Raw genomic sequence first — 115,072 nt, forward strand, 5'->3', positions numbered from 1 at the left:
ACGTGGGGCGCTTTTCGCTGTTCATGTACAGCGGCGAGTACAGTCTCATCCCGCCATTCGGCGCAACTCATGCCGCCGAATTCGGCTCGAGCTGCTGGGCTGGAACGCTCTCGTCTCGTTGCAGCGGCAAGGTAAATTGAAAGACGGCGCCCCGAGGTTCGTTCGCGCTCGCCCACATCCGTCCGCCGTGAGCTTCGACCATCGACCGGCAGATAGCGAGCCCCATGCCCATGCCCCTGGGTTTGGTCGTATAGAAGGCCTTGAACACGGTCTCCATATCCGTCGGGGCAAGGCCTGGACCAGAATCGCGAACAGTCACGAGTACACCGGCCTCGGCCGCCGTCTCTGTGCTGATCCATAGCTCGCGGTTGCCGTCATCAAGTTCGCCCATGGCTTCGATGGCATTCAGGATCAGATTCAGGATCACCTGCTGCAGTTGAGTACGATCCCCTTGGATCAGGGGCAATGCCGCGGCGGGTCGGGTGTGCATCGAGATGCCATGCTTGAGCGCCTCGCTTCGGGTCAGCCCAACCATTTCGAGGATGGCCTCCCTGAGGTCGAACCAGTCCTTGCGCGGCGGCACCTTGTGGATGAGGGCACGGATGCCGCCGATGACGTTGCCGGCGCGCTTGCCATCCTCGACGATGCGGTCGAGAGAGTCGCGGACTTCCTTGAGATCTGGCGGTTGAGCACGGAGCCAGCGCAGCGCGGCCTGGGCATTGGTTACGGTCGCGGCAATGGGCTGGTTGACCTCATGGGCGATCGAGGCCGACAGCTGCCCCATCGCGGTGACGCGGTTGGCGTGCGCGAGCTCCGCCTGCATGGCGCGCAAGGCCTCTTCGGCCCGCCTGCGCTCGGTGATGTGCCGCCCGACGCCGCGGTAGCCGACGAAGCTCCCTGCCTTGTCAAACACTGGCAACCCGGAGACCGATACGTAGCGCTTGCTCCCGTCGGGGCCCGCCCGTGCCAGCTCAAAATCGCGAAATGGCAAATGGGCGTCGAGCGTCTCGCGGTGCTTGCGCCAAGCCTCTTCATCCGGCTCCAGGTAAGGCACTTCCCAGCGTGTCTTACCGATCTCAGAACCCGGCGCCGGTGCGTCGGCAAGGCTCTCAGCAAACTCCTGGAGAGTAAAGCGATGCTGCGCATCGGTCTCCCAATACACATCGAAGGAGAACTGCACGAGGGTGCGAAACCGTTCCTCGCTCTGTCGCAGCGCCTCTTCCGCCCGCTTGCGTTCGGTGAGATCGAGCACAAAACCGACACCTTGGTCTTGATCCTGTTCGAGCATCGTCCCGCCGACCAGCACGGGCACCCGGCTACCGTCTTTGCGAAAATATTCTTTCTCGAATGGCTGAGCGGTCCGCATCCGCTTCAATTCCGCCACCGTCTGCAAGTCGCGGAGGCGCCATTCCGGTGGCGTCAGGTCCGTCCGGTTCACCCGCCCGGAGGTTAGATCCTCGCGATCGTAGCCCAACATCTTGAGAAACGCATCATTGGCCTCGAGAATGCGACCATCGAGCTCCCAAAAGATGACGCCAACAATGTTGGCATCGACGAGGCGTCGGATCTTCTTGTCGCGCGCCAGAACATCGCCCTGCAGCGCGATGTTCTCCACGATCGCCTTGCGCCGCCGAACCGCTTCGCGCCGTGCAAGCGCCAGCGCCACTCCAGCCAGGACTGCGACAATGATGAGGGCAGTCGTGACCAGCCAGGCTTTGCGTCGTTCGAGCGCCTCGGAGCGCTTCTCCAGATCGACGCGTAGGAAGCGCTCATGGTCCACCATCTGATCGATTTGCGATCTGATCTCATCCAGGCTGCGGATCATCGCCATGGCGGCCGGCCCGGAGTAGGTGCGCACCGTTTTGACGATCTCGTCGATCTCGCGCAGCTTTGCTGCAACCGTTTCGGCCAAATGTCCTGCACGGTGGCTCTGCAATGGATCGCTCGCTACCAGGGTCTGGAGCGCCTGCGCGTCGCGTCGAACGCTCTCGTCGGAGACGCCATAGGCCTTGAGGTAGTGCGGATCGAGAGTTAGCAGATATCCGCGCCTCTGCGCCTCAACGTCGGCGATGATCGTTTTGAGCCGCTCCAGTGTCTCGAGCACCTCGCGGTTACGCTCTTGCGCAAGATTCGCCGCTCGTCGTTCCTGCCAATATTGCAGGCCGAAGAATCCGCTCGCAGCAACCGTAATTAGAAGCGCGGCAACGACCAGCACTAAGGGACGAGCAAACCACCGAAAGGACTGGCTCTGAGGCACTGGAATTGCCCTTAAGTCTTCGATGCTAGCGTAGGCGACTGATTTCTGATGCCGTCGCCGGGTATTGCTAGTATAATCGAAATACAGCCACGGTCCGCACGGGTGAGACGGAACCGGCACATCAGACCGCGCAGATTATACAGGCTTAAAAGCCCATCGGTCCCCTCGCAAGAGCCAGGACGTCTCGGGTGGAGCATCTGCGCATGTTGTGACGGGCTATCCCGGCAGGAGCAACGATATGGCTCCAGGAACAAAGTCGCCGAGCAGCCGGCGTAGCTTCGTCAAGGGATTGGGGGCGATGAGCGTAGCATTGCCCGCCCTCGCCATGTTGCCGCGACGGGGTCGCGCACAGGATGTCACCACATCCTACGCCGGCGCCATGATCGATTGGAAACAATTTGCGGGGCAGACGATCACGCTCGCGGGCGCGATCCATCCCTGGACCAATGCGATCACGCCGCTTTTGCCTGATTTCACCGAACTCACTGGTATCCATGTCGTTCCCGACTTCCGATTGGAGACGACGTATCTCGGCGCACTGGCTATCCAGCTCAACCGCGGCGACAGCACGCCTGACGTCTTCATGTTCACTGCCTATGGCCAGGGCATCGCGGGAGGATGGCTCCAGCCGCTGAACGCCTACTATTCCGACAAATCGCTGACCGATATCGGATGGTATGACGAGAGCGACCTTCTCAAAACCGCCCGTGCCTTTCCGCTGTGGCGCGGCGGAGAACGTTATGCCATGCCCATCACGTCTGAGGCGGTGACGTTGTTCATCAATGGTGAAGCGCTGGCAGCCAAGAAGCTTCCGGTTCCCGAGACTTTCGAAGCGTTGCTGGCCACGGCGAATGCACTCAAGACCGACGATATGTCCGGGATAGCCATGCGGGCCCAGGCCAGCGGCAATTCGTCCGTGCCGGCGATGAGCTTCCTGTTCTCCTATGGCGGCGACATGGTCAAGCACAACAGGGCAGTGTTCGCGAGTCCCGAGGCCATTGCAGCCATCGATATGTACGGCCGATTGCTCCGACAAGCCGGACCTGCCGGCGTCAGCGGCTATGAATGGTACCACGTTCTGGACGACTTCCTTCAGCGCCGGACAGCGATCGCGATCGACAGCAGCAATTTCGCGACCGACATCTCCAATCCGGCCAGAAGCCACGTTGCCGGCCAAGTCGTGTTTGCCGCCTTCCCTCATGTAGACGGCCGCACGTCGGTGCCCTTCATGTCGCACTGGCAGGCCTGCATCAATGCCAAATCACGAAACAAGCGCGCGGCGTTCTTGTTTTTGCTATGGGCCACAAGCAAGCCGACCGCACTGAAGGCAGCCGCAGCCGGCCTTGCGACGACACGTGTGTCGGCCTGGTCGAGCGAAGGGTTTAAGAAGGCATTCGGCGTCCAAGCCGCGGAGGCCGCGCTCGCCAACCTGCAGAATGCCGATGTTGATCGTGCCAAGGCGATCCTGTTCCATCCGCAATCAAGACCGATCCTGGACGCATTCATGATCGGCGTGAATGAAGTGGTCTCCGGAAGGCCGGCAAAGATTGCGATGACCAGCGCCGCCGAGAAGGCCAATGCGGCGATCGGCGGATAGCAGAGCCGTTAGCTGGGGCAACGACCTGCACGATAGCGGGCGGTCACGCTCACGCGCCCTCGCCGAAGGTGGACCGATTGCAGCGCAAGATTGCCCTGCCGAGTGGCTCTCCACAAAAAAACAACAATCCAGTCAACTAATGGGCGTGCATCGAGGGACGTGTCATGGTGCACCGCACCGACATCGCCGGGCGCAGCATGGGGCAGGCAAGTCCTGGCCGTGACGGCATGTGCCGCCGTTCGTTGAACGGCACCTCCCTCGAACATCAATCTCTCACGCAGGCGACAGTGCGACTGGCCTTCAACGGCGGTTCCGCCGGTCCATGCCGTCCATCCCGAACTCCGACCCGATGAGGCTTTGACACCACAGCATCTCCACAAGGGTCGCGACAACAATTCGGCCCAACCAACAAACAAGGGGAGGACTATAGATGACGTTCAAGGAACGATATCTCGTCGGCTGCGCCGCACTGGCGGTGGCTGCCGCGATCACTGTCTCGCCGACGCGCGCTCAAGTCCCAACGCAGCCAACGGAGGCCGCCCTGAATGCCGAGGCGGCCCAGAACGACTGGCCGACCTATCACGGCACCTACAAGTCCTATCACTATAGCGGCCTCGACCAGATCAATACCGGCAACGTCAAGAATCTCGAAGTTGCCTGGATGCATTTCCCGGAGCGCGCTACCCGCGGCATTCAGTCGACGCCGCTCGCCCTTGACGGCGTGCTGTACTATTCGGGCTCCTACAGTCGCGTCTACGCGCTGGACGGCGCGACCGGCAAGACAATCTGGAGCTATGCGCCGGAGCTCGACGAGGACCTGGTCTCCAAGCAGACGCACTCGCCGTACAATCGCGGCATCGCCATCGGACACGGCAATCTCTATGTCGGCACGGTCGATGGTCGGCTGATCGCGCTCGATCTGAAGAGCGGCAAGCCGGTATGGGACACCAAGCTGCTGGATTCCAAGAAGATAACGGTCGGCTTCACCGGTGCGCCGCTAGTGGTGAAGGACAAGGTGATCATCGGCGCGCAGGGCGGCGAATGGCTCTATCGCGGACCGATCTTCGGCGTGGACGGCAAGACCGGAGCGAAGAAATGGGAGTTCTTCACGGTCGCCGGCACTGAAGAGGCCATGAAGACCTGGGGTGGTGACTCCTGGCGGACCGGCGGCGGCGGCGGCTGGATGCCGGGAACCTATGATGCGGAAACCAATACGGTGTGGTGGGGCACCGCCAACCCGTCGCCACTCTACGACTGGGGTGGCGCGGACTGGAAGAAGAGCGGACCGCGGCCGGGCGAAAATCTTTATACGACATCGGTCATCGCGCTCGATCCCGATACCGGCAAGCTCAAATTCTACCATCAGGAGCTGCCGCACGATGCCTGGGACTTCGATTCTGCCGTGGGAGAGTTCGTCATGATCGACCGTGGCGGCAAGAAGCTCGTCGTGCACGCCAACAAGAGCGGATACATCTTCGTCTATGATCGTTCCAACGCCAAGGTCGAGAACGTCTGGCCGCTGGTAAAAAACATCAACTTCGTCAAGAGCATCGATCCGAAGACCGGCGAACTGATCGGTCGTCGCGACCTCTCGGAAGGCAAGGTGGACCCGCCGTTGTGCCCGGCCATCGCCGGCGGCATCAGCTGGAACTCCGGCTCCTACAGCCCCAAGACCGGGCTGTTCTACCGGATCGGGCAGGAATGGTGTATGGAGCTGACTGTGGAGAAGACCACGCCGATCCTGGAGCCGATGGCCCAGCTCAACATCGGCGCCACATTCAAGATTGTGGCGCCTCCGGACGGACCTGCCCGGGGCCATCTTAGCGCCCGCGATCCCGTCACCGGTGCCAAGAAGTGGGAGGTCAACTACAAGGAGCCGCCGCTCGCTAGCGTTCTCGCCACCGCCGGCAATCTGGTATTTGTGCCGGATTCCGAAGGTGTCGTGCACGCCTACAATGCGGAAACCGGCGAAGAGCTGTGGTCGCGCAACAACGGCATGGGACACAATGCTGGCATCATCAGCTATACGGCCGGTGGCAAGCAGTACATCGCCGTGCCGGCGGGCTGGGGCAGCTTGGTGGCCGACGAATTCGTCGCGCTCTATGGCGAGCCCTTCAAGAGCATGTCGAAGAACACCGGCGCCCTGATCGTCTACGCGCTCAGACAGTGAAGAGCACGGGCGGCGGGAACCGATCTCCCGCCGCCCTTGCCGGCTAATACGGATCCTTGAATGCGAATACCGTTTGTAACTGCTGCGTGCCTGGCCATGATCTGGCCATGGCTGTCGACCACCGCATTTGCCCAACCGTCCACACCAGCGGGCGCTGCTACCCCGCCGGCGCAAGCCGAAGCCTCGCCGAACGATCTCGATGGCAAGAAAATGTTCTCGAGCAACTGTGGCTTTTGTCACCAGGATGGCGGCCGCCATGCCGGCCGTGGTCCGAAGCTGTCGAAGTCCGAGAAAAGTGACGAGTTCATCATCGAGCGTATCAAGAAGGGCAAGACCGGCTCAATGCCCGCCTTTGCCGGGGTGTTCAACGATGCCCAGATCGGCGCGCTACTGGCCTATATCAGAGGGCTGGATGACTAGAGCGTTTTCTGCAGCGTGCAAACCGCGATATGGGCCGATCAGATGCGCAGCAAGCCTCTCGCTGCTGATGCTCTGCAACGCCGCGGCGGATGCCCGCTCGCTGGAAGCCGTCATTGAGCGCGACACGCTGACGCTTTGCGCCAGCCCCAACGCGCTGCCGTTTGCCAGCAAGAACGGATCGGTGCCAGGATTTCAGATCGAGCTCGGCGAAAAAATCGCCGAGCAGCTCGGGGTCAAGCTGACGCGGGAGTGGGTGGTCAGCGCGATCCAGTATCGCCGCGCCGATTGCGATCTCGTGCTCGACGTCATCGCCCGCAAGGATACCGAGCCTGCGGGCGGCGTGCGGGTTACGCGCCCCTACCATCGCAGCGGCGTCGTGCTCGCGGTGCGCGGCGATTCAAAGGCGACCTCGCTGGCAAGCCTCGATTCCTATCAGCGGGTCGGCGTCCAGGTTGGCTCGCTGGTCTCGATGACACTCGGCAAGGGCGGCGCCGTCACGTCCCCGTTCGTCTATGAAGACGACATTGTGGCCGCGCTGGCCAACCGCGAGATCGAGGCCGCCGCCGTCACGCCCATGACGGTCGGCTGGTTCAACCTGCAGCACGCCGACAAGCCGTTGCGCTTGATCCCGGCGTTCGACAGCGATCAGGATTTGAACTGGAATATTGCGGCCGGGCTGCTTCGCCCCGACGACAAGCTGCAGCAGCGCGTCGATGCGGCGATCGAGGCCCTGCTCGCCGACGGCACCATCGCGCGGATCTACGCACGCTACGGCATCGAGCTGCGGTCTCCGCAGTGAGGCGCAGTGCCGCAGACATCCGGGGAGAGCCCGATGCCCTTTGATCTGCTTCACAGGAAGCGAACCCATTTCGTGCTCTGGCGCCCGACAGGCGTGAACCCGCCCCCTGTCCTCGTCGTCGGCACGTTCCGCGATGGAAACCCGCCCGGCTTTGAGCTGCTGGGCAAGTTCGATCTAACGGTTTCAGCTGTTGCGAGCGATCTATGGGAGGTAGCGGCCGCAGCCTGCGGTCTGACGAACGATCGCGTGTATCATTACTGGTTCGAAGTCACCAACGCGAACCCGAAGACGCCGGTGCCGGCGCGCATCCAGTGCACGGACCCAACCGCCTGGACGGTGGACTGGCGGTTGCGCGCGCCGGCACTGCCGCCCCCCTTCACCGACGACGACCGCGGACCGGCTTCTGTCGTGAAGTGGCGCGACAACGAGTTGGTGCCCTGCGATCCCGCCGGCGACGAGGCGGACTGGCAGAACGACGCTCGGCTCGAGACCCTCCCCGCCAATAACCGCCTCGTCATCTACGAGTTGCCGACGCGGTGGAGCCGGATCGAGACCGAAGGGACCATCAGCATCGCCGGCGGCACATTCCGGGATGTTGTTGCGCTGATCGAGCGGACCGCGGCGCCGGTCAATTTCGAAGGCGTCGCCGCGCTCGCGCCCGGCGACGCCTATCTCGAGGATCTCGGCGTCAACGCGCTCGAATTGCTGCCGCCGGCCGACAGCTTCGTCGGCCGTGAGTGGGGCTACGCGACGAGCAACTATTTTGCCGCCGATTTCGATCTGGGATTTCCGAGAGGGCATGCCTCGCCGACGGCATCCTCCGATCTCGCGGCGCTGGTGGCGGCGTGTCATCGGCACCGTCTCCGTTTCTTCGCCGACGTCGTGATGGCGTTCGCAACGCGATACTCTTATCGCTACATCAATTTTCTCGATTTTCATGTCCACCGCGGCACGGGCGACCCGGAGGAAGACGCGCGGGATGATTTTGGCGGCGACCTCTTCAAATACAACTTCCTGACCGACGCCTACGACCCGGTCGAAGGTGCGCCTTCGCGCCTCGTTCCGGCGCGCCGTCTCATGCTGACCTGCCTGGCGCGCTGGATGCTCGACTTTCGGATCGACGGCATCCGGATGGACAGTGTGCCGAACATCATGAACTCTGACTTCGTGCAGGAGTACAGGGATCTTGCCCGGACCATATGGCGCTCGCGGTGGCAGGCGCAGGGCCTTCCCGCATCGGGCGCCGACGAACGCTTCCTGGTCGTCGGAGAGGATCTGGCGGTGCCGATCGATCTTCTGCGCCAGAACCGCCTCGACGGCCTGTGGAACGAAGAGTTCAAGCGGATGGTGCGCTACGCCATCCTCGGGCAAAACGACCAGAAGGAGCCGAGCTTTGAACAGACAGTGCGCAAGCTGATCGACTGCCGGCTGCTTGGCTTTTCCGACGGCTCGCAGGCGATCAACTATGTGACCTCGCACGATGTCGAGGGCTTTCGGAACGAGCGTCTATACGATTTTCTCAACAACAACGGCGTCTGGAATACCGAGCGGCGCATCAAGCTCGCCTTTGTCTGCCTGATGACGGCGGTCGGCATCCCCATGATCTTCGCCGGCGAGGAGTTCGCCGACCAGCATGATCTCGCGATCGTCCATCCGCAAAAGCAGGTCGATCCCGTGAACTTCGATCGCCTGCAGGACCCCTGGCGCCGGCGCATATTCGAGTATTGCGCCCGCCTGGTCCGGCTTCGCACGAGGTCGGACGCGCTTTCCGTCAACGATACGGCGTTCATTCACGTCGATTTTGAGGACGGCAAACGCGTCGTGGTCTGGCGGCGGGGCCGGCCGGGCATCGACCATCCCGTGGTCGTCGTCGCCAATTTTTCGGACTTCGAGACCGCGCGCCCCTTTGCCCCCTCATCCGAATACCGCGTGCCGAACTGGCCGGCGACGCCGGCAGGCATGCGCTGGCGCGAAATCACGCAGGATCGCGACGTGCCGCCCGAGTGGATCGGCCGGGAGCCGATCTTTCCATGGGAGGCCAAGGTCTATGCGCTGAGCTGAGCGTACCCGCTGCTGGTCCTGGACGGAAAACGAACGGCGCCGGCGAAGCTTGCCCACTCCGGCGCCGCAGCCGCTGGCACTTATGCCGCGCGAACGTAGCCGTAGCGCAGGTTCGAGGGCTCCTTGGCGGCAAGCGTATACTCGTTCTTGAGCGAAGCGAGACGGTCCGCCGAATAGGCCGGCATCCTAGTGTTGTCGGCCGCCTTAAGCTTGATCTTGTAGAACCTGAGCGCGTTGCCTGCGAAGATGAGCTGCTTGGCGGCACTATTGGCGTCGCCGAGCGGCGCAAAGCCGTATTTCTTCTGCATATCATCGGGGATTTCGAGCCGGCGCAGCGCTTCGATCTGCCACTGCGGCGAGCCGTACCAGACCGAGTCGGTACCCCACATTACGTGGTCTACGCCCATACCCTTGATCAAGGTGCCGACGAGCGCGGCGCAGAACTTGGGATGCGCCACTGCCGAGTTGGCAAAGGACGTGCCGAGTTCGGCGTAGACATTGGTGACGCCGAACTTCTGCGGAATTTCCGCGAGTTCCGATGCCCACTGGATGCGGCCGGTCTGCTCGAACTCCGCCCACGCCTTGTCAGGCAGTTCGAGGAACGCCCGTAACGCCGAGTGATAGATCACGAAGTTCATCTGCGGCCAATCCTTGGCCGCCTTTCCGATATCCCACGCGGTTGCATACTCCCACACGCCGGCAAACGATTTTTCGTAATCGGGCGGCAGAAGCCCCTTATGGATACATAGCGTGTTGATGCCGGCCTGCACCGCTTTCTCGTAAAACGGATACATCACCTGCTCGTCGTCGAGACGCCACGGGAACTTGGAAGGCGCCAGCGGGTCGCCGATCGTGTAGGACTTCCAGGAATCCGGCTTGTAGACTTCGATCGCCTTGTCGACCTCCTCCATCCAGCCCGGCTGCTTGGGGGTGATGACGCTGTGAGCCAGCAGGCGCCGCGAACCGGCAAAGTCATTGATGAGCTCGCGTGCCTTGACGATCTGCTCATTGGACAGAAGCCACCAGCTCGGATCGTCGAACGGCGCACCGCTCAAGAGCGCCACGTTGGTGTCGCTGTCGTAATAGATCTCTTTCACGTAATTCTGGAACTTGTAGCGGGCGAGCGAGGACACGCCCTCCTCCTTCATCTTCGGGTTCCAGTGCTGGCTCGCAAAGTCCGCCAGCCCCAACAGCTCTTTGTGATCGAAGTCGTCGCGCACGAAGTGGGTCTGAACGTCGAAGATGAACTGGTCGGCGAGACCTTGCGCGCGTACCTGCATCAATTCGGGCTCTCGACCCTCCGCGGGCGCGACCTGGAAGACGTTGCCGTAGACGTCGTTCATGGCGAGGAATGCCGTCGCCATGCCGCAGCTCGTATGCAGGAACTGCCGGCGACTCAAGCCGAGGCGCTTGCCGTTGACGTCGGCGAGCTCGTTGATCCGGGCCTCGACCTTCTTTTGTACGGCGCTCTGCGGAGGCGGCAAATACTCGCCATTGGAAACAATCTGGGTAGGAATCGGCGTTGCCGCCGAAGCCGCCTCCGCGCCCGCGACAAGACGTTGCTCTCGCTCACTAAGCCAGGTGCTCATTGTTCTTCCTCCCTTTGGTTAGGCCGTCGACGGTGCTGGTTGCTCGCACGCATGAGGCTGCGCGCTTGGCCACTGCCGATTAGTCAGGGGACGAGATGGGGTACCCTCCTGTTCAGCTACGCATGGGTCATCGCACTCGCCTCACGGCCAGGCGAGTCTCTCCGAGATTTCATGCTGCGAGGTACGGACACACTCGAAAAACTACTTGCGGTAGTGGCCCATCTCCGCCGAATTCAATGCTCAAACTTCGATTGACGCAAGCAATGTTATCCGGCAGTCACACTGTCCCAATGCGCCTCAATCCGATGAGGGGGTTTGTCCGACCGAGCGCTAGGCACTGCCGTGGAGATCGAACAAGCATGGCCTCGCGTTCCTGCGAGGCGCCCGCTGCAAATGAAGCATCATCGCTTGCGGATAGAAGAGAGGCCCAGCCCTCGCCTCCGGGTCTAGATTCGGTCACGTAGCCCTTTGACGCCTTCCCCTTCGGCGCAATGCTCGCAACAGTAAAAGGTGCCGGACTTTTCCAATCCGTGCCCGACGATGCGGATGCCGCAATGATCGCAGGTCGGTGCGAGCGCATGAATGGCACATTCGAAACTATCGAACGTATGCGCCTTGCCATTCATTGTGACCTGAAAGCTCTTGTCATAGTCGTTGCCGCAGGTTTCACATGTAGCCATGATATCCGCCTCCGTTATGATGCGGCTTCAGCCCGTGATTGTTGCTTCGCATGAGTGGATTCAACGGTGTCTCCAAAGGTTGGTTCCCCATTGGTGAGCGCAACGTCATCCTTGGGAGTTTGACCCCATCTTCTGGAGTATTGCCTCGACCGAATGCGGCGAGATCCCGAGTTCAGCAAATCCAGGCATATCTGGCGATGCCACGGTGTCGACTTGCATCAGCTCCACTTGATTGCGCGTGAGAAACGGACTCCCGAGCATTTCGGAGGCCCACGCCAGGGCGTGCCAGGCGGCAAACGGGACTGGAATCAGTCGAGGCGTCAATCCGGCTTGATGCGCCACGGCCCTGAGAAGCTCCTCGTAGGAATACACGTGAGGTCCGCCCAATTCGAAAATTCCCGGCGTTTCGTCGCGCTGCATGATCCGGCCAATCGCATCCGCGACATCTTCCACATAGGCCGGCTGCAAGCGGGTCGCACCGCGGCCGAACATCGGATAGACGGGAAGCTGGCCGAGGAGCTTGAGGATGACGACCAAGAACGCGTCGTCGGGTCCGAACATCACTGCCGGACGGATGATGGTTGCCGCAGCGAATGCGTCGCGAACCGCCAGTTCGCCCTCGCCGCGTGCTCGGATGTAGCGTGATGGTGAGGCAGCATCGGCACCTATTCCTGAGAGGTGGACGAGTCTTTTGACCCCAGCCCTGTGCGCTTGAACTGCAACGCGCCGGGCGGCCTCGACGTGAATGGAATGAAACGTCTCCGGCCCGCGCTCGACGTAAAGACTGACCGCATTTACAACGCCGTAAGCGTCAGCAAGCGCATCCGCGACCGACCGCTCGTCGTGAATGTTGGCCTCTACGGATTGAAGTTGCGGATCATCGGCACCAGGCAGGGCGTACCCTTGATCCGGGTGCCTTGACGCGATCCGTACGGGAAACCCGTGAGAGCGCAAATATTCAACGATGCGGCGGCCCACAAAGCCGGTTCCGCCGAACACGGTGATGGTTTGAGTGTCCGTTGCCACCATGGCCCATTCGCCAATTCATGTCGCAACGTTTCCATTATACCGGGCCCAAAACCGGCTGCGGGAAATAACTGCAAGCCGAGCTGGCTGACTCGACCTCTTCTCTGCGTTATTTTCCTGGCTGCCACTGCATGAATTTGTCGAGCAGCGCCTGGGATTTTTCCGGCGCTTCCTTCGCCGTCCCGGCGCGGGCGGGCTCAGAAAGACCCTGCTTCTGATCTTCGCTTCCCTGCACGCCTTGGAACCGCTTGAAACCTTGAAGCAGGGCTTGGGAGTCCTCGGACGTCGCCGGGGCCGGCGTCACCTCGGCCGGTGTCGCCAATGCAGGCGTCGAAATGGAAACGGCGAGCTCGGCGGGATCAGTCTTTGATCTCGGAAACACGTTGAACAGAACCACCGCCAGCGCTGCGGTGATACCGACCGCCGCGACAATCGCGCCCACGGTGGCGAGCCATCCGCGTGACCGCCGGCGTTCGTACACGAACTGGGCCTCCAGCGGACGGGCGAATTTGGCGAAGGCTTCCTCGCGCATCTCATCAGAACGAGACAGAGGGATCGGAGGCAAATCGTCCGGTCGCATCTGCGGCGCCATGCCGGATCGCGGGTCCGCCATGCCGCGCTGCGAGCGCGGGGCGTAGTACAGCGGATCTTCCGGGCTATGGGGATCGGAATGGTTGTTCGCGCCGACGAAACGCATTTGCGCTACTCCTCACAATGCCGGACCATCGCATCGGAATATTGGCCACGCAAGGCTTCAGCCCGGCTTCCGAGCACGGTCCCACATAAACGCCGCATGTATTCGCGCCCCTGCCCCGGCAGGGTAAAAACTTCGATCCGCCCCACCGTGAGACTGATCCAAACCGGGGCACGTGTGGAGTCGGATGTTCTGTTTCGCCTAAGAAACAATGCAGCTGTTGCCGTCCTGCGACAACGCCGGTGGAACTGGGGTCCACGCCCTAGATTGTGACCTGCGTCCCCACTTCCACGACCCGCCCTGTCGGAATCTGGAAATAGTCCGTGGCGTCATTCGCCGAGCGGCTGAGGCGGATGAACAGCAGGTCCTGCCAGCGCGGCATGCCGGAATGGGCGGCAGGCTTGAGCGCGCGGCGCGACAGGAAGAACGACGTCGCCATGATGTCGAACTGCCAGCCGAGCTTGCGGGCGATTACCAGCGCCTTGGGCACGTTGGGCGATTCCATGAAGCCAAAGCGCAGCGTCACCCGGGAGAACGTCTCGCTGAGCTGCTGCAGCCGCACCCGTTCTGCATCATCGATCCGCGGCGTCGGCGCGGTTTCGATGGTGAGGATGACGTTCTTCTCATGCAGCACCTTGTAGTGCTTCAGGCTGTGCATCAGCGCGGTCGGGGCGCACTCGCGGTCGGAGGTCAAAAATACCGCCGTGCCGGAGACACGCTGCGGCGGACGCTTTTCCAACATCGCCACGAGATCGGCGAGCGGGAATTCCAGCTTGCGCGATTTCTCGAACAGCAGCCGGCTGCCGCGCCGCCAGGTGTACATCAGCAGCATCACGACACCGCCGAGCGCGAGCGGTACCCAGCCGCCTTCGAACACCTTGAGGAGGTTGGCGGCGAGGAAGGTGATGTCGAGGAACAGGAACGGCGCGATCAGTGCGGCAGCTGCGGCCGGCGACCATTTCCAGACCCGCCAGATCACGACGAAGCCCATCATCGCCGTAACCACCATGGTGCCGGTCACGGAGATGCCGTAGGCCGAGGCCAGCGCACTCGACGAGCGGAACAGCACCACCAGCAAGATCACCGCCAGAAACAGCAGCAGGTTGATGCGCGGGATGTAGATCTGGCCGGAATGGGCTTCCGAGGTATGGCGGATTTCGAACCGCGGCAGCAGGCCGAGCTGAATCGCCGTGCGCGTCAGTGAATAGGCGCCGGTAATCACGGCCTGGCTCGCGATCACGGTCGCGACCGTGGCCAGCACCACCATCGGGATCAGCGCCCAGTCCGGGAACATCAGGAAGAACGGATTTTCGATCGCCTTGGGGTCGGCGATCAAAAGCGCGCCCTGCCCCAGATAGTTGATGGCCAGCGACGGCAGCACAATGAAAAGCCAGGCGGTCTGGATCGGCCGCTTGCCGAAATGACCGAGGTCGGCATAGAGCGCTTCGGCCCCGGTAACGGCGAGAAACACCGCGCCCAGCGTCACGAAGCCGATCAGGCCGTGATGGAGCATGAAGGAGACGGCGTAGAGCGGATTGAAAGCCCCGAGCACTTCGGGATGGCGCGCGATCTGCGGTACGGCGGCGGCCGCGATCACCGCGAACCAGACGCACATAATCGGCCCGAAGAACGCGGCCACGCGCGCGGTGCCGCGGGACTGCACGGCAAACAGCGCGACGAGGATGATCAAGGTCAGCGGCACGACGTAATGCTCGAAGGTGACGGTGATCAGCTTCATACCTTCGATCGCCGACAGCACCGACAAAGCGGGCGTCAGCACGGCATCGCCGTAAAACAGCGCGCCGGAGATGATGCCGAGCAACACGATCACAGCCCCACCCTTGCCGACCGCCCGCTGCGCCAGCGCCATCAGCGCCAGCGTTCCGCCCTCGCCATTGTTGTCGGCGCGCAGCAGGATGACGACGTATTTCAGCGTCACCACCACGATCAACGCCCACAGGATCAGCGAGAGCACGCCGAGCACGGCCTGCGGCGTCGCGGCCGTCGCCGCTTCGCTCGCCGCCACCACGGCCTCGCGCAGCGCGTAGAGCGGGCTGGTGCCGATGTCGCCGTAGACGACGCCGATGCTACCGAGCATCAGCGCCTTGAAGGTGGCGGTGGAATGCGCTTCGCCATGACCGTTGGCCGCGGGCGTTTCCGCCGCGGTGACCGCAAACTGGACTGACATGGGGGTTGGGCCTCGTATGCCGCGCTGCACAATGCAGACCGGCAGCCCTATACTCCCCCGGTCGCCATGCAGGTTAGCCGGATTTTAGGCCTCCGGTATGCGCCGTCCGCATGGATAGGCTAGCGGCGCTAGCCATGATTTTCAATGCAGATCAGATAGTTACCTGAGTTCCAACCTCGACCACCCGTCCCGTCGGGATCTGGAAATAGTCGGTGGCGTCGTTGGCCGAGCGGCTCATGGCGATGAACAGGTGATCCTGCCAGAGCGGCATGCCGGACTGCGCCGAGGGCTTGAGGGAGCGCCGTGACACGAAGAACGACGTCGCCATGATGTCGAACTGCCAGCCGAGCTTGCGCGCGATCACCAGCGCTTTCGGCACGTTGGGCGATTCCATGAAGCCGAACCGCAACCGCACGGTGGAGAACTTCTCGCTGATCTTCTCCATCTTGACGCGGTCCGCCAGATCGACGCGCGGCGTCTGCGCGGTTTCGATGGTCAGGATCACGTTGTGCTCGTGCAGCACCTTGTTGTGCTTGAGATTGTGCATCAAGGCGGTCGGCACGAAGCTCGGGTCCGACGTCAGGAACACCGCCGTGCCCTTGACGATGTGGGGCGGGCGCTTTTCCAGACTCTTGATCAGATCCGCCAGCGGCACCTCGATGCGCCGCGTCTTGATGACAAGAATCCCGGCGCCGCGGCGCCAGGTCCAGATCATCACTGCCACGGCGACGCCGAACAATAGCGGCACCCACGCGCCTTCGAACAGCTTCAGCAGGTTGGCGGCAAAGAAGCTCATGTCGACGACAACGAGCGGCAGGATGACGGCGGCCGCCGTCGCCGCACGCCAGTTCCACAGCTTCCATATCACGACGAATCCCATGATGCCGTCGACTACCATGGTGGTGGAAACGGCGATGCCATAGGCCGAGGCAAGGCCGCTCGAGGTGCGGAACAGCAAGACCAGCAGCACGACGCCGATCAGCAGCAGCCGGTTGACGCGCGGCAGATAAATCTGGCCGGCGTGCGTCTCCGAGGTGTAACGCACCTCGAAGCGTGGCAAGAGGCCGAGCTGCACGGCCTGGCGGATCAGCGAGAACGCGCCCGTGATCACCGCCTGGCTGGCGATGACGGTCGCCGCGGTCGCAAGCACCACCATCGGCAACAGCAGCATGCCCGGCACCAGGCGGTAGAACGGATTTTCGATCGATCCCGGATCGGACAGCACCAGCGCGCCCTGCCCGAAATAATTGATCAATAGCGCCGGCATCACGAAATAGAGCCAGCCGACCTGGATCGGCTTGCGCCCGAAATGGCCGAGATCGGCGTAAAGCGCCTCACCGCCGGTCACGGCCAGAAACACCAGGCCCATCGTCACCAGTCCGACGGTGCCGTGGGAAAGCATGAACTGGATCGCGTAGAAGGGATTGATCGCATAGAGCACGGTCGGATCGTCGCTGATGTGGATCAGCCCCAGCGTCGCCAGCGTGGCGAACCAGATCACCATGACCGGGCCGAAAGCCGAGGCGACCCGCGCGGTGCCGCTGCTCTGCACCGAGAACAGAACGACCAGAATGAAGATCGTCAGCGGCACGACGTAATGTTCGAGCGCCGGCGTGACCAGCTTGAGACCTTCGACTGCCGACAATACCGAGATCGCCGGCGTGATCATGGAATCGCCGATGAACATCGAGGCGCCGACGACGCCGAGCGCCAGCAATACCCAGCTGCGGTGGCCCAGCGCCCGCTGACCCAGCGCCATCAGGGACAGCGTACCGCCTTCCCCATTGTTGTCGGCGCGCAACAGCAGCAGCACATATTTGGCTGTCACCACGATGAACAGCGACCACAGGATCAGCGACAGCACGCCAAGGACGATGGTGCGGGTGACTTCCTCGCCGTTGGCGGCGTGGGTGACGGCCTCGCGAAACGCATACAGTGGCGAGGTGCCGATATCGCCGAACACCACACCGATACTGCCCAGCGTCAGGGCCCAAAAGCCGGAGGTGGCGTGCCCCTCATGTTGGGCTTCGGTAGAAGTGACGCTGACAGTCATGATGAAGGAGGAACGTTCTCGTCGTTGAATTGATCCGCGCGGCTATCGACGCTTCCGCACGGCCTGTCAATCATCGGGCAAGCATAGCACCACAGGCGATGCGGAGCTTACGCAAAGCAGATTCCATCGAAATGGCAAGATGGTATTATGGTAGGCGCGCTTATGGCTTCAGATTCGGCGGAAGCGGCGGATTTTCGCGCATCAGTGTAATGGTGACGCGACGGTTGGCAGGCAGGGTCGGATCGTCGGGAAACAGCGGCTGGCTGTCGGCCCGGCCGCCGACGGCATAGATGTGGGATGCGGGCAGGCCTTCGCGCTCGAGGATCTGGCGTACCACATTGGCACGGTCCGCCGACAGATCGAACGCGCCATATTCGCCGCGCGACGGCACGAAGCCGGCCGAGGTGTGGCCCATGATGTTGATCCGCAGCGGCGTCGCCTTCAGCGGAATCGCCAGCTTCTGGATCAACCGGCGGGTGCGGTCAAACGGCACCTTGGAGCCGTCGGCGAACATCGAACGGCCGTCCTGATCGACGATTTCGAGATTGAGGCCCTCTTTGGTCTCTTCAAACATGATGTGCTTGGACATTTCGGTCAGTTCCGGCATGTCCTGCAGCGCCTGGCGCAACGAGGCGGCGGCGAGCGCGAATTCGCGGTCGACCTTCAGGCGGGCACCGGTTTCCTTCTGACGGTCCTTGTCGTCAGGCGTCGGCGTATTGGAGGCTTCCTCGGGCGGAATGTGCGCGACGTTCTTCAGCTTCGGCCGCGTCGGCAGGCCGTCGGATTCGACGATGCCCGAATGCCGCGACTCGGTCTGGACGCCGAACGCCTCGCGCATCGAGCCAGCGACGATCTTGAGCTTCTGCTGGTCCTGGCTGGAGAACGCCACCAGCATCACGAAGAACGACAACAATAGCGCCATCAGGTCGGCGAAAGTCACGAACCAGCCGTGACCGCCATGCGCCTCTTCGCGTTTTTTCTTGGCCATGCGTTTACGTCCGCGCCTTGGATGCCGCTCCGTTGATCAGGCCGCGACCAGCTCGCCTTCCTCGTGGCGATGCTTTTCGGGCAGATAGGCGAGCAGCATTTCGCGCACCAGCGCCGGGCTCTTGGAATCGCGGATCATCAGGATGCCGTCGATGATCAGCGTGCGGTTGGTCTCTTCGTCGATCAGCTTGCCGTGCAGCTTGTCGGCGATCGGCAGACAGATCAGGTTCGCGACCAGCGCGCCGTAGAGCGTCGCCAGCAGCGCCACCGCCATGAACGGTCCGAGCTTCGAGGGGTCCGACATGTTGGAGAACATCTGCACCATGCCGAGCAGCGTGCCGATCATGCCAAACGCCGGCGCGCAGTCGCCGATCGCGCGGTAGATCTTCGAGCCCTCGTTCAGGTGCATCAGGAAGTTGTCGCGATCGCGCTCCAGATTGTCGCGGATGAATTCAAGGTCGTAACCGTCGGCGACGTAGCGGATGCCCTTGGCCAGAAAAGGCTCGTCGGTCTCGACCTTTTCCAGCCCGACCGGACCCTGCTTGCGGGCGATCTCGGCGATGCGGGCGAGTTCGTCGACGAGATCGCGGGCCGAAAGCCGGCTCATGGTGAAGGCGAATTTGGCGCCCAGCGGCATGCCGTGCAGGATCGCGCTGAGCGGGAAGCGGATCAGTGTCGCCGCGGACGAACCGCCGAAGATGATGATGACGGCATGGATGTCGTAGAACATCCGGAAATCACCGCCCATCAGGATCAGCGTCGACAATACGATGGCGCCGGCAATCAGGCCAACGAGCGTGGTGATATCCATTCTGAACTCCGACGCATACGCGAATTGCCCGCCATCCTGACCGGGCGCGCAGCCGATTCCGGAACTTGCGCAGGAGGCACCCTACGACCGGCGCGATTAAAGAGCCGTAAAGGTTAAACTCAAACAGGGATCGTAAAATTGCGGGGCCGCGGCAGGCGCGGTTTCAGGATTTGCTAACCATGATGGCGGCGGCTTTTTCGTCGCGTTTCTCACCGTCATTGCGAGCGAAGCGAAGCAATCCATAGCGCGGCATAACGGTTGATGGATTGCTTCGCTTTGCTCGCAATGACGCGGTTGGGTCAGTGGACTACGGCCCTACTGCGCCTGCGCGCCGATGCCGGCAGACTTGATGATCGGCCACCATTTTTCGATCTCGGCCTTCTGGAAAGCGGCCAGCCCTTCCGGGGTCTGCAGCGTACGCGGCGCGACGTCGAGGCCGAGTTCGGAGAAGCGCTTCTGAATCGCGGGATCGGCCAGCGCCTCTGTCGTCGCTGCATTGAGCTTGGCGATGACGTCCTTCGGCGTGCCCTTCGGCGCCCAGAAGCCAAACCAGCCGGACATATAGAGGCCGGCAACCCCGCTCTCGTCCGAGGTCGGAATATCAGGCATCGAGGCCGAGCGCGCCGCCGAGAGATTGGCCAGCGCCTTGATCTTGCCGGCGCGGATCTGCGGCAGCGCCACCGCGCCCTGCACCACCAACAGATCGACCGTGCCGGAGACGAGATCGGTCATCGCAGGTCCCGCGCCGCGATAGGGAATGAACTGCACCTTCTGCTTGGTCAGGTTCTCGAACAGCACGCCGGTGACGTGCGCCGCCGCGTTCTGGTTGACGAAGTTGATCTTGCCGGGATTGTCCTTCATCCACGCGACCAGTTCGCCAAGCGTGTTCGCCGGCAGGTCTTTCTTGGCGACCATCAATTGCGGATTGTTCGAGACCAGCGCGATCGGCTCGAAATCCTTCTCCAGGTCGTAGTCGAGCTTGTAGATGATGCTGCCGACATGGGTGTCCCATTGCCCGATGTCGAAGGTGTAGCCGTCGGGCGCGGCGCGCGCGACACGCCCGACCCCGATGCTGCCGCCGGCACCGCCGACATTCTCGATCACGACGGACTGACCGAGCGTGGCGCGCATCCGCTCGCCCATGATGCGGGCGGCGGTGTCGGTCGAACCGCCCGGCGGGAACGGCACGATCAGCGTGAGCGGCCGCGAGGGGAAGGTTTGTGCCTCGGCAACCGAAATACCTGAGAGGATCAACAACGACAGCGCCGCCCAAAATCCCCTCATGGCATCCCCCTTGCCTGTTCCTGAAGTTCAGCCTCTTCTCAGTGGATCTCCGCCGAGCGCTTCAGAGCCTCTTTCAGCTTCTCGAGCGAGAAGTCGGGGCTGCGCGCGATTTCCAGGATCGGCGTCTCGCGCCGGCCGCACAATTCGGCGGCTTTCGGAATCTTGGCGGCAATATCGTGCGGGATCACGATGGCGCCGTGCTGGTCGGCGTGGATGAGATCGTCGGAATGCACGGTCATGCCGGCGACGCGCACTTCGCCGCCCCAATGTTCGGCATGGACCCAGGCGTGCGATGGCCCGATCGAGCCGGCGAGCGCCTGGAAGCCCGGTGCCCATTGCGGGATGTCGCGGATCGAGCCGTCGGTGATGACGCCGAGGCAGCCGAGCGCCTTGTGGACGTTGCTCTGCACCTCGCCCCAGAACGCGCCGTAGCCGGCATCAGCCCCGTCGATGTCCTGGATCACGGTAATGCGCGGGCCGAAGCCGGTGCCGACATATTCGTAATAGGCGATGCGGCGGCGGGCCTGCTCGTCGGGCGGCAGGGTCGATTTGAGCACCGAGCGGATCGTCACCGTACGGGCGTAGCCGACCATCGGCGGCAGGTCCGGGAACGGGCAGACCAGCGGTTTGGTGGTGTAGCCGATCAGGCGGCGCTCGGGCGCAACGATCTCCATCGCGTTGCAGATGGTCGGCGTGTCGTAGCGCGCCAGCGCCTCAAGGACGGAAGCAGGCAATGGTGCGGTAACGGCTTTGTTCACGGCGTTCTCTCCTGATTGTTCTTGTGCCGGGCCGGCTTGGAAAGCCGCGCATCAGCATGCCGTATAGCCGAGAAGAGCGCGATCAGCAAAAATGGAATGCAGGTTTGCGGGTGATCCCCCGCTGCGACCTCGTGCCCCGGACGCAGCGCAGCACTTCGCGCCGCACCGCGTCCGGGACATGAGGGCGGTGGTTCTCTGCAGCTATGTCGGAGGTTAGTTCAGCCGTGCCGGCCGCTCGTCCCCACCATCACCAGAAGGCGGCGCGAAGGTCTGCGCCGGCGCTGACGACGCGGCAGCGTCGGCAGGTGCAGCCGGCTGCGTGGCAGCGGCATTGCGCTCATGGTCGCGATAGGATTTCCAGCCCCAAGGCAGGCTCAGAAGATAGAGCACCGAGCCGATCGACAGGATGTGCCAGGGATAGCCGATCAGTAGCGCCACGAAGAACACCACGGAGACGAAGACCGGCAGCACCATTTCCGGCGGCACCCGCATCTTCACCGTCTTGCCGGAGAACACCGGCAGGCGCGACACCATCAGGAACGCGATCAGCAACGTGTAGCCGGCGGTTAGCATGGCCGGCGGCTTGGGGACGCCGAGAAACGCCAAATAGAACGGCAGCATCGCCAGGATGGCGCCAGCCGGCGCCGGCACGCCGGTGAAATAGTTCGCCGCAAAGGCCGGCTTGTTCGGATCGTCGATCGAGGCGTTGAAGCGCGCCAGCCGCAAGCCGCCGGCGATCGCAAACACCATGGCCGCGATCCAGCCGCCATTGTGCAATTCCTGGAGCTGCCAGAAATACAGCATCAGGCCGGGCGCGACGCCGAAATTGACGAAATCGGCCAAGCTGTCGAGTTCGGCGCCGAATTTCGACTGGCCCTTGATCATGCGCGCGACGCGCCCGTCCACGCCGTCTAGCACCGCCGCGAACACGATGGCCGCGACCGCGAGCTCCATCCGCCCTTCGATCGACAGGCGGATCGCCGTCAGGCCGGCGCAGATCGCCAGCAGGGTGATGACGTTGGGCACCAGCATCCGCACCGGAATCGGACGAAACCGGCGGCGGCGCAGTTCAGGGTATTTGGGATCCGGGATCAGCATGCCGGCCATTATATAGCAAGTGGCGGCCCGGTTCGCCATTAGCGCCCTTCGGCCGCCCGAAGGGGGTTAATCGGTGCGGAACGTCCGGCCGTGCTCGGCCAGTCCGAAATCGGCCAAAATCGTCTCGCCGGCAATCGCGGTCTGGCCCTCGGAAACCAGCGCTTTGGTGCCTTCGGGCAGGTAGACGTCCAGCCGCGAGCCGAAACGGATCAGGCCGAACCGCTCGCCGGCCCCGATCGACTGCCCTTCCCGCACGAATGAGACAATCCGTCGCGCCACGAGGCCGGCGATCTGGACCACGCCGATCCGCCCGTTGGTGGTCGAGATGACGAGCGAATTGCGCTCATTGTCTTCGCTGGCCTTGTCGAGCTCGGCGTTGATGAAGGCGCCGGGCCGGTAGGCGATGCGGTCGATGCGGCCCGCCACCGGACTGCGGTTCACGTGGCAGTTGAACACGCTCATGAAGATCGACACGCGCGGCAGCGGCCGATCGCCGAGACCGAGTTCGGCCGGCGGCAGCACCTGCGCGACCATGGAGACGCGGCCGTCGGCCGGCGACACCACGATGCCATCGCGCACCGGCGTGACACGCACGGGATCGCGGAAGAACAGCGCACACCAGACGGTCAGGCCGGTGCCGATCCAGCCGAGCGGCGTCCAAATCCAAAACAAGACCAGGCTCACCGCCGCAAAGATGCCGATGAACGGATAGCCCTCCGGGTGGATCGGCGGGATCTGCGCGCGGATGGAATTCGCAATCGACATCGAGGCTCACTGCTGGCTGGTTGCTTCCTTCCTCTAGGAAGTGGCGCTGCTTTTGGATTATTCCGCGGCAGTTGCCAAGGAATCTTTGGGTCCGCCCCCGGGCGGCCCCTTCGGTCCGTCGTCGAGCGGATCGTCGACCGGTGGCGGGGCGCGGTTCGGGGCGGCATTCTCGTCGTCTATCTGCGCGAGCTTTTCGCGCGCCGCCTCGGCCTCGCGCTGCCTGTTCCACATGCTGGCATACAGCCCGCCGGCGGCCAGAAGCCGGACATGGGTGCCGCGCTCGGCTATGCGCCCTTGATCCAGCACGATAATTTCGTCGGCGCCGACGATGGTCGAGAGCCGGTGCGCGATCACAAGCGAGGTGCGGCCGCGCGACACGCGCTCCAGCGCCTCCTGAATTTCATGCTCGGTGTGGCTGTCGAGCGCGGAGGTCGCCTCGTCCAGCACCAGGATCGGCGGCGCCTTGAGCACGGTGCGCGCAATCGCCACGCGCTGTTTCTCGCCGCCCGACAGCTTCAGGCCGCGTTCGCCGACCTGGGTCTCATAGCCCTTCGGCGAATGGCGGATGAAGCTATCGATCTGCGCCAGCTGCGCCGCCTCCTCAACCTCGGCATCGCTCGCGTCCCAGCGGCCATAGCGGATGTTGTAGCGGATGGTGTCGTTGAACAGCACGGTGTCCTGCGGCACCATGCCGATCGAGGCGCGCAGGCTCGCCTGCGTGACATCACGGATATCCTGGCCATCGATCAGGATGCGGCCCGTGGAGACGTCGTAAAGCCGAAACAACAACCGCGAGATCGTCGACTTGCCGGCGCCGGAGGGCCCGACGATCGCGACCGTCTTGCCGGCCGGCACCTCGAAGCTCAGGCCTTTGAGGATAGGCCGTTCCGGATCATAGGCAAAGCGCACATCGTCGAAGCGCACATTGCCGGCGCTGACCACAAGCGGCGCAGCGCCTTCGACATCCTTGATCTCCGGATTGCGCGACAGCACGCCAAACATCTTCTCGATGTCGATGATCGCCTGCTTGATCTCGCGATAGACCATGCCCATGAAGTTGAGCGGCTGGTAAAGCTGGATCATCATGGCATTGACCATGACGAAATCGCCGACCGTGTTGGTGCCATTGCGCACCCCGAGCGCGCACATCAACATGGTCGCTGTGAGGCCGAGGGTGAAGATGATCGCCTGCCCCGTGTTGAGCACCGCGAGCGAGGTATAGGTCTTCACGCTGTTGCGCTCGTAGCGCTCCATCGAACGGTCGTAACGGTCCGCCTCACGCTGCTCCGCGCTGAAATATTTCACCGTCTCGTAATTGAGCAGCGAATCGATCGCCTTGGTATTCGCTTCCGTGTCGGAATCGTTCATCTTGCGGCGGATCTCGATCCGCCATTCGGTCGCGAGGTAGGTGTAGTACATGTAGATCACGACGGTGACGGCGGTGACCAGCACATAGCGCCAGTCGAACTGCCACAGCAGCACGGCCATCAAGAGCGAGACCTCGACGATGGTCGGGATCAGCTGCAGGATCACCATCCGCACGATCACCTCGATGCCGGTGCGGCCGCGCTCCAAGACGCGCGTCAGGCCGCCGGTCTTGCGCTCCAGGTGAAAACGCAGCGACAATTCGTGCATGTGGACGAAGGTGATGTAGGCGAGCTTGCGCACCGCATGCATCGCGACGCGCGCAAAGATGCCATCGCGCCATTGCGTCAGCACGGCCATCAGGACGCGCACCGCGCCGTAGCTTGCGGTCATCAACAAGGGCGAGGCGATCAGCCACAGCATCCAGTTCGACGGCTCGACCGGCGCACTGCCCATGCCGTTCAGCGCATCGATCGCCCATTTGAAGGTGAAGGGCACCGTCAGCGTCGCCAGCTTGGCGGCGAGCAGCAGCACCATCGACCAGACCACGCGCATCTTCAGGTCGGCGCGGTCGCCGGGCCAGATGTAGGGCCACAGATGCGCCAGCGTCCCGATCAGGGTCGCCTTTTCGGGGGAAACGTCTGACGGCGCGGCGGCATGAGGGTGCGAATCAGCGTCAGCCATGGGCGTCGCGCCCACGGCGAGGCGGCACACCGGTCACCCCTTGGGAAGTTTCGGTAGTCTGCATACGCCCGTCATATAAAGCCTTTACCTCTCCCGTACAGCCTTGAAAGATAAATCTTTCCCCCGTTTGGTTGGATTTCGGGCCTATTTCTGCTGCACCAGCGTAAGGTAGTCAGACTTGAGGTTTATTGGGTGCGGTGCCACATGATGGAGATGGATCAAATCAAAACTGTCTGTGTCTATTGCGGCTCCGGCCCCGGTTCCAATCCCCGCTTTGTCGAAGCTGCCATCGCCCTAGGGAAGGTCTTCGCCGAAAATAACATCCGCCTCGTCTATGGTGGCGGATCGGTCGGCCTGATGGGCGCTGTCGCCGAATCCACGCTGAATCATGGTGGCCTCGTCACCGGGATCATTCCGGATTTTCTACGATCGCGCGAGCATATGTTGACGCATGTCCAGGAAATGATCATCACGCCTGACATGCACGAGCGCAAGCGGCTGATGTTCGAGCATTCCGATGCGTTCGTGGCGCTGCCCGGCGGCGTCGGCACGCTGGAAGAGCTGGTCGAGCAGGTCACGTGGCAGCAGCTCGGCCGTCACTCCAAGCCGGTGCTGCTCGCCAATATCGACGGCTTCTGGGAACCGCTGTTCGCGCTGCTGACGCATATGCGTGAGACCAAATTCATCCGCCCGCCGTTCGAGATCGACGTTCTCAAGGCCGACCGGATCGAAGACGTGCTGCCGCGCCTGCGCGCCGCCGCAGCGCGCGCACCGGCCGGCACCAAGGAGATGGCGCCGGAGCTGGCGCAGAAGCTGTAGTTCGGCCGAGCTTCGTAGGGCGGATTAGCCGAAGGCGTAATCCGCCAACTTTGCTTTGGCGGCAACGGCGGATTACGCTGCGCTAATCCGCCCTACGCTGTCATTCGCTTGGAAACGTCACGGCCTCAATGCGGTTGCCATCGGGGTCGATGACGAAGGCGGCGTAGTATTTCACGCGGTCGTGCGGCCGAATTCCGGGCGTGCCGTCGGAGCAGCCGCCGGTGGCAAGGGCAGCCGCATGAAACGCATCGACATCATCGGTTGTTTTCGCGCGAAGGCAGATGTGGGTGCCGCTCCCCGGCGGCACCGGCGCCATGCTGGTGCGCAGGTTGATCCAGAATTCGGGATAGGTCTTGCCGAAGCCGATGGTGGCCGGACGGGTGACGAGGCGCACAAGGCCGAGCGCTGCGAGGGTTGCCTCATAGAAGCGTGCGGCGCGGTCGAGGTCGGCGACGCCGACGGAGATGTGATCGATCATGGAATGGCCCCCCTGCTTTCTCCCCGTCATTCCGGGATGTTCCGAAGGACCAGACCCGGAATCTCGAGGTTCCGGGTTCGCTTCGCGCCCCGGAACGACGGCGCAACAACCTCACGCCAGCGCGCCTGATTTCACCAGCTTGTAGACCACCGAATCCATCAGCGCCTGGAACGAGGCGTCGATGATATTGGGCGAGACGCCGACGGTGGTCCAGCTGTCGCCGTTCTCGTCCTCGCTCTCGATCAGCACCCGCGTCACCGCTTCCGTGCCGCCATTGAGGATACGGACGCGGTAGTCGATCAGCTTCAGCCCGTCGATATACTTCTGGTACTTGCCGAGGTCCTTGCGCAGGGCGACGTCGAGCGCATTGACCGGGCCATTGCCTTCCGCCGCCGAGATCAGCCGCTCGCCGGCGACGTCGACCTTCACCACCGCAAGCGCCACTGTGACGCGCTGGCCGTTGGCGTTGTACCGCTGCTCGACATTGACGTCGAACTGCTCGACCTTGAAATATTCCGGCACCTTGCCGAGCGTGCGCCGCGCCAGGAGGTCGAACGAGGCGTTGGCGGACTCATAGGCGTAGCCCGCCGCCTCCCGCTCCTTCAGTTCCTCGACCAGCCGAGCGAGCTTTGGATCGCTCTTCTCGTACGGGATGCCGGCGCGGTCGAGTTCGGCCATCACGTTGGAACGGCCGGCCTGATCGGAGACAAGCACCTTGCGGAGATTGCCGACGGATTCGGGCGCGACGTGCTCGTAGCTATGCGGATCCTTCATCATCGCCGAGGCATGAATGCCGGCCTTGGTCACGAAGGCGCTTTCGCCGACGTATGGCGCGTGGCGGTTCGGCGCGCGGTTGAGCATATCGTCGAGCGTGCGCGATACCTTCATCAACGTCGCCATCTTGTCCGACGTCACGCCGATCTCCAGGATATCCGCGAATTCGCTTTTCAGACGCAGCGTCGGGATCAGCGAGCAGAGATTGGCGTTGCCGCAGCGCTCGCCAAGCCCGTTCAGCGTACCCTGGATCTGCCGCGCGCCGGCGCGCACGGCGGCCAGCGAATTGGCGACCGCCTGCTCGGTATCGTTATGGGCGTGGATGCCGACATGGCTGCCCGGGATGTGCTTGACGACGGCGCCGACAATGGTCTCAATCTCGTGCGGCATGGTTCCGCCATTGGTGTCGCACAGCACCACCCAGCGCGCGCCGGACTCATAGGCCGCATTGGCGCAGGCCAGCGCGAAATCGGCGTCCTCCTTGTAACCGTCGAAAAAGTGCTCGCAGTCGACCATCACCTCGCGGCCGGCCGCCTTGGCGGCGCTGACACTGTCGCGGATCGAGGCGAGGTTTTCTTCGTTGGTGGTCTCGAGCGCCACGCGCACCTGGTAGGCCGAGGATTTGGCAACGAAGCAGATCGCGTCGGCCTTGGCTTCGATCAGCGCCGCCAGTCCCGGATCGTTCGAGGCCGAGCGGCCCGGCCGGCGCGTCATGCCGAACGCGGTGAATTTGGCGTTCTCGAATTTGGGCTTGGCAGAAAAGAATTCGGAGTCGGTCGGATTGGCGCCGGGATAACCGCCCTCGACATAGTCGATGCCGAGTTCATCCAGCATCTGCGCGATGGCCTGCTTGTCGTGCAGCGTGAAGTCGACGCCATTGGTTTGCGCGCCGTCGCGCAGCGTGGTGTCGAACAGATAAAGACGTTCGCGGCTCATTGTGGCGCTCCCGGCGCGGCGTTCGGCGCCAGCGCCTTTTGCATCGTGGTGTTGGCGAGCCATTCGCCATTGAGCGAAACGGTGTTGCGTTGTTTCGCAGTATAGCCGCGCTTACGGAACAGCGGCTCGGCGGTGTCGCTGGCATCGACCGTCAGGGTTTTGACGCCGCGCGCGCCGGCGAGTTTCTCCAGCGCATCGACCAGCATGGTCGCAACGCCCTGCCCCGCCACGCTCGGATGAACGAACAGCATGTCGATATGGTCAGCCCCTTTCAGCGAAGCGAAACCGACCGGCGCATTCTGGATGGTCGCGATCAGCGTCAACTGTCCGGCAAGCTTCTTGCCGAAGGCAGCTTCATCCTCGGCAACCGCTGCCCAGGCCTCTTGCTGCGCCTCGCTGTAATCGTCGCCGGTCAGTTCCTCGATGGCGGCAACGAAGATCGCCGCCAGCATCGACCCATCCGCCGGCAGAAACGGCCGCAAGCCGGGTTTCGGCAATGCCTGTCCCATGGCTCCTACCACAATCCGTAAAGCCTGGTCGCCAGCGCGATGGCGCCGGCAATCAGCGCGATCTTAAGCGCGATATAATACAGCCAGTGTTTCGGGAACGGCGTATCGGGCCTTTCCATCACGCGATCTCCCAGGTGGTCACGGGTTTTCCGTCGGCATCCTTGCCGTCCTTGATGGCAACGCCCATCGCGGCGAGTTGGTCGCGGATGCGGTCGGATTCCTTGAAGTCTTTTCGCGCACGCGCCGCCGCGCGCTCCGCAATCAGGCGGTCGACCTCATTCGCATCGATACCGCTCGCCTGCTGCTTGCGCCCCTTCCACTCGGCAGCGCTCACCGAGAGGAAGCCGAGCAGCCGAAGCGAAGCCGCAAACTCGCCCCGCTCGCGCTCCCCGCCGGAGGCGGCCGCATTGCGAAGGCCGTGCAGGATGGCCATGGCCTGCGCCGTGTTGAGGTCATCATAGAGTGCCTCGACCATCGCCGCCGACGGCTGGCCGCCTTCGGCGTCGGCCGCGACCGCGTACCAGTCGTCGAGCGTCTTCGCACTCTCTTCCGCACCCTTCAGCGTCCAGTCGAGCGGCGAGCGATAATGCGTCTTCAGCATGTTGAGACGCAGCACCTCGCCCGGCCAGTCGGCCAGCATGTCGCGGATCGTGAAGAAGTTGCCGAGCGACTTCGACATCTTCTCGCTCTCGATCTGCAGGAAGCCATTGTGCATCCAGACATTCGCCATGCGGTCGGAATGAAAGGCGCAGCAGGTCTGCGCGAGCTCGTTCTCATGGTGCGGGAACACCAGGTCGATGCCGCCGCCATGAATGTCGAACCTCTCGCCGAGATGCTTCCAGGCCATCGCCGAGCATTCGATGTGCCAGCCCGGACGTCCCTCGACCTTGATGCCCGAAGGTGACGGCCATGACGGCTCGCCCGGCTTCGATGGCTTCCACAGCACGAAGTCGGTGTTGTCGCGCTTGTAGGGGGCGACGTCGACCCGCGCCCCGGCGATCATCTCGTCGAGCGAGCGTTTCGACAGCGCACCATAGCGCGGCATCACCGAATTAGATTCGTTCATCGCTGAAGGCGAGAACAACACGTGGTCTTCGGCGACATAGGCAAAGCCGCCCGCGACCAGCTTCTCGATGATCGCGCGCATCTCCGGGATGTGTTCGGTCGCGCGCGGCTGCACCGTCGGCGGCAAGCAGCCCAGCGCGGTGACGTCGTCCTGATACTGTTTATAGGTTTCTTCGGTGACCTTGCGGATCGCCTCGTTGAGCGGCACGCCGGGATAATCGCGCGCGGCGCGGACGTTGATCTTGTCGTCGACGTCGGTGATGTTGCGGACATAGGTCACGTGGCCGGCGCCATAGCGATGGCGCAGCACGCGGAACAGCACGTCGAACACGATCGCCGCGCGGCCGTTGCCGATATGGGCATAGTCGTAGACCGTCGGTCCGCATGCATACATGCGGACGTTGTTCGGATCGAGCGGCACGAACGGCCGCTTCTCCTTCGTCAAAGTATCGTAGAGGCGCAGTTCCATAGGTACCCAATCCCTTGCGGCCGGGCGTCCGATGATCTCAGTTTTGAGAAAAGACGGCCTCAGCCAGCGAATCGCTAGCTAATAATCTCGCGGCAAATGCTGCAGATGGCGAGGAGACCGTTCATGGTTCCACCATTGCGGTATCCAAGGGACGCCGTCAAGGCCTTGCTTGTGCCTGATTTGGCGCCGAACAGGTCGCCAAACTCATCCCAATCGCTGCCGCCCCCAAGGCTCATGGTTAATCATTATTAACTCTTTGGGCCTAGTTCTGGCGCAGTCCCTTCTCCCTGCCGGTGTCTCCCATGCGACTTCCCTCCGCACTCCTTGCCAGTGCCTTCCTGCTTGGCGCCGTTTCGGCCGCATCGGCCGATAGCCGCGTCTTCATCGTGGCCAACCAAGCCGATGGCTACGGGGTCGACGAGTGCCTCGCCGAAGGACACAAATGCGGCGCCCACGCCGCCCGCGCGTTTTGCCAGTCACGGGAATTTGCGCAGGCCAGCGCCTACCGCCGTGTCGAGCATAATGAGATTACCGCCACGGTTCCAGGCGACGGCGGCGAACGCTGCACGGGCCCGTCATGCGGCGAATATGTGGCAATCACCTGCCAGCGCTAGCGCGTGAGGGCCGACCGAAAGCTGAATTGTCCGTAGAATCAACGACCCGCTTGCCACATCGGCGCCGTGGAAACGACGTGACGCTGCCCTGAGAAGCAGCTATTGGATGCAGCCTTGGCCGCAGAATGCTGCCATGACCGCGCCGTCAGGCTCGCTAGCCCCCGCGCGGAACAGCCCTCAATGGCCGGACATGCTCAGAATTCGCAACATTTCCCCTTCCCTTCGGATGTTGACCTGCGCCCTCCTGCTCGGCGTCGCCACGGGCGTACCTGCTGCGGCGCAGACGCCCCAGGACGCGATGGCTCAGATGAGCCAGGATCCGCCGCCGAACGCGCAAGCAAACCCGATCTGCATCCGCCTCGAAGGGCAATTGGCGACAATCGACCGCGGCGCCGGCACCGGCGATCCCGCCAAGGATGAACAGATCCGCCGCTATCAGGAGGCCCAGGGCAAGCAGCAGGGCGAACTCGATCGCGTCACGCTGCAGGCCAAGCGGATGGGCTGCGAAAGCTCCGGCTTCTTCTCGCTGTTCAGCGGCCGCTCCGCCGAGTGCGGCCCGGTGAACAACCAGATTCAGCAGATGCGCGCCAATCTCGACCAGATCACCACCAGCCTGGAGCGGCTGCGCAGCGGCGGGATCGGCGGCAATGAGCGCGAAAACCAGCGCCGCTCGGTGTTGCTGGCGCTCGCGCAGAACAATTGCGGCCCGCAATATGCCGCAGCCGCGCGCGGCCCCGGCAATTTCATCGACAGCCTGTTCGGTAACAACAACGCCACGCTGCCGCCGCCGAGCGCCGATCTCGGCGCACCGTCCGGCACCTTCCGCACCGTCTGCGTCCGCACCTGCGACGGCGGCTATTTCCCGGTGTCGTTCGCCACCTATCAACAGCGGTTTCAGGATGACGAGCGCACCTGCAAGGCGCTCTGCCCGGCGACCGAAGCGACACTGTTCACCTACCGAAATCCCGGCGAGGACATCAACCAGGCGGTCTCGATCAGTGGCCAGCCCTATACGTCACTGCCGAACGCCTTCAAGTTCCGCACCGAGTTCAATCCCTCCTGTGCCTGCAAGGCCGCAGGCCAGACCTGGTCGGAAGCGCTGAAGTCGGTCGATGATCGCGCCGGCGTCGAACAGGGCGACATCATCGTCACCGAAGAGAGCGCGAGACGGATGCAGCAGCGCGGGCAGAAGGGCAACAGCCCGCCCCCGTCCGCCAAGAAGGGCGTGGCGCCCGCCGGCACCGCCGCAGCACCGGCGCCCGCGGCGCCTCCGGCCGACACGGCCGCGACCGGCGACAAGGACAAGATCCGCACCGTCGGCCCAACCTTCATCCCGCCGAAGCAGTAGCGCCGGCTATCATTCCGTCGGCAGGCGCGAACGCGGGTTCGCGTTTGGTCGCTATGGCTCGCGTTCACGGCTCCACGGGAAGAGAACGGCCGGAAAATCCGCCGCGTAGCGATGTCCCTTCCGCAGGTGGGGATGATCCTCCGGCGGGTTGGGATTCGGCTCCACGACCCTCCGGTATAAATGCCAAGTGGCGTGACCGAGCACCGGCAGAACGACGGCGAGGCCGACGAAGAGCGGCAGCGAACCGATCACCAGCAGCGCGGCGACGACTAGCCCCCACCCGGCCATCGGAATCGGATTTTTAATCACAGCCCACACTGACGTCCTGATGGCATCGATCGCAGTCGCATGGCGGTCAAGCATCAACGGAAACGACACAACGCTGACGCACAGCGCCACAACGGCGAAAAGAAAGCCAACGCCGCAACCGACGATGATGAGCAGCCATCCGTCCGGCGTCGTCAGCACGCGGTTGGCGAAATCGGGGATGCTTGCGGCCGGAGCATGACCGAAGATTTCAACGTAGATGGCATTCGCTACCCCGATCCAGGCCCCGAACAGAACGAGCAGGAGGACGCCGAGTTCGAGCATGGCGCCGAAAGCTGGAGCGCGCAGCACGTGAAGCGCATCCGATACGCTGACCTCCTCGCCGCGTTCGCGACGACGGCTGAGCTCGTAAAGGCCAATCGCGGCAAAAGGTCCAATCAAGGCAAACCCAGCGGCCAGCGGAAACAGCAGCGGCAGCACGGAATAGCCGAGGACCATCCTGAACAGGGCGATACCGAGAACGGGATAAATCACGCACACCACAACCGCGTGGCTCGGCATCGCCTGGAAGTCTTCCCACCCCAGGCGGAGCGCCTCGCCCAGGTCGGAAAGTTCGATTTTACGAATCGGAACTCGGGTAGCCTCGCCGAATACGTGCCGTCCTACTTTTGCGATGCTTTCGGAATACAGAGTGGCCATGGACGCACCCTCCCATGTTGCGGCGGTCGAACGACACGCCGCAACCTGCGCGTCTCCGCCCTGGTGTGCGAGAGTCGCGGTCGAGCCGAGCACGGCAAATGCATCGAAAGCAGCCTAGCCGGACGAAACCTGTCGCGACCTGCCCAATGACTGTAGCGCTACCAAGCTTAGGCAGCGCTCACGGTTTGGTGAGTGTGCACGTTGGCGGACATTAGGTGCATTGCGTCATCATCAAACAATCGCCTCACGCTCGCCAACGCACGGCGTCGGCACACCTCCCGAGGCTCAAGTGATCTATTGACGCCGTCCCCGACGCGTATCATCCTGTTTTCTGACGCCCGGATCCGATGAATTGCGGTCGTAACGTGCGCTCCGAGCCACGTTGGATGTCGCGACCGGTTCAAAGTTGGGCGAGGCAAGACGCACTGCGATGGCGCATGTGAAGTCAGCCATCAAGACAGGTGCGAGCTCCGCCCTTTGATTCATCTCCGTTGCCTTTGGTGGCAAGGAGGAATGAGGGATGATTGTCGCCATCATACTGCTTCTGGTCGCAATCGGCTCGGTGCTGTTTCACATTTACAGCCCGTGGTGGTGGACGCCGATCGCCACTAATTGGAGCTACATCGATCATACCATCAGCATTACCTTCTGGATCACCGGTATCGTTTTCTTCGCGGTGATCGCTTTCATGGCCTATTGCGTCTTCCGTTTTCATCACAAGGAAGGAAGGCAGGCGCACTACAATCCCGAAAACAAGAAGCTCGAATGGTGGCTCAGCATTGGGACGGCAATCGGCGTTGCCGCCATGTTGGCACCGGGCCTGTTTGTCTGGCACCAGTTCGTCACGGTTCCGGCTGATGCCACCGAGATCGAGGTCATGGGCCAGCAGTGGCAGTGGAGCTTCCGCCTCCCGGGGAAAGATGGCCGGATGGGCACGACCGACGTCCGCTACATCAATCCCGATAACCCCATGGGCTTGAATCGCGACGACCCGCACGGGCAGGACGACGTCGTGGTCGAAAGTGGCGAGTTGCATCTCCCGGTCGGAAAGCCGGTCAAGGTTCTACTCCGCTCCGTCGATGTCCTGCACGATTTCTACGTGCCTGAATTCAGGGCCAAGATGGACATGGTGCCCGGCATGGTCACCTATTTCTGGATGACTCCGGTCCGCACCGGGACGTTCGATGTGTTGTGCGCCGAGTTGTGTGGCGCAGCGCACGCGCAGATGCGCGCCAAGGTCGTCGTCGAGGAAGAAAGCGAGTATCACGCCTGGCTGGAGCAACAGAAGACGTTTGCAGAATTGTCAGGCCGAAGCGCCGTTACGAAGGCAACGTACAAATCCGGCGGCAAGTAAGTGCCGTTGCAAAGATAGATCGGGCGCGTGAGGCCAGGTCTTCACTCCCGATGGAAACGACCGAGGAGGTATTTCTATGGTCGATGTTCCGTATGATGCAGTCACAGATGTCCCGCCTGCCGAAGTGGCGGAGGTTGATCTCTATCATCCCCGGAGCTGGTGGACGCGGTACGTCTTTTCGCAAGACGCCAAAGTCATCGCCATCCAGTACTCGCTCACGGCGACGGCAATCGGGCTGGTCGCCTTGGTGCTGTCGTGGCTGATGCGGCTGCAATTGGGATTTCCCGGCACGTTCTCCTTTATCGATGCAAATCAATATCTCCAGTTCATCACCATGCATGGGATGATCATGGTGATCTATTTGCTCACGGCATTGTTCCTGGGAGGCTTCGGCAACTACCTTATCCCGCTGATGGTCGGCGCCCGGGACATGGTATTTCCCTATGTGAACATGCTGAGCTACTGGGTCTACCTGCTCGCAGTCCTGGTGCTGGCATCGACCTTCTTCGTGCCCGGCGGGCCCACCGGCGCCGGCTGGACCCTGTACCCGCCGCAGGCGCTTCTCTCCGGCACCCCCGGACAGGATTGGGGCATCATTCTCATGTTGGCCTCGCTGATCCTGTTCATCATCGGCTTCACCATGGGCGGCCTGAATTACGTGGTGACCGTGCTGCAGGCGCGCACGCGGGGCATGACATTGATGCGTTTGCCACTGACGGTGTGGGGCATTTTCACGGCCACTGTCATGGCGCTATTAGCCTTCCCTGCGCTGTTCGTGGCTTCGGTCATGATGCTTTTCGACCGCCTGCTGGGAACGAGCTTCTTCATGCCGGCACTTGTCGAGATGGGGCAGCAGATGAAGTATGGCGGCGGCAGCCCGATCCTGTTCCAGCATCTGTTCTGGTTCTTCGGCCATCCCGAAGTCTACATCGTCGCACTTCCGGCCTTCGGCATCGTCTCCGATCTGATCAGCACCCATGCGCGGAAGAACATCTTCGGCTATCGCATGATGGTGTGGGCCATCGTGGCGATCGGCGCGCTCAGCTTCGTCGTATGGGCGCACCATATGTACGTCAGCGGCATGCACCCGAAATTCGGGTTCTTCTTCGCCACCACGACGCTCATCATCGCCATCCCGACCGCCATCAAGGTCTACAACTGGGTATTGACCCTGTGGCGCGGCGACATCCACCTCACCATCCCGATGCTGTTTGCGCTCGGCTTCATCATTACGTTCGTGAACGGCGGGCTCACCGGCCTGTTTCTCGGCAACGTGGTCGTGGATGTGCCGCTATCGGATACCATGTTCGTCGTCGCGCATTTCCATATGGTGATGGGTGTGGCCCCGATCATGGTTGTGATGGGCGCGATCTATCATTGGTACCCCAAAGTGACGGGACGGATGCTCAACGATGCGCTGGGCAAGTTTCATTTCTGGGTGACGTTTCTCGGCGCCTATCTGATCTTCTTCCCCATGCATTACATTGGATTGCTCGGGGTCCCGCGCCGGTATCATGACATCGGCGAAGCGGCGTTTATCCCCTCATCGACCCATACGCTCAATGCCTTTATCTCCATCATGGCTTTGATCGTGGGCTTCGCCCAGATGGTGTTCCTGTTCAATCTTGCCTGGAGCTACTTCAAGGGCAGGCCTTCTGGTGGCAATCCATGGCGGGCGACAACACTGGAGTGGCAGACGCCGGAGACTCCACCCGGGCACGGCAACTGGGGCAAGGAGCTTCCAGTGGTCTATCGATGGGCGTATGACTACAGCGTGCCGGGTGCTGCGCAGGATTTCATTCCGCAGAACCAGCCACGCGCGATACCGGCCCTGCAGGGGGCCGCGCCGTGAGCGCCATTGTCCTGTTCATGGCGGTGATTGCGGTCATCGCCGGATGGTGGCTTTCGCAGCAACGGCTGACGTCCAAACCTTGGCTGGAGGAAGGGCCGATCGGTAACTTCCCCGGCACGGGCGCAATGACCTGGCCCGCAGCGAAAATCGGGCTAGGCGTATTTCTCGCCGTCGCCGGTTCGCTGTTTGCACTCTTCATCAGCGCCTACTCCATGCGCATGAACATGGTGGACTGGCGGACGCTGCCCGTGCCCGGGCTGCTGTGGGTCAATACGGGCGTTCTGGTCCTTAGCAGCGTTGCGCTGCAATGGGCATACGTGGCTGCGCGGCGGGACGACATGGAGAATGTCTCCATCGGCCTATGCGCAGGGGCAGCATCCGCCATTACATTCCTTGTTGGGCAACTGTTGGCGTGGCAGCAGCTGAGGGCTGCCGGCTATTTCGTCGCGTCCAACCCAGCCAACTCGTTCTTCTACCTGATCACGGCGGCGCACGGACTGCATCTGGTCGGCGGCCTGGTGGCCTTGGGCAGAACGACTGCCAAGGCATGGCGTGGCGTTGAAATGGCTCAGATGCGCCTGAGTGTGGAACTCTGCGCCATCTACTGGCACTTCCTGCTGTTGGTCTGGTTGGCCTTGCTCGGGCTGCTGACGGGCTGGACGGACAACTTCGTCGACATCTGTCGCCGGTTGCTCACCTAGGGAGAAGCCAGATGGCGGAGACTGTGCTGACACATTCCGTACAACCGCCTGCACAGCTTGAGGGCGGCTGGAGAGGCATCGCTGCCGACTGGTCCTCGGATCAGCGCGCCTTCAAGAATGTCTCCTGGGGGAAGGCCATGATGTGGATCTTCCTCCTGAGCGACACTTTCATCTTCAGCTGTTTCCTGCTGTCCTACATGACCGCGCGAATGTCCACGACCGTGCCGTGGCCGAACCCGAGCGAAGTTTTCTCCCTCAACATCGCAGGCCACCACATTCCGCTGATCCTGATCGCCATCATGACCTTCATCCTGATCAGCAGCAGCGGAACGATGGCGATGGCCGTCAATTTCGGCTACCGCCGCGATCGCGTCAAAACCGCAGTCTTGATGCTTATCACGGCGGCCTTTGGCGCAACGTTCGTCGGAATGCAGGCGTTTGAATGGACCAAGCTGATCATGGAGGGCGTACGGCCCTGGGAAAATCCGTGGGGCGCAGCGCAGTTCGGTTCAAGCTTCTTCATGATCACCGGCTTCCACGGCACCCACGTGACGATCGGTGTGATTTTCCTGATCGCGATTGCGCGAAAGGTCTGGCGCGGCGACTTCGACGTCGAAAGGCGCGGCTTTTTTACGAGCAGGAAAGGACAATACGAGAACGTCGAAATCATGGGGTTGTACTGGCATTTCGTCGATCTCGTCTGGGTGTTCATCTTTGCCTTCTTTTATCTTTGGTGAGGTCGGCGCATGACAAGCACAGCAGTAATAGATGAACGACAACCTTTACGACAAACCCATGCGCATGACGCAATCGCCGTTGGAGCCACGCACGCAGAGGGGCAGCAGCACCCGATCAAACTCTATCTCGTGGTGTGGGGATGGTTGTTCGTCCTCAGCACCGGCTCCTATCTCGTCGACTACTTTGGCCTTCACGGCTATCTCAGATGGTCGCTGATCCTGCTGTTCATGGTGCTGAAGGCCGGTTTGATCGTCGCCGTGTTCATGCACATGGCATGGGAGCGGCTGGCGCTCGCCTATGCCATCCTGCTGCCTCCGGTGCTGGTACTGGTCTTTGTGGCCATCATGGTGTTCGAATCCGACTACACGCACCTCATACGGGTCCTGTTCTTCGGGTCGCCGACATGACGCCGTGGCGACACGTTTCAGCCTGCAGCCAGGTTGCTGGTCTCACTGGGGAACGCGCGGACGCGCAGGCTGAAGGCTTTTTCCGAAGCAGCCTATCGGGAAATCATCAACTCGCTGGTTGGAGTTTATCCCTCGAACGCGTCGGCTGAGGCTTTTCCGGCGCGGGCGACCAGTCTGTCGTCGGGCGCGGGCAGCGCCTTGCCATTGTCGCGGAAGCGGTTGGTGATGGGATAGCGGCGGTCGCGGCCAAAGTTCTTTTCCGTCACCTTGACGCCCGGCGCTGCCTGCCGCCGCTTGTATTCGGCGATGTTGAGCAGCCGGTCGATCCGCGTCACCACGTCGGCCGGGAAACCGGCGGCGATGATCGTGGCGAGCGGCTCCTCGCGCTCGACCAGCCGTTCGAGAATGCCGTCGAGCATCTCGTAAGCCGGCAGCGAATCCTGGTCGGTCTGGTTCTCGCGCAGTTCCGCGGTCGGTGGGCGGGTGATGATGTTGACCGGGATCACCTCGCCCGATGGCCCGAGCGCGCCGTCCGGCTTCCACTCGTTGCGCAGGCTGGAGAGGCGGAATACTTCGGTCTTGTAGATGTCCTTGATCGGATTGAAGCCGCCGTTCATGTCGCCGTAGATCGTGGCGTAGCCGACCGACATTTCCGACTTGTTGCCGGTCGTCACCACCATCGCGCCGGTCTTGTTGGAAATCGCCATCAGCAGCGTGCCTCGGGTGCGCGCCTGCAGATTTTCCTCGGTGATGTCGCGTGGCAGGCCGGCGAACGGCCCGGCCAGAATCTTCTCGAAGCCGTTGACGGCGTCCGCGATCGGCAGCACCTCGTAGCGGATGCCCAGCGCTGTCGCGAGCTTGGCCGCATCCTCGAGCGAGACCTGAGCGGTAAAGCGGAATGGCAGCATCACGCCGCGCACTTGGTCGGCGCCGAGCGCATCCACCGCGATCGCCGCGCACAGCGCGGAATCGATGCCGCCGGAAACGCCGAGCAGGACGCCCGGGAAGCCGTTCTTGCGGACGTAGTCGCGCAGGCCGAGCACGCAGGCCGCGTAATCGGCCTTGTCACCCTCGATGAGCGGCATCACTGGTCCCGAACAGCGCCAGCCGTCAGTGCCCTTGGTCCAGCTCAGGGTCGTGGTGTGCTCCTCGAACGCGGGCAGTTGCGCCGCGACCGAAAAATCGGCGTTGAGCGCGAACGAGGCGCCGTCGAACACCAGCTCGTCCTGCCCGCCGATCTGGTTGAGATAGACCAAAGGCAGGCCGCTTTCGGTGACACGGGCGACCGCAATCGACAGCCGCAGATCGTTCTTGTCGCGGGCGTAAGGCGAGCCGTTCGGCACGACGAGGATTTCCGCGCCGGTCTCGGCGAGGCACTCGACGACGTTCTCGTATTCCTCTGATTCTTCGAGCCAGATGTCCTCGCAGATCGGGACGCCTACCCGGATGCCCTTGACCGTCACCGGCCCGGCGGCGGGGCCGCGGGCGAACAGCCGCTTCTCGTCGAACACGCCGTAGTTCGGCAGATTGGCCTTGAACCGAAGCGCGGCGATGCGGCCCTGATCGAGCAGCGCGCAGGCGTTATAGAGCTTGCCGTCCTCGACCCAGGGCGTACCGATCAGGACGGCCGGCCCGCCCCCTGCGGTCTCGCGCGCCAGCTCTTCGACCGCCGCGCGGCAAGCGGCCTGGAAGGCAGGCTTGAGCACCAGATCTTCCGGCGGGTAGCCACAGATGAACAATTCCGGCAGCAGCAGCAGATCGGCGCCATCGGCCGCAGCCTTCGCGCGCGCGGCGCGCGCCTTGGCGGCATTTCCCGTGACGTCGCCGACCGTCGGGTTCAACTGCGCCAGCGTAATCTTGAAAGTTGGTTCGGTCATGGGAGCGATGGTGCCCTGCATAAGAGCAAACCGCAATTGCTCGGTTCAAATTGCGCCTATGCGTTCGGCGAGGGCGAACAGCCAGAATGTACCGGCCATCAACAATGCGACGCCGACCGCCGCCGATCCCATGTCCTTGACCTGGCCGATCTTCGGATCGTGGTCCATGGTCAGGCGGTCGGCGAGCTTCTCGATCGCGGTGTTGAGCAGCTCGACCACCAGGACAAAGGCGACGGCCGCGACTAGTTCCACGCGGCGCATCATGGTCGCGCCGACCAGCCAGGCCAGCGGCACTGACAGTAGCAGCGCGAACAGCTCCTCGCGGACGGCCTGCTCCGAACGGATCGCAAAGGCGAGGCCGTTACGCGTATTGATGGTGGCCCGCCAAAGTCGCAGCAAATCAGAGTCCCGCTACGGCCGGCATCGGCTTTTCCTTGCCCGCGCGTTCCTGCTTGAGCAGTTCGGCGATCAGGAAAGCCATATCGATCGATTGTTCGGCATTGAGGCGGGGATCGCAGACCGTGTGATAGCGGTCGTTGAGATCCTCGTCGGTGATGGCGCGGGCGCCGCCGATGCATTCGGTAACGTCCTGCCCGGTCATCTCCAGATGCACGCCGCCGGCATGCGTCCCCTCCGCGGCATGGACCGCGAAGAACGACTTCACTTCCGCCAGCACCCGGTCGAACGGCCGGGTCTTGTAGCCTGATGTCGAGGTGATGGTGTTGCCGTGCATGGGATCGCAGGACCAGACGACGACCCGCCCTTCCCGCTGCACCGCGCGGATCAGGCCGGGCAGATGATCGGCGATCTTGTCGGAGCCGAAGCGGCCAATCAGCGTCAGCCGTCCCGGCTCGTTGTCGGGATTGAGGACGTCGATCAGCTTCAAGAGCTCGTCCGGCTTCAGCGAGGGACCGCATTTCAGGCCGATCGGATTCTTGATGCCGCGGAAATACTCGACATGGCCGTGATCGAGCTGGCGGGTGCGGTCGCCGATCCAGATCATGTGTCCCGACGTCGCGTACCAGTCGCCGGTGGTGGAATCGACGCGGGTCAGCGCCTGCTCGTAGCCAAGCAGCAGCGCCTCATGGCTGGTGTAGAAATCGGTCGCGCGCAGCTCTGGGTGGCTTTCGAGGTCGAGGCCGCAGGCGCGCATGAAATTCAGCGCATCGGAAATGCGGTCGGCCAGCTCCTTGTAACGCCGCGACTGCGGGGAATCCTTGAGGAAGCCGAGCATCCACTGGTGCACGCTGCCGAGATTGGCAAAGCCGCCGGTCGCGAACGCGCGGAGCAGGTTGAGCGTCGCGGCCGATTGCCGGTACGCCATCATCTGGCGCTGCGGGTCGGGAATGCGCGCTTCCGGCGTGAAGGCGATGTCGTTGATGATGTCGCCGCGATAGCTCGGCAGTTCGACACCGTCAACCTTCTCGGTGTTCGACGAGCGCGGTTTTGCGAACTGACCGGCGATGCGGCCGACCTTCACCACTGGCAGCGCGCCGGCATAGGTCAGCACGACCGCCATCTGCAGCAACACGCGGAAGAAGTCGCGGATGTTGTTGGCGCCATGCTCGGCAAAGCTCTCGGCGCAATCGCCGCCTTGCAGCAGGAACGCCTCGCCCTTCGCCACCCGCGCCAGCGCCTTTTTCAGGTTGCGCGCCTCGCCGGCGAACACCAGCGGCGGGAACGTGGCGAGCTGCGCCTCGACGTCGGCCAATGCCTTGGCATCGGGATAATCGGGGACTTGGAGCACCGGCTTGGTGCGCCAGCTGTCGGGCGTCCACCGCTCGGACATGTCGTTAACTCCTGAGCAAAAACCGTAACTTATCGGAAGGGCCGCGTTATACACAGACCTTCGGCCAACCGCCAGTTGGATTTCAGGTAATCCTGACAAACCCTTGCAGTCAAAGCCGAATTCGCATTTGCTTGCGGACGCTCGCGGAAGCTGAGGAGGACAAGCAGTGACCGGGCCGGGGCTGGACGACGTTTTTAGCGACGATATCACGCTGCCCGCGGCGGACGGATACCCCCTGGCCGCGACGCTGTTTCTGCCCCGCGGGGCCAAGCGCCACGCCATCCTGATCAATTCGGCGACCGCCGTCCCCCGTAGATTGTACCGCGGCTTCGCCGGCTACCTCGCCAAGCGCGGCTGCGCGGTGCTGACCTACGACTACCGCGGCACCGGCGACAGCCGGCAGCAGTCGCTGACCGGCACCCACCGGCCGAAATCGCTGGTCGGCTTCAAAGCCTCGATGTCGGACTGGGCGGCACAGGACATCACGGCAGCCGTCGCCTGGATGCGCGAGCGCTACAAGACGCTGCCGTTCGCCTATGTCGGGCACTCCTTCGGCGGCCAGGCGCTCGGCCTGTTGCCGAACAATTCGAAAATCGAGCGCGCGCTTCTGATTGCGGCGCAGGCCGGCTACTGGAAACTGATGACGGCGCCGGAGCGCTACCGCGTCTATGCCCTCTTGAACTTTGTCGGCCGTCCCCTCACCCGCATACTCGGCTACATGCCGGGCAAGGCCGGCCTCGGCATGGACCTGCCGAAGGATGCGTTCCTGCAATGGGCCCGCTGGGTGATGAGCCCGCGCTATCTGTTCGACGATTCCGGGCTCGATACCTTGCAGAATTTTCCGAAGTACCGGGGCGCGTTGCGCGCGCTCTGCATGGCCGACGCCCCCTGGGCGACGCGGCCCGCGGTCGAACTCCTGTGCGCGGGATTCACATCGATCACGCCGGAGATCATCACGGTGACGCCGGCAGAGGCCGGTGCCGCGAGGATCGGACATATGGGATTTTTCAGGCCCGAGCACCGCGACACACTGTGGCGCGGCGCGGCGGAGTGGCTTGAAGCGGAGAAATAGATTCGCTGCCGTCATTGCGAGCCACCGGGTCGCGCGAATGCGCGCTCGATGACTCGCAATGACAGTATTTGCTAAACCCTCCTGAACGCTATCGCACCGGCGAGCGAGCGCGGGCGTGTGCGGACCGCGCCGCCATCGTTGCCGCTGTGAACGATCCACTGGCCATCGGGCGTTTGCCCCGTGATGATTCCGACATGATGGCGCCAGACAACGACGACGCCAATGCCGGGGCCGCCGGCGTTCATGCCTTCACCGGCCCACGAGCGCGCCAGCGCCAGACGCCGATCAGGTTTGCCGAGATATTTGCTTAGGTAGCTTCCGCACCAGGCGTGTGCCCGATGGCCGTGATGCCGATGATGGGGACGGGCCTCGGCCTGAACGGAGAACACGAGCAGAACCGTCGACGCGACAGCGAGGGGTTTTAGCATGAATACTCCACAGATGGCTGGGGGGATGGCAGGTACAAACCCCGCCCCAACAACGTTCCCGACCGATTGTTCCCGCATGGCTGCCATTTTCGTTACAGTGAACACCCTCGGTACGAATCAATCTTTGGCGTGCTTTGCCGGCATTGGTCACATCGCGCGCGTTCGGCTCGCAGGCGTTGCTGCGAAACGTTTCAAGCCCTTGCTGAAACCAGTTTCTGTTTGCCGAATTAGCCAACAAACCATCAGAGGCCTTCGATGCAAGCCATCAGCGACGCGGCGCATCTGTGCATCGATATGCAAAACATCTTCGCCAAGGGCGGCGTATGGGAAACGCCATGGATGGAGCGTGTGCTGCCGGTGATCTCGGATATCTGCGCGCGCTATCGCGAACGGACAGTGTTCACGCGCTTCGTCACGCCGGAAAAACCCGAGGACCGGCGCGGCCAGTGGCAGGTCTATTTCACCAAATGGCAGCGTGCGACGCGCGGCAGTCTTCCGCCGGACGCGCTCGACCTGGTGCCGGAGCTTGCGCGCTACACGCCGCCGGCGCTGGTGGTCGACAAGCCCGCCTATTCGGCCTTCTTCGGCTCGAGGCTTGGCCATCTCCTGGTTGAGCGGCATGTCGGAACGGTGATCGTGTCGGGCGCGGAAACCGACGTATGCGTACTCTCGACCGCGCTTAGCGCCGTCGATCTCGGCTTCCGCGTCGTCATCGTTCAGGACGCGCTGTGCAGCTCCTCCGACACCGGCCACGATGCGCTGATGACGATGTACCGGACGCGGTTCAACGCGCAGATCGACCTGATCAGCGCCGCAGAACTGTTCGAACTCTGGCGTCCGGATTAGCGCCTGCTGGAACCGCCGCTCCCGCTCCGGAGTTGCCCTCAAACCCATCACGCGAGGATCGATCCATGGCGGCGCCGGATATTCGCAAGGAAATGCCGCCCGTCAAACTGCCGCGCGAGGAATTCGAAAAGCGCTATCGCAGCCGGTTTGTCGATCCGGCTTTCCAGCCGTTGCAACGCGAACTCGATGCCATCGTCGCGGCCGCATGGGACGCCTACAGCCATTCGCGCAAAGCCCCCCATACACGCAAGGCGGGGCCAGGCTTTGCCGATCCTGAATATGAAATCTCGGTCGACTGGCTCGCCGCGCGCCAGGCCATTCTCGAGGCCCAGCGGCGCCACGACGATATGGCAGCAGTGCCGCGCATTCTCATCATCAACGGCTCGGCGCGTAGCGAGCACACCTGCCCCGGCGAATCGTCGAAGACGTGGCGGCTGGCCAAGCTCACCGAGCCGATATTTGCCGGGATGGGATTTGCCGTCGACATTCTCGACCTGTCGCGGCTGACGTCGGAGTTCGGCCGGCAGATTCATCCCTGCAAGTCCTGCGTCGCTACCGCGATGCCGCTCTGCCACTGGCCCTGCAGCTGTTATCCGAACTATTCGCTTAATCAGACCGACGACTGGATGAACGAGATCTATCCGCTATGGGTCGCGGCCCATGGCATCCTGATCGTGGCGCCGGTCAACTGGTACCACGCCCCGACCCCGCTGAAGGCGATGATGGACCGCCTGGTCTGCGCCGACGGCGGCAATCCCGATCCGACCTCAACCCACGGCAAGCACGCTGACCAGGCCAAGGCGCTCGAGCTGAAGGGATGGCCCTACCCGCGGCATCTGGCGGGACGGCATTTTGGCCTCGTCGTGCACGGCGACAGCGCCGGCGCCGAAATGCTGCGCCGCTCGCTGTCGGACTGGCTGACCGACATGGCCCTGATCTCCGCCGGCCGCACCGCGGAAGCCGAAGGCTATGTCGGCTACATGGAGCCCTATGCCACCTCGCACGAGGCGCTGGATGAAGATCGCGAATTCCAGGAGGAAGTGCGCAACGCCGCCCGCGCGCTCGGCAACGCGGTGAAACTCGCGCGCGCGGGGAAGTTCGAAAATCCTGCGGCGGGACTTGTGCAGCCCGATCCGAAATGACTGCGTAGGGTGGGTTAGGCGAAGCCGTAACCCACCGTTCCTTCCGCGCGGAAACAAAGATGGTGGGTTACGCTACGCTAACCCACCCTACGCAACAACGCTCATTTCCCGTAGTTGTAAAACCCCTGCCCGGTCTTGCGGCCGAGATGGCCGGCGGCGACCATTTCCTTGAGCAGCGGCGCGGGACGGTATTTCGGATCGTTGAAACCTTCGTAGAAGACTTCCATCACCGACAGCATCGTATCGAGGCCGATCATGTCGGCGAGCGCGAGCGGGCCGATCGGGTGGTTGCAGCCGAGCTTCATGCCGGCGTCAAGGTCCTCGGCGGTGGCAATACCTTCCTGCAGCGCGAAGATCGCCTCGTTGATCATCGGGCACAGGATGCGGTTGACCGCAAAGCCCGGGCTGTTCTTCGCCGTGATCGCGACCTTGCCGACCCGCTTGGCAAAGGCTTCCGCCTTGGCGTGGGTGTCGTCGGACGTCTGCAGGCCGCGGATCAGTTCGAGCAACGCCATCAGCGGCACCGGGTTGAAGAAGTGCATGCCGATGAAGCGGTCCGGACGGTCGGTCGCGGCGGCGAGTTTTGTAATCGAGATCGACGAGGTATTGGTCGCGAGCAGCGCCTGCGGCCGCAGTTTTGTACAGAGGTCCTTCAGGATCTTGACCTTCAGCTCCTCGTTCTCGGTCGCGGCCTCGATGACGAGATCGCAGGTGGCAAGCTTCGCAGTGTCCGTGGTGGTGGTGATGCGCGCAATCGCGGCCTGCCGGTCGGCGTCGGTCATCTTCTGCTTGTTGACGAGGCGCTCGAGGCTGCTGGACACGACCGACATGCCCCGCGCCAGCGCGGCATCGGCGATATCGGTCATGACGACCGGAAGTCCGGCGGCGGCACACACCTGCGCAATGCCGTTGCCCATCGTGCCCGCGCCGATAATGCCGATCTGCTCAATCATTGTTTGTCTGCCTCTGTTCTTAAGTAATGGGTCACGTCAGCCTGTAGGATGGGTGGAGCGAAGCGATACCCATCATCTTCTCCGCGAAAGGAAATGATGGGTTTCGCTTCGCTCTACCCATCCTACGACCTGCTTACTCCGCCGCCTCGCGCACATATCGTGCCGTCGGCGTTCGCATCGTCACCAGCTCTTCCGCGGCCGTCGGATGCAGTGCAATCGTCGCATCGAAATCGGCCTTGGTCGCCTTCATCTTCACCGCGATCGCCACCGCCTGGACGATTTCGGCGGCGGTGTCGCCGACGATGTGGCAGCCGAGCACGCGGTCGCTCGCGCCGTCGACGACAAGCTTCATCAGCACGCGGGTATCGCGGCCGGACATCGTCGCCTTGATGGGGCGGAAATCTGCCTTGTAGATATCGACATGGTCGAACTGCGCACGCGCCTGCGCCTCGGTCAGCCCTACGGTGCCGACTTCGGGCTGCGAGAACACGGCGGTCGGAATGGTGGAGTGATCGACCTGCACCGGGCGCTTGCCGAACACGGTGTCGGCGAAGGCGTGGCCCTCGCGGATCGCGACCGGCGTCAGGTTGAGGCGGTGGGTGACGTCGCCGATCGCGTAGATATTGTCGACCGAGGTCTTCGACCATTCGTCGACGGCGATGCCGCCATTCGCCGGGTTGATGGCGACGCCGGCCTTCTCGAGCCCGAGATTGGCAACGTTCGGATGCCGCCCGATCGCGAACATCACCTTCTCCGAGGCAATGCTCGAGCCGCTCGACAAATGCGTCGTGAACTCGTTGCCGTACCGGTCCACCTTCTCGATGGTGCAGCCGGTGATGATGGTAATGCCCTGCTTCTCCATCTCGGCGCGGACGTGCTTGCGGACGTCCTCGTCGAAACCACGCAAGATATTGTCGCCGCGATAGATCACGGTGACGTCGGAGCCGAAGCCGGCAAAGATGCCGGCGAATTCCAGCGCGATATAACCGCCGCCCTGGATCACGATGCGCTTCGGCAGTTCGGTGAGATGAAACGCCTCGTTGGAGGAAATCACATGCTCGATGCCGGGGATCTCGCGGCCGTGGTTGGGCGCGCCGCCGGTCGCGATCAGGATGTATTTCGCGGTGACCTTTTCGCCGGTCATCAGGCGCAGGGTGTGCGCGTCTTCCAGCACCGCGCGGGTCTTCGCGATGCGCGCGCCCGATTTCTCGACATTGGCGGCGTAGATGCCCTCGAGGCGGGCGATCTCCTTGTCCTTGTTGGCGACCAGCGTCGTCCAATCAAACGAGACATCTGATATGGTCCAGCCGAAGCCGGCGGCATCGGCGATCTCGTGGCGGACGTGGGAGCCGAGCACGAACAGCTTTTTCGGTACGCAGCCGCGGATTACGCAGGTGCCGCCCATCCGGTATTCTTCGGCAACCATGACCTTGGCGCCGTAGCCGGCGGCGATGCGGGCGGCGCGTACGCCGCCCGAACCACCGCCGATGACGAACAGATCGACGTCGAACTCAGCCATGGCCAGCCTCAGTTTCCGCGAGTAGCGAGTGGCGAATAGCGAATCGTAAGCTCACCCGGTTGCGCACGTTCCATTCGCTACTCGCTATTCGCAATTCGCCAACTCAGATTTCCTTGCCGCGCTTCTTCATCTCGGCGCGGAACTGGCCGTTGATCGTTTCGGCAAATTGCTGCGCCCACTGATTCATGTAGGACATGCTGAACTGGATGGCGCGGGGTTCGTTCGCGAGCAGCTTCTGGCCAAGCGGCGACTTGTAGAAGGTCACGAGGTCCTTCAACTCCTGCTCGGTGAACTCGTTGGCGTAGACCTGCGCCATGCCGTCGCCGATTTCCTTTTCGCGGCCCGCCAGATTCTTGGCGATGATCACCGCGACCTCGTTGAGATCCTTCTGATAGTTCAGATTGCTCTGCATCAGCACGTTCTTGGTCTGCTCGACGAGATTGGGAACGGCGTTGGCGTACATCGCCGACGCATTCTTCATCGCCAGGATTTCCTTCGCGGCAGCGATCGCCGCCGGCGAACCGGGCTTCAGTTGCGTGGTCGCGGGCGCTGCGGGCGCGTTTTTCTGCTGCGCCTCGGCCGGAACGGCGGTCAGGGCCAGTCCCACTGCAAGGCCGGCCGCCGACAAAATCCGTGAAAGGCTCTTCATTCCGATTCTCCTCGATTTCCGGCGTTACCGCCGCTCAACTACGCGAATTCCCTGCGCACCTGCCAGGATGGCGGTGCTGGCCAGGCCAATGAACAACCCGTGCTCGACGACACCCGGGATCAGGCTCAACAGGTCCGCCAGACGCGGCGCATCCGTGATGCGCCCAAGATGGGCATCGACAATCCAGTGGCCGCCATCGGTGACAAAAACGTGGCCGTCCCTGCCCTTGCGGAGCCCCATTTGCCCGGAAACGCCGCTTTGGGCAAATGCCGCGGCCATGGCCCGCTGGGTTGCGGCCAGCCCGAACGGGATCACCTCGACAGGTAGGGGGAAACGGCCGAGCACATCGACCCATTTGGTGTCGTCCGCAATCACGATCATGCGATCCGACGCGGCCGCCACGATCTTCTCCCGCAGCAACGCGCCGCCGCCGCCCTTGATCAGGTTCAGCGCGGGATCCATCTCGTCGGCGCCATCGACCGTGAGATCGAGCCGGTCGACTTCATCGAGCGTGGTCAGGGGAATTTTGCAGGCTTCGGCCTGGGCACGGGTCGCCTCCGAGGTCGGTACGCCGACCACACGCAAGCCCCCCGCCACCCGCTCGCCGAGCAGATCGACGAAATGCCTGGCGGTCGAGCCGGTGCCGAGCCCCAGCTTCATGCCGTCCTGTACCTGCTCCAGCGCCTGCGCCGCCGCCTGGCGCTTCAATTGGTCCATGTTCACGTGCTGACGATGCTCCGAAGGAATCCGCCGATCCGCGGGCGCATGTCTAGCGTCGTTTTGGCCCTGGGAACAGCGCCTAAAAGCCGTGCATGAGCAGGATTATGGGGGCGAAACCTCATCCATTGCCGCCAAAATGGCCGCGAACCGCCCCTCCACCTGGGCCCGCATGCCCGGATGGGTGAAAATATACAGTTCATCGTTGTGGATCGCGCTCAGTACGCGCGCACCGACCACCTCCGGCGCAAGCCCGGCATCGATGTTTCGGATGATCTCGGCCAGCATCGCCGCGGCCGGACTGGCAGGATCGAGCGGTTGCGACTGGCCATAGCGCGGGGGACGATTGCGTCCGCTCTCGCCGATGCGGGTGCGCACATAGCTCGGACATAACACGCTGACGCCGATGCCGTGCGGCTTGAGCTGCACCGCGAGACCTTCCGACATACTCACCACGGCGAATTTGCTCGCGTGATAAGGGCTCAAGCCCAGCCCGGCATGCATTCCCGCCATCGACGCAGTGTTGACGATATGGCCGCCCTCGCCGTGGGCGCGGATGTGCGGCAGGAAGCTCTTGATGCCGTGCACGACGCCCATCAGGTTCACATCGATCACCCATCGCCAATTGTCGAGCGAGACGTGGTCGATGCCGCCGCCGGCCGCGACGCCGGCATTGTTGCAGACCACATGCACCTTCCCGAAGGCGTCGAATGAGGCTTCCGCGGCGCGTTCCACGCTTGCGGCATCGGCGACATCGCAAACGGTGCCGCTGATATCGGGCGAAATTTCCCGCAGGCTCGCGACGGCAGCCTGCAGCGCGTCCGCCTCGATATCGGCCAGCATCACCTTCATGCCGGCCTGGGCGAACGCCCGGCCGAGCGCCAACCCGATCCCGGCGGCGCCACCGGTCACAAATGCCGTCTTGCCGGCAAGCTCCCGCATGGGCTGCTCCCTCTGTTTGAGTTCCCTACTTGCATGATATCTCGGCTGCCGCTAGCGAATTCCGATGAGCTTTCCCCGCACCGTTGTCTTCGACCTAGACGGCACCCTCGTCGATACCGCGCCGGACCTGATTGCCGCGCTCAATTACGTGCTCGACCGTGAAGGGTTGCCGCCTCTCCCTTTCGAATCGGCGCGCAACATGATCGGCGCCGGCGCGCGCAAGCTGATCGAGCGCGGGCTCGAGGTCGAGGGCCGGGTCACGAGTGTCGACGACCTCAACCGCTTGACCAGAGATTTCATCGATTATTACGCCACCCACATTGCCGACGCCTCGCGGCCGTTCGAGGGGCTGGAGGTCGCCCTTGACGAACTCAAGGTGCTGGGCTGCCGCTTCGCGGTGTGCACCAACAAGTTGGAATGGCTGTCAAAGCGGCTGCTCGACCAATTGGGCCTGAGCGGACGATTTTCGGCGATCTGCGGCGCCGACACTTTCGGCGTCGCCAAGCCTGACCCGATCATCCTGCAGCAGACGGTGGCACGGGCCGGCGGGTCTATCGCCACCACCATTATGGTCGGCGACGCCGGCCCGGATGTCGGCGTGGCGCGGCGGGCCGGGGTTCCCGTGATTGGGGTCGAGTTCGGCTATACCGACGTTCCGATCGCCGAATTGAAGCCGGACCGGCTGATCGGCCATATGAGCGACCTGCCGGCGGCGGTGGAAGCCCTCAGTAAAGTTCCATCCCGTTCCTAATCGTTTGATTTCCGTGAAGTATTTGGAGCGACATTTTGCGGCGTTAACCATTCTTTAACGAATTTGGCCGGTTCGGTTGCGGCCCTGTTGCTGCACTCCTATGGTTCCCTTGTGGCGGATTGCCGCAACCCAGAGTGCCCGATCATGCGCCGTGTCATCGCGATTGCCGTCGCCGGGATGGTTCTCGCCGGATGCTCCTCGTTTTCCCTCGATTCCTTCAAGTCGGCGCCACCCCTGGTGCCGGTTGCGCTTGAATCGGCGCCGCCGGGTGCGGAGGCCACGACCTCGCTCGGACCGGCCTGCAAGACCCCCTGCTCGGTCCAGGTACCCGCGCCCGACGCCGGCTTCTCCGTCACCTTCGCGATGGCCAAATTCGAGCCGGTCACGGTGCCGATCCAGGTGATCCGAAATCCCGGGGATTTTGCCTCGCCGCCCACCACCATCATCGAGCCAAGCCCGGTGTTCGCCGAACTCAGGCCGGTCGCGCCGCCCGCCAAGGCGCGCAAGCCGATGCGGCCGAAGAAGAAGCCGAAGGCCGCCGCGGCGCCGGCCCCTGCTGCACCGCGCTAACCCGGCGCTGCGTTGCCGATTGTGGGGGCCTCACAAGCTGCCTAGATTATGCTAGCGAACCCCGGGGCACAGGCGGCCCCTTCTAGTGGCTACAAGGCAGTTTGAATGAGCGGATCTCCGTCACCCGATCATCTGTTGCGTCCGATGGTCGACCCCTTCGGCCGGACCATCCGGTACCTGCGCGTATCGGTGACCGATCGCTGCGACCTGCGCTGCTTCTACTGCATGTCCGAGGACATGACGTTCCTGCCGAAGAAGGACCTCCTGACGCTCGAGGAACTCGACCGTCTCTGCTCGGCCTTCATTGCCAAGGGCGTGCGCAAGATCCGTCTCACCGGCGGCGAGCCCTTGGTCCGGCGCAACGTGATGTCGCTGGTGCGCTCGCTGTCGCGGCACCTTGGCAGCGGCGCGCTCGATGAGTTGACGCTCACCACCAACGCTTCGCAACTGGCGCGCTTCGCCGCCGAGCTCAGCGATTGCGGCGTCCGCCGCATCAACGTCTCGCTCGACACGCTCGATGCGCAAAAGTTCCGCGCCATCACGCGCTGGGGCGATCTCGACAAGGTGCTCGCCGGCATAGAGGCGGCACGCGAGGCCGGCCTTGCGGTCAAGATCAACGCCGTGGCGCTGAAGAACATGAACGAGGAGGAAATCCCCTCGCTGATGGAATGGGCGCACGGCAAGGGCATGGCGTTGACGCTGATCGAGGTGATGCCGATGGGCGAGATCGGCGAAGGCCGGATCGACCAGTATGTGCCGCTGTCGCTGGTGCGCGCCCGCCTCGCCCAGCACTACACGCTGACCGATCTCGACGAGAATACCGGCGGCCCCGCGCGCTACGTTCGGGTCGGTGAAACCGGCGGCAAGCTCGGCTTCATCACACCGATGACGCATAATTTCTGCGAGTCCTGTAACCGGGTACGGATCACCTGCACCGGCACGCTGCACACCTGCCTCGGCCACGAGGATGCCTCCGATTTGCGCAAGCCGTTGCGGGCCTCCGCCGACGACGACCTGCTGTCTGCTACGATCGATCGCGCGATCGGGCTGAAGCCCAAGGGGCATAATTTCATCATCGACCGCCGGCATAACCGCCCGAGTGTTAGCCGCCACATGAGCGTTACCGGTGGTTGAACTTTCGATGCCGCGTTAACGCTTTCCGCGCAACAGGCTTGCCCTGGCGCCGATCTCCAAATCGCCAATTGACGCCGTCCCGCCGCGCTGAAATGGTGCGCCTGCTGCCACGCCACCAGCATGGCCGAGACAGGCCTCTGCATCTTCAGGTGCAGCCAAGCCGGCGGTAGCGCGAGATCGGGGGGACTGAACATTGCAATCGCATCTGCGAATGAGCTACGGCGCGTGCGTTTATGGCACGGAGCGCATCGACGTGTCGGTTGATTGCAAGGGGGCTCCAGGCGTCTGGCGCAAGTCGGCAACGCAACATCAATGAAGAAGTCCGGGCACGCATGAACTGACGTGTCGAGGAGAGCGTAATGCGCCCATTGCTGGCACTGAGTAATTTGATCGACTGGCTCAATGAGAAGCTCGGCGGTATCTGTAACTGGCTAGTGCTCGCTGCCTGCGTCGTCAGCGCTGCCAATGCGATGATCCGCTACGCGTTCGGCTACTCCTCCAACGCCTGGCTCGAACTGCAATGGTACATGTTCGCCGTCTTCGTGATGTTCGGCGCTTCCTACACTTTCAAGAAGAACGAGCATGTCCGGGTCGAGATCCTCTATCTGATGCTGTCCGAGCGTGGACAGCTCAAGCTCGATCTGATCGGCACGCTGTTCTTCCTGATCCCGTCCTGCCTGCTGCTCAGCTATCTGTCGTGGCCGTTCTTCATGCAGGCCTATGCGGTGGGTGAAACTTCGAGCAACGCCGGCGGCCTCCTGCGCTGGCCGATCAAGCTCGTCGTTCCCGTGGGCTTCGTATTCCTGGCGCTGCAAGGCGTCTCCGAGGTGATCAAGCGCATCGCGGCACTGCAGGGTTATGTCGTGATCGATGCGAAGTACGAGAGGCCGACTCAATGATCACGCTGGAGACGATGCCGCCGCTGATGTTCGGCGGCTTGATTCTGGCCATGCTGATCGGCTTCCCGGTGGCCTTCACGCTAGCCGCGCTCGGGCTGTCGTTCGGCTTCCTGTCGATCCATCTCGGCTTCTTCGACCTGAACTTCCTGCAGGCTATCCCGGGCCGCATCTTCGGCAGCGTGCTTTCCAATGAATTGCTGCTGGCGATCCCCTTCTTCACCTTCATGGGCTCGGTGCTGGAGCGATGCGGCCTCGCCGAGGACATGCTGGACTCGATGGGCCAGCTGTTCGGCCCGGTCCGTGGCGGCCTAGGCTATTCCGTGATCATCGTCGGCTTCATTCTCGGCGCAATCACCGGCACGGTGGCGGCACAGGTCATCGCCATGGCGCTGATCTCGATGCCGGTGATGCTCCGCTACGGCTATAACACCCGCTACATCACCGGCGTGCTCGCCGCATCCGGCACCATCACGCAACTGGTGCCGCCCTCGCTGGTGCTGATCGTGATGGCCGACCAACTCGGCAAATCGGTCGGCGACATGTATCTCGGCGCCTGGGGACCGTCGATCCTGCAGATCGTCCTGTTCGCCGGCTACACGTTCTTCCTCGGCATCTTCCGGCCCCATCACGTGCCGGCCGTGCCGAAGGAGGCGCGGACGCTGACCGGCTGGGCGCTGTGGAAAAAATGCCTGATGGGCATCATTCCCTCGGCCGTTCTGATCTTCGTGGTGCTCGGCACCATGATGCTCGGTCTGGCGACGCCGACCGAAGCCGGCGCGATGGGCGCCATCGGCGCCATCGTGCTCGCGGCGATCCATCACAAGGACCTCAGCGACAAGGGGCACAAGATGCTCCTTCTCGGCATCGCCGCTACCGGCGTCGCCGTGATCGTCGGCATTCTCCTCGGCGAAGGCAAAGTGCTCAAACTGACCTTCGCGGTGCTCTATCTCGCGGTGGTCTGGCTCTGCCTGGAAGCCGTCCGCATTCCGGACCTGCGTGATCTGATCAAGCAGGGCTATGAGTCGACGATGCGCCTCTCCACCATGGTGGTGTTCATCCTGATCGGCTCAACCTGCTTCTCGGTGGTGTTCCTCGGCGTTTCCGGCGGCGTCTGGCTCGAACACCATTTGACCTCGCTCCCCGGCGGCGTCTGGGGCTTCCTGATCTTCATCAACCTGTTCATCTTCTTCCTGGCGTTCTTCCTCGACTTCTTCGAGATCGCCTTCATCATCCTGCCGATGGTGGCGCCGATCGCGCAGAAAGTGCTGGCACCGGTCGTCGGCGCGGATGCCGCATTGATCTGGTTCGGCGTGATGCTCTGCGTCAACATGCAGACCTCGTTTCTGCATCCGCCCTTCGGCTTTGCCCTGTTCTATTTGCGCGGCGTCGCGCCTAAGGAGGTCAAGAGTTCCGACATCTATTGGGGAGCCCTGCCGTGGATCGGTCTGCAGGCTATCATGGTGGCGATCGTGATCGCTTTTCCGGTTACGGTGACGGCCTTGCTCGACGCCCCTCGGAACGTCGATCTTGACAAGGTCAGGATCGAAGTACCGGAAATCGAGCTTCCGCCGCTGGATTTCGGTCCTCAAAAGCAATAGCGAGGGGCAGCCAAAGCGGCCGGGCATTCAGGACTGGACGACCCCGGTCGATAGAGCTAATTCCCTTACAATATCAACAAACTTCCAATTGACGGCGGCTGCGCTCGCTGGTTTGGTGCGGGGGCTTCATGCTAGCCCGGCTGGACAAGCCGCTGCGCCCTATGGGCGCTGTCAAGACTGCAGATGCAAATTGGGGAGGGTTTCCGTTGCAATCGCTCTTGAAATTGAGCCATGGAATCGACGCGTTTACGAGGTGGACGGGCAAGCGCCTGGCCTGGCTCATTCTGCTTGCTGTGATCATATCCGCCGTTAACGCGGCGGTACGGAAAACCTTCGACGTCTCGTCGAATTCCTGGCTCGAACTGCAATGGGTGCTGTTCGGCATCGTGTTCCTGCTGTGCTCGCCCTGGACGCTGCTCGACAACGAACATATCCGGATCGACATCGTGAACAATCTGTTCCCGAAGCGGGTCCGCGACATTATCGATCTCGTCGGCCATATTTTTTTCCTGCTGCCGCTGACCATCGTCATGATCGTCACCGGCGGTCCATTCTTCATGCGTTCATTCGAAATCAACGAGCAATCCGGCAACGCCGGCGGCTTGCCGCAATGGCCGGCCAAGTCGTTGATCATCATCGGGTTCGCGCTGTTGCTGGTTCAGGCCATCTCCGAACTGGTCAAGCGCATCGCGGTCATGCGCGGCCTTATTCCGGATCCGCACGCATCACAGGTACATGCACTCGAGGCCGAGGTCGAACACCTCGTCGAGGCGATCGAAAAACGCTGATCGCCGGCGCGATCTCAGGGGGATTGGATGACTGCTTTTCTCATCGCCAACATGGCGCCGATCATGTTCGCCTCGCTGGTGATCATTCTGCTGCTCGGCTATCCGGCGGCTTTCTCACTCGGCGCAGTCGGACTGATCTTCGCCATTGTCGGCATCGAACTTGGCGAATTCCGTCCCGACTTCCTGCAAGCGCTTCCCGAGCGTGTGTACGGCGTGATGAACAACGACACGCTGCTCGCCATTCCGTTCTTCACGTTCATGGGACTGGTACTCGAACGATCGGGCATGGCTGAAGACCTGCTCGATACCATCGGGCAATTGTTCGGCACCGTCCGCGGCGGCCTCGCCTACGCCGTCGTTTTCGTCGGCGCTCTGCTCGCTGCGACGACCGGCGTCGTTGCAGCTTCCGTGATTTCGATGGGCCTGATCTCGCTGCCGATCATGTTGCGATATGGCTACGACCGGCGGATGGCGACTGGCATCATCGCCGCTTCGGGTACGCTGGCGCAAATCATTCCGCCCTCCCTCGTGCTGATTGTGATGGCCGACCAGCTCGGCAAGTCGGTCGGCGACATGTACGAAGGTGCGTTCATCCCGGGCCTGGTGCTCGCCGGACTTTATGCAGGCTATGCGTTTCTTATAACGTTGCTGTTTCCGAAAGCCGCTCCGGGACTGCCGGCGGAAGCGATCGGTTTCCGCGAGCCCAACGGCAGCCGCGGGCTATGGTCGCTTCTCGTGCTTTTCCTCGCCAGCTGCGTGTTCGGCTGGTTCATGATGCGCGGTTCGGACGCCCGCGGCGCAGATTACGTCGTGCTCAGCATGTTCTACGGCATCCTGTTCGCCTTCTTCGTGGCCGTCGCGAACTGGCTCGTGCACAAGCTTACCGGCTACGGTTTCCTGTCAGCGATGGCGCAGCAAACGACCTTCGTCATGGTGCCGCCGCTGTTTCTGATCTTCCTGGTGCTGGGCACGATCTTCGTTGGCATCGCAACGCCCACGGAAGGCGGCGCGATGGGAGCGGCCGGCGCCCTAATCCTCGGCGCGGCCAAGCGCCGGCTAAGCTGGGACCTGATCCGCCAAGCCACGGAATCGACGGCCAAGCTGTCGGCCTTCGTGATCTTCATCCTGATCGGCGCCCGCGTCTTCTCACTCACCTTCTACGGCGTAAACGGCCACGTCTGGGTCGAGCACCTCTTGACCTCGCTGCCCGGCGGCCAGATCGGCTTCCTGCTCTTCGTCAACGCGCTGGTGTTTGTGCTGGCCTTCTTCCTCGACTTTTTCGAGCTCGCCTTCATCATCATTCCCCTGCTCGGGCCGGCGGCGGAAAAACTCGGTATCGACCTGATCTGGTTCGGTGTCATTCTCGGCGTCAACATGCAGACCTCGTTCATGCATCCGCCGTTCGGATTCGCCCTGTTCTATCTGCGCTCGGTCGCGCCGAAAGAGGCCTACAACGATCGGGTCACCGGAAAGCGCATGGATCCAGTGACAACCGGCCAAATCTACTGGGGCGCCGTTCCGTTCGTCGTGATCCAGGTCCTCATGGTCATACTTGTCATCATGTTCCCCGCCATGGTGATGCATTACAAGGGCGTTGGCGCGACCATCGACCCGAACACGATCAAGATCGAGGTGCCGCAGATCGAGTTGCCGCCGATCGATTTCGGATCGCCGAAGCAATAGCGACTTGGCCTCAACGAAAAACCCCGCAGCTTCGCTGCGGGGTTTGCCGTTTCACAACTGCAGCTGGCGATCAGCCCTGCGAGCGTCGCGCCATGAAGTAATCGTAGCCGAGCTCGGCGACCTGGAACCATTGGTAACCCTGGCTCGTGAAGGCATTGAGCGAGTCATTGACCTTCTTGAAGTCGGCATTGCTGGCCGAGACTTCGGTATGCAACTCCTTCGCCGACTTATAACAGGCTTCCATCACCGGCGCCGGGAATGCATGGAGCTTTGCGCCGCCGGCGATCAGCTTGCGCAGCGCCAGCGGATTGGCCTGATCGTATTTCGCCATCATCCAGCTGTTGGCATGGTGACCGGCCTGCTCGAGCACCGACTGATAGTATTTCGGCAGAGAATTCCACTTATCGAGATTGACGAAGGCCATCAGCATCGGGCCGCCTTCCCACCAGCCCGGGTAGTAGTAGTTGGCGGCAACCTTGTAGAATCCGAGCTTCTCGTCGTCGTAAGGACCGACCCATTCCGCCGCGTCGATCGTGCCCTTTTCCAGCGCCGGATAGATGTCGCCGCCGGCGATCTGCTGCGGCACCGCGCCGAGCTTTTGCAGCACCCTGCCCGAGAAGCCGCCGATGCGCATTTTTAGACCCTTGAGGTCATCGACGGTCTTGATCTCCTTGCGGAACCAGCCACCCATCTGGCAGCCGGTGTTGCCGGCCAACAGCGAGGTCACATTGTACTTCTTGTAGAACTCGTTGAGCAGCTCCTTGCCGCCGCCCAGCATGTACCAGGCCTGGTTGAGGCGCTGGTTCGGGCCGAACGGCACAGCAGAGCCAAAGGTGAAGGTCGGATCCTTGCCGAAATAGTAGTAGGAGGCGGTGTGCCCGATCTCGCAGGTGCCATTCTGCACGGCATCCAGCACCTGCAGCCCTGGTACGATCTCGCCAGCGGCAAAAATCTGGATCTGAAACTTGTTGTCGGTCGCTTCGGCAACCAGTTTGCACATCAGCTCGGCGCCGCCGTACAGCGTATCAAGCGACTTCGGCCAGCTCGTCGGCATTCGCCATTTCAGCTCCGGCATGCCTTGCGCGATCGCCGGCGCTGCGAGCGTCGCGGCACCCGCCGCACCCAAGCCAGTTGCTTTAAGAAAGTCTCTTCTTTTCATTCAATCCATCCCTTTGTGGCGTGTGAGAGCCTTCTTGCCGAGGCTTTGCGCGAGCAGCATGGAACAATCGGTTTCCGATTTCCATCCCGAATGATACGGGCAAACGAAAAAGCCCGGCCTTCCTGCGAAGGCCGGGCGGTTTCTACGACTTAAGACGTAATCAGCCGCGGGTGCGCGAGCGGATCATGAAGCTGTCATAGGTGTATTCGGCGACCTGCCACCACAGATACTGGTCGGAGCGATAGGCCTGCATCGCGTCCACCGACTTCTTGAAGTCGGCGTTTTTGCCAGAAATCTCGGCCCACAGCTCGTTGGTCGCCTTCAGGCACGCTTCCAGCACCTCATTGGTGAACGGACGCAGCTGCGTGCCGCCGGCCACCAGGCGCTTCAGCGCGGACGGGTTCTGCATGTCGTAACGCGCATTCATCCAGGTGTTGGCATGCGCCGTCGCATTGGTCAGGATCGCCTGATAGCTCTTCGGCAAGGCATTCCACTTGTCGAGATTGGCGAAGGCGTGGACCATCGGACCGCCTTCCCAGAAGCCCGGGTAGTAGTAGTACTTCGCAACCTTCTGGAAGCCGAGCTTCTCGTCGTCATACGGACCGACCCACTCGGCCGCATCGATGGTGCCCTTTTCCAGCGCCGGATAGATGTCGCCGCCGGCGAGCTGCTGCGGCACCACGCCGACCTTCTGCAAGACCTGGCCGGCGATGCCGCCGATGCGCATCTTGAGGCCGGAGAGATCGGCAACGGTCTTGATCTCCTTGCGGAACCAGCCGCCCATCTGCGTGCCGGTATTGCCGCAGGCGAAGCCGACCACGCCGAACTTCTTGAAGAACTCATTACCGAGCGCCTCGCCGCCGCCCTGGTACCACCAGGAATTCTGCTGGCGCGCATTGAGGCCGAACGGCACCGACGCGTAGATCGCAAAGGTCGGGTCTTTGCCGACGTAGTAGTAGGAGACGGTGTGGCACATCTCGACGGTGTTGTTGGTCGTCGCATCCAGCGCCTGCAGGCCCGGGACAAGCTCGCCGGCCGCGAACACCTGAATCTGAAACTTGTTGTCGGTCATTTCGGCGACGTACTTGGCCACTTGCTCCGCACCGCCATAGATGGTGTCGAGCGATTTCGGGAAGCTCGACGTCAGGCGCCATTTGATCTCAGGCGATGATTGCGCGATCGCCGGCGAGGCAACGGCTGTCGCGGCAGCACCGGCCGCTGAAACCTTCAAAAAATCACGACGCTTCATTCAAGTCTCCTTAAGGACGGGACGTTTCCCATTATTCCGCGAGCATGTCCTCCGGCGGGCGAATTCCAAGGTCATCCGGGGGCTCTGGCGGGGGGCGCTTTAACACGGAAGTTGCCGCTCGAAAACGCGACAAAGGCATGACTGCACTGATTAAACCAAAGTCTTATGGGGCTGATAAGCCGGCCTTTACGCCGCGGCAATGGCGCCCTGGAGCTGGTCGCGCACGTTGGTCCCGATGGCCCGGTAGATCGCCGCATGCGGCCCGTCCGGCTCGCTGACGACCACCGGATTACCTTCATCCGAGGTGGTTCGGATCGACATGTGCAAGGGGATCTCGCCCAGGAACGGAACCCCCAGCCGCTCAGCTTCATGGCGCGCGCCGCCATGGCCGAAGATGTCCGAGCGCGTACCGCATTCCGGGCACTGGAAGTAGCTCATGTTCTCGACGATGCCGAGCACCGGCACATTGACCTTCTTGAACATCGCAAGGCCCCTGCGCGCATCGATCAGCGACAGATCCTGCGGGGTCGAGATGATCACCGCGCCCTTCAGCGGAACGTTCTGTGCCAGCGTCAGCTGCGCATCCCCGGTGCCGGGCGGCATGTCGACGACGAGAATGTCGAGCGTGCCCCACGCGACGTCGCGGAGCATCTGCGTGATCGCCGACATCACCATCGGCCCACGCCAGATCATCGCGGTGTCTTCCTCGACCAGGAAGCCGATCGACATGATCGAAAGGCCAAAGCGCTGAATCGGAATCATCTTCCTGTTGTCGTCGAGTTGCGGCTTCTCGTTGATGCCGGTCAGCCGCGGCACCGACGGCCCGTAAATGTCGGCATCGAGCAGGCCGACGCGCAGGCCGAGATCGCGCAAGCCAAGCGCCAGGTTGAGCGCGGTGGTCGATTTGCCGACGCCGCCCTTGCCCGAAGCGACCGCGATGACGGCGGCAATGCCTGGAATTTCCGCCTGCTTCGACATCGGCGACGGCCCCTGCGGCGGCCGGTGGGCGGATGCAGGCTGCACGCCATGCGCATGGCGGTGCGGCGCGGGGGCAGCTTCCGGCCTCGGCGAACCGGGCTTGCGCTCGGCCGTGAGCGCGATCATCGCCGTGGTGACGCCCGGGACCGCGCGCACCGCGGTCTCGGCCTGTGCGCGCACGCTTTCCCAGGCGCGGGCTTCGGCGGCATCGACGTTAATGGAAAAGAACACCTTGCCGTCGGTGACCGAGATCGCCGACAGCACATTGGCGCTCGTCAGGGGCACGCCGCGCGGGGATGCCACCTGCTTGAGGGAATCGAGAACCTGTTGCTGCGTAACGCTCACTCGCGCATCTCCTGGAGCCATTGCGGTTCAACTCGAGAACCGGCCCTGCTCTGTTGTATTTGGCGCGTTTTTCCTGACGCTGCTCGTTTCGCCTCGGAGCCGATCCGAAAGCGCAAGAACGCGTGCCAGAACGCGATGCCAGTCCGATGCGACCCAATAGAGCGGTTCAGCGTAAAAGGCTACCTTACTCCCACGTCATCCCGCCGCTCGGCGGGAGCTGTGGCCGACTGTTCCTTGGCCGCCTCATAGTTCAGTTCGATCATGACGCCGTTGGGGTCGTTGACGAAGATCTGCCAGAGATCGCCGCCCGGAACCTGGCGGGAATCATAGGCCATACCCTTCTGTTCCAGCCGCCGCTTCATGCCGTCAAAGCCGGAGCTGGCAAACGCGACATGGTGGACGACGCCGGAATCCGGCTTCTGGGCCTCATCGGTCTTGGAGATATCGACGAGGTGCACCACCGCCTTGCCCTCGCTGTACATCCAGGCGCCGGGGAAAGCGAAGTTCGGCCGGGCGCCCTTTTCCAGGCCCAGAATGTCCTCATAGAACCGGACCGTCTCGGCAAGGTTGCGGGTCCGGATGTTGAAATGGTCGAGCACGCCCACGCTGACGCCCATGCGATGTCACTCCCTTTTTTGTGAGGTTATTGAGCCCCTATCCTAGCACAAATCGGGCCCTGCCCACCAAACGAAGGCGTTGCCCTCCCCTGCGCAGCGGTTATGGTGCGGCCCTTCCAAGAACACCGTCCGGCCAGCCCAACGTCGCCGGCGAAAACTCCAAGGTAACAGACATGGCTAAAGTCGCTTTTCTCGGTCTCGGCGTTATGGGTTTCCCCATGGCAGGACATCTGGTGAAAAAAGGCGGCCACGAGGTGACCGTGTACAACCGGACCGGGGCCAAGGCGAAGGAGTGGGCAGACAAGTTCGGTGGGCGCACCGCGCCGACACCCAAGGCCGCGGCCGAGGGGCAGGATTTCGTGATGTGCTGCGTCGGCAACGACAATGACCTGCGCGCGGTCACGATCGGCGCTGACGGCGCCTTCGCCGGCATGAAGAAGGGCGCCATCTTCGTCGATCACACCACCGCCTCCGCCGAGGTGGCCCGCGAGCTCGATGCCGCCTCCGTCAAGGCGGGGTTCAAGTTCATCGACGCGCCGGTGTCCGGCGGCCAGGCCGGCGCGGAAAACGGCGTGCTGACGGTGATGTGCGGTGGCAAGGAAGATGCCTATGCCGCTGCCGAGCCGATCATTTCCGGCGCCTACGCCAGGATGTGCAAGCTGCTCGGGCCCGCCGGCGCCGGCCAGCTCACCAAGATGGTCAACCAGATCTGCATCGCCGGCCTCGTCCAGGGGCTGTCCGAGGGCATTCACTTTGCCAAGAAGTCCGGGCTCGATGTTCCCGCCGTGATCGAGACCATCTCCAAGGGCGCGGCGCAGTCCTGGCAGATGGAGAACCGCTACAAGACCATGAACGAGGGCAAGTTCGATTTTGGCTTTGCGGTGGAATGGATGCGCAAGGACCTCTCGATCTGCATCGCCGAGGCCCGCCGCAACGGCGCCAATTTGCCAGTGACCGCGCTGGTCGATCAGTTCTACGCCGAGGTCGAGAAGATGGGCGGCAAGCGCTGGGATACCTCCAGCCTGCTCGCCCGCCTGGAGCGGTGAGTTAAGGAAACCGGTTAAGGCAGCGACGACGGCCCCCGCCTCTTGTCTCATCAGGAGCGGGGGTTCCGTCCATGGGCTGGTTAATTTTAACCTCCCGTTAACGAGAATTTTTAGCTCTTTAAGTCATCGCTTAATGATTTAGCTGCACAGATACACAATGCAAAAGCCCGCGCAGTCCGCGGGCAGGATTTGTGTTGTTTGATGAGTAGCCCCGCAGAAAAGCCCGAGGTTGTCCAGCTTCCGGCGGAAGCGCAGGTCGCACCACCGGTGAATACGCGGCGCGTGGCGGCACAACGGGTGCGCGAGGCGCGGGATCGGTTAACATCAACCAGCGGAACGCGGCCTGCGTTCGACACCGAACTGCTTCGGCAATACGCCACGACCCGGGTATCGGCCTCCTTCGTCATCATACTGTTGGTGGTCTCGACCGGCGTGCTGTTCGGCCTGTGGAAGTATGCCGTGCCGGCCGCGGTCTGGACCTGCGGCATGCTCTGCATCCATGCTGCGATCATCCGCAACTGCCGGCGCTTCCTCAACGAGCAGCCCTCGCTCGCCGCAACGAAGAAATGGCAGACCCGCTTCGTTCTGCTCGACCTGCTCTACGGCCTGTGCTGGACCGCGATCCTGCTGCACCCGGCCGGCCTCGACACCGTCTCGAACACGATGATGATGTTCCTGATGCTGCTGGTGATCGCGGTGTCGAGCATGTTGGCGGCAACGCTCCCGATCGCGGCAGTGGCGGCGACCGCACCGGTGACGGCGGCGATCGCGCTCAACTTCGTGATGGGCGGCACCTTCGACAATTACGCGCTCGCGCTGCTGGCCGTCGCCGCCGAAGCTTATTTTGCCCTGCTCGCGCACCAGCTCCATTCGACGACATTGCAGACCCTGGAAGCGCGCGCCGAAAAGGATGCGCTGATCGGCGAGCTCGAACAGGCCAAGGCGATCTCGGACGAGGCGCGGCACCGCGCCGAATCCGCCAACGTCGCCAAGTCGCGCTTCCTGGCGCAGATGAGCCATGAACTGCGTACGCCGCTGAACGCGATCCTCGGCTTCTCCGAGGTGATGAAGAGCGAGATCTTCGGCGCGCATGCGGTGGCGGTCTACAAGGAATATTCCGCCGACATCCACAATTCGGGCGTCCACCTGCTCAATCTCATCAACGAAATTCTCGATCTGTCGCGGATCGAAGCCGGCCGCTACGAACTCAACGAGGAAGCGGTGTCGCTGGTGCATGTCGTCTCCGATTGCCATCACCTCCTGAAGCTGCGCGCCTCCAGCCGCGGCATCACCATCCACGAGGTGTTCGAGCACGGCATGCCGCGCATCTGGGGCGACGAGCGCGCCACGCGCCAGGTCGTGCTCAACCTGATATCCAACGCGATCAAGTTCACCCCGCCGGGCGGCGATATCTGGCTCAAGGTCGGCTGGACCGCCTCGGGCGGCCAATATCTTTCCGTTAAGGACACCGGCTCCGGCATTGCCGAGGACGAAATCCCGGTCGTGCTCGCGTCGTTCGGCCAGGGCTCCAATTCGATCAAATCGGCCGAACAGGGCGCCGGCCTTGGTCTGCCGATCGCCAAGAGCCTGATCGACATGCATGGAGGCACCTTCACGCTGAAATCGAAACTGCGCATCGGCACCGAAGTCATCGTCACCTTCCCGCCGGAGCGCGTGATGAGCGCGCTGGCACCGATGGCCGAGGAAGAAGCACCGCCGCTACAGCCGGAACCCGCCGTCACGTCGGCCGATGACAAGCGGCGGCCCCGTCACAGGCCGATCATGAACGCCGGCACCGGCCTGTAAAATTGGAGCGCTTGCGTCGGGGACTCAAACCGTTTCACTATCCAGGAATGAGCAAAGAATCGCCGTGTATCGCAGTCTGTACGATGGATCCAAAGACCAAACTCTGCTTCGGCTGCGGACGAACGTTGCCGGAGATCGCGCGCTGGCACAGCATGGCCACAGCGGAGCGACTCGCATTGATGGAAGGGCTGGCGGCCCGCATGACGGAAGCCGGCCTCACGCCGATCGGGCCGCGACCTGCGCGCGGTTGAACTCGACAGGAATCTCGGAGCGACACTGCGGAGGCGCCCGATGATCCGCATGCTGCTTGTTCTCGCGCTGCTCGCAGGGACCGCCGGCGCCGTCGTCGCCTATGGCGATCCGCACCGGATCGCGCGCGCCAGCGACTCGGTCGCGAAGATGCTGCGGCACCGCAGCCTCGAGCCGCCGCCGCCCGTCCAGATCGCGCGCAGCCGGGCCGGCGAATTTGCACTGCATGCCAAGATCAACGGCGTCAAGGCGCCGATGGTGATCGACACGGGCGCGACCTCCGTGGTGCTGACCTGGGAAACGGCGAAGGCGATCGGCCTGCCGATCGAGATGCTCGAATACAATGTCGACCTCGAAACCGCCGGCGGCCACACCAAGGCGGCGCGGCTGACGATCGACCGTCTCGCCGTCGGCGGGCTGGTCGAAAAGTCGATCCCGGCGCTGGTCGTGCCGCGCGGACAGCTCAAGACCAACCTGCTCGGCATGAGCTTCCTCGATCGCCTCGAAAGCTGGGGCGTGCAGGCCGGCAAGCTGTCGCTGCACGGCTATCCCGAGGTGATGGCGTCGAACAACAAGCGCGCGCGGTCAGCTGCGAATTAGCCGGACTGCGCGATCATAAATTGATGCCTTCTCCAGCAAGCTCTCTTCGCGCCAGGCAGATCTTGGCGCTTCTAGTTCGAGAAATAGCCGTCGAAGTAAGCCGCGGGCCCAAAATACCGGCTTGTTGACAACGGTGTTCGACGCTACCGTAGTCACGCATTTTAGGGACCTAAATGATTTGCCCAAGGTGCCAGCACGAAAACGGCCCAGCGGCGAAGTTCTGCGAACAATGCGCTTCGGTGCTGGTTCGCGTTTGCACCAATTGTGGCACGCAAATTTCGCCGACGGCCAACTTCTGCTCGCATTGCGGTCATTCAACAGGTCAGAGCGCCCCAAACTATTTGTCTGCGCGCTCTGAGGCGTTGAGACCACAGACTGCCCCGCCACCGGCTGAGAACATTCTCACCGCCACAGGCGAGCTTGTGGGTGAACGAAAGCAGGTGAGCGTGCTGTTCGCCGACATCACGGGCTCGCTGGCGCTGATCTCCGGCCAGGATCCTGAGAGCGCGCAGGCGATCCTCAATCCCGTGGTCGAGCAGATGATCGAGGCCGTCCATCGTTATGAGGGTACTGTCAACCGGATCCTTGGTGACGGCATCATGGCGATCTTTGGCGCTCCGCTCGCCCATGAGGATCACGCCGTACGGGCTTGTTCCGCCGCCCTGATGATGCGGGACTCCGTGGCCAAATTGGTGGACCGCACCAATCAGCCTCACCCTACGCCGCTCAAAATTCGCATCGGGCTCAACTCAGGCGAAGTTGTCATCTGCGCCATCAGCAGCGACCTTGACATGGAATACACCGTTGTTGGCGAAACTGTGCATATGGCCGCTCGCATGGAGCAGATGGCGCAACCCGGCTCGGTCCTGACGACGAAGAAGACCATCCGATTGGTCGAGGATTACGTCATGGCGCGGTCGCTCGGTCCGCTGCCGATCAAAGGGCTTGCCGAGGCCGAGGAGGTCTACGAGCTCATCGGGGCGGGCCCCGCGCGCACCCGTTTGCAGGCTGCAACAATTCGGGGCCTAACCCAGTTTGTCGGCCGTGAGGCGGAGCTCGATGAACTGCGCCGTGTGCAACAGCTGGTCGATACGGGATCGGGCCAATCGGTGGCGATCATCGGAGATGCGGGCATCGGCAAGTCGCGACTGGTCCATGAGTTCGCGCACGCCAGACGGATGCCTGGCCTGCTCGGCTGGCTCGTGCTCGAGAGCACGTCGCTGTCGCACGAAAGAGCGACCAGCTACTTGCCCGTGATCGAGCTGCTCAAGAGCTACTTCGGAATCCAGGATCGGGACGACCTTCATGAGATCCGCCGAAAGGTGGTCCAGAAGACCCTCGCCCTGGACGAAAAGCTGGAATCGACACTTCCCGCCCTGTTGGCCCTGCTCGATATTCCCGTCGATGACCAAAGCTGGCATGCACTCGATCCAGCTCAGCGTCGACGTCGCAACATCGAGGCCGTAAAGGCCCTGTTGCTGCGGGAAGCACGTAAGCAACCCGTCCTCCTGATCTTCGAGGACCTCCACTGGGTCGACAGCGAAACGCGGGAATTGCTCGATGCCCTGGTGAGCGCCATCGGTTCGGCTTGCCTCATGCTGCTCGTCAGTTACCGGCCGGGCTACCAGCACGATTGGGGGAGCAAGGAGAACTACCGTCAGCTCCGGCTGAGCGCGCTGCCGACGCGCGACACCGGCTATCTGCTGACGGCGCTGCTCGGCGAGGATCCCGCGCTCGTTCCGCTGAAGCAGTTTCTGATTGCGAGGGGTGGCAATCCCTTCTTCATCGAGGAAACCGTCCGCTCGCTGGTGGAAACCAGATATCTCGCGGGAGAGCGCGGTCATTATCGACTGATGAGTCCGACCGGAACCATTCAGGTACCACCGACTGTCCAGGCCATCCTGGCGGCGCGAATAGATCGGCTTCTTCCCGGTGACAAGAACCTTCTGCAAATCGCTTCCGTTGTAGGCCGCGAGATTCCATTTGCCGTACTCCGAGGTCTCACCGATGGCGATCTGGGAGACGCGCTCGATCGGCTGCAGGCGGCCGGCTTTCTCTATGAGACCGGTTTTTTTCCGGACGTCGAATATTCGTTCGTACATGCACTCACCCACGAGGTGACATACGACGGCTTGCTGCGGACACGACGACGCGCACTACACGCGCGACTGGTCAACACGATCGAGACTCTTTATCGGGACCGGATCGGTGAGCACATTGAACGTCTCGCGCAACATGCCGTTCGCGGGGAGTTACCGGACAAGGCAGTTCGATACCTGCGACAGGCCGGACTGAAGGCACTCTCGCGGTCGGCCCTCGAGAACGGGCGAGCCTGGTTCGAACAGGCCCTTGGCATCCTAGAGAAGCTGCCAGAAAGTAGAGAGAATATCGAACTCGCCATCGATATTCGCTTCGACCTGCGAAACGCCCTTCACCCCCTGGGCCAACTTGAAAAGTGCCTGGGCCATCTGCAGAAGGTGCAAGCGCTGTCTACTCAACTCGGCGACAAACGACGGCTCGGACAAGCTTCGTCATTCCTGTGTCAATACTACCGGCTGATGGGAGAGCTTGGACCCGCCATCGAGGCCGGAGAAAAGGCAATGGCCATCGCAAATGAGTTAGACGACATACGCCTCCATATCGTGGCTGCCGGACACTTGGGGCCAGCTCTGACTGCAAGAGGAGATCATCATCGCGCGTCCCAAATATTGGTGGCGGGCGTTGAGCGTCTCCGAGACGATCTCGCGGCCGACACGATGGGCACAACCGGCGTCCTTGGAGTATTCACGCGCGTATATCTGGTGTCCTCACTGGCCGAACTCGGCGAATTTGATCGGGCAATTCGCATTGCCGAGGAGGCGGTGGAAATTGCCCAGGCCGCCAATCACGTTTACAGCCTTGCGTTCTCCTACTACGGACTCGGCACCTTGCTCACTCTTCATGGCGAGGTCTCGCGGGGCATCACGGTCCTCGAGCAGGGCCTTGAGCTTTGCCGTTCGTGGATTCTTCCATTGATGCTGCCACTGCTCGGCACCTCGCTTGGACACGCTTATTGCTTGGCCGACCGTGTCGATGAAGCCATCCTCATCCTGGAGGAAACCGAACGAGAGTCGAGCGCGATGCACCGCAACGGCGGGCTCGCCATGACGGTGGTCCGGTTGGGTGAAGCTTATCTTCGGAAACTTCGCACCGCTGATGCCGAGCAGTGCGCTCGACGGGCGCTCGCACTTGCGCGCAAACATGGAGAGCGCGGCCACGAAGCCTACGCGCTGCGATTGATTGCCGAACTCGGCGTTGCAGACTCGCCTCTGATCGGTGAGAGCGAGACGAACTTTCTCCAGGCTCTTGAAATGGCCGAGGGTCTCGATCTGCGACCGCTGGCGGCGCAGTGCCACCTCGGGCTTGGAAAACGCTACCGGTGCGTTGGCAAGCAGGCGAGCGCCGAGCAGCACTTCAACGCCGCCGCAGCCCTGTTCCGGCAGCTCGGTCTGCAATTCTCTTTAGAAGATCACGCTCCGTGCAACAGCTAGGTCAACCTTCCAAGCGGGTCGGCCAGCAAGCACAGCGGGTCTCGGAAACTGCAAATTGTCGGCTAGCCACGACTTGTTTTGACCTCGATGCCACTGACCTCCAGCCCGCAAGAGCGGGCCAGAGCTCGCAGTTCGAGTTGAATTACCTCTAGCTGATGGCTATCGAGATCTCGATCGATCGTCATCGTAGCGACGACTTGGCCCTCAGCTTCGCTTCTTCGCAGTCTTCTTTTTCTTGGCCTTGCTCGCTTTTTTATAGGCTGCGGTTGCTTTCCATTTCTTCTCAAAATCCTTCACTCCGGCCTGAAATTTACGAAGCAACGCGCGCGTCTCTGGACTTTTCGGTGTGGCCGCCACCCGAATTGAGGTTCGGCCTTTGGTTACTTTTTTGAATATTTGGATGTTCGCCATAAGTATTTGCCCCTTTAAGTTACTTTTAAGCGGGCCCGACCAGAGCCCACCCTTTGCCAAGGGTTCCTGATGCTAGCCGAGAAATCGGACGCGTGGAAGATGCGCGGCGCTCCGTCGAGGTCTCGCAGCATGTACCAATCCGGCGCGGCGTCGTAGCTGTCCTCAATATCGACAGCCAGGTCTTGAGCCAGACGGACGAAGGTTTGCGCCATATTTTGCTTTCCGACCAGATCAAAAATATTGGTCGCTGACGAAAACCGGCCTGCGTTGATTTCCGTGATACAGGGATTGCCGCGCGCATTCTCTTTGAGATCCACGCTGAAGACGCCGGACGCTTTTGCATCAAGCAACCTGATGGCTCGCACGCAGGTGTCGACGATCTTCGGCTCGAAGACGGTTTTTGCAAGGGCCGCCACGGAGGAGACTTGCGACGGTTGGCTGCCCATCCCGAGGTAGGAAAGCCGTTCATACGTCTTGATCAGCACCAACTCACCGTCCTTCCAAAGGCTTTGACAGCCGAAATCGCGGCCTGGCAGGTACTCTGAAAGGACAAACGAGGTGACAGGTACACCCCGCATCTCCTTCCAATATCTGATCCAGCTACGGGCATGTTCCGGCGTGCGTACCGGCAGCGCGCCAAGGGCGCCGGCGCCGCTTCGAACGCGGCACCAGAGGGGGCGCCTACCGCCAAGCTGTCGGAAAATCCCGGTGATGCTCCTCATATCCTTCACCGGATAGCTCGCCGGCGCATCGATGCCGTTGCTGCGCAGGAGCTCAGTGAGACGATATTTATCCCGGCAGATTTCAACCAGAGGCGCGCGCGGCAGGAACAAATAGTCGCCGAGGCGATTACGCGCACGCGACAAGTCATCTACGTCAGAATCGACGGTCGGGATGATGAGGTCCAAACGTTCGGTCTCGATAATCCATCGCAGCGCCTGAACCCATTCCGGATGGTTCGCCGGCGGAACGACATAGTGTCTGTCCGCGTCGGATTTCTTCAGGGCAAACTGATCATCATTGCAGCCGACAATGAAGACAGGCCCGCCACCCGTTCGCAGACTGCGGGCCAGATTGTTGCTCGGAGCGTTACCAGCGTTTGTAAAGAGCAATCGCGCGGCCAACATGCTTCTCCTGCGTCTACCCGGCGATATGTCGCCTGCAAGAAGACACTATGGATCATGGCGCTTGAAAAGACATTCACTTTCCTTTGGGACCGCCGTCACACCGGCTCCTTCCGACGATCGGCGCACCAGCTCCTTTATTGTCCAGCGGGAAGCTCAGGTTTGCCGCGCTTGGACCACTGCGATTGCTTGACGCGGTGCGATAGCGTGTCCGCGGGCAGCCGTGCCTTCGAAATGACTGGCTGGCGCGCGGCTTAACCGCCTGCCATCCGCAAGGCATCACCCCTTCGCCTTGACCGCCTTGCGCGTCTTGTTGGCTTCCTCGATTTCGGGCTCGATCGAATTCAGGCTCTCGTAGATTTCTGCGAGCACCGTCTTCAGATCCGAAATGTTCTTCGCCGGAAAATCACGGACCGCGACGTCCTCGAAATGCACGGCGATCGGAATCAGTTCTTCGACCAGCGTCCGTCCCTTTGGCGTCAGGTTGATCGCGACCGTGCGGGCATTGTCCTTGAGCCGCGTGCGCGTCGCGAGGCCTCGCCGCTTCATCTCGCCGATCAATCGCGACAATGTCGAGATCTCGATCGTCGTCATCGCGGCGAGGTCGCCAAGACGCTGGTCGCCCTTTTCCCAGAGCGCCGCCATGACACGGTACATTGGTAGCGTCACGCCGTAGCCGGCGATGCGTCGGGAAAACAGATCGCCCATCCGCACGCCGACGCGGTTGAGCATGTAAGGCAAGGAATTCGTCAGGCGGTACAAGATCTTGCATCCTGTTCTGGTGCAACTTTTGCACTTCTCCAATAACGCCTCGCCAATCAGTTTTCAAGACAATTGTTGCATTTGAAAGTTTTCGGTTGACAGATCATTTGCAGATGCAATTATTGTTCACGAAAGTTAAACCGCCGATCACAAGAGCGGACCGTTATTGGAGGAAACCATGTCGCTGGATTCGGCATCCGACGAACTGCGCGAGACATTCAAGCGCGCACTGCGGCGATTTCCCGCCGCCGTGTCGGTGATCACATCTTCGGATCAGAACCGCCGTCATGGCATGACGGCGACCGCAGTGACCTCGCTCTCGCTCGATCCGCCCTCGCTGATCGTCTGCGTCAACCAGCAGACGCTACTGCATGACATCATGCTGCTGGCGCGCCGCTTCTGCGTCAACGTGCTGCGCCGCGACCAGATCACGCTGTCGTCCGCCTTCAGCGGCGCGGTGCCGGCCGAGGAGCGGTTCGGACTCGGTGACTGGAAGACCTCGCCCGAGGGCGTCACCTACCTTGCCGACGCGCAGATCAACATCTTCTGCAAGAAGGCGGCGGCCATGCCCTACGGAACGCACACGATCTTCATCGGCGAGGCCGAGACCGTCAGCATGCGCGATCCGATCGAGCCGCTGATCTACCAGGACGCCACTTACTGCTTCTCGGTGCCGCACGACAGCCAGGCTGCGTGAGCCCTCGCCGCCTTTCAGCCCATCGAAGACACGGAGCACACCAATGGTATCAGTCGCCCAATTGAAGGACGCGCCGGCGCGATCGGCCCCCCGCCCCGACCTCGCCGAATTGCGCAGCCGCGTCGCGCAGATCGCACCACAGATCAAGGCGCGCGCCTACACCACCGAAAAGTCCGGCCGCGTCCCCGAGGAGAACATCACGGCGCTGCGCAACATCGGCTATTTCGAAATCGTCAAGCCGGCGAGGTTCGGCGGCTACGAGCACGATTTCGACGTGCTGGTCGAACTGAACATCGAGCTCGCGAAATCCTGCGCCTCGACCGCCTGGGTCGGCGGCCTGCTCGCGGCCCATCAATGGCTGATCGCAGGGTTTCCGGAGACCGCGCAGCGCGACGTCTGGGATGCGAACCCCGATGCGCTGGCCTGCGGCTCCTATGCGCCGGCCGCCAAGGCGATCGAGGTCGAGGGCGGCTATCGCCTCTCCGGCCGCTGGTCGTTCGCCAGCGGTTGCGACAACGCGCAATGGTCGCTCTGCGCGGCGCTGCTGCCGCCAACGACCGAAGGCGGCCAGTTCGCGCCGGCCTTCCTGCTGGTGCCGGCCAGCGACTACGTCATCGACGACACCTGGAACGTCGTCGGCCTCAGCGGCACCGGCAGCAAGACGCTGGTGCTGTCAGACGTGTTCGTGCCGGCGCACCGCCAGCTGTCGTTCGCCGACACCACATCGGGCACGACACCGGGCGCGGCGCTCTATGCCGCAAACCCCACTTTTGCGATCCCGATGCTGTCGAACATCCCCTCCTGCCTGGCGTCCACCGCCGTCGGGGCGTCGGCCGGTGCGCTGGAAGACTATCTCGCCGTCACTTCGCGGCGGATCACCCGCGGCGCGGTCGCCGGCCATAACAACCGCATGGCCGATTTTCCAACCATCCAATTGCGCGTGGCGGAAGCGACCGCCTCAATCGATGCGGCCCGTGAGATCCTGCTACGCGACTTGAGGGATCGCGCCGCGACGGTCCGCGAGGGCCGGCCGGTTTCGATTGAGGAGCGTATCGTCAGCCGCCGCGGCCAGGCCTTTTCAGTCGCGCTCGCCATCCGCGCCAGCGAGGCGCTGAACGCTTCCACCGGCGGGCTCGGCCTCGACCTTTCCAATCCGGTGCAGCGCGCCTGGCGCGACGCTAATGCGGTCGGCCGCCACATCAGCATGAACTGGGACGCCGTTGGCACCATGTACGGCCAGCTCGCGCTCGGGCTGCCGCCGCAGGGACAATACTAACCAAACGCCAGACATCAGCGAGGACCACATGCAGGGCAAGATCGCGCTTGAGGAACATTTCGCCATTCCGGACACGCTGATGGATTCGGCGGGTTTTGTGCCGGAATCCTATTGGCCGGAATTGAAGGACCGCCTGCTCGATATCCACGACAAGCGGCTGACGCAGATGGACCGGCACGGCATCGAGATGATGATCCTGTCGCTGAACGCGCCGGCGGTGCAGGCGATCCCCGACGCCAAACGCGCTGGCGAGATCGCGGTCCGGGCCAATGACTTCTTGGCCGAGCAGGTCGCCAAACGGCCCTCGCGCTTTCAGGCCTTTGCCGCGTTGCCGATGCAGGACCCGGATCTCGCCATCAATGAGCTCGATCGCTGCATCACAACGCTCGGCTTCCGCGGCGCGCTGGTCAACGGCTTCTCGCAAATCGGCGACGGCAAACGCCCGGTCTATTACGACCTGCCGCAATACTGGCCGTTCTGGGCCAAGATGGAAGCAACCGGCCTGCCCTTCTACCTGCACCCGCGCAACCCGCTGCCGCAGGACTGCGCGATCTATGACGGACATCCCTGGCTGATGGGCCCGACCTGGGCGTTCGGACAGGAGACCGCGGTGCATGCCTTGCGCCTGATGGGATCGGGCCTGTTCGACGCCTATCCGAAGCTGAAGATCATCCTCGGCCATATGGGCGAAGGCCTGCCCTACAGCATGTGGCGCGTCGATCACCGCAATGGCTGGGTCAAGGCACCGCCGAAGCACAAGGCGAAGAAGAAAATCTGCGACTATTTCAACGCCAACTTCTTCCTGACCACGTCGGGCAATTTCCGCACGCAGACGCTGATCGATTCCATTCTCGAGATCGGATCGGATCGCATCCTGTTCTCGGTCGACTGGCCGTTCGAAAACGTCGATCATGCCTCCGACTGGTTCAACAGCGCCAGCATCAGCGACAATGATCGGCGCAAGATCGGCCGGCGCAACGCCATCGACCTGTTCAAGCTCGATCTGGCCCACGATGCCATCGCCGGGCACAGCCTTCATCAAGCCGCGGAATAAGCGGCGTCACAACGACACCAACGAACGTCTTGGGAGGGAATGGAAATGGCCGCGCAGGCAATCGATCTTCATGAAGAGCTCGCTGAAGCCAAGGTCGGCAAATTTCATTGGCGCCTCGGCGCCGTCATGGGATTGCTCACGTTGTTCGACGGATATGACACGTTCAATCCGGCTTACGTCATTCATTACGTCGCAAAGCCTTGGGGGCTTCAGGCCGGCCAGGCAGGCCTCTTGATCTCCAGCGGCCTGGTCGGGTTCCTCTTGGGGGCCGCGATCCATGGCATCATCGCCGACCGCCTCGGCCGCCGCGGCACCCTGCTCGGCGGCCTCTGGATCACCAGCATCTTCACGCTGCTGACGGCAATCCTGGCGAATTCGTTCCTGTCGTTCTGCATCCTTCGGCTTCTGACCGGCATCGGCCTTGGCGTACTGTTGCCGCTCGCGACCACCTATATCAACGAGCTGGCGCCGCGGCGTGTCGCCAACACGTTCGCGCTGTGGGGCGTCGCGCTCGGCTGGGCGCTCGGCGGAACGCTCGCCGGCGTCGCCGGCGTATTCGCAACACCGGTGTTCGGCTGGGCGTCGCTGTACTGGATCGGCTCGCTGTCGTTCCTGCTGCTGCCCTTCATGCACCTGATGCTGCCGGAATCGCCGAAGTTTCTCGCCCTGCAGGGCCGCATCGATGAAATCCGCGACATGCTCACAAGGCTTCGGCCCGAGCGCGCAAGTGTTTATGCCTCAGCCGAGATTGCCGTCGGGCAAGCCGAGAAGCCGCTCAATTCGGTTGCGGCGCTGCTTCAGCCCAGATATCGCCGGACCACGCTGGCGATCTGGGCGTCGGCGTTCCTCAGCCTGTTCTGCATCTTCGGCCTGTCAGGCTGGATTCCGACCGTCATGATGCAGCGTGGCGAGACCTTTGCCGCAAGCTTCGGCTTCGGCGCGCTGATGCAGATCATGTCGTTCGTCGGCGGTCTTGTGCTCGGCCATTTCGTCGACCGGACCGGTTACAGCCGCGGGCTGATCGCGATCTGGTGGGCGATCGGCGGCGTCGCGGTGCTCTCCCTGGTGATGCTCAACGATCACATCGTCAACATCACTTCCGTTGCGGCCGCCGGCTTCTGCATCATCGGCGCGCAGTTCGTGCTGAACAACTTCACCGCGGCGTCCTACGAGACCGGCGTGCGCGCCACTGCTGTTGGCATGGAACTCGGGGTCGCGCGGGTCGGGGCCATTCTCGGGCCGTTCGTCGCCGGCGCGCTGCAGCAGATCTACCAGAGTCCGACGCCGATGTTCTTGTCGATCGGCATCTCGGCGATCGCCGCCGGCGGGATTATCCTGCTCGCCCGGCGGCCGGCGGGCGCGCCTGCGAGCAGCCTTGAAGAGACGGCGCCCTTGCGCAAGGTTGCGCAACCGGCCTCTTGAGGCAGGATGGCCGTTGCGGGAAATCCGGCTCCGGCGTCCCGGGGCCGGACCCTTCGTCCGCAAGGAGCGACCATGCAGGACTTCGTCTACCAGAATGCGCCGATGCGGGTGGTATTCGGCAGCGGCACGCTGCGCCGATTGCCCGACGAATTGTCCCATCTCGGCGCCACCTGCGCCCTCGTGCTGGCGACGCCGCGGCAGAAGGACCTGATCGCTGACATCCGGCAGATGATCGGCGAACACTTTGCCGGCGTCTTTACCGGAGCCGTTATGCATACGCCCGTCGAAGTAACCGAACGGGCGATGGAAGCCGTGCGCGACATGCAAGCCGATTGTCTCGTCGCGATCGGCGGCGGTTCGACCACCGGCCTCGGCAAGGCGATTGCGCTACGCACCGACCTGCCGCAGATCGTGCTGCCGACCAGCTATGCCGGCTCGGAAATGACGCCGGTCGTCGGCCAGACCAGCGGCGGCGTCAAGACCACGCAGTCGAGCCCGAAAATTCTGCCCGAAACCGTCATCTACGACGTCGATCTCACCATGACGATGCCGGCCAAATTGTCGGCAACGTCAGGCATCAATGCGATCGCGCATGCGGTCGAAGCGCTTTACGCGCGGGATCGCAACCCGCTGATCTCGCTGATGGCACAGGAAAGCATCCGCATGCTGGCGCTGGCGCTGCCGAAGATCTGCGCGCAGCCGGGCGATAGAGCCGCGCGCACCGATGCGCTTCATGGCGCCTGGCTCAGCGGCATCTGCCTTGGCGCGGTCGGCATGGCGCTGCATCATAAGCTCTGCCATACGCTCGGCGGCGCGTTCAACCTGCCGCATGCGGAGACCCACACCGTCATCCTGCCGCACGCCCTCGCCTACAACGCGCCGGCCACACCCGATGCAATGGCGCGGATCGCCACGGCGCTCGACCTGCAAGATCCCGCACTCGGCCTGCAGGACCTGGCGCGAAAGCTCGCCGTGCCGACGTCGCTGCGCGAGATCGGCATGCCCGAGAGTGGCATCGATCACGCCGCCGACCTCGCCGTGAAGAACCCCTACTGGAATCCGCGCCCGGTCGAGCGGGAGGCGATCCGCGAGCTGATCGCGCGCGCCTGGCGCGGCGACACGCCGAAAACTTAGGCCGCCACTGGCTCGGCGGCGCGGTCCTCAACCAGCGCGATGGCCTCGCGCAGCACATTGGCGTCGGCGCCTGGCTTGACACCCTTCTCCGCCAGATGGCGGCGGAAGGCGCGCGCGCCGGGCACGCCGTGAAACGCGCCGACGAAATGCCGCGTCATCGCATGAAGCTTAGTGCCCTGCGCCAGTTGCGCTTCGATGTAAGGCAACATCGCTTCGAACACGTCCTTCATGGTGGCGCACGGCGCTGCCTCGCCGAACAGTTCCGGGTCGACATCCGGCAGGCGCCACGGCTCCTGATAGGCCGCCCGCCCCAGCATCACGCCGTCGACATGGTCGAGATGCTGCTTCGCTTCCGCGATGCTGCCGATGCCGCCATTGATGATGACGGGCACATCCGGCAGCGCCGCCTTGAGCCGATAGACCCTGTCGTAATCGAGCGGCGGGATGTCGCGGTTTTCCTTGGGCGACAATCCGTTGAGCCAGGCCTTTCGGGCATGCACGATCAGCGCGTCGCTGCCCGCCGCGACCACGCCGCGCGCCAGCACGTCGAGCGCCACTTCGGCGTCCTGGTCGTCGATTCCGATCCGGCATTTGACGGTGACGGGAATCTGCACCGCGCGCTTCATGGCGGCGACGCCCTCGGCGACCAGCGCCGGCTCTGCCATCAAGCACGCGCCGAAGCGGCCGTCCTTCACCCGGTCGGACGGGCAGCCGACATTGAGATTGATTTCGTCATAGCCGAAATCCTCGCCGATCTTCGCCGCGGTGGCGAGATCGGTGGGATCGGATCCGCCGAGTTGCAGCGCCACCGGATGCTCGCTTGAATCGAAGCCAAGCAGCCGCTTGCGGTCGCCATGAATGATGGCGCCGGTCGTCAGCATCTCCGTATAAAGCCGCGCGCGAGCACTCATCAGACGGTGGAATACGCGGCAATGCCGGTCGGTCCAGTCCATCATCGGTGCCACAGAAAAGCGATAGTCTTGCGATTTCAATGATTTACCCTATGCTCTCAATAGGATGAAACATGAACGTGTGTACTCCAAACTAGCCGAAATTGCACACGTTTGTACCCGTTTTGACCTCTCAGTGCACACGTAGCGCACACGAATTGGGGAGTGCACACGGCGATGGCCAGCTTCACTCAGTTGCGATCCGGGAACTGGCGCGTCCAGGTCCGTAGGAAGAACCGTTACGTAGCAGAGACCTTTCGCCGCCGGAAGGATGGCGAGGAATGGGCGCTCGACATTGAGCGCAATATCGACCGTAGCGGTTCACCAAAACCGCGAGCGACCCTCCGGGTTCGCACGTTCGGTGATCTCATCGACATTCACATAGACGATATGAAGGAGGTCGGCCGCCCTCCCCGCCGATCCAAGGCGGCCGTCCTGGAGGCGCTCAAGGAGAGCTTGGGAACGGTGAAGTTGACTCACCTCAACCGCGAGCGACTTATCGAGTTTGGCCGCAAGCGAGCGAAGCAAGGCGCGGGGCCAGCCACACTCGCAATCGATTTCGCCTTCATCAGAACTGTCGTCACGCATGCTACAGCCGTTCACGGCATTGAGGTCTCGGCCGAAGAGGTTCGCTTAGCGCGCTTTGCGATGAAGCATTTGGGTCTTGTCGGGAAATCGGACGAGCGAGACCGTCGGCCAACTCAAGACGAGTTTGATGAGCTCATTGAGTACTTCGAGAGCAATCGCCGACAGATTATTCCAATGGGCCGCATCGTTCGGTACGCTGTTGCGACAACAATGCGGCAAGAGGAAATTTGCCGGCCCGACTGGTCCGACGTCGACATGAAAAATCGGATCCTTGTCATACGTGATCGCAAGGATCCTCGAGTGAAGGATGGCAACGATCAAAAAGTCCCGCTTCTCAATCTGACGGGCTACGATGCGTGGGAAATCATGCTCCAGCAGCGCATCGTCACCAGAGGTAAGGGTCGGGTATTCCCGTATAACCACCGTTCAGTCAGCGCGGCATTCACGCGAGCCTGCGACGAGTTGAAGATCGAGGATCTGCATTTTCATGATCTGCGTCATGAAGGCACGAGCCGCCTTTTCGAAGCAGGACTACCGATTGAAAAAGTCGCTTTGGTCACTGGCCACAAGGACTGGCGCACGCTGCGGCGCTATACGAAACTGAAGCCCGAAGAGCTTCATAAGCTACAAACTACGCCGCAGCCAACCCTGGAAGAATTCGTACAATCGCTTACAAGAAACGAGCCTCACGGCGCGGCAAGGCAGCTAGACTAGCGTTCAGACGTCGACGCGTTTCCTTGTAGTTCAGCATCTTATGCCCACTCTTCTCTTTTTTTAACGTGACATGCTCTCCGGAAGAAAACCTCTGACGAAAGGTGACTTCAATTCCCGCGCACTGCTGGAGCAGTGCCAAAGACGAAGAAGTACAGGAATGCTCGCCAAGCAGATGAACTCGCGCGCACGCGGCCGTTTCCACGCGTTTCGTGAGCCTGAGATTGCCGTTCGTGATAAGTCCGACACCAATATTGCGTCCACATCTTCACCGACCCAGGTCGCGATTGAAGTCAAACATGGTGGAACAGACTGGAGCGCACGCGATCTTGAAGACGCTCTGAGGACCCAGCTTGCTGAAGACAACAGCCGGAGGCACGGAGTCCTTGTCATCACTCATCATAAGAACCGCCGCTGGCTACGCGTCAGCGACAGTAAGTCATTCCGTTTGCTGATCTCATCGATTTGCTGTCCGGGATCGCCGACCGCAAGCCGTGCGCTTCATACAAACCGCGCTTCGCGAATGGGCTTATGCGCAAGCCTACCAGAACTCAGACCAGCGAACCGCTGAGCTAATCACCTGGCTTCATCGCTACAACTGGCATCGACCCATGGTAGCCTGAAGGCAAGCACGCCCATCAGGCGTCTTCGCCTACTCCGAGGACAACCTCTTGAGGTTCCACAGCTAGCACAGGGCTGGGATTCGCACCTGAAGGAGCTTCCGCTTGTCCACTGTGCCGGCAGGCTGTTGACCATCTGGCTACTTCTCAACCCCAGCCTCTTCACGCAGTTGCTCGATCAGCTCGGATGCTTCGGCCTTGGTAAGCTGCTTCCCGGTCGGATCGGGCTTGTGCGCCTGTTCACTGAGGGTTTTCAGGTAAGAGGCCTGCGCCGCGGTCATCGGATCATCGCCGGAAACCCAGTGTTCGGGGTCCTTTCTGATATTGTCCGCCAGTTTCGTACCTCCAGACAGTTTGCTCCTTCTAACTTTTAACTTGGCTGTATATTCCCTTTTTGTTCTCAGCACTTTGCTCGGCTTCGAACGCATCGTGGCAACATTATCGCCACTGCTGGAAGCGTGACGGATGATCAAAGCCCCGGTTTGAGACGAGGCGCCGCCGGGACAACGCATTTCGAGCCCGGCGGTGTATCTTTTCGAACGACCCGGCCGCGGGTGCCCCGCATCCGCCTCGTCTGTACGGCTGCTGAGAAAGGCTTGCTGAACTTCTTGCGGCAACTATGACCTCATCGTCCGCGTTATCGGCTGCGAGTGGGGAGGCCGTTGCGGTACCCGCGATGGCCTAACTGACCTACTACTAATTACAGCCCCGCCTTCAGAATCGACCTCAGGATGGTTCTGGGTCGCTTTTACTCCACGCTCTGCAGCGGCGGGACTGGTCGGAATCACTGGACGTGAAGACAATTGAACGGCGCCTGGGGCGCTAGGGCGCTGTGCTGGGGCTTTCCACGCGTGCAGCCGAGGTTGGAAAGCTGCCTCAGAGACAGAGCGATGACTTTTAAGCTTTCGCTCCGACATGGCGCACCGCCCCCAGCATTACAGCCGGGTGAGGTTGCCCGCCAAGGCTCGCGCGGAGCGGCAGACCCGCGCCAACGGGAGCTGTCCGGCTTTCCAATTCCGCGGACAGACCCTCACTGATTTGGTCAAAAATCGATCGTCTTGTAGGGATCCGTAGGTTTGTGGGGTTGCCCTCCACTTCAAGTTGCTCTTGGATGACAATGGCTCTGGGGGCATTCAAATGAAGTTGCCGGTGCGAGCGTCGCCTATCCTTACGCTGTCTGTGATGTGTTGCGAGCCAGCCCTCACCAGCATGCGGCGACAGCTCCGGGAAGTGTGTGGGCTGGGAAGCGCTGGCGCGACAGTGCGGAAATCCTCCAACGGCAAAATGTACACCCGAAAACGTGGCGAGCGGCTCCGAAGACGCTGCACCGAAAGGCGCAATGATCCGATCATTAATGGAAAGGTCGCAAGAAACGAAGAAGCAGCCCTCGATCCCAATCGAGTGACATCGCGATTGATTGACCTGAAATGGCAAGCGACGTGCCTCCGGGAATGACAAACGGGTTGATCACCAATTGCCTTCCCAATGGAAAGATCGAAATAGCGCTCGTGAGCAAAGGTCGACGCTGTGGAAGTGTTGAAATGGAGTCCGAACAAATGGGTCTTGCAATTCAGCAGTTCATGCAAATTGCCATTCTTGCCTTTCAGCGAACGGGCGGAGCTTTGATCAGCGGCGTGGAACAGTCCTCGACCTGGCCTGAAATTGAAGTGTCTACAATAGGCCTTGGTCCAAGTCGGCTTGCAAACCATGAAGATCTCATTGTGCGATTTGGTGATGCCCAGGTGGGATTTCCCTTGAGCCGGACAGCGCTTCGAGGTCTAGGCGAAGCAATGATTGCCTTAAGCACTCCAAAGCAGAAATCCAATTAGTCGCAGAGAGATCGCCTCCGGGTGGTCTTTATTGCGTTACTTCGGTTTCAAAAGTCGTAATTCGGAGAGACGGTTGCATTAGCGCGGGGGTACAATTGACGCAACCTCCTGGATTTTACGGCTTCAGTCACACGGACTTGCCGCTTTAGCGTCTCGAGCTCTGTTGACAGTCTCCTAAACGCTGCGTGTCCACGGTACTTTGGCCTTTTGAAGCGCGCATCTTCTGTCCCATTGTCCGCCTCCCACGCTCGCGCTGACATTTTATTCCATGCCGACCTGGCGTAAGCGTGGCGCCGAGGCTCTTCAGATTGTTTGAGCGCAGACCTGAGAGCACCGCTAGAAGAGTCACCTTCGGCAAGGGTGCTCATAATGGACGACCATTCGGACGACACAAGACGACCGTTGTCACCGCGTATCGAAGTGTATGCTGGCGCAGGTCGAAAGCGGTGGCCGGATGATTTGAAGGCCCAGATTGCCGCGGAAAGCCTCGAGCAGGGGGCAATTGTCACAGATGTCGCCCGTCGCCATGGCTGCCGGCCGCAGCAGGTACATGACTGGCGGCGTCGGGCGCGCTTAGGTCAATTGGTGCTGCCGGCTTCGGCTGACACACTGTCGTTCGTGCCGGTGGTGTCGGAATCAGCGTTACCGGCGGCCACGGAGCCCTCCGGGTCGCCGGAAGCAGCCTTGTGACGTTCATGCTGACGCTGCCCGCGAGCCTCATGATTTACGTGGCGACCCAACCTGTCGACTTCAGGAATTGATCGGGATAGGGGGACGTCTTTCGACGCCACCCCTCCCACACCACCGGGCATACGGGTCCGTACCACGGCGGTTCGATCGAGTTAAACCGGCACAGGCATGAAGATTCGGGGGAGACCAAGAGAATCGAACACCTGATTTCGTAGGGCGTGTTGAACCGCCGGGTGTCCGGACATGCGCCAGAGTCCCGTCGGTGAACCGGCAGCGACCGATGCGGCGAACTTCGCGATGCCGAGGCGGCGAAGCTCCGTGAATCGGTTATGCCCGTTCCGCCATTGCCGCCAGAGATACATTCGCAATCTCCGGCGGATCCAGGCTTCCAGGTTTGTGAGCACGCGCGGGGTCTGGCAGAAGCCGAAGTACCCGCGCCATCCGGTGAGGTATGGCGTGAGGTCTGCGATCATCTGTTGCAAACTGGTCCCTCGCGTCCGGCATGTGATCTCCCGGATTCGGTCTTTGAATTTGTCGAGAGCTTTTGGCGCAATGCGTCGCTCGCTCCCGTCATTCGCAATGCTGAATCCGAGAAATTTACGTTCCTCGGGTCGCGCCACCGCGCTCTTGGCCTCGTTGACTTTCAAGCGGAGCTTGTTGGTCAGGAACCGGCTTATCGAGGCCCTCACCCTTTCGCCGGCGTGGAGCCTGCGAACATAGATGTTGCAGTCATCCGCGTAACGGCAGAACCGGTGACCACGTCGAGCCAATTCCTTGTCGAGGTCGTCGAGCATGATATTGCTGAGGAAGGGCGAGAGCGGACCGCCTTGCGGGGTCCCTTCGTCCACCGGTCGGACCAAACCATCTTCCAATATCCCGGCATTCAGGAATGCCCGGATAAGCTTGAGCACGCGTTTATCAGGTATTCGTGCGGCGACGCGCGACATCAGGATGTCGTGGTTAACTCGGTCGAAAAATCTTTCCAGATCGAGATCAACCACTACGTTGTAGCCATCGGCGACGTAACGCTGTGCCTGGGCTACAGCCTGGTGGGCGGACCGCCCCGGCCGAAATCCGAAACTGTGCTCCGAAAACGTCGGATCCCATCGCTCTTGGAGAACTTGCAGCATGGCTTGTTGAATCAGGCGGTCGACGACACAGGGGACGCCGAGTTTTCTGATCCCGCCGTCCGGCTTCGGGATTTCTACCCGCTTAACCGGCTGCGGCCGATAGTTTCCGTCAAGCAGTTGAGACCGAATGTTTGGCCAGTGCTCAAGCAGGAAAGCCTTCGCGTCTTCGATGGTCATCCCATCAACGCCAGGGCTTCCTTTGTTCCTTTTAACACGCTTCCACGCTCTTTCGAGGTTCTCTCGGTCGCACACCTCCTCCATTAGTTGTTCTGTGAAAGTCGAGCTTTCGGTGGCTGATTTCGCCATGAATGGTTCGGTCTCCTCGTCGCCGCGCGCCGGGGCTTCACCCCACTCCTTCGGTTCCAAGGCCAGCGCTTGCTGGTTGTTCTGCCGCTTTCTATTCACGAGATGCCAGTCCTACTTGCTCTCTCAATCGTTTGGGCCTTCAGCCATCGTTTCCGGCTTCGCCTATCTGTTTCTCCGCCTTTCGGCCTTGGAGTGCCTCAATAGCTTTGCCGACAGCCTGACCTAATACGCCCTCAGCTGACTTCTGCCCGGCGGTCAGACGGCCTCACGGCCGTCTTAGTCGCCCGAGGGCGACACCGGGCAGATCTCCCGGGGTAAGCTCAATCGCCTTCGGTGCACAACCGCCGGATCTACGCTTCGCATCCTTGATGGATTTGGACTTCGCGATGTGTCGCCCGCTCGTCCGATGCTTGCGCCTCATATCCGGTTTTTGTTCATCGGCTCGCGCCTTTGATCCACGCTTCCTTCAGACCCCACCTCGCGACGGCAGCCCTTGCGTTTCACTAACCCTTCACCTCCATCAGGTTGGGTGGAAGACTTTCACTTCCGAGCTATTGAGCATGCCCGGCACACGACGAAGCCGCTCCGCGGCAGAACTCTCGGCAAGAGTGGCCCATCGTCGGATGAAGGAATGCGGCTGAAGCAACTGTAACTGCTTTGGCGTCCGATGGTGAGACGTAATTTGCAGCGTTCATAGGCTTGGCTTCGAGCAAGATGGCGTTGCTGCCCTCGAGCAGTTTTCGTTTTTTGCCAAGGAGCCTTCAATGACCCCGCTTCGGTTACGCATGATAAACGACATGCAGATCCGCAACTTGTCACCGCATACGCAGGATTCCTATCTGCTGCAGGTTTCGCAGTTCGCCCGCCATTTTGCAAAGTCGCCGGCTTTGCTTGGGCCGGAAGATGTCCGCGCCTACCAAGTCTATCTGACGAACGAGAAGAAGTTGGCGCCGAAGTCGATCCACGTGACCGTCTCAGCGCTCCGTTTCTTGTACCGTGTCACGCTCGGCTTCGAATGGGATTTCGACGTCATCATTCCGTGTCCAAAGGCGCCCAAGACACTCGCCGTCATCCTCAGCCCCGAAGAGGTGCTGCACTTCCTCGGCTGCGTGGAGAGCCTCAAGCATCAAGTGATCCTGACAACATGCTACGCCGCCGGTCTGCGCATTTCCGAAGCGATACGCCTAAAGCCGGGGGCCATCGACCGACAGCGGATGGTGCTACGCGTCGATCAAGGCAAGGGGAAGAAGGACCGTTACGTCATGCTCTCGGCACGGTTGCTGGAGACACTGACCGACTATTGGCGCGCCGTCCGGCCGAGGACGTGGATGTTTCCCGGCGGTATCCCCAACGAGCCGATATCGACCAACGCGGTGCAGGACGCCTGCAGCAAGGCGCATCGGTTAGCGGGCCTTGCCAAGCCCGTGACGCCGCATTCGCTGCGGCATGCCTTCGCCGTTCATCTACTCGAGGCCGGCACCGATCTTCGCACCATCCAGCTCTTGCTTGGCCATCGCAGCCTGTCCACGACCGCGCAATATCTCCGGATAGCCACGAACAAAGTCTGCGCGGCGACTAGCCCGCTGGAGCTGCTGCCGCGCCCAATCCCTAAGGCACCACCACCGCCGCCGCCTGAACATTTCTGACGGCGGCCCCATGGGACGCTCAGGTCCGGAAGTGGCGGATATCTTCCGCCGCTATGGTGCTGCCTGGCGCGAGCAGCACTGCAGGTCTCTATCGACCGAACGGCGTGCAGCAATGACGGCGATCGAGCGCTGCCGAACGGCCGCGCTCGGTGGCCATGTCGAGCAGTGCGATCACTGCGGAGAGCGGCGGGTCTCCTATAATAGCTGCCGCTCGCGAAACTGCCCCAAGTGCCAATCGCTCGCGCGGGCAGAATGGATCGAGGCCCGACAAGCGGAGCTTCTCGATACGCAGTATTTTCACGTTGTTTTCACCATACCCGACCAAATCGCAGCGATCGCATTCCAGAATGCCGGCACCGTGTACGATATAATGTTCCGCACAGCTGCAGAGACTTTGCGGACTATCGCTGCCGACCCCAAGCACCTCGGTGCGGAGATCGGATTCTTTTCTGTCCTTCATACTTGGGGCCAGAACCTCCTTCACCATCCCCATCTCCATTGCGTCGTTCCTGGAGGTGGACTGTCCCCGGATGGCAGCCGCTGGATCGCGTGCCGGCCCGGCTTCTTTCTTCCCGTGGCCGTGCTTTCCCGTCTGTTCCGGCGCCTATTTCTCAGCGCCTTGCAAAGTCGTTCGATACCGGCGAGCTACAATTCTTCTCGTCGCTGGAACAGTTTCGTGATCCGGCTGCATTTCAGCGGTATCTGAACGATGTCCGCAGAATCAATTGGGTTATCTACGCCAAGCCGCCATTTGGCAGCGCCGAACAGGTTGTCCACTATGTCGGCCGCTATACGCATCGGTTAGCGATCAGCAACAGCCGTGTCATCGATATCGAAGACGGCAAAGTACGCTTTCGATGGAAGGATTACCGCCACGGAAGCCAGCAGAAAGTAATGACGCTGGACGCCGGGAGTTCATTCGGCGTTTCCTTATCCATGTCTTGCCCGAAGGCTTCAAACGTATTCGTTACTATGGTTTTCTGGGTAACCGCTACCGCAAGCAAAAGCTCGCTCGCTGCCGTGAACTGCTTGGAATGATATCCGCCGATGCTCATTCGGAGCCGGAAGAGCGGTCCGATTGCCCCGAGAAGCCTGAGCGCTGCAATGCCGCTTCCTTGCGTCAATGTCCATCCTGTCATCAAGGCCACATGGTGTGCGTCGAGGTCTTGCAGCCAGGTTCGTTCAGTGCCGCTCGTTCACCGGACACTTCTTGATGCGAGACCTCGATCAACCAAGAACCGCCAGCTTCCATTTTCGGCCGCCGTGGCAGCCGATAGATGCCCTGTTGTCGTTCTTCCGACGTCAAACCTCCGGCGCTTCGCATTTTCAGGCTACTTCGCTTCCCAGATGTCGCTTCCACCCAGTACTTTCGTGATAATGTCCGCTTTGGACTTGTCTCCAGTCCAGATCACGACGTTCACAAATAACGGCGCAGTGATTCAACACCCATAGCTGCAGCGGCGTGCCCGCGGCTTCGTCCAACACGTTTTTAGATTACCGGCGCCACTCGCGACTGATCGTGTTGGATACCGAACCACGCGCCGCCAATCTAAAAACGCTCTCTATTATGTGGTGCACCACATAATAGGAAGGGTGCGGATGGCTTGGCACTCTTGGCGAAGGAGGCGCTGGGCCATGACCCGATGAAGGGCGTGGCGGTGGTCTTCCGCGCGAAGCGCGCCGATCGGGTGAAGATCGTCGTGTGGGATGGCAGTGGCCTTGTGCTGTATTGGAAGCGGCTTGAGGGCGGCGGCTTCAAGTGGCCACCTGTTGTTGACGGCGTGATGCGGATGAACGCGCACGCATGCACGCGCCTCGAGTCCCACAACCGAAAGCACTTGCGTAAAGATACAAATCTTCGCTGCATCGGGGCGCGAAGCATGGCAGACTCAGGCCGATGAGTGATTTGCCTGACGAGTTGCCGAGCGATCCAGCCGAGCTGCGTGTCTTTGCCGCGGCTCTGCTGGATCGCTGCGCCAGGCTCGAGCGGTTGCTCAAGCTTGCGAACGATGCGCAGTTCGGTCGATCGTCGGAAAAGTTGGACGCTGATCAACTTCAGCTTGTTCTGGAGGATATCGATCAGGCCGTCGCGGCTCTCGAAGCAGCCGAGGACCGCGCCAATCCCAAAGCCTGCGAGAAGAGAACTGCCAAGCGCAGGGCCAATCGTGGTCAGCTGCCGGAGCATTTGCCGCGCATCGTCGAAACCTTGCTGCCGGCTGCAACCTGCTGCCCGTCCTGCAAAGGCGATCTCGTTGAGATTGGCCGCGATGAGAGCCAGAGGCTTGACGTCGTTCCGGTGCAATACCGGGTGATCGTGACCCGCCGGCCCAAACTGGCCTGCCGCGCCTGTCATGGCGTCGTTCTCCAGCACGCCGCGCCCGAACGATTGATCAAGGGGGGACTGCCCACCGAGCGGCTGGTCGCGCATGTGATTGACGCCAAGTATCATTGGCGTTTGCCGCTTTATCGCCAAGCACAGATGCTGGCGACGCACGGTATCGCCATCGACCGTTCCACGCTCGCCTTCTGGGTCGGCTATGCCGCCCAGGAATTGAAGCCCTTGTGGCATCGTCTGCGCGAGCTGCTGCTCGCGTCCCCGCAGCTCTGTGTCGATGAGACCCCGGCGCCGGTCCTGGATCCGGGGCGCGGCAGGACCAAAACCGGCTACTTCTGGGCGCTCTCGCGCGATGACAGGCCTTGGGCCGGACCTGACCCACCTGGCGTGGTTTACGCCTATGCACCGGGCCGCGGCGCCGTTCATGGCTTGAGGCTGCTTGAGGGTTACCGCGGCATCATCCATTGCGATGGCTATGGGGCTTACAAGACCATGACCCGAGAGACGCGTGCGGATGCCCTGTCCGGCACGCTCGCCTTCTGCTGGTCGCATCTACGGCGCCAGTTTGTGAAGATCGAGCGCGAGGCTTCGCCGGCGCCGGCGCCGGTTGCCCGCGAGGCCCTCGAGCGCATCGCCCAGCTCTACGCGGTCGAGAAGGCACTCCGCGGCCGATCTGATGCCGAGCGCCGCGCGGGCCGACAAGCGCATGCCCTGCCTCTGGCTGCAGCCTTGAAGCAGTGGTTTGAGGCAACGCTTGATCACCTTGCACAGAAGAGCGACACGGCAAAGGCTTTGCGTTATGCGCTGCGTCATTGGGACGGACTCCTCTACCTTGATGACGGGCGCATCGAGATGGACACGAATGCGGTCGAGCGTGCCATGCGGCCGATCAAGCTCAACGCCAAGAACTCCCTTTTGCCGGTTGCGACGAGGGCGCCGAGAGTTGGGCAGTACTAGCTTCGCTAATCGAGACCTGTAAGCTCAATAGCGTCAGCGCTGAGCACTGGCTCTCCGACGTCCTTGCGAAGCTCGTCAATGGCTGGTCTGCGGCGCGACTGGACGAACTGCTTCCCTGGGCGTCGACCTACACGATGCATGTACAAGATCCGAGGCTGGCGGCATGAGCCTCAACACGACCGCGGTCCGGATCAAGGTGTCCCTCAAGGACGTGAAACCGGAGGTGATGCGTCGCCTTGTCGCACCCGTCACCCTGCGCCTTGATCGGCTGCACCTGACGCTTCAGGCGGCGTTCGGCTGGTCCGTTGGGGGATTCCTGATCCCGACGGTGATTTTGGCCCCCAGCCGATCGATGCCCGCAAGGCGCGGCTCTCCGATATCGTTCAAGAGACCGGAGCCAAGACGATCCATTATCTCTATGACTTCGGCGACAGCTGGGACCATGTGATCAAGCTCGAAAAATGGTTCGACAACACGACGACAGAGGGGCTTCCCCTCTTGCTCGAGGCCGCCGGTCGTTGTCCTCCAGAAGACGTCGGCGGTGCGCCAGGCTATGCCGAATACCTCGATGCCATCGGCGACCCCGCTCATCCGGAGCACGAACATATGCGCCTCTGGGGCCCGGAGCGGTTCGATCCCAACGTCGTCGTCCGGAAGGCGCTCGAGGCCGCCGTCAACGCATTGTCCGGAGGCTGGAAGCCGCGTCGGCGCAGCACGCGGCTAACATAACCGTCAAGCCCCAATCAAAAGGGCCGCAAAGCTACGCTTACTGTGCAGAAGTACTAGAGATTGTTCGACTAGAACGACGCTGATGCGTCGATCACTCTGTCACAAAGGGCCGTGAACGGCACGCAGACGAGCGGTGCGCTTCGCGCCGCCGCAGACAACATCATTGCCGCTTGACGGTGTCCGATGTGCGACGATGTCGGAAGTGCGACATAGCTGGCGCGGATGACCACCTTGTATCAAAAGGTTTTTTCTTTCGCGCGGTGCGTGGCACGCCTTGTGCAGTAATCTTAGATGCGAACGCGTAACACGAACGATAGTCACAACAAGACTGGCAGGCTCTCGATCGGATCATCGGAGACGCCAGAGCAAACGTGCAGAGTGAATCCACCGTGACGTGATTCCTCGTCCACCTTGCAATGGAGCTATCAAAGAGCCATGCGATACCAGCAGCTGACGAAAGATCAAAGACACTGCCGCCAAACTAGGAGCCATCGTATTGCGACACGTGAGGCGAACGAGCACCAGCGCCGGCTGTTCTCTAATTCCCGCTCACAACGAAGTGCAGAGACCAAAATGACGCTGATCCAGCGACTGATCGACCTTATCAATAATAATGCCGCGGCCAAACTCCACTTAACCCAGCTCTGTGAAAGCAGTTTAGCGGAGCGGCGGGCATGCAATACCTGGAAGTATCCTCGATGGCTGGGTCGAGCTGCCGCAATCCTCAGCATTGGGTTGAGCTTATTGTGCCCTGCCCAACCGGCATTAGCATTAAAGTTGTTTGGACCGGTAAAAAAGGTTTGTGTGCGCAATCGTACGGCAGAAAACGAGGTGTTTATGTACGTCGACACTAGTATTGGATACCGAACCGCGGGACCGATTCCCCATGGGGAAACTCGATGCGTCAACGTGCGCGACCTAGCCCAGTATGAAATCTGGTTCAGCGCTCGTCTGGACGGCATGACATCGTACGCGACTTGCCCGCCCCCGGGGCGACGCATTTTTTGGGAGACCCGGAGCGCTAAATATGACGCGTTGGGTACAAGCCAGAATGTTAAATGTAAACGGCAGTTCTGGGACAGCCCAGTGATCTTCCCCCGAAAAAATGGACGGGGTTAAGCTGCTTCTAGCTCCAGCTCGATCGGGCTGAGATATCCAATGGCCGAGTGGCGACGCGTTCGATTGTAAAAGCCCTCAATGTAAGCAAAGATATCACGCTTGGCTTCCTCACGTGTTGCATAATGCTGATGATGGACGAGGTCGGTTTTGAGCGTATGGAATGGAAGAAGCTCTCCATCGGAGCGTTGTCATAGCAATCGGCCCTGCGGCTCATCGAGGCGCGGAAGCCGGCGGACTGGATCATCTTGCGATACTCCGCCGAGGCGTATCGGGCGGATTCAAGCGGTCGTCGCAACACCGACTATGTTCACTCACGGCAACAACTCGTCAAGCGCTTCTGCCGGCGTTTTCCAGCCCAGAGTCTTTCTCGGTCGAGCGTTGAGGGCTGCGGCCACGGCAGCGATTTCGTCAGCGCTGTGGATGCTCAGGTCTGTCCCTTTCGGGAAGTACTGACGTAGCAACCCATTGGTGTTCTCGTTAGTACCACGCTGCCATGGGCTTTGCGGGTCGCAGAAGTAGACTTGGACACCCGCATCGATTTTCAGACGATCGTGCTGGGCCATTTCGGCTCCCTGATCCCAGGTCAGCGAACGGCGTAGCTGTTCGGGTAAGGTTATGATGGTGCGCGTAATCGCGTCGCGCACGGCTTCGGCCCCGTGTCCCGCCAGTGCAGGCCCGTTCTTGATACGCGGCGCTTCGCCGTGCCCTGCAAGGCGCGGAAGATGCAGCAGCATCGTGAGGCGGGTCGTGCGTTCGACCAATGTGCCGATTGCCGAGCTGCCAAGGCCCAGAATGAGGTCTCCCTCCCAATGTCCCGGCACCGCTCGATCGGCCGCTTCGGCAGGACGTTGACTGATCATGATTTCCGGCGAGACAAAGCTGTTGCCTCGTGCACGTACGCGCGCCCTGGGCATCCGCAATACGCGTCCTGTTCGCAAGCAGGCCGTCAGCTCACGGCGCAACGCTCCCCGGCTCTGAACGAAGAGGGACTGATAGATGGCTTCGTGACTGATGCGCATCGTCTTGTCGTCCGGGAAGTCAATCGGCAGGCGACGGGCAATCTGCTCAGGGCTCCAGGCCTTGGCCCATCGCCGATCCTTTCGCGGGCCATGCCGGCGACTCTTCCAGGGAACCGCGGGACCAGGAGCAGGAGCGCCGCTCGGGGCCACGACGACGCCGGCAAGTCTCTCCTCCACATAAGTGCGCAAGGCTGTGTTGAGCGCAAGCTTAGTCAGTTTAGGCCGACGAGCCGATCGATCCGCATGCCACTGGGCAGTCGTCGCCCGATACTCCAACCCGCCGCTGCGGGTGGCTGCATTGCGCCGCAGTTCTCGCGAGATTGTCGCGGCGGATCGACCGAGACGGCGCCCAATCTCCCGGAAGGAATGGCCCTGCACCTTGAGAAGCGCAATCTCCTCGCGCTCCACCAATGATAAGTATCGCCCGGAGAGCGCTCTTGCTGAGGATTTGAACATCGCTGGTGGCATGCCGCCCGCCTTTCGAAACAATCTGGTTCCTACAGGCTGTGACACCCCGGCTTCCAGCGCAGCTTCTTCGCTGCTTTGCCCGGCAGCAATAGCTCGCCAGAAACTTCTCTGTTCATCCCGTCCAGCCACAGGTGGTCGTCCTGGCGATGGTAACGGCGCTGTCCAGACCGTGCCGATCGCCGCTTTCGAATCCTCATCGCAACCTCCAACTCCAGAGTGTTGCGACGACCGCTTGAATCCGCCTCGTAGCGCATCAATCGCTCGATGCGACCGCGGCTCGCCCCGCGCCCCTGAGCCCTCAACTCGGCATAGACGCGCGGGCTGCCATAGCGGCCATTGGTGTCGCGGTGAGCCCGCTTGATGTCATCGACGAGCTCACGATTGGCGGCGGCTCGCGGGCTCTCCAGGCGCGCCCGCCAGGCATAATAGCCAGCCGGCGAGACGCCGAGCACGTCGCACATGATCCTCACCGGATAGTCGGCGCGGCGATCTTCGATGAAGCGGACTCTCATTTCTGAACTCCAGCAAAGATCGCAATCGACTTTTCTAAAGTATCGCGCTCCATGCGCAGCCGCTCGTTCTCTCGCTGCAGACGGGCGATCTCCGCCGCGTGGTCCGCCAACGGCAGCGTCGCCTGCGTTGTGGGGCGCCGCGCCGCCGCAGTCGGCTCCCGCTTGGCCCCACGTTGCTCCACCCACCGCCGCAGCACGGAATCGCGCAGACCAAGTTCCTTAGCCACCGATCCGATCGAGCGGCCACTCGATGCAACCAGATCGATCGCTTGCCGCTTGTAGTCGTCCGTAAACGACCGACGTTGACGTCCTTCCATCCGACACCTCCTGGCTCTTCGAGCCTACTACAGTGTCCATCAGTTCGGAGGAGGTTCACAGCGTGGTGAGGGCTATGCCAAATTGTAACGGTGCAGCCATCGTGGCAGCTCGGCGGCGCGTTCTTCTGAGGTGGATAGGCCTGCGCGTAGGCCCACTCGCGCAGGCGAGTACCCGCTTTTCTTGGAACGTGAGTCGTGATTCAAGGTCGGGATGATACCCGAAGCCAGTGAAGTCCGCCTTTCGAGGAAAGATCGCAAGGTGCTTGAGGCGTGTTGTCGCTCACCGATGACATTGCAGCGCGATTTGAAGCGGGCACGGGTAGTCCTGTTGGCAGCGGCGGCACCTCCTTCATAAGCCTCAGGCAGCTTCAGGAACACATCGATGCCCACGTCAACGCGTACAACGACAACGCCGAGCCCTTCGTCTGGATCAAAAAAAGTCAGCCAGCGCCGGTTCAAAGGTTCAAAGGCCGCCGTATCACTCAGCTCTGATTCCGGGTACTAGCTTCGTTAGTCGAGACCTGTCAGCTTAATAGCGTCAGTGCCGAACACTGGCGCTCCGACGTCCTCGCGGAGCTCGTCGATGGCTGGCCTGCGGCGCGACTGGACGAACTGCTTCCCTGGGCATCGACCATACAATGCATGCCCACGATCCGAGATTGGCAGCATGAGCCTCAACACGACCGCGGTCCGGATCAAGGTGATCCTCAACGACGTGAAGCCGGAGGTGGTGCGTCGCCTTGTCGTACCCGTCACCTTGCGCCTTAACCGGCTGCATCTGACGCTTCAGGCGGCGTTTGGCTGGACAAACAGTCACCTCTTCGAGTTCTTCGCTGGCGATGTCCATTGGGGGCTTCCTGATCCCGACAACGATTACGGCCACCAACCGATCGATGCCCGCAAAACGCGCCCCTGCGATATCGTTCGCGAGACCGGCGCCAAGACGGTCCACTATCTCTATGACTTCGGCGACAGCTGGGACCATGTGATTAAGATCGAAAAATGGTTCGACAACGCGACGACAGAGGGTCTTCCCCTCTTGCTCGATGCCGCCGGCCGTTGCCCTCCGGAAGACATCGGCGGTGCGCCAGGCTATGCCGAATACCTCGATGCCATCGGTGACCCCGCCCATCCCGAGCACGAACAAATGCGCCTCTGGGGGCCCGAACAGTTCGATCCCAACGTCGTCGTCCGGAAGGCGCTCGAGGCCGCCGTCAACGCATTGTCGGAAACATGGAAGCAGCGCCGCCGCGCCACGCGCTCAAAATAGACGTCAAGCGCCAATCAAAAGGGCCGCAGAGCTACGCTTACGACCTGGCTAATGCGGCGGAGAATCCTTGATAGTGCCGACAACGGCAGGTGGGGCGTCGCGCCCCGCTTCGGTCGGAACCGCAGAATTCGTTCTGAACGCGGCCCGGATGGCACTCAGCTGCCATGATCTTCAATATCGACTTCACCAGCACGCAAACTGCCCGTATACGCTAATATAGATATGTATTGAGAGCCGAGGTGAAAAGCATAATATGGCAACCAGAATCGCGCCGGCGAGGCTCAAGGATGCGGCCGCCAATTATAGAGGCGAAGAAGTGATCAAGGATCGTCTGCCGGAAGAACGTGTGATATGGCGGAAACGCTTCCACGCCCAGTATTTTGATTTTCGTGGCAAGAGCCTTTTTACGCGCTTTGACAGCTGCGAGTTCGTGAAATGCACATTGCTTATCGACCTAGACACAGAGCAGTTAGCATTTACTGGATGCGTGTTTAAGGACTGCAACATCGATCGGCTGGAACAGGACGAAGAGCGCGGGCTGTACGCGAGAGGTAATTTGTTCGATCGCCCGATAGAGGAACGCCGGGCTGCTTTGGAGAAGAGGTTAGCGAGAGCTCTGGCGGAACGGGCGAAGTGGCAGCGAACGACTCAGGACGGTAGCGCGTCGAAATCGAAAGGCGACAAATAGGCTGTGCTCTCAGCGATTCAACATCCGCATTGGTTGATGCTAGTACCCGCTTTTCTTGGAACGTGAGTCGTGATTCAAGGTCGGGATGATACCCGAAGCCAGTGAAGTCCGCCTTTCGAGGAAAGATCGCAAGGTGCTTGAGGCGTGTTGTCGCTCACCGATGACATTGCAGCGCGATTTGAAGCGGGCACGGGTAGTCCTGTTGGCAGCGGCGGCACCTCCTTCATAAGCCTCAGGCAGCTTCAGGAACACATCGATGCCCACGTCAACGCATACAACGACAACGCCGAGCCCTTCGTCTGGATCAAAAAAAGGTCAGCCAGCGCCGGTTCAAAGGTTCAAAGGCCGCCGTATCACTCAGCTCTGATTCCGGGTACTAGGTGAGTTGTCGGCTTGGTATTCCGGCGAAATAGCGATGTTGCTGAGGCGGATCGTGAGCCGACGGAAATGAAGGCAAACAGGAACTAAACTCGGCCGGCTTGTCGAGATGAGTCTGAAGGTAAAGAAGTGAGTCATGACGACAAGTTTGAGCAGGTGGATGCCGCAGCCGAAGCCGCGCTCAAGTACGCCCGCAGCCTGCCCCCGGGCACGGCTCGCTCGCAAGCTTTCAAAGAAGCTGGCAAACTGCGGCGGGCTGCCGACCAGTTACGGGCTCCAACATTCGCTCCCCGCGGTCGACGTCCTAAATAAACAGGACGCAAGTGAACGTTGCCGCGATAATGTTTCCGCCCCATCCTGAAGCGTGATTCCTCCTGCAGATGGAGAGCCTGAACGGTCAACGGTTCAAGAGTATCGATGCACATCGCGAAAAAGGTTCTTGCTTACCCGCTACGGTTATGTTCAGCTTTTACGACCGTGTTGGAGCCGAGGAATTGGAAGTTTTCGAGATGTACTTTGGGGATAGCCGGTGGAGCAGCCGAGCCGCCAGCGAACGAAGTCGCCTTTGGCGCGGCTTTTTCAGCGCCATACCCCCGCTTCTTGAAAGCTGATCGAGCGCTTCCGGTCAGCTGCAGATTGATGACAGCACGCACATTACCGCGAACGTCCGGTCAGGAGTTCGCGTATCCCGGAAAGGGCAATGCGCAGCCGGTCGCCCAATTTAGCACCCGTCGAAGGCCACCTGGAGCCTGAGGACGATTAGGAAGGTACCGAGCATCCGGTCCGCCGCGCGCCTAATGCACTGGCAGACTGCCCCGCATCGCGCCGGAGGAGAGCGAAAGACGTGGCGATGGAGGTGCTTTTCACGACAATGATGGGTTTGGAGCGGCAGTTGGGGATAGTGTGCCGACGACCCAGCCGTCTAGCCCAGTTACAATTTCCCGCTGCGAGTGGAAACCTCGTCATAGCGCGACTGCGCCGTTAGCAACCTTGAGCAGTGACGCTTTAACCGATTTACTACCCTGCTTGGCCGCGAATTCTATCGGCTTCTTCGTGAAGGGATTAACTCCGCTGCGGGCTTCAGTAGCAGGTTTGTTCACGACCGACATTTTGACGACGCCGGGGATGTCGTCGTAGCTCGGCGCTAGTACCAGTGGCATGTGTGACTCACATAAACTTGAATTTAGGTTGCTACGAATTCGTCCCCAGAACCGCTGGGGGCAGACTCTCAGATTTGAACATGGCTACTAGTCTAGAGAACTTTAGTTAAAGCACGCACCAACGCTTCTCTGGCGTTCCAGAGATCGTTCCTATCCCAGTGTAGTCGTCCGTGAACAGCGGCTAAGCGATTGAACTGGAATCGCATTTGTCGCTGTGGACTGTTTTTCGATTGCAGGGTTGTGATGCTTCGGGCGTCGGAACCTTGCAGTTTCATTTTCAGGATTGAACGAAGCCGCTGGCGCGGCATGTAGGGAGGCATAGCAAGGATTGCCTCCTGTCTGAGAGGATTGTGGGTTTTCGAAGCCCAACCCTTTCGACAGGAGGTTTTCCGATGGCTGAGATCAGCCCACTTCGCCGCCGCATGATCGAGGACATGACGGTCCGCAATCTGTCACCGGCGACGCAGCAATCCTACCTCAACGCCGTAGCGAAGTTGAGCCGATATTTCGGTCGTTCTCCCGACCGCCTCGACCTGGAGGATATCCGCGCCTTCCAGGTTCATCTGGTTGCAACGGGGATGTCCTGGCCGGCGCTGAACCAGATCGTCTGCGCACTGCGATTCTTCTACGGTGTGACGCTTGGTCACGACACCGTTCCGGAGCGCATCGCCTATGCGCGTAAACCGCGCAAACTGCCGGTCGTGCTGAGCGCCGACGAGGTCGTGCGCTTCCTGGAAGCAATCCCAAGCCTCAAGAGCCGTACCGCACTGACCACCGTCTATGCCGCAGGCTTGCGCGTATCGGAAGTGGTCCTCTTGAAGGTTGTCGACATTGATAGCCAACGGATGTTGATCCGGGTCGAGCACGGCAAGGACGGCAAGGACCGTTATGTTATGCTCTCGCCGCAGCTTTTGAGGATTCTGCGGACGTATTGGCGGCTCACTCGGCCAAAAAGATGGCTGTTTCCCGGCCGCGACGACGAGCGTCCGCTCGTCCCCAACGTGCTGCACGCCGCCTGCCGTTCAGCCTGTGCGGCGGCCGGCTTGAGCAAGTCGGTGACAGTGCATACGCTGCGGCACACATTCGCGACCCATCTCCTGGAGAACGGGGCCGACGTGCGCATCATCCAGGTGCTGCTCGGCCATGCCAGTCTGGCCAGCACGGCGCGCTATACCCAAGTCGCCACAAAGACCATCAGCAATACGCCAAGTCCGCTTGACCGGCCTCGCCTGGAGGTCGTGCCGCCCGGCTGAGCGGACCTGATGGCTCCGGTCCTGGAAGTGGCGGATATCTTCCGCCGCCACGGCGAAGCGTTTCGGCAGGCGCGTGCCGGTCGCCTCGGCCGCGTCGAGCGACGCGTGATGGGCGCCATCACCGCGTGTCGGACAGCCGTGCTCGGTGGCCATGTCGAGCAATGCGACGACTGCGGTGCGACCCGCATAGCCTACAACTCCTGCCGCAATCGGCACTGTCCGAAGTGCCAGGGCGCGGCGCGCGCGCAATGGCTCGCCGAACGGCAAGCCGAACTCCTTCCCGTACCGTATTTCCACGTCGTCTTCACCATGCCGGCCCTCGCCAGAGAGCTCGCCTTCCAGAACAAGGCCGTCGTCTATGCCATCCTGTTCCGCTGCGCGGCCGAGACGCTCGCCACCATCGCGGCCGACCCCAAGCATCTCGGCGCTCAGCTCGGCGTGACCGCCGTCCTCCATACCTGGGGCCAGACCCTGCAACACCATCCGCACATCCACTGCGTCGTGCCCGGCGGTGGACCCTCGCTCGACGGCACGCGCCGGGTCGCTTGCCGGCCCGGCTTCTTCCTGCCAGTGCGCGTCCTCTCCCGGCTGTTCCGCCGCCTGTTTCTGCAAGAGCTGCAAGCTGCCTTCGCGGCTGGCCAGTTGGGCTTCTTTGGCGATCTCGCGCACCTCGCCGATCCCGTCGCATTCGCCGCGCGCCTCGCTCAGCTCCGACGGACCGACTGGGTCGTCTATGCCAAGCCGCCATTCGGCGGGCCCGAACAGGTGCTGGCTTATCTCGGCCGCTATACGCATCGCGTCGCCATCGCCAACAGTCGGCTGATCTCGCTCGCCGATGGCAAGGTGAGCTTTTTCTGGAAGGACTATCGGCAGAACCGCAAAACCAAAGTCATGACGCTTGATGCCGACGAGTTCATGCGTCGCTTTCTCCTGCACACGCTGCCGGATGGCTTCCACCGCATCCGCCACTATGGCTTCCTCGCCAATGGCGGACGTAACGATAAAATCGCCCTCTGCCGTCAACTCCTTGCTGTCCGCAACGCGCCGACCGAGCGAGAAGCCGGCGGCGATCCCCTCGTCAAATGCGAGATCCCCGTCTGCCCACATTGTGGCGGCACCATGCGGCGCGTCGATGTCGTCCCGCGAGCCTGCGCGCGCGACCAGCCGTTTCGTTGTGATACGTCATGACCAGCGCCTGCACCATCCACCCCTTCTGTGATCACCTTCGCGGTGGCAACGTCCGAGGTTGCCGTGGCCGCGTTCGTCGCCGAACACCCCGCCAATCGTCCGGCCACGCCTCCCAACGCAGCAAATCCCTCCCTGGATCGCGCCCTTGGCCTGATCAATGGGGCTGCTTACATCCGATGAATGTCTCGCCGACGCACGGCGACCACAGGCGCGCCTTCCTAGCAGCCGCACCCGCTGCACTATTCCCATAGCGCCCACAACTCCGCAGCTTCGTTCAATCCAGCTTCTATGAGGTCGCACGCACGACAGAGCGCGCGGCTCGCGCCTGCCACGCGACCTCACAGAACCCTCAAGATTCCCTTACCGTCCGGGGGGCAATCGAAAACCCGGGCTGGAAGCCTGGGCTTTCTGTTGCGCTATTCATAGGCACGCAGCTCTCGAAACCGCCGCGATGCGGTCGGTACAGTGCACCTCGCGGGCTTCGTTCAGTCCCAGGCTCGATCGTAAGCCGCAGGTGTCGGTTAGTCTGCGCTCCTGGCTGCACCTCCTTCATGGATTGGTGCAGATCCCTCACGTCACATAAAGTCTCCATCCGAGTCGGTATCTGATGAAGATTCAGTATCGCTGGCCACTTTGGAGAGATACATCGGAGAATTGGTTGCACGCTGCCATTCACCATCGCTGTATCTCCATTGCCTGGACTGGGTAGGGTCAAGTACCATATCGTTTTGATCCACTTCAACGAAGCCCATTTGTTCTGCACGAGCTCTCGCTTCGTCATTAGCAGGACGGCAGTTCACCAGGGGCCGTTCGCCGTCTTGCCGTAGTTGGTGCTCGAGCAGAATATCGCCGGCGTTCCCGACGAGCGGATGAGCAACCTGAAAATCCACGATTGAGGTGACGTCAGTTCGTCCGGGAACTGTTTCTCGCCACTGTTGATTGGAGAAGTCACTCATAGGAAATCCGGCTTCCGTTCTTTGAAGACCGACGCTCATATTTCCTAGTTGGTAGCTGTAATATCGGGCGGCCTCCGAATCTCTTCGGATAGCGTAATTCCTAGCGACATCCGCCGTGCGCCTAGCTCTTTCGGATACGAAGTCTGAATATTCCTGTGGATTGTTGGCGATATGATTGATTGCGTCGCCATGAAACGTCCTCACCTCTCTCCTGAATGTCTCTCTGTTGATCTCGATAACAGGAGGTCTTGAAGTGAGGTAATAATTCGGGTGCGAGGATGAGCTGTCAGAGGAATCCTGCAATCGCATTCTAGCGAACGCGTCCGCAAAGTCGTCGGCATTCCCTTGCTCCCGGCTGCCTGCGTGATGATAGTAATCATCGGATAGAATGTCCGACCAATTGTTAATTCGACCGTACATGACGACCGCACTCCTATGGATATTCCATTGTGTTCAGGTCGTTAGACCTGACCCGCACGGTACTCAGCTTAGCTGTCCGTAAGCTGACCAGGGTAAATAGCGGAAAACGAAGGCATATTTGGTGGCTCGATCCGGCTTTGCGTCGGTATCGAAGATGTCGACGACATCATCAACGATTTGGACAAGGCGCTTTAGGAGGATTGCTTTGCGCCCAAGGGCGGCACAGCCATCAATCTGTTCATCCGCAACATGCCCCCTCTCCGATCGACTTATCTACTTGCCGGTACGGTCGCGCGCTGAATCGCTCGCCGCGTCAGCGACGCGCTCAAACGGATTGGGAAGGGGGTTCACAAACCATCCGGGGCACCAAACTCATCGAGCAGCATTTCGAAAGTCGTCAAGCTTTTGGTTCGCGCCAATGGCGTGCAAATCAAGATCGACGTTATTATTGCGGGCTTGCGGATCCGCCCTCTGTCAGGTCGGTTTCGGAAGCAGTCGAAGAGGCGTTCGGCTATGCTGAAATTCAAGTCACCTCGTTTCAGGACCTCTATGCTGGCAAGATCGTGGCTGCGCTCGATCATCAGCATCCGCGCGATTTCCTCGCGATCTGCTTGCCAATTAGGGCATGCGGCGATGCCTTGCGTCGCGCCTTTATCGTTTACATGCTCAGCCACCACCGACCAATGTCCGAAGCTTTGGCGCCAAAACGCAAAGACATTTCGAACGACTATGTGCGTGGATTTATCGGGATGGCCGAAAACGACGTTGCCTCTTGAGGAGTTGCTAGCGAAACGCGACACAGCTATCGAAAATATCGTCGGACAAATGACCCAGGATGACCGCAAGTTTCTCGTTTCCGTCGAAGAAGGCACGCCTGATTGGAATTTGCTAGGCGTAGACGGCGCAGCCAGCTTGCCAGCAGTCAAATGGCGGCAACATGATTTCGACAAGCTGCCAACAGAAAAAGGGCTGCGCTTGTAGCGCAACTCCAAAACGTATTAGCTGAATATTTGCGGCAACGTCTATTTCTTTTTGAGCGTTTTTTCGTGCCCACGCATTTCATGCGTATTGGGAGCAAGGCCAAGATGACGGTCCGACTTCTGTGAAGCACCCGCGGCCGCACTTGTGTGCGACGTAAGTCCCGCTGCTTCCCTGGCGGGGCCTGTACTTGTGCCAGCAGCCGCCTCGAATTGATTGAAAAACCTACCCAATCCATCGGTCTTCGAGCCCGCGCGACGGCGGTTTGGCACCTCGTTCAATAGCCCGACAAGCCGCAAACCTTCCAGAATTCCGTTCAGGCGCTGCTCACGGATCATCGCCGCAACCATCGAAACGGCATCCTGCTGTTGGATCGTGAAGTGTACGTCGGGCAATTGCTCACACATCGCTTCGAACACTGTCTGTGACTTTGTGAGGTGATCCCGGAGGGCATGCGTCGCGTCCTGCGCAAGGTAAGTCGCGAGATCGCCATCGATCATCTTGCCGAAGCCATCGATCATCTTGCCGAAATTGAAGTCATGGTTCGTACGATCTCTTATTGATCGTCGAATCAGCTCGCTTTGCTGCTTTGCTTCAATGAAAAGCAAGAACACCGCATCCGGCAGATTTTCGCGCGGCTCTTTTTTCAACTCAGCGATCCGGGCGTAAATAGCCTTGCCAGCACGCTCATTCTGCTCGAATCGCGCCTCATCCTCCGCGGTTTCATGCTCGCGCCGAATCTTCTCTCGCCGCCTTTTTCCAAACATCCTTCCGTCCTCCGGGCCGCGATATAGGCCGGTTGTCGCGCCATAGAAAGATCAAAATCACCTTAGCGAATGCGAAGGATTCCGCTGGATGCCGGACCGTGCCGGGCCGACAGCCGGCGGCTAGCAAGAATTCACGGTAAAAATGACCATAGACCTTCGTGAACACGTTAGAGATCTGGCCACCCTCGGGCGCATGCCGACTCTCTCGCTAAAGCCTTGATCTATTTGGAGCGCGCACCAGGGCTCAAACGTGGGACCCGCTGATTAAGGGTCAGCGATCCCGCCAGCCCGCCGCCGGCGGCGACGAAACAGTTCCTCAGCGTCGACATTCAAAGCATTGGCTATCCGCTCAAGGACCAAAAGAGAAGCATTTCGCTTGCCGGTTTCGACGCCACTTAGATACGTCTGATGGACGTTGCACCTGTGAGCCAGCTCCTCTTGGCTGAGTTTCTTTGCTCGGCGCAATTCCTGAACATTTAGGCCGACTCGGTCCTGCAAGCGCATGCAGGGAAAGCAGAAGAAACCGCGTCGTCAGCCCATAGACTATGAGTCATAAAATGGATAGATTCGCCTAACTGGAAATAGAGAGACTTATGTCACCGGATCCGGTAAAGGCGCGCCTTGGTCCTTTCGTCGAAAGTGGCCAAAGAATTACCAATGTAGGTTATCGAGACGTGTTGACGGGGCAAGTCGTGTCCTCAGTCGAGATTCCGTCCGAATTGGTCGAACGTGCCGTTCTCGATCGCGTTTCGGTAGAAATCGCGCTTTCTACGGACGGACAGATCGCATCATCCGCGACTGGCGGTGGGGCCGCCTCTTCGAAGAAAACGATCCACGTCGACGAGCTGGTGGAAACATTCTTGACCAGCAACAATCTTCATTTGGAGGAGGCGACGGCGCTCGATTTGCGAAGACTTCTTGAGAGACTCGAAAAATCGGTCCGAGCAGTGAAACGATCGATCGCGGAGCTCGAGGAGGTGTCCAATTGAGCTGCCGGCGCACTTTCAAGAGGAGGAAGCTTTGGACCCGCGCCGGCCTAACCTACTTTTCCTCCTGAAATCCGAATCAGCTTCGAGAAACGCCTCCAGCATAAACGGTATCAGTTCCGGGATCTCCTCCCGGCTACCGTAGGTCTCCGCATAGAAATCGGCATACTCGCTCAGCCGCTTCGCGAGGCTCGGCACCAGCACAACGTTCATCTTTACTGGGGTCCGATCAGGTAGCTTCGAAAGCTTCATTACTCACCTACCCTTCTCCATAGTCTAAAGATTCCGATACGGCTTCAGCACCAAGTCCTTCGATACAATCACCCGTAGCGGCCAACCCGGCCGGACCGTGATCGTCGGCTGCACATCGAGCTCGCGCTCGATCAGCCGCTGGCCAGCACGATTGGTAGTTTGCTGCGTGCTTTCCCGCAGCGCCTTCACCAGATCGCTCTCGTCGTTTCCGATCGAAAGCTGGGTCCCCACCCCGATCAGGGTCGCCAGTGCGACGCCCTTGAGCAACTGCCAAGTGTGGAAGTCCACCTCGTCCTCGAGCCCCGCGTAGCCGGCGACATCTGTGGCCGGAAGGTTCTCAATCACGATCGAGTTGCCGTTCGGCAGGATGAGCCGGCTCCAGATGACCAGCGCCCGCTTCTGGCCAAAGGCGACTACGCTATCGTACTTGCCTACAATCCTTGTCCCCTGCGGGATCAGCAGATGCTCGCCAGTAACAGTGTCATAGACGTTCTCGGTAACTTGGCCGAGGGTCGCACCAGGCAGCTCGGAGTTTAGTCCCGTGACCAGGCTGGCCGGGATGATTGATCCAGCCATCACGGCATAGGTCGAGGGTGCCGGCAGCAGCGCATAGGAATTGGTGGTCTCGGTGTCGGCCTTCGCTCCCACAAAGGCGAGTTTGCGTGCCTGAGATGAGGGAATGATCTCACTTGACCGATCGATCAGGCTTTGCGCCGCTTTCGCGAGCTCGGCCGCAGAAGGCGTTGTTTGCTCAGAACCCGGCGGCCGGAACACAGATTGAGCAGCGGCCGGAACCTCGATCGTGTTGGCTTGCTTGCGTCTCTCCTGTTTCTCCGACAGTCGGAAAAACAACCCCGATTCCTTGGCCTGTTGTGCAATGCGCACCTGGCGGATGCGCTCGGCTCTTTCGGCGTCCTCCTCTGGATCGGTGCGAAAGCCCGAATCTGATGATGACGCTGTACCAGACTTCTTCTCATTTTCAGCGAAGGCTCGGCCGATATCTCCCGGTGACGGCGGCCCAAGCCTCGGAATTGAGGGAGGTAGGTCCTCATACGATTTCGGTAGCTTATTTAATCCTTCGGCCGTTTGCTTCCGCTCGGTATTGTAGAGCTCCGAGCGCTCAGTCTGTTTGAATGCCCGCGGCGGACGGAGCGCAACGATCGTCGCGCCGGCGATGAACAGCGCGGCGATCGCGCAGCCTACCATGAGCGCGTGCCTGTTGAGGCGCCGAATGGGTCTCGGTCGCGCCCGCAATTCCAGTGGCTCTGGCGGATCATGATCAGGTCCGGTGGTCATGAGGCGCTCCCGTTGCTGAAGACTTGCGACACCGGTCGGGCGTCGATCCGGATGATGCGAACTGTACGTTGCGGATTTTCACCGAGCCGAAGTTCTGCAGCGCCAAACATCCGGTCGACAATGTAGTACGAGCCACGAACTCGGTAATTGACGAGGTTCGGGCGGCCATCTGCTCCTGCGACAAATAAGGGCGGTGCCTCGCCTTGCGACAGCCCGGAAGGCATCTGGATATAGACCTTCCTACCATCGTCAAACGCGCGCAGCGGCCGCCACGGCGGGTCATCGCCTTCGATGCGATAGCGGAAATTGAGGCTGTCCAGCCGGACGCCTCGATCGGCCACTCGCTCTTCGCTAGCCTCAGCGGAGGCGTTTTGCTTATGAAGCGCAACGAGCGTATCCGTCGGATAGGTCCAGGAAATCGAAGCCATATAGGTCTGCCTTGTGGAGACGAGCTCTAGGTGGTACGTGCGTCGATTAGTCAAGATAACAAGGTTCGTTTGAATGTCCGGGAGCGTAGGCTTGATCAGGATATGCACCCTTCGGGCGCGCCCCTGGCCGCTTACGGTATCGCCAACGACCCAGCGAACGGTGTCGCCAGTGGAGACATCGATGAGCTCTTCGTCTGGTTGAAGCGCAATGGTCGAGACCTTTTCAGGGCTCGCATAGAGCCGGTAGAGCGCGCCTTCCGTCCAAGGATAAACCTGGATGGCATTGATGTAGCCGCGGCGCGTCGGCTCCATCCGCGCAGCCTTGTTGGCTTTCGCGATGGCCTGCTCTGGCGGCAGCTTTTCTTCCTTTGCGACCTTCGTTGGGTAAGGCTTCAGCTGACCCGGCAACGGCAGAACCTTCGGCGTTTCGACAACCTGGACCGGCTTCGGCGGATCAGCCTCGGGAAGCGCCTGCTCAAACGTCATCTCATCATACGGTGCCTCGAGGTTCAGCTTGGTGGCGCATCCGCAGAGCATGAGCGACAATGCCAGGACGCTGGCCGAGGCGATCGTGTTGGGGGCAGCAGTGCTCATTTGGCATCTCCGATCAGGTCGCGTGACCAATTGAGGGAATGGACGTAAAGGCCGAGCGGGTTCTTCCGCAGCGTCTCGGCCTCCCATGGCGGCTTGAGAACCGTGGTCACCAGTCCGGTGAAACGTTCGGTCTTGGCGATCGAACCGTTCTCGTAAGTGTTCTCCTTCCAGCGGATTTCAAAGCTATCGCCGGATGCACGCACTACTGAGGTGACTTCAGCCGTCACTGTCTTGGAGCCAATTTTCGTGAAGGGATCCGTCTCGCGCGCGTAATCGTTCAAGGCCAGTGCGCCGCGGTCTGTCACGAAGTCGTAGGCCCGCAGCCAATTCGATCGGACAATCACCGGATCAATGGATAGCGAACGGACGTTCTCGATGAACCTGGCCAGGAAATGCGCGATCTGCGCATCCGAGGGCTGGTAGGCCTCAACCGCAGGTCCAACCGCGCGCACTTCCCCCAGGCGGTCGACCTCGACTACGTACGGCACGACGCCAGAGCGGGCAATCTGGGTGAAAATCGTCAGTCCAAGTACGCCGGACAGGCCGATTGCCGCCAGCGCGGCTAATCGCCAGTTGCTCGCCTGGACCCTCGCTGTGCCGAGCCTCTCATCCCAGACCTGGGCTGCCTTTTGGTATGGCGTGACCGGCTCGGGCGTCTCGCCGTATCGAACGGACGTGCGCTGAAAAGGTTGAGCTGCCATCTCTCAGTCTTCCCCCAGCTTCGGCCCGGATGAATGTGCGCCTCTATCCCCCTCTTTCAGGGTATGCGCGGCGATCTGAGCCGCTTCCTTCGCGCGGCCGCCCGCTGACGAGGTCGAGGCGCGCGCTGCCTCTGACGCGGTCGCACCCCTCGCGCTACCGCCGGCATTCGAGAGCTGCTCGGCCGCCAAGGCTCGGGCCGAAGCACCGCCGGCCGAGGACGCGCCGGTAAGCGATGCCGCAGAACGAACCGCGGCCATCGAACCACCTGCTGCGGCGCGAAGGCCACCCATGGCCGCCGCTCCGCCTCCGATCGCGACCGCCGCAGCACCCGCCACCGTTCCAGCCGGGGCGCCAGCTCCGAGCTGGGGCGCTCCCGACACCAAGCCTGCCGCAATAGCGGGTCCGAATATCCCAAGCCCAAATAGCGACAGAGCCGCGAGCAGCAGACTCATCGCAGAGGCAATGTCGATCGGGCGTGTCAGCGTGCCCGCAAGCTGGCCGAAGATGGTAGACCCGATGCCGACGATGATCGCAAGCACCATCACCTTCACGCCGGAGGCAACCACATTGCCGAGTGTCTTTTCTGCCAGAAAGGCGGTCTTGCCCCAGAGCGCGAATGGCACAAGGATGAAACTCGCAAGCGTCGTCAGCTTGAACTCGATGAGCGTGACGAACAACTGGATCGAGAGCACGAAGAAGGCGAGCACGATTAAGATCCAGCAGAACAGCAGGATCAGGATCGTCGGCAGGTTGGTCAGGACGTCGAAGCCGGAGAATTGGCTGGTCTCTTCCAGGAGAGGATGAGCGGCACTAAACCCGGCAGAGGCGACGAAGCCCGGTCGCATCAAATCGGCCGCGGTTAACGCTCCGCCAGATGCCTTCAGTCCAATGCTGGAGAAGGAGGCGAAAACGATATCGGCAAGGCTCTTGAAGTTGCCGATAATGAATGCAAAAGCGCCCACATAGAGCACTTTCTTGGCCAGCGAGACCAGGATCTGGTCGTCAGCGCGGACGCTCCAGGCAAGCCCCGCAAGCGTGAGGTCTATGCCGACAAGAGTCGAACTTAGAAACGAAACTTCACCCGAAAGAAGACCAAATCCCGAATCGATGTAGCGCGAGAAGGTCTCGGTGAAGCGGTCGATGACTGAGAGGTCTGCCATAAAACGCCCTCACCTACTTGCCACCGCGATAAGCATGACCATCGCCAATGAAGCGAATGAATCGCTCTTTGGCGGCCACAGCGGACGCCTGCTGGTCGGCCGCTCGCAAGGTGTCCGCGCGTGATTGTGTTGCCAGGAGCGCCTGCGTCTGCAGCGACTGCTTTATCTGCAGGGCCAGCAGCTCATTGCCGGACTGCTGCGCCTGAAGTGATCCGATTGCCCCGGACGAACCCGCCATTAGGATGCGAAGCGTCTGGCCATCATGGTCCAGCGTGCTGATGATGGCCGATTGGATGGTGAGCGCCTGTTTCAGACCCTCGTAGCTGTTGTCCCAGCGAGCGGTTGCGTCCTGCACCATCTTATCAGACGAGATAGCCGCTCCATATTGGCGCGGATAAAACCGTTCGAAATCCTGCTGCGTCTTCTGAACATCGACTGAAATGCCCTTTGCCTGTGTGATCAGGCTGTTCATCTGACTGATTGTTGAGGTCAGCTGACCCACGACGCTTGTCGGCAGGCTTGTAAGGTTCTTGGCCTGGTTGAGCAGCGACCGTGCCTGGTTTTCGAGACTTCGGACCTGATTATTGATCTGCTCAAGTGCTCGCGCGGCGGTCAGCAAATTCTGGCTGTAGTTCGAAGGGTCGAACACGACGACTTGCGCCCCAAGGCGTCGGGATCCGTTTACGGCAAGAGCGAGCGACAAAGCGATCACAGCACTCGCCTTGAGAGTTCTGCGAGCGATGCGAGCGCTGACGTGAAGTTCCAGCATAGACGTCTCCAGCGGTTGAAATTGAGGTCAAGCCTTATGGGCTTGTTCGAAGGTGCTGATCAGGTTTGCGGCCCAGTGCAGGTCTTTTTCGGCCAGATAGCGCTCGGCAAAGTGATGTGGGCCGGATCGGGCCAGAACGGCGTCTACAATACGCTGGTCCTCAGGCGAGGATGCACCGACAAGGGCGAGCGCCACGGGTCCGAGCCCGAGCTCAAACAGGCGATTGCCAGCACGAGACTGCAGATAATAGTCGCGCTTGGGAAATGCTTCGGCGATCAGGCTGATTTGCCTGTCATTTAAGCCGAACCGGCGATAGGTCTCGGTCTGAGTCGGCTCAACCGCCCGCGGGTTGGGCAGGAAGATCCGACTTGGACAGGACTCGATGATCGCTGGCGCAATCTGGCTCTCGGCAATATCGGCAAGCGACTGGGTCGCGAAGATGACAGCCACATTCTTCTTGCGCAGCGTTTTCAGCCATTCGCGGATTCGCCTCGCGAACAGCGGATCGTCCAGAAACACCCAGGCCTCATCCAGCACCAGCAAGGTGGGCCGACCGTCAAACCGTTCTTCAAGTGTATGGAAGAGATAGGTCAGGACCGGCGCGACCAATCCCGGCAACGCCATCAGTTCCTCCATTTCGAAAGTAAGCACGTCGGCACCGGAAAGTCGGTCAGCGTCAGCGTCCAAGAAGCGCCCGTAAGGCCCTTCGAGCGTGTACGGCTGCAAGGCCTGGCGTAGGGCATCGCGGGCAAGCAACGCCACCAAACCGGTCATTGTCCGCTGGGAGACTGGCGCAGACCCGAGACTCCTGAGCGTCGACCAGAGGGTTTCCTTGACTTCGGGCGTTACGTTCACGCGTTCATGCGCAAGCACGCCACAAAGCCAATCAAGGGCCCAGAGCCGGGCTTCCTCCTCTGCGGCGTCCTTCAGCGGTTGGAAGGCTATCCCGCCCTTGGCGCCAAGCTCATACCAAGCACCCGATAGAGCAAGTGTCGTGGCACGTGCGGATCGCCCCTTGTCGAAGGTGATCAGCTGCGCGTTCGGATAGCGCCGGAATTGAAGAGCGAGTATCGAGAGCAGGACCGACTTCCCTGCTCCGGTCGGGCCGACAACAATAGTGTGTCCGACATCCCCAGCGTGGAGCGATAGTCGGAACGGGGTAGAGCCCTTGGTCTTGGCCATCAGGAGCGGTGGTCCGTCCAAATGATCGCACCGAGCCGGCCCCGCCCATACCGAAGACAGCGGGCACATGTGCGCGAGGTTCAGAGTATGGACAATGGGCCGCCGAACGTTGGCGTATGCCTGTCCAGGTAGACCACCGAGCCAGGCTTCGACGGCGTTGATCGTCTCGCGGATGGTGGTAAAGCCCCGGCTATTGATCACCCGTTCGACGGCGCGGATCTTCTCTTCGGCCGCGTGCGAATCCTCATCGCTGACGGTGACGGTTGTGGTGATGTAGCCGAACGCGACGAGGTCGTCCCCAAGCTCGGACAGCGCCGCATCAGCATCGATGGCCTTATTGCTGGCATCCGTGTCGAGTAGAGCGACCTGCTCATTGAACATCACCTCCTTGACGATTGCCGCAAGCGACTTCCTTTTGGCAAACCACTGGCGGCGGTACCTCGACAAAGTCGCATTCGCCTGCGTCCGATCGAGCGGCAAGAACCGTGTCGCCCAGCGATACGCGACGCCAAGCCTGTTCAGTTCATCCAGCAAGCCTGGAAAGGTCACATGCGGAAAACCGAGCACCGTCAGCGTGCGAAGATGGCTACGCCCAATAGCCGGCGATATTCCTCCTGTCAGAGGCTCGTCGCTCAGAAAACAATCAAGATAGGCAGGAATTTCCGGAACGCGCACCGGGTGCCGCTTCGTCGAGACGCAGCTATGGAGGTAAGTCAGCGTCTCCTCGTCATTCAGCGGCCAGATTTCCGGCAATACCGATGACAACAGATCGATTGCTCGATCGGTCTCCTGCATGAAACGCGTAAGATGATCTCGATAGCTGCGGTCGCGCTCCGGCCGGGATTGTTCCGCCTGTCCTGCGTTGGGCACTCCAGCGCCCGCTGAGTTCTCTGCTTCGCCTTTCTCGTGAGCCGCTTGCCTACGCTGCTGGACCGATCGTCGAGCCCTGATGTCGCTGTCCCGCGGACGCTCCAGGAAGAGACCCTCGAGCCGAGATACTCTCTCCGCCGGCGGCAAGTACATGAGCGTAAGATGCAGCACGCTCTCGAAATGCTGGCCTCGCGGCCGCGATGGGTGGTCCCACGACGCATCAACTGCGCCCTCAAATGCTGCCCGTCGTTCTTCGTCGACGAGCCAGGACACTGGATCTGGGAACTTCGAGTGAGGGTACTCGGCAGCTTCTATGCGCGTTGCATCAAAGAGTAGCGCCCAGCCCGATCCGAAGCGCTTCAACACGTTATTGACGCGCGAGGCGGCGCCCATCAATTCGGCTTCCGTCGCGCTATCGAGATCGGGTCCTCGATAGCGGATGGTCCTTTGAACGCTACCGTCCTTGTTCAGGATCACTCCAGGCGCCACCAGGCACGCCCACGGCAGCCAGTCCGCCAGCCGATAGGGGTCGGCGCGAAATTCCCGCAAGTTCAGCATGAGAGCCACCCCTTATGCTTCGTGTGGCGGACGGCGACCTCAACGAAGGCCGGATCACGCTTGGCCAGCCAAACTGCCACGCCATGACCGACGATCCAGAGCGCAAGGCCCGCGAGCCAAAGCCGCAAACCTAGCGCGAGTGCGGCCGACAGGGTGCCGATGAGGATGGCGGCCGCACGCGGCGCGCCACCTATCAAGATGGGCTCAGTGAGCGAACGGTGGAGCACGAGCTCGAATCCTTCAGGGCGCATCAGATCAGTGCTCCGCCGCCGAACGAGAAGAACGAGAGAAAGAAAGAGCTGGCGGCGAAGGCGATCGAGAGGCCGAACACGACCTGGACCATCCGGCGAAAGCCGCCGGAGGTATCGCCAAAGGCCAGCGATATGCCGGTCACGGTGATGATAATGACCGCGACGATCTTGGCGACCGGCCCCTGCACCGACTCGAGCACGCGCTCAAGCGGAGCCTCCCAAGGCATGCCGGAGCCAGCCGCATGAGCCGCCGAACCATAGAGAATGCAGGTGGCCGCCGTTCCAAGGAAAAGAAACGGCCGATGAAGACCGCAAGCACAGAAACGGGCTGTCGACCACAGCTGAATAAGCATGTCGCTTTCTCCGGTGATTAAGGACGATGGCTTGTGTTTGGAAGGCCGGGCGGGGTCTCTAGGAGATAATCCCCCGATGGATCGAGACCCCTGAGTTCGGCCACCGCCTCAATCCGGCGTGCCGGGCCTCGCCCCTTGATGAAAACGACGAGATCGATTGCCTCGGCGATAAGTCGGCGCGGAACAGTTGCCACCGCTTCCTGGATCAACTGCTCGATCCGGTAGAGCGCCGCACGCGCTGAGTTGGCATGGACCGTCGCGATCCCACCGGGGTGACCAGTGTTCCAGGCCTTCAGCATGTCGAGGGCTTCGGCTCCCCTGACCTCACCCACAATGATGCGATCGGGACGCAGACGAAGGGTTGAGCGCACGAGATCAGCAAGGCTTGCTACTCCCGGCTTGGTGCGGAGTGTCACCGCGTCCCTTGCGTCACACCGCAGCTCCCTCGTGTCTTCAATGATGACGATCCGTTCGTTCAGGCCTGCGATCTCCGCCAGAAGTGCATTGGCCAGTGTGGTCTTGCCCGATCCCGTCCCGCCCGCAATCAGAATGCTGCGGTTTTCCGCAACCGCCGTCGTCAGCACTTTTGCCGTCAGCGGCGATGCAACCTGCGCCTTGACGTAGTCGGACAGACGAAACGTGGTCGTGGCAGGCTTGCGGATCGAAAAGCATGGCGCAAGAGAGACCGGGGGCAAAATGCCTTCGAACCGTTCGCCGGTCTCCGGTAGTTCCGCTGAGATGATCGGAGACGCCCCACCTGCTTCTGCCCGCACGTGACTTGCCACCAGGCGAACGATACGCTCAGCCTCTTGGGCGGTGAGAATGACGCCCGTGTCTGCGCGGCCCGACCCATGGCGGTCGAGCCATAGCTTGCCATCGGGATTGACCATGACCTCGACGACATCAGCTTCTTCCAAGGCGATCGCGATGGCAGGCCCCATTGCGGTTCGCAGCATGCCGCGGCGCCGTTCGCGAGTTTCGGGCGAGAGGAGATCAGACATGGCCGACCTCCTCTCGCCCTGCCGGAGATTGCCCCGGCGACTCGCCCGTCGCACGCTGCGCACGGGATTGGGTCGCGTAAGTATTGCTGGCGGCGCCGAGAGGTGCCCCTTCCTCCAGATGCCGCATAAAAAGATCCGGATTTGATGTCGAGACCTGCTCCAAGACATCGGCGACCAGCCTGCCGCCTGACGCTACGCGTTTGCCCACCTGGGCGACGAACATCTCGAACCGCTCGCGACCGAGTGCGCGCGCCGCGTCCTGATCACCGGAAGGCAGAGGCGGCGTAATAGTCAGGTAGTAGCGGACAAACAGAGCAATGGTTTCCGCAATGATCGAAAGATCGCGGTCTACTCGATCGAGCTGACGGTTCATGCGGTCGAGCCGGCGGATCAGCGCGGCATCGCCGCTTGTGTCCCTCTCCGGATTGAGGAAGCGATCGAGCGCGGCATCGATGATTGCTGACTTGTTGGTGCCGGGCCGCTTGCTTGCGAGCTCCAGCCGCTGTGCCACGCTTTCGGAAACATAAGCAGAGAGTTTCGGTTTCATCGGGCATGCTCATCAGAACGCAGGAAGGAGATCGTCGTCATCACGGGTAACGGTATGGGCGCCGCGAATTGTGTTTGAGGCGTTTGCCGCGCGCTGCATCTGGTTGCGATCCGTGGCCGCGTCCTCCTCATCATCAAGCAGCCGTCCCTCGGCGAACCTCGCCACCTCAGTTGGAGCAATGGGTTCCTCAAACAATGGTAGTTGTTGCTTGAGCCCGCCTTCCTCGGCTGCTGCCTCCATGAGATCTCGGTATGGAAGGGTCGCCAGCCGAAGGTCGACACCACGGATGTGGGAGACCCAGTCATTGGGGCGCGCGGCAGGTCGGTCGCGATACTCGGCTGCAGTGAGCTGTGGTGGAGAGCGCAGGCGTCTTACGAAATTGGCATCGTCGTAGTGCCTGAGCTTGCGGGCCCGAACTGGTGGCAGACCGGAAACCAGTACGATGGCGTTGTCGGGCGGCAGTTGCATTACTTCGCCGGGAGTGAGCAGTGGCCGCGCCGTCTCCTGGCGGCTGACCATCACATGGCCGAGCCAGGGCGCGAGGCGGTGACCAGCATAGTTCCGCTGCGCTCTTAGTTCCGTCGCGGTGCCGAGCGCGTCCGAAATGCGCCTGGCTGTGCGCTCATCGTTTGCGGCAAACGCGATGCGGACATGGCAATTGTCCAGGATCGCGTTGTTCTCGCCATAGGCCTTGGCGATCTGGTTGAGCGACTGGGCGATCAAATAGGCACGGATGCCATAGCCGGCCATGAAGGCAAGCGCGCTCTCAAAGAAGTCGAGCCGGCCAAGCGCTGGAAATTCATCCAGCATCAAGAGCAATTGCCGACGCCCGGCCTCACCTGCCCTCGTATCCAAGAATTCCGTCAGGCGACGGCCAATCTGGTTGAGCATCAGCCGGATTAACGGTTTTGTGCGGCTGATGTCAGACGGCGGCACGACCAGGTAGAGCGTGACGGGCCGCTCAGCGCCGACCAGATCGGCAATGCGCCAGTCGCAGCTTTCGGTATTCCGGCTGACGACCGGGTCACGGTAGAGCCCGAGAAAGCTGACGGCTGTCGAAAGAACTCCCGATCGCTCATTCTCGGACTTATTGAGGAGTTCGCGCGCGGTCGCGGCGACCACCGGATGAACCTTTGGCTCAGCCTCGGTTCCCAGATGGTTCGTGGCCAACATGACCCGCAGCGTCTTCTCGAAGGACTGCGCGGGATCGGCCAGGATTTCGGTCACTCGGGTAAGCGTCTTCCGCTCTTCGGCGTAGAGAACGTGAAGGATGACGCCGACAAGCAGCGAATGGCTGGTCTTCTCCCAATGGGTCCGCCGTTCCAGCGCGCCTTCAGGATCGACCAGGATGTCGGCGATGTTCTGAACATCCCGCACTTCGGCAGCGCCCTTTCGGACCTCAAGCAAAGGATTGTAGCGGGCGCTTCTCGCGTCGGTCGGATTGAACAACAGACAATGCGAGAAACTTGAGCGCCAACCGGAAGTTAGCTCCCAGTTTTCACCTTTGATGTCATGCACCACCGCCGACGAGGTCCAAGACAAAAGTGTCGGCAGAACAAGGCCAACGCCCTTGCCCGAACGCGTCGGCGCAAAGCACATGACGTGCTCCGGACCATCATGACGCAAATAGCTATTTTCAAATCGTCCAAGAAACACTCCTTTGGCTGCAAAGAGGCCGGCCTGCTTGATCTCCTTGGACATCGCCCAGCGTGCCGAGCCGTAAGTCGCCACGAGCTGATTTTGCCGTGCCCGCCACACTGAGTTGAGGATCGCAAACACGGCGCCTGCGACGCCGCCAGCGGCAGCAATGGTCCCGCCCTCTTCAAAGATTTCAGGCGCGTACGCCTCGTACACGAACCACCATTCGAAAAATCGCCATGGCAGATAGACCGGATAACCGGCAACCAGGAACCAGGGTGCACCCAACCTTTCCTGAAAACCGAGAGCAGCGGCGGTCCACTGCGTCGCTCCCCAGGTCGACGCGACCACGACGCCGAATACGACCGT

104 protein-coding genes and 6 pseudogenes (1 of these 110 only partly in view) are annotated in these 115,072 nt (G+C 61.5%); 52 read left to right on the top strand and 58 right to left on the bottom strand.

Features of this window, described 5'->3' with window-relative positions:
• Positions 1–67: 67 nt before the first annotated feature.
• Positions 68–2,215 carry a PAS domain S-box protein gene (locus QA643_RS24000; protein ID WP_283028355.1) on the bottom strand — a complete coding sequence of 716 codons (2,148 nt, stop codon included), beginning with the start codon at positions 2,213–2,215 and terminating at the stop codon, positions 68–70.
• Positions 2,216–2,555: 340 nt separating this feature from the next.
• Here QA643_RS24000 and QA643_RS24005 point away from each other — a divergent pair, with 340 nt between their 5' ends.
• The 5 genes from QA643_RS24005 (at position 2,556) to QA643_RS24025 (ending at position 9,304) form a co-directional block, all read left to right on the top strand.
• Positions 2,556–3,854, top strand: a complete 1,299-nt coding sequence (locus QA643_RS24005) for an extracellular solute-binding protein (protein WP_283028356.1) — start codon at positions 2,556–2,558, stop codon at positions 3,852–3,854.
• Positions 3,855–4,284: 430 nt separating this feature from the next.
• On the top strand, positions 4,285–6,024 hold the full coding sequence (locus tag QA643_RS24010; protein WP_283028357.1) for a PQQ-binding-like beta-propeller repeat protein: 1,740 nt from the start codon (positions 4,285–4,287) through the stop codon (positions 6,022–6,024).
• Positions 6,025–6,084: 60 nt separating this feature from the next.
• The gene (locus QA643_RS24015) at positions 6,085–6,444 is read left to right on the top strand and encodes a cytochrome c (RefSeq protein ID WP_283028358.1); all 360 of its coding nucleotides are present in this window, start codon (positions 6,085–6,087) and stop codon (positions 6,442–6,444) included.
• Positions 6,437–7,243, top strand: coding sequence for a transporter substrate-binding domain-containing protein (locus QA643_RS24020; RefSeq protein WP_283028359.1), 807 nt, complete (start codon positions 6,437–6,439; stop codon positions 7,241–7,243). Before QA643_RS24015 ends, QA643_RS24020 begins: the two co-directional genes overlap by 8 nt.
• A 33-nt stretch (positions 7,244–7,276) precedes the next feature.
• Positions 7,277–9,304, top strand: coding sequence for an alpha-amylase family glycosyl hydrolase (locus QA643_RS24025; RefSeq protein ID WP_283028360.1), 2,028 nt, complete (start codon positions 7,277–7,279; stop codon positions 9,302–9,304).
• A gap of 80 nt (positions 9,305–9,384) precedes the next feature.
• Here QA643_RS24025 and QA643_RS24030 read toward each other — a convergent pair whose 3' ends face one another.
• The 13 genes from QA643_RS24030 to QA643_RS24090 form a co-directional block, all read right to left on the bottom strand.
• A complete protein-coding gene (locus tag QA643_RS24030; RefSeq protein WP_283028361.1) occupies positions 9,385–10,893 on the bottom strand; it encodes an amidohydrolase family protein in 1,509 nt (502 codons plus the stop codon).
• Positions 10,894–11,339: 446 nt separating this feature from the next.
• Positions 11,340–11,573, bottom strand: a complete 234-nt coding sequence (locus QA643_RS24035; protein WP_283028362.1) for a hypothetical protein — start codon at positions 11,571–11,573, stop codon at positions 11,340–11,342.
• Between the two features lie 105 nt (positions 11,574–11,678).
• A complete protein-coding gene (locus tag QA643_RS24040) occupies positions 11,679–12,602 on the bottom strand; it encodes a complex I NDUFA9 subunit family protein (RefSeq protein ID WP_283028363.1) in 924 nt (307 codons plus the stop codon).
• 106 nt (positions 12,603–12,708) lie between these two features.
• Complete coding sequence (locus tag QA643_RS24045) at positions 12,709–13,296, bottom strand: hypothetical protein (protein WP_283028364.1); 588 nt, start codon at positions 13,294–13,296, stop codon at positions 12,709–12,711.
• A gap of 259 nt (positions 13,297–13,555) precedes the next feature.
• Positions 13,556–15,481, bottom strand: coding sequence for a potassium transporter Kup (locus QA643_RS24050; RefSeq protein WP_283028365.1), 1,926 nt, complete (start codon positions 15,479–15,481; stop codon positions 13,556–13,558).
• A gap of 151 nt (positions 15,482–15,632) precedes the next feature.
• Complete coding sequence (locus QA643_RS24055) at positions 15,633–17,534, bottom strand: potassium transporter Kup (protein WP_283028366.1); 1,902 nt, start codon at positions 17,532–17,534, stop codon at positions 15,633–15,635.
• A gap of 160 nt (positions 17,535–17,694) precedes the next feature.
• Complete coding sequence (locus QA643_RS24060) at positions 17,695–18,522, bottom strand: flagellar motor protein MotB (RefSeq protein WP_283028367.1); 828 nt, start codon at positions 18,520–18,522, stop codon at positions 17,695–17,697.
• A gap of 36 nt (positions 18,523–18,558) precedes the next feature.
• Positions 18,559–19,332 carry a MotA/TolQ/ExbB proton channel family protein gene (locus tag QA643_RS24065; RefSeq protein ID WP_283028368.1) on the bottom strand — a complete coding sequence of 258 codons (774 nt, stop codon included), beginning with the start codon at positions 19,330–19,332 and terminating at the stop codon, positions 18,559–18,561.
• Between the two features lie 315 nt (positions 19,333–19,647).
• On the bottom strand, positions 19,648–20,616 hold the full coding sequence (locus QA643_RS24070; protein WP_283028369.1) for a tripartite tricarboxylate transporter substrate-binding protein: 969 nt from the start codon (positions 20,614–20,616) through the stop codon (positions 19,648–19,650).
• Between the two features lie 38 nt (positions 20,617–20,654).
• Positions 20,655–21,374: an RraA family protein gene (locus QA643_RS24075; protein WP_283028370.1), complete on the bottom strand. Its 720-nt coding sequence runs from the start codon at positions 21,372–21,374 to the stop codon at positions 20,655–20,657.
• A 213-nt stretch (positions 21,375–21,587) separates the two neighbouring features.
• Positions 21,588–22,472: a phosphatidylcholine/phosphatidylserine synthase gene (locus QA643_RS24080; protein WP_283028371.1), complete on the bottom strand. Its 885-nt coding sequence runs from the start codon at positions 22,470–22,472 to the stop codon at positions 21,588–21,590.
• Positions 22,473–22,538: 66 nt separating this feature from the next.
• Entirely contained in the window at positions 22,539–23,237 is a 699-nt protein-coding gene (locus tag QA643_RS24085; protein WP_283028372.1) for a phosphatidylserine decarboxylase, read from the bottom strand.
• Positions 23,238–23,294: 57 nt separating this feature from the next.
• Positions 23,295–25,286 (bottom strand): ABC transporter ATP-binding protein/permease, encoded by a 1,992-nt coding sequence (locus QA643_RS24090; protein WP_283028373.1) that lies wholly within the window; start codon positions 25,284–25,286, stop codon positions 23,295–23,297.
• A 213-nt stretch (positions 25,287–25,499) separates the two neighbouring features.
• Between QA643_RS24090 and QA643_RS24095 the strand changes: the two genes are divergently transcribed.
• On the top strand, positions 25,500–26,105 hold the full coding sequence (locus QA643_RS24095; protein WP_283028375.1) for a TIGR00730 family Rossman fold protein: 606 nt from the start codon (positions 25,500–25,502) through the stop codon (positions 26,103–26,105).
• 100 nt (positions 26,106–26,205) lie between these two features.
• On the opposite strand, the gene QA643_RS24100 is transcribed toward QA643_RS24095, so the two are convergent.
• The 4 genes from QA643_RS24100 to cysS form a co-directional block, all read right to left on the bottom strand.
• On the bottom strand, positions 26,206–26,583 hold the full coding sequence (locus tag QA643_RS24100; protein WP_283028376.1) for a VOC family protein: 378 nt from the start codon (positions 26,581–26,583) through the stop codon (positions 26,206–26,208).
• Between the two features lie 111 nt (positions 26,584–26,694).
• The gene (cimA, locus tag QA643_RS24105; RefSeq protein ID WP_283028377.1) at positions 26,695–28,293 is read right to left on the bottom strand and encodes a citramalate synthase; all 1,599 of its coding nucleotides are present in this window, start codon (positions 28,291–28,293) and stop codon (positions 26,695–26,697) included.
• Complete coding sequence (locus QA643_RS24110) at positions 28,290–28,802, bottom strand: GNAT family N-acetyltransferase (protein ID WP_283028378.1); 513 nt, start codon at positions 28,800–28,802, stop codon at positions 28,290–28,292. The genes cimA and QA643_RS24110 overlap by 4 nt, the downstream gene beginning before the upstream one ends.
• Before the next feature lie 118 nt (positions 28,803–28,920).
• Positions 28,921–30,336: a cysteine--tRNA ligase gene (cysS, locus tag QA643_RS24115; protein ID WP_283028379.1), complete on the bottom strand. Its 1,416-nt coding sequence runs from the start codon at positions 30,334–30,336 to the stop codon at positions 28,921–28,923.
• Positions 30,337–30,638: 302 nt separating this feature from the next.
• Between cysS and QA643_RS24120 the strand changes: the two genes are divergently transcribed.
• Both QA643_RS24120 and QA643_RS24125 read left to right on the top strand, forming a co-directional pair.
• On the top strand, positions 30,639–30,950 hold the full coding sequence (locus QA643_RS24120; protein WP_283028380.1) for a hypothetical protein: 312 nt from the start codon (positions 30,639–30,641) through the stop codon (positions 30,948–30,950).
• A 190-nt stretch (positions 30,951–31,140) separates the two neighbouring features.
• On the top strand, positions 31,141–32,298 hold the full coding sequence (locus QA643_RS24125; protein ID WP_283034910.1) for a DUF2865 domain-containing protein: 1,158 nt from the start codon (positions 31,141–31,143) through the stop codon (positions 32,296–32,298).
• Positions 32,299–32,349: 51 nt separating this feature from the next.
• Here QA643_RS24125 and QA643_RS24130 read toward each other — a convergent pair whose 3' ends face one another.
• Complete coding sequence (locus QA643_RS24130) at positions 32,350–33,264, bottom strand: DUF2189 domain-containing protein (protein WP_283028381.1); 915 nt, start codon at positions 33,262–33,264, stop codon at positions 32,350–32,352.
• Positions 33,265–33,784: 520 nt separating this feature from the next.
• Here QA643_RS24130 and coxB point away from each other — a divergent pair.
• The 5 genes from coxB (at position 33,785) to QA643_RS24155 (ending at position 38,316) form a co-directional block, all read left to right on the top strand.
• Positions 33,785–34,618 (top strand): cytochrome c oxidase subunit II, encoded by an 834-nt coding sequence (gene coxB, locus QA643_RS24135; protein ID WP_283028382.1) that lies wholly within the window; start codon positions 33,785–33,787, stop codon positions 34,616–34,618.
• 76 nt (positions 34,619–34,694) lie between these two features.
• Positions 34,695–36,470, top strand: coding sequence for a cbb3-type cytochrome c oxidase subunit I (locus tag QA643_RS24140; RefSeq protein WP_283028383.1), 1,776 nt, complete (start codon positions 34,695–34,697; stop codon positions 36,468–36,470).
• Positions 36,467–37,171: a cytochrome c oxidase subunit 3 gene (locus QA643_RS24145; RefSeq protein WP_283028384.1), complete on the top strand. Its 705-nt coding sequence runs from the start codon at positions 36,467–36,469 to the stop codon at positions 37,169–37,171. Before QA643_RS24140 ends, QA643_RS24145 begins: the two co-directional genes overlap by 4 nt.
• 11 nt (positions 37,172–37,182) lie before the next feature.
• Positions 37,183–37,908 (top strand): heme-copper oxidase subunit III family protein, encoded by a 726-nt coding sequence (locus QA643_RS24150; RefSeq protein ID WP_283028385.1) that lies wholly within the window; start codon positions 37,183–37,185, stop codon positions 37,906–37,908.
• 9 nt (positions 37,909–37,917) lie between these two features.
• A complete protein-coding gene (locus tag QA643_RS24155) occupies positions 37,918–38,316 on the top strand; it encodes a cytochrome C oxidase subunit IV family protein (protein ID WP_283028386.1) in 399 nt (132 codons plus the stop codon).
• Between the two features lie 125 nt (positions 38,317–38,441).
• Here QA643_RS24155 and QA643_RS24160 read toward each other — a convergent pair whose 3' ends face one another.
• The 3 genes from QA643_RS24160 to QA643_RS24170 are packed head-to-tail and all read right to left on the bottom strand — an operon-like array spanning position 38,442 to position 41,982.
• Positions 38,442–40,193 carry an NAD+ synthase gene (locus tag QA643_RS24160; protein ID WP_283028387.1) on the bottom strand — a complete coding sequence of 584 codons (1,752 nt, stop codon included), beginning with the start codon at positions 40,191–40,193 and terminating at the stop codon, positions 38,442–38,444.
• 45 nt (positions 40,194–40,238) lie between these two features.
• Complete coding sequence (locus QA643_RS24165) at positions 40,239–40,592, bottom strand: diacylglycerol kinase (RefSeq protein WP_283028388.1); 354 nt, start codon at positions 40,590–40,592, stop codon at positions 40,239–40,241.
• Between the two features lies 1 nt (position 40,593).
• The gene (locus QA643_RS24170; protein ID WP_283028389.1) at positions 40,594–41,982 is read right to left on the bottom strand and encodes a 3-deoxy-7-phosphoheptulonate synthase class II; all 1,389 of its coding nucleotides are present in this window, start codon (positions 41,980–41,982) and stop codon (positions 40,594–40,596) included.
• Between the two features lie 166 nt (positions 41,983–42,148).
• Here QA643_RS24170 and QA643_RS24175 point away from each other — a divergent pair, with 166 nt between their 5' ends.
• Positions 42,149–43,054, top strand: coding sequence for an alpha/beta fold hydrolase (locus tag QA643_RS24175; protein WP_283028390.1), 906 nt, complete (start codon positions 42,149–42,151; stop codon positions 43,052–43,054).
• Positions 43,055–43,125: 71 nt separating this feature from the next.
• Here the strand turns inward: QA643_RS24175 and QA643_RS24180 are convergent, their stop codons facing one another.
• The gene (locus QA643_RS24180) at positions 43,126–43,482 is read right to left on the bottom strand and encodes a hypothetical protein (protein WP_283028391.1); all 357 of its coding nucleotides are present in this window, start codon (positions 43,480–43,482) and stop codon (positions 43,126–43,128) included.
• Between the two features lie 255 nt (positions 43,483–43,737).
• On the opposite strand from QA643_RS24180, the gene QA643_RS24185 reads away from it, so the two are divergent.
• The gene (locus QA643_RS24185; RefSeq protein WP_283028392.1) at positions 43,738–44,328 is read left to right on the top strand and encodes a cysteine hydrolase; all 591 of its coding nucleotides are present in this window, start codon (positions 43,738–43,740) and stop codon (positions 44,326–44,328) included.
• Between the two features lie 65 nt (positions 44,329–44,393).
• A complete protein-coding gene (locus QA643_RS24190; protein ID WP_283028393.1) occupies positions 44,394–45,470 on the top strand; it encodes a flavodoxin family protein in 1,077 nt (358 codons plus the stop codon).
• A 101-nt stretch (positions 45,471–45,571) separates the two neighbouring features.
• On the opposite strand, the gene QA643_RS24195 is transcribed toward QA643_RS24190, so the two are convergent.
• The 5 genes from QA643_RS24195 to QA643_RS24215 form a co-directional block, all read right to left on the bottom strand.
• Complete coding sequence (locus tag QA643_RS24195) at positions 45,572–46,423, bottom strand: 3-hydroxybutyryl-CoA dehydrogenase (RefSeq protein WP_283028394.1); 852 nt, start codon at positions 46,421–46,423, stop codon at positions 45,572–45,574.
• Positions 46,424–46,556: 133 nt separating this feature from the next.
• Positions 46,557–47,942 carry a glutathione-disulfide reductase gene (gene gor / locus QA643_RS24200; protein WP_283028395.1) on the bottom strand — a complete coding sequence of 462 codons (1,386 nt, stop codon included), beginning with the start codon at positions 47,940–47,942 and terminating at the stop codon, positions 46,557–46,559.
• Between the two features lie 103 nt (positions 47,943–48,045).
• Positions 48,046–48,591 carry a DUF2059 domain-containing protein gene (locus QA643_RS24205; protein ID WP_283028396.1) on the bottom strand — a complete coding sequence of 182 codons (546 nt, stop codon included), beginning with the start codon at positions 48,589–48,591 and terminating at the stop codon, positions 48,046–48,048.
• Between the two features lie 24 nt (positions 48,592–48,615).
• Positions 48,616–49,314, bottom strand: coding sequence for a ribose-5-phosphate isomerase RpiA (rpiA, locus tag QA643_RS24210; RefSeq protein ID WP_283028397.1), 699 nt, complete (start codon positions 49,312–49,314; stop codon positions 48,616–48,618).
• A 99-nt stretch (positions 49,315–49,413) separates the two neighbouring features.
• Complete coding sequence (locus QA643_RS24215; protein WP_283028398.1) at positions 49,414–50,250, bottom strand: SDR family NAD(P)-dependent oxidoreductase; 837 nt, start codon at positions 50,248–50,250, stop codon at positions 49,414–49,416.
• A 64-nt stretch (positions 50,251–50,314) separates the two neighbouring features.
• Between QA643_RS24215 and QA643_RS24220 the strand changes: the two genes are divergently transcribed.
• From QA643_RS24220 to QA643_RS24250, 7 genes are all read left to right on the top strand, one after another.
• Positions 50,315–51,001: an HAD hydrolase-like protein gene (locus tag QA643_RS24220; RefSeq protein ID WP_283028399.1), complete on the top strand. Its 687-nt coding sequence runs from the start codon at positions 50,315–50,317 to the stop codon at positions 50,999–51,001.
• Between the two features lie 144 nt (positions 51,002–51,145).
• Entirely contained in the window at positions 51,146–51,571 is a 426-nt protein-coding gene (locus QA643_RS24225; RefSeq protein ID WP_283028400.1) for a hypothetical protein, read from the top strand.
• A 105-nt stretch (positions 51,572–51,676) separates the two neighbouring features.
• Positions 51,677–52,705: a GTP 3',8-cyclase MoaA gene (moaA, locus tag QA643_RS24230; RefSeq protein ID WP_283028401.1), complete on the top strand. Its 1,029-nt coding sequence runs from the start codon at positions 51,677–51,679 to the stop codon at positions 52,703–52,705.
• Between the two features lie 359 nt (positions 52,706–53,064).
• On the top strand, positions 53,065–53,604 hold the full coding sequence (locus QA643_RS24235) for a TRAP transporter small permease subunit (RefSeq protein WP_283028402.1): 540 nt from the start codon (positions 53,065–53,067) through the stop codon (positions 53,602–53,604).
• On the top strand, positions 53,601–55,202 hold the full coding sequence (locus tag QA643_RS24240) for a TRAP transporter large permease subunit (RefSeq protein WP_283028403.1): 1,602 nt from the start codon (positions 53,601–53,603) through the stop codon (positions 55,200–55,202). Before QA643_RS24235 ends, QA643_RS24240 begins: the two co-directional genes overlap by 4 nt.
• A gap of 206 nt (positions 55,203–55,408) precedes the next feature.
• Positions 55,409–55,990: a TRAP transporter small permease subunit gene (locus tag QA643_RS24245; RefSeq protein WP_283028404.1), complete on the top strand. Its 582-nt coding sequence runs from the start codon at positions 55,409–55,411 to the stop codon at positions 55,988–55,990.
• A gap of 27 nt (positions 55,991–56,017) precedes the next feature.
• On the top strand, positions 56,018–57,673 hold the full coding sequence (locus QA643_RS24250) for a TRAP transporter large permease subunit (protein ID WP_283028405.1): 1,656 nt from the start codon (positions 56,018–56,020) through the stop codon (positions 57,671–57,673).
• 70 nt (positions 57,674–57,743) lie between these two features.
• Here the strand turns inward: QA643_RS24250 and QA643_RS24255 are convergent, their stop codons facing one another.
• From QA643_RS24255 to QA643_RS24270, 4 genes are all read right to left on the bottom strand, one after another.
• Positions 57,744–58,832, bottom strand: a complete 1,089-nt coding sequence (locus QA643_RS24255; protein ID WP_283028406.1) for a TRAP transporter substrate-binding protein — start codon at positions 58,830–58,832, stop codon at positions 57,744–57,746.
• Positions 58,833–58,992: 160 nt separating this feature from the next.
• Positions 58,993–60,081: a TRAP transporter substrate-binding protein gene (locus QA643_RS24260; protein WP_283028407.1), complete on the bottom strand. Its 1,089-nt coding sequence runs from the start codon at positions 60,079–60,081 to the stop codon at positions 58,993–58,995.
• A gap of 186 nt (positions 60,082–60,267) precedes the next feature.
• Positions 60,268–61,404 (bottom strand): iron-sulfur cluster carrier protein ApbC, encoded by a 1,137-nt coding sequence (gene apbC, locus QA643_RS24265; protein ID WP_283028408.1) that lies wholly within the window; start codon positions 61,402–61,404, stop codon positions 60,268–60,270.
• 179 nt (positions 61,405–61,583) lie between these two features.
• The gene (locus tag QA643_RS24270; RefSeq protein WP_283028409.1) at positions 61,584–62,021 is read right to left on the bottom strand and encodes a VOC family protein; all 438 of its coding nucleotides are present in this window, start codon (positions 62,019–62,021) and stop codon (positions 61,584–61,586) included.
• 173 nt (positions 62,022–62,194) lie between these two features.
• Here QA643_RS24270 and QA643_RS24275 point away from each other — a divergent pair, with 173 nt between their 5' ends.
• The 5 genes from QA643_RS24275 (at position 62,195) to QA643_RS24295 (ending at position 69,252) form a co-directional block, all read left to right on the top strand.
• Positions 62,195–63,067, top strand: coding sequence for an NAD(P)-dependent oxidoreductase (locus QA643_RS24275; protein ID WP_283028410.1), 873 nt, complete (start codon positions 62,195–62,197; stop codon positions 63,065–63,067).
• A gap of 201 nt (positions 63,068–63,268) precedes the next feature.
• Complete coding sequence (locus QA643_RS24280; RefSeq protein ID WP_283028411.1) at positions 63,269–64,873, top strand: HAMP domain-containing sensor histidine kinase; 1,605 nt, start codon at positions 63,269–63,271, stop codon at positions 64,871–64,873.
• Between the two features lie 47 nt (positions 64,874–64,920).
• Complete coding sequence (locus QA643_RS24285; protein WP_283028412.1) at positions 64,921–65,124, top strand: DUF1289 domain-containing protein; 204 nt, start codon at positions 64,921–64,923, stop codon at positions 65,122–65,124.
• A 40-nt stretch (positions 65,125–65,164) separates the two neighbouring features.
• Positions 65,165–65,722, top strand: a complete 558-nt coding sequence (locus QA643_RS24290; RefSeq protein WP_283028413.1) for a TIGR02281 family clan AA aspartic protease — start codon at positions 65,165–65,167, stop codon at positions 65,720–65,722.
• Between the two features lie 440 nt (positions 65,723–66,162).
• A complete protein-coding gene (locus QA643_RS24295; RefSeq protein ID WP_283028414.1) occupies positions 66,163–69,252 on the top strand; it encodes an adenylate/guanylate cyclase domain-containing protein in 3,090 nt (1,029 codons plus the stop codon).
• A 204-nt stretch (positions 69,253–69,456) separates the two neighbouring features.
• Here the strand turns inward: QA643_RS24295 and QA643_RS24300 are convergent, their stop codons facing one another.
• From QA643_RS24300 to QA643_RS24310, 3 genes are all read right to left on the bottom strand, one after another.
• The gene (locus QA643_RS24300; protein WP_283028415.1) at positions 69,457–69,663 is read right to left on the bottom strand and encodes a hypothetical protein; all 207 of its coding nucleotides are present in this window, start codon (positions 69,661–69,663) and stop codon (positions 69,457–69,459) included.
• Positions 69,664–69,677: 14 nt separating this feature from the next.
• Complete coding sequence (locus QA643_RS24305; RefSeq protein WP_283028416.1) at positions 69,678–70,787, bottom strand: hypothetical protein; 1,110 nt, start codon at positions 70,785–70,787, stop codon at positions 69,678–69,680.
• Between the two features lie 279 nt (positions 70,788–71,066).
• Positions 71,067–71,549: a MarR family winged helix-turn-helix transcriptional regulator gene (locus tag QA643_RS24310; RefSeq protein ID WP_283028417.1), complete on the bottom strand. Its 483-nt coding sequence runs from the start codon at positions 71,547–71,549 to the stop codon at positions 71,067–71,069.
• A gap of 178 nt (positions 71,550–71,727) precedes the next feature.
• Between QA643_RS24310 and QA643_RS24315 the strand changes: the two genes are divergently transcribed.
• The 5 genes from QA643_RS24315 to QA643_RS24335 all read left to right on the top strand — a co-directional run bounded on the left by QA643_RS24315 (position 71,728) and on the right by QA643_RS24335 (position 77,132).
• Complete coding sequence (locus QA643_RS24315; protein ID WP_283028418.1) at positions 71,728–72,246, top strand: flavin reductase family protein; 519 nt, start codon at positions 71,728–71,730, stop codon at positions 72,244–72,246.
• A 43-nt stretch (positions 72,247–72,289) separates the two neighbouring features.
• Positions 72,290–73,522 carry a flavin-dependent monooxygenase gene (locus QA643_RS24320; protein WP_283028419.1) on the top strand — a complete coding sequence of 411 codons (1,233 nt, stop codon included), beginning with the start codon at positions 72,290–72,292 and terminating at the stop codon, positions 73,520–73,522.
• A 28-nt stretch (positions 73,523–73,550) separates the two neighbouring features.
• Entirely contained in the window at positions 73,551–74,576 is a 1,026-nt protein-coding gene (locus QA643_RS24325; RefSeq protein ID WP_283028420.1) for an amidohydrolase family protein, read from the top strand.
• A 45-nt stretch (positions 74,577–74,621) separates the two neighbouring features.
• A complete protein-coding gene (locus tag QA643_RS24330) occupies positions 74,622–75,998 on the top strand; it encodes an MFS transporter (protein WP_283028421.1) in 1,377 nt (458 codons plus the stop codon).
• 72 nt (positions 75,999–76,070) lie between these two features.
• Positions 76,071–77,132 (top strand): maleylacetate reductase, encoded by a 1,062-nt coding sequence (locus tag QA643_RS24335; RefSeq protein ID WP_283028422.1) that lies wholly within the window; start codon positions 76,071–76,073, stop codon positions 77,130–77,132.
• Here the strand turns inward: QA643_RS24335 and dusA are convergent.
• Complete coding sequence (gene dusA, locus QA643_RS24340; protein ID WP_283034911.1) at positions 77,129–78,088, bottom strand: tRNA dihydrouridine(20/20a) synthase DusA; 960 nt, start codon at positions 78,086–78,088, stop codon at positions 77,129–77,131. The two genes, QA643_RS24335 and dusA, sit on opposite strands and share 4 nt — an antisense overlap.
• Positions 78,089–78,259: 171 nt before the next feature.
• Between dusA and QA643_RS24345 the strand changes: the two genes are divergently transcribed.
• Both QA643_RS24345 and QA643_RS24350 read left to right on the top strand, forming a co-directional pair.
• Positions 78,260–79,384: a site-specific integrase gene (locus QA643_RS24345; protein WP_283028423.1), complete on the top strand. Its 1,125-nt coding sequence runs from the start codon at positions 78,260–78,262 to the stop codon at positions 79,382–79,384.
• 485 nt (positions 79,385–79,869) lie between these two features.
• Positions 79,870–80,004: pseudogene (locus tag QA643_RS24350) on the top strand (integrase core domain-containing protein); the annotation flags it as partial.
• 137 nt (positions 80,005–80,141) lie between these two features.
• Here QA643_RS24350 and QA643_RS24355 read toward each other — a convergent pair.
• Positions 80,142–80,336: a DUF3072 domain-containing protein gene (locus tag QA643_RS24355; protein ID WP_283034912.1), complete on the bottom strand. Its 195-nt coding sequence runs from the start codon at positions 80,334–80,336 to the stop codon at positions 80,142–80,144.
• Between the two features lie 1,206 nt (positions 80,337–81,542).
• Here QA643_RS24355 and QA643_RS24360 point away from each other — a divergent pair.
• Positions 81,543–81,830: a hypothetical protein gene (locus QA643_RS24360; RefSeq protein ID WP_283028424.1), complete on the top strand. Its 288-nt coding sequence runs from the start codon at positions 81,543–81,545 to the stop codon at positions 81,828–81,830.
• Between the two features lie 369 nt (positions 81,831–82,199).
• A complete protein-coding gene (locus QA643_RS24365; RefSeq protein WP_283028425.1) occupies positions 82,200–82,520 on the top strand; it encodes a transposase in 321 nt (106 codons plus the stop codon).
• 152 nt (positions 82,521–82,672) lie between these two features.
• On the opposite strand, the gene ltrA is transcribed toward QA643_RS24365, so the two are convergent.
• Positions 82,673–84,055 (bottom strand): group II intron reverse transcriptase/maturase, encoded by a 1,383-nt coding sequence (ltrA, locus tag QA643_RS24370; RefSeq protein WP_283028426.1) that lies wholly within the window; start codon positions 84,053–84,055, stop codon positions 82,673–82,675.
• Between the two features lie 665 nt (positions 84,056–84,720).
• Here ltrA and QA643_RS24375 point away from each other — a divergent pair.
• The 6 genes and pseudogenes from QA643_RS24375 to QA643_RS24400 all read left to right on the top strand — a co-directional run bounded on the left by QA643_RS24375 (position 84,721) and on the right by QA643_RS24400 (position 89,623).
• The gene (locus QA643_RS24375) at positions 84,721–85,602 is read left to right on the top strand and encodes a site-specific integrase (protein WP_283028427.1); all 882 of its coding nucleotides are present in this window, start codon (positions 84,721–84,723) and stop codon (positions 85,600–85,602) included.
• Between the two features lie 10 nt (positions 85,603–85,612).
• Positions 85,613–86,816 (top strand): annotated as a pseudogene (locus QA643_RS24380) (IS91 family transposase).
• A 399-nt stretch (positions 86,817–87,215) separates the two neighbouring features.
• Complete coding sequence (gene tnpB, locus QA643_RS24385) at positions 87,216–87,503, top strand: IS66 family insertion sequence element accessory protein TnpB (RefSeq protein ID WP_283028428.1); 288 nt, start codon at positions 87,216–87,218, stop codon at positions 87,501–87,503.
• Positions 87,500–89,061: pseudogene (locus QA643_RS24390) on the top strand (IS66 family transposase). The gene tnpB and the pseudogene QA643_RS24390 overlap by 4 nt, the downstream one beginning before the upstream one ends.
• A 59-nt stretch (positions 89,062–89,120) precedes the next feature.
• Entirely contained in the window at positions 89,121–89,342 is a 222-nt protein-coding gene (locus tag QA643_RS24395; RefSeq protein WP_283034913.1) for a hypothetical protein, read from the top strand.
• Positions 89,243–89,623 carry a plasmid pRiA4b ORF-3 family protein gene (locus QA643_RS24400; RefSeq protein ID WP_349253293.1) on the top strand — a complete coding sequence of 127 codons (381 nt, stop codon included), beginning with the start codon at positions 89,243–89,245 and terminating at the stop codon, positions 89,621–89,623. The genes QA643_RS24395 and QA643_RS24400 overlap by 100 nt, the downstream gene beginning before the upstream one ends.
• 1,115 nt (positions 89,624–90,738) lie before the next feature.
• On the opposite strand, the pseudogene QA643_RS24405 reads toward QA643_RS24400, so the two are convergent.
• The 4 genes and pseudogenes from QA643_RS24405 to QA643_RS24420 all read right to left on the bottom strand — a co-directional run.
• Positions 90,739–91,016, bottom strand: a pseudogene (locus QA643_RS24405) (IS3 family transposase); the annotation flags it as partial.
• Positions 91,017–91,053: 37 nt separating this feature from the next.
• Positions 91,054–92,217, bottom strand: coding sequence for an IS30 family transposase (locus QA643_RS24410; RefSeq protein ID WP_283034915.1), 1,164 nt, complete (start codon positions 92,215–92,217; stop codon positions 91,054–91,056).
• Between the two features lie 41 nt (positions 92,218–92,258).
• Entirely contained in the window at positions 92,259–92,741 is a 483-nt protein-coding gene (locus tag QA643_RS24415) for an IS3 family transposase (protein ID WP_283028429.1), read from the bottom strand.
• The gene (locus tag QA643_RS24420; protein ID WP_283028430.1) at positions 92,738–93,058 is read right to left on the bottom strand and encodes a transposase; all 321 of its coding nucleotides are present in this window, start codon (positions 93,056–93,058) and stop codon (positions 92,738–92,740) included. Before QA643_RS24420 ends, QA643_RS24415 begins: the two co-directional genes overlap by 4 nt.
• Before the next feature lie 211 nt (positions 93,059–93,269).
• On the opposite strand from QA643_RS24420, the pseudogene QA643_RS24425 reads away from it, so the two are divergent.
• The 4 genes and pseudogenes from QA643_RS24425 to QA643_RS24440 all read left to right on the top strand — a co-directional run.
• A pseudogene (locus QA643_RS24425) lies at positions 93,270–93,395 on the top strand (IS630 family transposase); the annotation flags it as partial.
• 246 nt (positions 93,396–93,641) lie between these two features.
• Positions 93,642–94,328 carry a plasmid pRiA4b ORF-3 family protein gene (locus QA643_RS24430; RefSeq protein ID WP_349253217.1) on the top strand — a complete coding sequence of 229 codons (687 nt, stop codon included), beginning with the start codon at positions 93,642–93,644 and terminating at the stop codon, positions 94,326–94,328.
• Positions 94,329–94,581: 253 nt separating this feature from the next.
• Complete coding sequence (locus QA643_RS24435) at positions 94,582–95,016, top strand: hypothetical protein (RefSeq protein WP_283028431.1); 435 nt, start codon at positions 94,582–94,584, stop codon at positions 95,014–95,016.
• An 85-nt stretch (positions 95,017–95,101) separates the two neighbouring features.
• Positions 95,102–95,227: pseudogene (locus tag QA643_RS24440) on the top strand (IS630 family transposase); the annotation flags it as partial.
• Positions 95,228–96,356: 1,129 nt separating this feature from the next.
• On the opposite strand, the gene QA643_RS24445 reads toward QA643_RS24440, so the two are convergent.
• Positions 96,357–96,554, bottom strand: coding sequence for a hypothetical protein (locus QA643_RS24445; RefSeq protein ID WP_283028432.1), 198 nt, complete (start codon positions 96,552–96,554; stop codon positions 96,357–96,359).
• A 392-nt stretch (positions 96,555–96,946) separates the two neighbouring features.
• Between QA643_RS24445 and QA643_RS24450 the strand changes: the two genes are divergently transcribed.
• Positions 96,947–97,807, top strand: a complete 861-nt coding sequence (locus QA643_RS24450; RefSeq protein ID WP_283028433.1) for a site-specific integrase — start codon at positions 96,947–96,949, stop codon at positions 97,805–97,807.
• A 9-nt stretch (positions 97,808–97,816) separates the two neighbouring features.
• Positions 97,817–98,995 (top strand): IS91 family transposase, encoded by a 1,179-nt coding sequence (locus tag QA643_RS24455; protein WP_283028434.1) that lies wholly within the window; start codon positions 97,817–97,819, stop codon positions 98,993–98,995.
• Between the two features lie 575 nt (positions 98,996–99,570).
• On the opposite strand, the gene QA643_RS24460 is transcribed toward QA643_RS24455, so the two are convergent.
• Entirely contained in the window at positions 99,571–100,371 is an 801-nt protein-coding gene (locus tag QA643_RS24460) for an effector protein NopP (RefSeq protein ID WP_283028435.1), read from the bottom strand.
• Positions 100,372–100,571: 200 nt separating this feature from the next.
• Here QA643_RS24460 and QA643_RS24465 point away from each other — a divergent pair, with 200 nt between their 5' ends.
• Both QA643_RS24465 and QA643_RS24470 read left to right on the top strand, forming a co-directional pair.
• Positions 100,572–101,147 (top strand): nucleotidyl transferase AbiEii/AbiGii toxin family protein, encoded by a 576-nt coding sequence (locus QA643_RS24465; protein WP_283028436.1) that lies wholly within the window; start codon positions 100,572–100,574, stop codon positions 101,145–101,147.
• Positions 101,137–101,352, top strand: a complete 216-nt coding sequence (locus QA643_RS24470; RefSeq protein ID WP_283028437.1) for a hypothetical protein — start codon at positions 101,137–101,139, stop codon at positions 101,350–101,352. Before QA643_RS24465 ends, QA643_RS24470 begins: the two co-directional genes overlap by 11 nt.
• A gap of 41 nt (positions 101,353–101,393) precedes the next feature.
• Here QA643_RS24470 and QA643_RS24475 read toward each other — a convergent pair whose 3' ends face one another.
• Complete coding sequence (locus QA643_RS24475; RefSeq protein WP_283028438.1) at positions 101,394–102,116, bottom strand: hypothetical protein; 723 nt, start codon at positions 102,114–102,116, stop codon at positions 101,394–101,396.
• A gap of 264 nt (positions 102,117–102,380) precedes the next feature.
• The gene (locus tag QA643_RS24480; RefSeq protein ID WP_283028439.1) at positions 102,381–102,620 is read right to left on the bottom strand and encodes a helix-turn-helix transcriptional regulator; all 240 of its coding nucleotides are present in this window, start codon (positions 102,618–102,620) and stop codon (positions 102,381–102,383) included.
• Positions 102,621–102,709: 89 nt separating this feature from the next.
• Here QA643_RS24480 and QA643_RS24485 point away from each other — a divergent pair, with 89 nt between their 5' ends.
• Positions 102,710–103,105: a hypothetical protein gene (locus tag QA643_RS24485; protein ID WP_283028440.1), complete on the top strand. Its 396-nt coding sequence runs from the start codon at positions 102,710–102,712 to the stop codon at positions 103,103–103,105.
• Positions 103,106–103,120: 15 nt separating this feature from the next.
• Here QA643_RS24485 and QA643_RS24490 read toward each other — a convergent pair whose 3' ends face one another.
• The 12 genes in view from QA643_RS24490 to QA643_RS24545 are tightly spaced (at most 27 nt apart) and all read right to left on the bottom strand, a layout consistent with a single transcriptional unit that may run on beyond the window.
• A complete protein-coding gene (locus QA643_RS24490) occupies positions 103,121–103,354 on the bottom strand; it encodes a DUF2274 domain-containing protein (RefSeq protein WP_283028441.1) in 234 nt (77 codons plus the stop codon).
• Positions 103,355–103,378: 24 nt separating this feature from the next.
• Positions 103,379–104,650: a TrbI/VirB10 family protein gene (locus QA643_RS24495; RefSeq protein WP_283028442.1), complete on the bottom strand. Its 1,272-nt coding sequence runs from the start codon at positions 104,648–104,650 to the stop codon at positions 103,379–103,381.
• Positions 104,647–105,672: a P-type conjugative transfer protein TrbG gene (gene trbG / locus QA643_RS24500; RefSeq protein WP_283028443.1), complete on the bottom strand. Its 1,026-nt coding sequence runs from the start codon at positions 105,670–105,672 to the stop codon at positions 104,647–104,649. Before trbG ends, QA643_RS24495 begins: the two co-directional genes overlap by 4 nt.
• The gene (trbF, locus tag QA643_RS24505) at positions 105,669–106,373 is read right to left on the bottom strand and encodes a conjugal transfer protein TrbF (RefSeq protein WP_283028444.1); all 705 of its coding nucleotides are present in this window, start codon (positions 106,371–106,373) and stop codon (positions 105,669–105,671) included. The genes trbG and trbF overlap by 4 nt, the downstream gene beginning before the upstream one ends.
• A 3-nt stretch (positions 106,374–106,376) precedes the next feature.
• Positions 106,377–107,534, bottom strand: coding sequence for a P-type conjugative transfer protein TrbL (gene trbL, locus QA643_RS24510; RefSeq protein ID WP_283028445.1), 1,158 nt, complete (start codon positions 107,532–107,534; stop codon positions 106,377–106,379).
• 13 nt (positions 107,535–107,547) lie between these two features.
• On the bottom strand, positions 107,548–108,303 hold the full coding sequence (gene trbJ, locus QA643_RS24515) for a P-type conjugative transfer protein TrbJ (RefSeq protein ID WP_283028446.1): 756 nt from the start codon (positions 108,301–108,303) through the stop codon (positions 107,548–107,550).
• A 27-nt stretch (positions 108,304–108,330) separates the two neighbouring features.
• The gene (gene trbE, locus QA643_RS24520) at positions 108,331–110,913 is read right to left on the bottom strand and encodes a conjugal transfer protein TrbE (protein WP_283028447.1); all 2,583 of its coding nucleotides are present in this window, start codon (positions 110,911–110,913) and stop codon (positions 108,331–108,333) included.
• Entirely contained in the window at positions 110,907–111,164 is a 258-nt protein-coding gene (locus QA643_RS24525) for a VirB3 family type IV secretion system protein (RefSeq protein ID WP_283028448.1), read from the bottom strand. Before QA643_RS24525 ends, trbE begins: the two co-directional genes overlap by 7 nt.
• The gene (locus tag QA643_RS24530) at positions 111,164–111,517 is read right to left on the bottom strand and encodes a TrbC/VirB2 family protein (RefSeq protein ID WP_283028449.1); all 354 of its coding nucleotides are present in this window, start codon (positions 111,515–111,517) and stop codon (positions 111,164–111,166) included. The genes QA643_RS24525 and QA643_RS24530 overlap by 1 nt, the downstream gene beginning before the upstream one ends.
• A gap of 17 nt (positions 111,518–111,534) precedes the next feature.
• On the bottom strand, positions 111,535–112,518 hold the full coding sequence (trbB, locus tag QA643_RS24535) for a P-type conjugative transfer ATPase TrbB (RefSeq protein ID WP_283028450.1): 984 nt from the start codon (positions 112,516–112,518) through the stop codon (positions 111,535–111,537).
• Positions 112,511–113,065 (bottom strand): CopG family transcriptional regulator, encoded by a 555-nt coding sequence (locus QA643_RS24540; RefSeq protein ID WP_283028451.1) that lies wholly within the window; start codon positions 113,063–113,065, stop codon positions 112,511–112,513. The genes trbB and QA643_RS24540 overlap by 8 nt, the downstream gene beginning before the upstream one ends.
• Before the next feature lie 12 nt (positions 113,066–113,077).
• Positions 113,078–115,072, bottom strand: partial view of a conjugal transfer protein TraG gene (locus QA643_RS24545; RefSeq protein WP_283034917.1) — the 3' portion only. 33 nt of this gene lie beyond the right edge of the window; only the last 1,995 of its 2,028 coding nucleotides appear in the window; the start codon falls outside the window, past its right edge — the gene reads right to left on this strand; its stop codon occupies positions 113,078–113,080.

It is taken from the genome of Bradyrhizobium sp. CB3481 (assembly GCF_029714305.1).
GTDB lineage: Bacteria > Pseudomonadota > Alphaproteobacteria > Rhizobiales > Xanthobacteraceae > Bradyrhizobium.

Excerpts from the sequence above, each read along its gene's own strand:
- QA643_RS24005 (WP_283028356.1), top strand. The coding sequence starts at position 2,556 with ATGAGCGTAGCATTGCCCGCCCTCGCCATGTTGCCGCGACGGGGTCGC.
- QA643_RS24010 (WP_283028357.1), top strand. The coding sequence starts at position 4,285 with ATGACGTTCAAGGAACGATATCTCGTCGGCTGCGCCGCACTGGCGGTG.
- QA643_RS24015 (WP_283028358.1), top strand. The coding sequence starts at position 6,085 with ATGCGAATACCGTTTGTAACTGCTGCGTGCCTGGCCATGATCTGGCCA.
- QA643_RS24020 (WP_283028359.1), top strand. The coding sequence starts at position 6,437 with ATGACTAGAGCGTTTTCTGCAGCGTGCAAACCGCGATATGGGCCGATC.
- QA643_RS24025 (WP_283028360.1), top strand. The coding sequence starts at position 7,277 with ATGCCCTTTGATCTGCTTCACAGGAAGCGAACCCATTTCGTGCTCTGG.
- QA643_RS24030 (WP_283028361.1), bottom strand. The coding sequence starts at position 10,893 with ATGAGCACCTGGCTTAGTGAGCGAGAGCAACGTCTTGTCGCGGGCGCG.
- QA643_RS24035 (WP_283028362.1), bottom strand. The coding sequence starts at position 11,573 with ATGGCTACATGTGAAACCTGCGGCAACGACTATGACAAGAGCTTTCAG.
- QA643_RS24040 (WP_283028363.1), bottom strand. The coding sequence starts at position 12,602 with ATGGTGGCAACGGACACTCAAACCATCACCGTGTTCGGCGGAACCGGC.
- QA643_RS24045 (WP_283028364.1), bottom strand. The coding sequence starts at position 13,296 with ATGCGTTTCGTCGGCGCGAACAACCATTCCGATCCCCATAGCCCGGAA.
- QA643_RS24050 (WP_283028365.1), bottom strand. The coding sequence starts at position 15,481 with ATGTCAGTCCAGTTTGCGGTCACCGCGGCGGAAACGCCCGCGGCCAAC.
- QA643_RS24055 (WP_283028366.1), bottom strand. The coding sequence starts at position 17,534 with ATGACTGTCAGCGTCACTTCTACCGAAGCCCAACATGAGGGGCACGCC.
- QA643_RS24060 (WP_283028367.1), bottom strand. The coding sequence starts at position 18,522 with ATGGCCAAGAAAAAACGCGAAGAGGCGCATGGCGGTCACGGCTGGTTC.
- QA643_RS24065 (WP_283028368.1), bottom strand. The coding sequence starts at position 19,332 with ATGGATATCACCACGCTCGTTGGCCTGATTGCCGGCGCCATCGTATTG.
- QA643_RS24070 (WP_283028369.1), bottom strand. The coding sequence starts at position 20,616 with ATGAGGGGATTTTGGGCGGCGCTGTCGTTGTTGATCCTCTCAGGTATT.
- QA643_RS24080 (WP_283028371.1), bottom strand. The coding sequence starts at position 22,472 with ATGCTGATCCCGGATCCCAAATACCCTGAACTGCGCCGCCGCCGGTTT.
- QA643_RS24085 (WP_283028372.1), bottom strand. The coding sequence starts at position 23,237 with ATGTCGATTGCGAATTCCATCCGCGCGCAGATCCCGCCGATCCACCCG.
- QA643_RS24090 (WP_283028373.1), bottom strand. The coding sequence starts at position 25,286 with ATGGCTGACGCTGATTCGCACCCTCATGCCGCCGCGCCGTCAGACGTT.
- QA643_RS24095 (WP_283028375.1), top strand. The coding sequence starts at position 25,500 with ATGGATCAAATCAAAACTGTCTGTGTCTATTGCGGCTCCGGCCCCGGT.
- QA643_RS24100 (WP_283028376.1), bottom strand. The coding sequence starts at position 26,583 with ATGATCGATCACATCTCCGTCGGCGTCGCCGACCTCGACCGCGCCGCA.
- cimA (WP_283028377.1), bottom strand. The coding sequence starts at position 28,293 with ATGAGCCGCGAACGTCTTTATCTGTTCGACACCACGCTGCGCGACGGC.
- QA643_RS24110 (WP_283028378.1), bottom strand. The coding sequence starts at position 28,802 with ATGGGACAGGCATTGCCGAAACCCGGCTTGCGGCCGTTTCTGCCGGCG.
- cysS (WP_283028379.1), bottom strand. The coding sequence starts at position 30,336 with ATGGAACTGCGCCTCTACGATACTTTGACGAAGGAGAAGCGGCCGTTC.
- QA643_RS24120 (WP_283028380.1), top strand. The coding sequence starts at position 30,639 with ATGCGACTTCCCTCCGCACTCCTTGCCAGTGCCTTCCTGCTTGGCGCC.
- QA643_RS24125 (WP_283034910.1), top strand. The coding sequence starts at position 31,141 with ATGCTCAGAATTCGCAACATTTCCCCTTCCCTTCGGATGTTGACCTGC.
- QA643_RS24130 (WP_283028381.1), bottom strand. The coding sequence starts at position 33,264 with ATGGCCACTCTGTATTCCGAAAGCATCGCAAAAGTAGGACGGCACGTA.
- coxB (WP_283028382.1), top strand. The coding sequence starts at position 33,785 with ATGATTGTCGCCATCATACTGCTTCTGGTCGCAATCGGCTCGGTGCTG.
- QA643_RS24140 (WP_283028383.1), top strand. The coding sequence starts at position 34,695 with ATGGTCGATGTTCCGTATGATGCAGTCACAGATGTCCCGCCTGCCGAA.
- QA643_RS24150 (WP_283028385.1), top strand. The coding sequence starts at position 37,183 with ATGGCGGAGACTGTGCTGACACATTCCGTACAACCGCCTGCACAGCTT.
- QA643_RS24155 (WP_283028386.1), top strand. The coding sequence starts at position 37,918 with ATGACAAGCACAGCAGTAATAGATGAACGACAACCTTTACGACAAACC.
- QA643_RS24160 (WP_283028387.1), bottom strand. The coding sequence starts at position 40,193 with ATGACCGAACCAACTTTCAAGATTACGCTGGCGCAGTTGAACCCGACG.
- QA643_RS24170 (WP_283028389.1), bottom strand. The coding sequence starts at position 41,982 with ATGTCCGAGCGGTGGACGCCCGACAGCTGGCGCACCAAGCCGGTGCTC.
- QA643_RS24180 (WP_283028391.1), bottom strand. The coding sequence starts at position 43,482 with ATGCTAAAACCCCTCGCTGTCGCGTCGACGGTTCTGCTCGTGTTCTCC.
- QA643_RS24185 (WP_283028392.1), top strand. The coding sequence starts at position 43,738 with ATGCAAGCCATCAGCGACGCGGCGCATCTGTGCATCGATATGCAAAAC.
- QA643_RS24190 (WP_283028393.1), top strand. The coding sequence starts at position 44,394 with ATGGCGGCGCCGGATATTCGCAAGGAAATGCCGCCCGTCAAACTGCCG.
- QA643_RS24195 (WP_283028394.1), bottom strand. The coding sequence starts at position 46,423 with ATGATTGAGCAGATCGGCATTATCGGCGCGGGCACGATGGGCAACGGC.
- gor (WP_283028395.1), bottom strand. The coding sequence starts at position 47,942 with ATGGCTGAGTTCGACGTCGATCTGTTCGTCATCGGCGGTGGTTCGGGC.
- QA643_RS24205 (WP_283028396.1), bottom strand. The coding sequence starts at position 48,591 with ATGAAGAGCCTTTCACGGATTTTGTCGGCGGCCGGCCTTGCAGTGGGA.
- QA643_RS24215 (WP_283028398.1), bottom strand. The coding sequence starts at position 50,250 with ATGCGGGAGCTTGCCGGCAAGACGGCATTTGTGACCGGTGGCGCCGCC.
- QA643_RS24220 (WP_283028399.1), top strand. The coding sequence starts at position 50,315 with ATGAGCTTTCCCCGCACCGTTGTCTTCGACCTAGACGGCACCCTCGTC.
- QA643_RS24225 (WP_283028400.1), top strand. The coding sequence starts at position 51,146 with ATGCGCCGTGTCATCGCGATTGCCGTCGCCGGGATGGTTCTCGCCGGA.
- moaA (WP_283028401.1), top strand. The coding sequence starts at position 51,677 with ATGAGCGGATCTCCGTCACCCGATCATCTGTTGCGTCCGATGGTCGAC.
- QA643_RS24235 (WP_283028402.1), top strand. The coding sequence starts at position 53,065 with ATGCGCCCATTGCTGGCACTGAGTAATTTGATCGACTGGCTCAATGAG.
- QA643_RS24240 (WP_283028403.1), top strand. The coding sequence starts at position 53,601 with ATGATCACGCTGGAGACGATGCCGCCGCTGATGTTCGGCGGCTTGATT.
- QA643_RS24250 (WP_283028405.1), top strand. The coding sequence starts at position 56,018 with ATGACTGCTTTTCTCATCGCCAACATGGCGCCGATCATGTTCGCCTCG.
- QA643_RS24255 (WP_283028406.1), bottom strand. The coding sequence starts at position 58,832 with ATGAAAAGAAGAGACTTTCTTAAAGCAACTGGCTTGGGTGCGGCGGGT.
- QA643_RS24260 (WP_283028407.1), bottom strand. The coding sequence starts at position 60,081 with ATGAAGCGTCGTGATTTTTTGAAGGTTTCAGCGGCCGGTGCTGCCGCG.
- QA643_RS24270 (WP_283028409.1), bottom strand. The coding sequence starts at position 62,021 with ATGGGCGTCAGCGTGGGCGTGCTCGACCATTTCAACATCCGGACCCGC.
- QA643_RS24275 (WP_283028410.1), top strand. The coding sequence starts at position 62,195 with ATGGCTAAAGTCGCTTTTCTCGGTCTCGGCGTTATGGGTTTCCCCATG.
- QA643_RS24280 (WP_283028411.1), top strand. The coding sequence starts at position 63,269 with ATGAGTAGCCCCGCAGAAAAGCCCGAGGTTGTCCAGCTTCCGGCGGAA.
- QA643_RS24285 (WP_283028412.1), top strand. The coding sequence starts at position 64,921 with ATGAGCAAAGAATCGCCGTGTATCGCAGTCTGTACGATGGATCCAAAG.
- QA643_RS24290 (WP_283028413.1), top strand. The coding sequence starts at position 65,165 with ATGATCCGCATGCTGCTTGTTCTCGCGCTGCTCGCAGGGACCGCCGGC.
- QA643_RS24300 (WP_283028415.1), bottom strand. The coding sequence starts at position 69,663 with ATGGCGAACATCCAAATATTCAAAAAAGTAACCAAAGGCCGAACCTCA.
- QA643_RS24315 (WP_283028418.1), top strand. The coding sequence starts at position 71,728 with ATGTCGCTGGATTCGGCATCCGACGAACTGCGCGAGACATTCAAGCGC.
- QA643_RS24320 (WP_283028419.1), top strand. The coding sequence starts at position 72,290 with ATGGTATCAGTCGCCCAATTGAAGGACGCGCCGGCGCGATCGGCCCCC.
- QA643_RS24325 (WP_283028420.1), top strand. The coding sequence starts at position 73,551 with ATGCAGGGCAAGATCGCGCTTGAGGAACATTTCGCCATTCCGGACACG.
- QA643_RS24330 (WP_283028421.1), top strand. The coding sequence starts at position 74,622 with ATGGCCGCGCAGGCAATCGATCTTCATGAAGAGCTCGCTGAAGCCAAG.
- QA643_RS24335 (WP_283028422.1), top strand. The coding sequence starts at position 76,071 with ATGCAGGACTTCGTCTACCAGAATGCGCCGATGCGGGTGGTATTCGGC.
- dusA (WP_283034911.1), bottom strand. The coding sequence starts at position 78,088 with ATGATGGACTGGACCGACCGGCATTGCCGCGTATTCCACCGTCTGATG.
- QA643_RS24345 (WP_283028423.1), top strand. The coding sequence starts at position 78,260 with ATGGCCAGCTTCACTCAGTTGCGATCCGGGAACTGGCGCGTCCAGGTC.
- QA643_RS24360 (WP_283028424.1), top strand. The coding sequence starts at position 81,543 with ATGGAGTCCGAACAAATGGGTCTTGCAATTCAGCAGTTCATGCAAATT.
- QA643_RS24365 (WP_283028425.1), top strand. The coding sequence starts at position 82,200 with ATGGACGACCATTCGGACGACACAAGACGACCGTTGTCACCGCGTATC.
- QA643_RS24375 (WP_283028427.1), top strand. The coding sequence starts at position 84,721 with ATGACCCCGCTTCGGTTACGCATGATAAACGACATGCAGATCCGCAAC.
- QA643_RS24395 (WP_283034913.1), top strand. The coding sequence starts at position 89,121 with ATGCGTCGCCTTGTCGCACCCGTCACCCTGCGCCTTGATCGGCTGCAC.
- QA643_RS24410 (WP_283034915.1), bottom strand. The coding sequence starts at position 92,217 with ATGTTCAAATCCTCAGCAAGAGCGCTCTCCGGGCGATACTTATCATTG.
- QA643_RS24415 (WP_283028429.1), bottom strand. The coding sequence starts at position 92,741 with ATGAGAGTCCGCTTCATCGAAGATCGCCGCGCCGACTATCCGGTGAGG.
- QA643_RS24420 (WP_283028430.1), bottom strand. The coding sequence starts at position 93,058 with ATGGAAGGACGTCAACGTCGGTCGTTTACGGACGACTACAAGCGGCAA.
- QA643_RS24430 (WP_349253217.1), top strand. The coding sequence starts at position 93,642 with ATGGCTGGCCTGCGGCGCGACTGGACGAACTGCTTCCCTGGGCATCGA.
- QA643_RS24435 (WP_283028431.1), top strand. The coding sequence starts at position 94,582 with ATGGCAACCAGAATCGCGCCGGCGAGGCTCAAGGATGCGGCCGCCAAT.
- QA643_RS24445 (WP_283028432.1), bottom strand. The coding sequence starts at position 96,554 with ATGCCACTGGTACTAGCGCCGAGCTACGACGACATCCCCGGCGTCGTC.
- QA643_RS24450 (WP_283028433.1), top strand. The coding sequence starts at position 96,947 with ATGGCTGAGATCAGCCCACTTCGCCGCCGCATGATCGAGGACATGACG.
- QA643_RS24455 (WP_283028434.1), top strand. The coding sequence starts at position 97,817 with ATGGCTCCGGTCCTGGAAGTGGCGGATATCTTCCGCCGCCACGGCGAA.
- QA643_RS24460 (WP_283028435.1), bottom strand. The coding sequence starts at position 100,371 with ATGTACGGTCGAATTAACAATTGGTCGGACATTCTATCCGATGATTAC.
- QA643_RS24475 (WP_283028438.1), bottom strand. The coding sequence starts at position 102,116 with ATGTTTGGAAAAAGGCGGCGAGAGAAGATTCGGCGCGAGCATGAAACC.
- QA643_RS24480 (WP_283028439.1), bottom strand. The coding sequence starts at position 102,620 with ATGCGCTTGCAGGACCGAGTCGGCCTAAATGTTCAGGAATTGCGCCGA.
- QA643_RS24485 (WP_283028440.1), top strand. The coding sequence starts at position 102,710 with ATGTCACCGGATCCGGTAAAGGCGCGCCTTGGTCCTTTCGTCGAAAGT.
- QA643_RS24490 (WP_283028441.1), bottom strand. The coding sequence starts at position 103,354 with ATGAAGCTTTCGAAGCTACCTGATCGGACCCCAGTAAAGATGAACGTT.
- QA643_RS24495 (WP_283028442.1), bottom strand. The coding sequence starts at position 104,650 with ATGACCACCGGACCTGATCATGATCCGCCAGAGCCACTGGAATTGCGG.
- trbG (WP_283028443.1), bottom strand. The coding sequence starts at position 105,672 with ATGAGCACTGCTGCCCCCAACACGATCGCCTCGGCCAGCGTCCTGGCA.
- trbF (WP_283028444.1), bottom strand. The coding sequence starts at position 106,373 with ATGGCAGCTCAACCTTTTCAGCGCACGTCCGTTCGATACGGCGAGACG.
- trbL (WP_283028445.1), bottom strand. The coding sequence starts at position 107,534 with ATGGCAGACCTCTCAGTCATCGACCGCTTCACCGAGACCTTCTCGCGC.
- trbJ (WP_283028446.1), bottom strand. The coding sequence starts at position 108,303 with ATGCTGGAACTTCACGTCAGCGCTCGCATCGCTCGCAGAACTCTCAAG.
- trbE (WP_283028447.1), bottom strand. The coding sequence starts at position 110,913 with ATGCTGAACTTGCGGGAATTTCGCGCCGACCCCTATCGGCTGGCGGAC.
- QA643_RS24525 (WP_283028448.1), bottom strand. The coding sequence starts at position 111,164 with ATGCGCCCTGAAGGATTCGAGCTCGTGCTCCACCGTTCGCTCACTGAG.
- QA643_RS24530 (WP_283028449.1), bottom strand. The coding sequence starts at position 111,517 with ATGCTTATTCAGCTGTGGTCGACAGCCCGTTTCTGTGCTTGCGGTCTT.
- trbB (WP_283028450.1), bottom strand. The coding sequence starts at position 112,518 with ATGTCTGATCTCCTCTCGCCCGAAACTCGCGAACGGCGCCGCGGCATG.
- QA643_RS24540 (WP_283028451.1), bottom strand. The coding sequence starts at position 113,065 with ATGAAACCGAAACTCTCTGCTTATGTTTCCGAAAGCGTGGCACAGCGG.